Source organism: Treponema sp. UBA6852 (genome assembly GCA_002449305.1).
Classification (GTDB): Bacteria; Spirochaetota; Spirochaetia; order Treponematales; family Treponemataceae; genus Treponema_D.
The window spans coordinates 58,008-143,971 of the sequence record DKDI01000045.1 but is presented as its reverse complement, the minus strand read 5'-3'; the positions used below and the strand labels follow the sequence as shown (position 1 = coordinate 143,971).

Here is an 85,964-nt window from a genome sequence, read left to right as displayed (position 1 = left end):
GTTTGAATGCAATCCGGGTTGTAAACGAAGTAAACTAAAAAAGAAAATCTTTTTCGAGGTGAGATTATATGAAAAAACTTCTTTCAACACTTTTGGCTTTGCTTTTTGCTGCCGGAATTTTCGCCCAGAATCAGAGCATTGTCTATTTTACGCGCGACGTTTCTTCCGCGGGGCTTATGAAGGTTTACCGCGCGCTGAACCAGAAAATCGAGGGGAACGTGGGAATCAAGGTGAGCTTTGGCGGACCTGACGAGAAAGTTCTGCAGCCTGAGCTTTTGCGCGACCTTGTTAGGACGACCGGCGGCACTATGTTTGACGGAAACGGCTTGTCGGGAAACAGGCGCACTTCGGAGATGAATCTTTCGTATGCGAGGCGGCACGGATTTACGGAAATCGGAAAATGCGTTATGGTGAGCGACAGCGACTATATCAACCTGCCTTTGAAAGGCGGAAATCTTCTAAAATACGCGCGCACTGGAAAAGAATTCGCAGGCTTTGACACGCTGATTTCGGTTTTCCGCGTTAGGCTTCACATGCTTCCGGCTTTTGACGGAAACATCAAGAACATTTCGCTCTGCCTTGCAAACCGCAGCGGAAAATGCATTATCCATTCAGGCGGCACTGACGAAAATCACTACCACAGCACACCGGCGGACGTTCTTGAAAAAAGCTTTGCCGACGCCGCAAAAGCCGCTCTTGACTACAAGAAAAACTGGGCGTTCATCAACGTTCTTGACGACATCGAGCCGAATGACAATTGCCGCGGCGCAAAAAATCTAGGAAAAATCGGAATCATCGCTTCGAACGACATTGTGGCTCTTGAGCAGTGCACTTTGGACTTTGTGATTGAAAAAGCCGATGTTGACAGCGCCACAAAAGCCGAATGGAAAGCCGCCCATCGCGTTGGAATGGTCGAGCAGCTTGAAAAACTCGGAGGCGGCACAAGAAACTACCGGCTTGTGGAATTGAAGTAGGGAAGTGGTGGAGCTTGCAATGAAGAAAATTCTTTTTACGCTGGCTGGAGTTTGCCTTTTGTGCGGCTCGGTTTTTTCGGAATCTAAAATGATTTTAATCAAAGGCGGAACTTTTCTGATGGGAAGCCCTGCTTCGGAGCGGATGCGCGGCGAGGACGAGACTCAGCATTCTGTTACGGTGGACGATTTTTATTGCGACGCGTTCGAAGTCCGTCAGTCGGATTACGAAAAACTGATGGGAAAAAATCCTAGCTATAACAAGGACGCGAATCTTCCTGTTGAGAACGTCTCGTTTTACGACGCGCTTGAATACTGCAACAGAAAATCTTTGGCGGAAGGGCTGGCTGCGGTTTACAAGATTGGCGGAAAAAACGAGAAATCTTCGATTTCATTTCCCGATGTTGGTGTTGACTTGGCTGCGGACGGCTACCGGCTTTTGACCGAGGCGGAATGGGAATACGCCTGCCGTGCTGGAACTACAACGATTTTCAGCACAGGAAACTGGAACAATCCGAAAGACGCGAACTACGAGGGAAGCTATCCTTATTTAATAGAAGAAAATTATGTTCGGCGCACAAATCCGAATGTTCAGCCGGGCTTGAACCGCGGAAAAACAGTCGCGGTGGACTCTCTCTCGCCGAATGCGTTCGGGCTTTACAATATGCACGGAAATGTGGGCGAGTGGGTTTTTGATTATTACGGCGAGTATGGCGATTCTGTTTCTGCTTCGGGCGTTGCTGGACGTTCTGGCGGAAAGTCTGTCTTGAATCCGCTTGGCTCTGCAGCTGGCGTTTACCGTGTGAACCGTGGCGGCGGATTCAACGATTTTGGAAAGCACTTGCGGAGCGCGTACCGTTCTGCTTCAAATCCGCTCACAAAAGACAGAAATCTTGGATTCAGAATCGCGCGGAACGTCGGAAAACGGAACGGCGTTTTTGAGACAAAATACGATGAAAAAGTCGCTTCAATATCAATTCCGAAAAATCCTCGTGTGCTGGTTGCGTATTTTTCTTATTCGGGGAACACCGAAAGCGCGGCTGAATATATTTCAAAAAGCCTGAAATCAAAATTCGGCGAGGAAAAAGTTGACCTTGTGGAGATTGAAATGCAGAATCCGTACCGAGGCGGAATCTATGATGTGAGCCAGCGCGACTTGATGAACGGAACCCGTCCTCCGCTAAGGACAAAAATCCCTGCTGCAAAAATGGCGGAATACAACGTTGTGTTGCTCGGCTACCCGACCTGGTGGGCGACTCTTCCAATGCCAGTTTATACTTTCCTTGAAAGCTACGATTTTTCGGGCAAAACTGTTGTTTCATTTTCAAGCCACGGCGGAACAATGTACGGCGACAGCGTGAGCGACCTTTCAAAGCATTTGCCAAAAAGCTACGTGGGGCTTCCGTTTGAGTTCTTCTATTCCGGCGGACGCGACCTGAACGCAAGAATCGACGGATGGCTAAAATCAAGCGGACTGTGATTTGTTCCGAATTAAAAAATAAAGTAACTATGTTGAGCGAATAAAGTAACTATATTTTCAAATATAGTTACTTTATTTTAAAATATAGTAACTATATTTGCCCAACAAAGTGGGTATATTTTGCAATATAATCTGAATATGAAAATGCCGTTTATTTCCCGCTTGCTTTGGAAAATGTAAAGCCAATCAACCTGATAGAATCTTTGCTGCGAGCGGAATTGACACCTTTGTAGATTGCTTACATCAATTGCTTACATCAATTGGAAAAGTTGTTCTTTTAAACGAGCGTTTTTTGGGACAACTTCTGTTGTATTTTCTTTGTTTATATTTTTTTCAATGGACATTTTTGTTCCTATAAAATCTGATACATAAAAATGTAGTCAGCGTCATATTTTGGTTTTATGTGGAAATAAATTATTTTTCCGTCTTTGCTTTTCGTTCATATGCACGCTTCTTTTCGTAAGCAGCAACATCTTTGTTTAACTGCGTAAAGTCTGGACGAGGTGTTGATAAGATTTCTTCAAGAATGCGTTTCCCGGGAGTATTGGGAAAATTGCGCCATGAAACAGGTTTTCCGTATGTCATTTTACTGCTTTATCCACATTTTCAGTATAGCATAAATTTCATATTCCGTCAAAAACGGCATTTCAACGCAATTTCTATATTTATTTCTGGACTCACTAGGCGGATATTGGGCAAAATCAAGCCTCAAACTCCGTTAAATCGACAGGTTCGGAAACTTTTCCATTTTGCACATTCTTAATTGCAGCATCTATCATATTTAGAACCGGCTGTGAGATTTCAAAAGAAACAGCCAATTCGCGAGACTCAAGTTCAATCTGACCTTCTGCAAATTTTTGAACGTGATAATATTCATGCTTTGAATTTCTAAAAACAGCTCTTTTTTTCATATCCATCTTTGCGATAGACAGTTCCGTTGTCTATAGAATACGTCATTTCATTGAAAAAATTAAGCATTTTCTGTCCCAAAAAACGCTCGTTTAAATGGGCAGAAAGAATCGAAATTCCTTGGGAACCTTAATCAAAATAACTTAAAAAATACTTATAAAATTTGCAGTTTATTTTCAGGTTGCGGTGGAATGGATTTAGGCGCGATTGGTGGATTTTCTTTTCAAGGAAAAGAGTTTGTTCGTCTTGCAACTGATATTGTTTTTTCAAATGACATCGATTCTGATGCGGCTGATGCTTATAATGCAAATTTAAAACTGTTTCATCATGATGATAAATGTCGGTTGGGGGATATTCGAGAGATAGAAACATCAGAAATTCCTGATTTTGATATTCTTCTTGCTGGCTTTCCATGTCAACCTTTTTCTAATGCTGGAAATAGAAAAGGTGTAAATGATGATAATGGAAGAGGAACGCTCTTTGAAGTTTGTGAACGCGTTTTAAAAGACAAGATAAATTCAGGGCATAAACCAAGAGCATTTGTATTTGAAAATGTCCGTGGAATACTTTCTTCAAAAATGCCTGATGGTACGACTGTTCCTGATGAAATTAAAAAGAGAATGGAGTCTTTGAATTATATCGTTTCTCATCAATTGGTTTGTTCTAGCAATTATGGTGTGCCACAAAAACGTTATCGAGTTCTTATAGTTGGTATTGATAAATCAATTCAAGAAAAGCCATTTGATTTTTTGAAAGCTGATGAAATTGTGAAGAGTGAAAATCTACCTTCTGAAAAAAATCAAACTGCGGAAAAACTGGTTCTTGGCTCAATTTTGAAAGATATAGAAGAATCTGGAGAGTATTGGGAATATTCAAAAACAACTCAGGATATGATAGAAAAAATCGGTCCATGTGAACATGGTAAAAGTGCAATCCAATTTTTTAAGGATAATATGCCTCTTAAAGAAATGCCTAAAAATATTTTTGAAGGTCGTTCTTGGAAAAATGTTCCGCCAGAGCAGCTAACACCTCGTTTTTTGAAAATTTATAACGAACCCAAAAAATATCATGCTCCAAAATTTTTTAGACGTTTTGCTTATGGTGAAATAAACGGAACAATAACAGCTTCGGCTCAACCAGAAAATTGCGGAATTACCCATCCTGTTGAAAACAGAAGATTCTCTGTTAAAGAAATAAAAAGAATTCAATCATTTCCTGATAATTTTTGTTTGGATTCGATTCCATTGCAATCTCGTTACAAAGTAATTGGAAATGCAGTTCCGCCTGTTATGGCATGGGTGTTTGTAAAAGCTCTTGTTGAAACTTTGGAGGGATAAATATGTATTTTGAAAAAACGTTTTTATTGAATTTATATAAAATGTTGGCTTCACTTTATTCTGGGGGTGATATAGAAGCGCAAGGTGGTACTCAGTTTGTAAGTGAATTAAAATATTTTTTTGCAGCGGATGAATTTAAAAAGAAAATGAGTCGGGCTTGCGATACACAAATAAAATCTGATAAAGATTTGTTTATAAAATGTGTAGGCAGTATGGTTTATCTCTCAACAGAAAATTCTGAACAGTTATTTTTCACAAAAAACTTTGCAAACTCTTTTGGAGAATCAAAAGACTATAATGTTGGAAGTAATTTTTTCAGTGTGAATGTTGTAAAAACTTCGATGCATTCAAGTTCGTCTCTGAGATTTCCAGAACGACATGCAGAATTGTTGTCTGTTGCAAAAGGAAAAATTGATGTATCGCCTGTCGGTTACGAAAATATTACTGCTGATAAAAACTATCTTGGAAGTTCAATAAAAAAATTTGCTATTCTTTTTTTGTGGCTAAATAGATATACAGATTTTGTTTCAAAAGATTCCATTTATTCAGATTGTTTTAAAAATTTAAAAGACAAATATTCAGATACATTGGTTGACAAGTTAAAATGGAAAGATAATTCTGTAAAGACTGAAATCAAGAATTTGATTGCCGATATAAAATTATCTGATGAACAAGAATTTTTAAAAAGGAAAGATTTTCAACTTATAGAAAATTTAAGAAATTCGAAACTGGAAACTTCTGAAAATAAGAATTTTGCAAAAAATCATTCTCAGTTAATTTATTACGGAGTTCCCGGTTGCGGAAAAAGTCATAAAGTTGACAAAATAATAAATGCGGCTATACCTAATGAAAATGACAGGGAACATCAGGTTATCCGAGTTGTTTTTCATCCGGATTATACAAATTCAGATTTTGTCGGGCAGATTATGCCTCTTGTTGATGATGGCATAGAGTACCGGTTTAAGGCTGGTCCTTTTACAAGAATCTTAAAACACGCATACAAAGAACATTCTAAAAAATTCTTTCTTGTAATTGAAGAATTGAATCGTGGGAATGCCGCTTCAATTTTTGGAGATTTATTTCAGCTGCTTGACAGGGAAAAAGACGGATTCAGCACTTATTCTATAAATAATCCAGATATAAGTTCTTTTATAATGAGCGAAGATGATTATCATAATGATAAAATTGTGCCTGAGTCTAAACTAGTTGGCGGAGACAAATGGACTTTGGATACTCCAATCCGTCTTCCGCCGAATCTTTCAATTCTTGCCACTATGAACACTAGCGACCAGAATGTTTTTACGCTAGACAATGCTTTTCAGCGCAGATGGAAAATGGAATATATTCCGAACAATATCAAATATGAAGATATGAAAGATGATGCGCAAAAAAATCAGTATGACTTGAAAATAGGGGAAACAAACATAAAATGGGGAGCTTTCCGCGACAAGATAAATGAAAAGATTTCTGATTCTAAATTTTCGTTTTCCAACGCGGAAGACAAGCAGCTCGGGCTTTTTTTTATAAAGGCTGAATCTGAAACTGACACAGCTGAAGAAATTCATGAAGCAGATAAACCCGAAAAAATTCCTGAATCGGATTTTGCCAACAAAGTGCTTAAATATCTTTGGAACGATATTTTTAAGCGTAATCATGAAGAGATTTTTCTATCTAATATAAGAACTTTTGGCGATTTGCTTTCAAACTTCAAAGGCCCAGCCGCCTTTAAAAACTGTTTTGACTCAAATTTTGCCGCAGAGCTTGAAAAGAATAACAGTCCGTTGACTGAATCTCCAGACCAACCTGCGCAGCCTGAGTAGCTTCTAAGGCCTAAAATCCTTATGCCAGAAAAGTCATTATCTAAAGAAAATCAAATTTCTCTAAAAATTGCGCAGAGCGGAAGCGACTTTGTGGGAATAAAAATCACGCAGTCGGAACGGTCTGTAGCTTTTCCTATGGGGTACGCTCTAAAAGTGTCGGCTTTGGATTCCTCAAAAATCAAAAAGGAAGAGCGGAACGAAATTCTGAATCTTATAAAGTCAATCGCTCTTTGCACTTTAAACAAAAAAGGCGAGAGGGTCTCTGCTCTGAACGGCGAGATAAAAAACGATTTTCCGGTAAAGTCCATGCTCTTTATAATAGAAGATTTTTTGGACAGGGGAATTTATTATACTGAAAAGGAAACTTTGCACACAAAATCCACCGGCGGAAAAATTAACTGGAGCCGTACAATAAAAAGTGTGAAGCCTGCAGTTTCGGAAAGCGGAATCACGTTTTTGGATTTTATAGTCCGCAAGAACCGCATTCAGGAAAATCAGCTTATAACCGAGATTCACAAATACTGCGTTCACAAGTGCTTTGAGATTTTCGGCTTTTTGTACACTTCATCATTTCCTGAAAAAGGCCTGCTTGATGAAGATGACATTTCAAAAAACAGAAAATATTATGCCCAGGTTTTGCAGGAAAAAATCGGCTCGACTTATCTTGAATCTAACATTGAGCTTTTTGAAAATCTGCTGAATTTTATAAATAGTTTTGATTCTGAAAACGAGACAAAAGAAGCTGCCTATGGAACAAATTGCTTTCAGGTTGTCTGGGAAAGCCTTGTCGATTCAGTTTTTGGAAATGTTCAGAATAAAGAAAAAGAGGAATACTTTTATCCCGCGTCAAGATGGAATTTCCCGGACGAAAAACCAAAGAAGAACGCTCCTTTGCGGCCTGACACAATTATGATTGTAGAAAATCCTCTGGCGAAAAACAGGCGAAAATGCTTTATCATAGACTCAAAATATTACAGCTACACAATGCTTCGCAAGCTGGATTTTGAAGAAGACGAGAGCGGGCAGGAAAGCGTTTTAGTGCACGGCTCAATTCCCGGAACTGACTCAATCCAAAAACAGATTACTTACGCGCAGTACATAGATGCCAGCATGAAAAGTTTTGACTCAGAAAAGCGCGAAAAATACCGGTTCAATCCCGGCGATATTTTCAATGTGTTCATTTTGCCGGAAGATAATAATATAGAAGAAAAACTAAAATACATCGGAAACGCGGCAAGCGACTGGCACGACGGCAGCAAAAACTACCACACAGTTCACGCGGTAACATTGGACACAAAGTTTCTGCTGGAAAACGGAAACAAGAAATGCCTTGAATTACAGAAAGAACTTGCTGAATTGATTGAAAGGAATATATAGGTCGAATGTCGGGTTTTAATAAAAACAGCTACTAAACAGTTATTCCTATGCTAACAAGGCTGTCATTGCCGTGCTTGACACGGCAATCTTGCTAAAAAAAGAGCAAGAGATTATCGGGTCAAGCCTGATAATGACACTAAAATTTAAAACTCGAAATTGAGCCATATAGACTGCGTTTCTTGCATAACATGATATTCCTATAAAATATTTTTACTTTTCCAATTTTTCTGTTATCCTTTTTGAAAACGGCAGGCTAAAAGGAATTCAAAATGCACGTGAAAAAAACTCTTAAAATCATAACCGACATTCTAATGTTCGCGGACTTTATTTTTCTGATGAGCCACGAGGTTGTGCGGAACCTTTCATCTCACGGAATTTTCGGGGCTGCGCTTTTTGCGCTTTTTATTTTGCACCACATTTTGAACGGCGGCTTTTACCGTTCTGCGCTGTGCGGAAAATACAATTCCGTGCGGATTTTATTCAGCGCGACAGCGTGGCTTTTGTTTGCCCTGATGATTTTGATGGCGTTCAGTTCGGTTATGACGAGCGGAGCGGTTTTTGCGTTTTCTTCTATTAACATGACTTCCTGGAGCCGGCCGCTGCACACTTTTTCATGCTCCTGGGGATTTTTAGTGATGGGCTTTCACCTGGGGCTTCATCTTCATTCAAAGCTGAAAAAACTTGAAGCGGCGGCAAATGGTAAAAAATCTGGCGACGGAAAATTAACTGTCATTGACGGGCTTGACCCGTCAATCGCTTCAGTCCAAAAAAGAAAAATCTCTGCAAAGTTTATCATTCTTCAGATTCTGTGGATTCTGATTTTCGCGCTCGGGATTTTCTGCATTGTCCACAGCCAGCTTTACGTCTATCTTTTCTGGCAGAACGCATGGAAACTTTCCGCGCCGAATATTTTTGTCTGCGTGGCGGAATATTTGGGGATGACCGCCGGAATGATTGCGCTTTCGCATTTTGCTGTGAACTTTTTGAAATAAAAAAATGAAACGTTTTTCTGCTTGGTGGTCTGAATGTGAATTATGAAAAAAACTGATTCATATTTTCATTGAATTAAAGTATGCTTAAATATATGAAAGCTGTAAATATTTTATCAATTTCGAAATTTGTGCTGGCTTCTTCCATTGTGGTGGCTCTTTGGGGATGCAATAAAAATTCTGCTGTTTCTGATGCCGGTCTGAATGAAAGCCGTCCGGTTGTAATTGGAATGCCGAATCCAATCAAAGAGTCAACTGCGGAAGAAATTTTGAATAAAATTGGCGTTGCTTTTGCTGTTCCAGATGTAGCGGAAAAGGTTCATTATTCAGTGATTAGTGATTCGCTTGCCCAGATGGATTTTGTTTGGAACAATGCTGAATGTACTGCTCGTGCTGAACCAAGCGGCGAAACTTCTTTAAAAGATATTTCAGGTTTTTACTACAACTGGAAAAATTCTTTAGAAGTGAAAGTTGGCTACAATAACGCAAAGGCAAACTGGACAAAAGATGAGAACGGAAATTCTGTTGGAATCTGCATCTGGTGGGATGCCGCTCCAGGAATTATGTACAGCGTAAGCATGAAAAACAATGCCGACGCTGAAAACTTGAAAAAACTTGCGAATGCGGTTTATGTTCAGCAGCAAGGAAATCAATAAAAATTATATTGATTTTACATTCCGCCCAAAACGCCCATAATAATTCCGCCGATTATAAGCGAGCCAATCTGCCCTGAAACGTTTGCGCTCACTGCGTGCATGAGGATGAAGTTCTGATTGTCTTCCTCAAGGGCGATTTTCTGGACAACGCGGCTTGCCATTGGGAACGCGGAAATTCCGCACGCGCCAATCATCGGGTTCAGCTTGTCGCCTTTTTTGCGGAACAGGTTCAGGAATTTTGCGAACAGGATTCCGCAAACCGTGTCGCCGATAAACGCAATCAGTCCCAAAAGCATAATCAGAAGCGTCTGCACGGTAAGAAAATTCTGCGCCGTCATGCTGGCTCCCACGCTGATTCCCAAAAGCAAAGTCACAATGTTTGAAAGCTCGTTCTGCGCCGCATCCGAAAGTTTTTCAAGAACACCGCACTCGCGGATTAGATTTCCGAACATCAGGAATCCGATTAAAGCCGCCGCATCCGGAATCAGAATGCTCACCGCAACAGTAACTGCAACTGGAAAAACGACCATTACCCAGTGCGGAATGTTCTTGTTTTTCGCCTGGATTCTAGTTGTGCGCTCTTTTTTTGTCGTAAGAAGCTTGATTACAGGCGGCATTATAATCGGAACAAGGCTCATGTACGAGTAGGCCACGACCGTAATCTGCCCCAAAAGATTTTTTGCGAATCGGCTTGCAACCACAATCGCAGTAGGACCGTCCGCAGCCCCGATAACACCGATGCTTAAAGCCTCGTTTACGCTGAAGTTGAATCCAAAGTACGCGACCGCCGCAGCAATAAAAATTCCAAAATGCGCCACAATTCCAAAGACCAAAAGCCACGGACGCTCAAGAAGCGGGCGGAAGTCAATCATCGCGCCGACGCCGACAAAAATCAGAAGCGGAAAAAGCTCCGTCATGATTCCGCAGTCAAAAAGAATTTTAAGCGCGCCCGGATGCTCAGCAGTTCCAAGCACAACCGCCAGCGGAAGATTTACCAGAATCGCGCCAAATCCAATAGGTAGAAGCAGCATAGGCTCGTACTTTTTGTATACCGCAAGAAAAATCAGCAGCGCGCCAACCGCAATCATCGCAAAATTCTGCCAGGTCATCGCCCCGATTCCGCTCGAAAAATAATCCAAAATCAGTTCCATTTTAAAACCTCCATTTTGACTGATTGTCATTATCCTGTTTGACTTCCACTGTCATCTTCGGGCTTGACCCGAAGATCTAATTAGCCTGAATGTCGAGTTTTGATAAGAACAGTAATTTAAGTGTCATTGCCGTGCTTGACACGGCAATCTTGCAAAAAAAGTGCAATAGATTATCGGGTCAAGCCCGATAATGACATTAAATCATAAAACTCGAAGTTTGGGCTAATTATCAGTTTCCTAACCGATTTTGCTATGCAAACATCGCAGTATCAAGCAAGGGAATGACATTTTTGGTAAAATACGCCGCAGCAAAAAAAAAGACCCTTTGCCCGGTCACCCTGAAACTAACAGGATAATCAGGCAAAAGGTCTTGTTTCTTCAGTTTGCACCGAAGCCTAAGAACCAGACTCAAAGAGCCGGCTGTTGATTCTTAAGGAAGTAACTACTCCCCCTTTGCTTGCAGTAATATTGCAGTAAAAGGGGAGCAGTGTCAAGAGCAAAAACTAAAACTTAAAGTCAGACATTTTTTCGCTTAATGACTTGACGTTCGCTGAATTTTCTAGAACGTGTTCTTTTGAGTCAGCCAAAGTTTCTGTAACTTTTTGAACAGATTCATTAATGGAATTTACTTTGACATTTGTTTCTGAAGTTACTTTGTTCAAATTCTTCATTTCTACAGAAATCTGCTCGCCGCCCTTAAGCATTTCCGCAGCTCCGTCCTTTACGGTTGCTGTTGATTCTGTTAAGCGGCTGATTCCTTCAAGAATCTGCTTGTTGCCTTCAGTCTGTTCAGTCATTGCATTTGAAATTATAAGCTCTTCGTTCTGAACTTTCTTTATGAGAGAATAAATGTTGTTGAACTGAACAGAAACTTCGCTTGCATTTGTGGCAACAGAATTAATTGATTCAGAAAGGCTTCTAAGGTTGTTTTCAATTGACTTTGCGCGCTCATTGCTCTGCTCGGCAAGTTTTCTGATTTCGTCAGCAACAACAGAAAATCCTTTTCCAAATTCACCGGCATGGGCAGCTTCAATCGCGGCGTTCATTGAAAGAAGGTTTGTCTGGCTTGCGATGTCCTGAATAACTTTGCTTGCGTCCATAAGCAATGAAGATTTTTCAAGGACTTCTTCGGAAAGCTCGCTTGCAATGTGGACTTTTTTCATTCCGGCTTCGGATGCGCTTTCAAGTTCCTGGACAGTTCCGTTGTTCTTTTTAAGGCTTGAAGTTACACCGTTTACGTTTGCAACCATCTGCTCGATTGCGGCGGACGACTGGTCAATTGCCGATGTCTGCTTTTCAATTTCGTCGTTCAGGTGGCGGATGTGCTTGATGATTTCTTCAACAGTTGCGCTTGTCTCTTCAACAGAAGCAACTTGATTTATCATCTCGTCCTTTACGGAATCTGAAATGCTCTTTACATTTGCAATTTCTGAAATCGACTGGTCAACGTGCTCCGAAACTTCAGACGAAACAGCCAGCGTGGAATTTACATCCTTGCTGATTTCCTGAAAAATCGTTCTTATGATTTTGTATGCGTTGTTCAAGTCGTTTATGATGATTCCGAAGTCGTTTCTTGTAACAACCTGCGCCCTCTTTATCGCGTAGTTCTTTTCGGCAAGCGCTCCCAAAATTGCTTTTTCTTGCTGAAGATTGTTCTTTATGTCGTAAGCGGTAACAGAAGTTGTAAGTCCGACTGAAATAAAGCCGAATACTGCCGCAGGGAAAATCACTTTTAGAACGCCCGAAACCGAAGAGTCAGAAGCAACGCTGGGAACTAAAAAGGATGCCGTGATAATAAGAAAGCAGCCCAAAAGGTTTACAAGTGTCATCAGTATGATTCGTTCACGGTTTGATGAAGTAACAACTGTTTTGTCGAACGGAAGCCAGTGCAAAAAGTGCTCGAAGCGGCTGTTGAAAATTGTGTAAAAGCTGATTCCGTAAAGCAGCATAAAGCCCGTGCAGATAAGAATGATTGAAAGGTACGGAGAGCTTCCTTCAAATGCGGCGAACTGCGTGTCTTTTAAGTGAATCACAAAGCAGGCGAGAAAAGGTATTGCAATTCCCAAAACTAAATTTATTGCAAAAAGCATCTTGCCTGAATATTTCAGCAAAAGATTTATTTTTCTAATAACTTCATCTGTTCCGTCATAAGTTTCTATTTTTTTGCGAAGAAATCTGTAAAAAACAAACGGACACAATGCCGCTACCACATAGGCAAGAATGGTGTAAGGCGAAAACAAAATAGTTGTAAGCTCTTCTGTTGTAACAATTCCTGAAACACACAAGTAGACAGGAGCCAGCAAGAATGGTGAAAACGAAGATAAAAGCAGCAGCAAAGGAAGCTTTACATAAAATAATTTTCTGTCAGTTTCTGAAAGTTTTTGTTCCATAAAAAATATTCCTCACAAACAGTATATTTTTATAACAAATCTGTATCAAGTAAAATTTAAATTTTTTACAGAAAATAAATATCAAATTAACAATGCGTGATTTTAATGCGTAATGTGCGGTTTTTGCTTGTTCGTGAAATTTTTGCACTGTCTGGCAAAACGTATTTTCTTGTTATGAAATTATTTCATTCGCTTGCCAACGCATTTTTTTATCTTGCAGAAAATTTTACGAGCTTCCCAACGCATTTTTTGCTCGTGCGAAATTTTTTACGGTCTGCCCAACGCATTTTTTGCTTGTTCGAAAAGTTTCACGCTTTGCCTAGCACATTTTCTGCTCATGCGAAAAATTTCATAAGCCGAAGTGGCGTGTTTTCTTCAAACGGAATAGTTCCGTTCATCGTCCGCAGGTAATTTTTTGCAACGGAATGATTCCGCAGTATGCCAGCACGTACTTTCAATAAACGGAATAATTTTTTCAGCATAGAATCACCTTGACAGCCGATATTTAGTTTATTATATTCTTTGTTAGTTACATTATGTAACTAAACTAATTGCAACGAGGCGATTCATGAAAAAACTGGTTTCTTTTTTATTTGCATTGTTTGCCGCAACCGGCATTTTTGCGCAGTCTAAAAACACACAAAAAATGAGCGTTGTATTCGGCGGAAAATCCTACGAGCTTAATCTTTCACAAAACAAGACTGCCGAAGTTTTTGCAGAAAAAGTAAACGGAAAAAGCCTTTCGATGACAAAATACGGCGGGTTCGAGTTCTACAGCTACACCGCGCTTGACTACGGCAAAAGCGACTCTTCAACTTCCGCTTACAAGGCAGGGCACGTCTATTACAACTTGAATTTTCAGGCGATTTCCGTTGCCTACGCTGACCACAGCATAGGCTCTGCAAAGGCGGTTGAAATCGGCGAATTTGCGGACAAAAGCGTTTGCGGCGCGCTGAAAAATCTTTCAAGCGGAAGCGTTTTTGCTTTCAGTCTGGCTGAATCCGTTGCGTCTGCTTCTGAAAAATCTTCTTCCGTTTCTTCAGGCTCAAAAAAGCTCGTCGTTTACTACAGCCTTACAGAGACAACCGCGAAACTTGCAAAGCGCATTGCAGACGAGGCAGGCGCGGACTTGTTCCGGCTTGACTGCAAAGTTCCGTACTCAAAAAATATGAACGAGTGCGGCCGCGAGTCAAAGGCGGACATAAAAAACGGAGTTCACCGCGAGCTTGCTTCTGTTCCGAATCTTTCTGGCTACGATGTGGTTTTTGTGGGAACTCCTGTCTGGTCGGACGACATGGCAAATCCTGTCGAGACTTTTCTTTTGCAGGCGGACTTGCGCGGAAAAACCGTTGTTCCGTTCTGCACTTACTGGTCTAGCGGACGCGATTCAACCTTGAGACGCATTTGTGATTTGGGCAAAGGCGCAAAAACTCTTGACGGAATCGGTCAGGCGCACTCGCAGACAGCGGACGTTTCTTCTTGGCTTAAGAAAATCGGTCTGAAATAAGCGAGGAAAGTTGTCATTGTCCGGCTCGACAGGATAATCTCCTGTAGTGAATACGTCTGGTCAATGTTCGTATAAACCTAAAATAAAGATTGCCTTGTCACGCAAGGCAATGGCAAAAAGATGGAAAAACTTATGAAAAAATCACTTTTGTTTTTTGGAACTTTTTTAGCGATGACCGCAGCACTTGCGGCGGAATCTGGCAAACCGGCTGGACAAGCTGAAAAAACTGTAAGACTGAACAGCGGCTACGAAATGCCTGTTGCAGGGCTTGGAACCTGGACTTTGACAGGCGAAACCTGCGAGAATGCCGTTTATTCCGCGCTCAAAACCGGCGTGCGTCTGATTGACACCGCAAAATATTACGGAAACGAGGCGGAAGTTGGAAATGCGATTCAGCGTGCGATTGCGGAAAAGCTCTGCACGAGGGAAGAGATTTTTTTGACGACAAAAATTGTTCCGTGGTCGTCTGACCCAGCGGCGGACATAGAGGATTCGCTTGAAAAACTAAAAGTTGACTACATAGACTTGTGCCTGCTCCACCAGCACGGAAGCGGCGACGACAAAGTTTACCGGGCTATGGAAAAGGCGTGCAAGGAAGGAAAAATCCGTTCAATCGGAATCTCAAACTTTTACACGCCGCGCGAGGTAGAGCATTTTGTCCGCGACTTTGAAATCAGGCCTGCGGTAATCCAGAACGAGAACCACATTTTTTATCAGGGAACAGCGTTGCGTGACTGGTGCGAAAAATATGGAATCCGCATGGAAAGCTACTATCCGTTCGGCGGCCGCGGCCACACAAAGCAGAGCCTTGAAAATCCAGTGATTTTGAAAATCGCCGCCGCCCACAAAAAAACTGCCGCCCAGGTGATTGTCCGTTGGCATATTCAAAGCGCCTTCACAGCGATTCCCGGCAGCTCAAACCCAAAGCACATCGCTGAAAACTACGACATTTGGGATTTTTCTCTGACTGACGACGAAATGGCGCAGATTTCAAAACTGAACACCGGAAAAAGATATGAAAACTGGTAGAAAGTGACGCTGATTTTTTAAGTTGGCGGAATTTTATCTTCTATGCTGCCGGAAACTCTAATCTTTTTTCCGAGTAAACTATCTTAAATTCTCAATCGCTTTTTCAAGCAGGCGGATTGTCTCGGTGTTGTCGGCACGGAATTTCTCGTCGCGGCCTGTAACAAGGAATTCAACGGTTGTTCCGAGCGCGCGCGAAATTCTTACTGCCTGAACTGCATTCGGAAGCCGGTCGCGGTTAATCCAGGACTGGAGCGTGTTGTAGCTTTCGCTGATTTCTGCGGCAAGCTCTTTCTGTGAGATTCCCCTGTATTCAAGTTCGCTTTTTACATTGCTCCAAAAGTCTAACATCACCTTAAAATTAGCACAAATGTACAGATTATAGATTGATTTAAATACGAATGTCATTTATTCTGTTTTCTGATAGTACAAACGTACTAATAAAGGGTGGTAAAAATGACAAACGGAAGTACTTTTTCAGTAGCGAATAAGGATATTTCGGAAAGCAAAACTGCTCGGTTTATCGATGTGGAAACTTCTCGCAGAATCACTTCGCTTCGGTACATCTTGAGCGTGCTGGTGGTCTTTATCCACAACAATTTTACTGCGGAAAAACTTGCCGAATCTTTGGCGGAAGGAAACAGAATTCCCATTTTTGCACAAAGCGTGGCAGGGGAATGGATTCAGTTCGTGATTTCTTCCGCTCTTGGAAGCTGCGCCGTTCCGCTTTTTTTCATGTTCAGCGCGTACTTGTTTTTCAAAAAAGACACTCCTTATAAAGTCATGCTGAAGAAAAAGACAAGGGGATTGCTGATTCCATATTTTGTGTGGATTGCCCTGAACATTGCACTTGTAACGCTCGGAAAACTTTTTGCCGCAAAATTGAATCCTTCGCTCCTTGCAAACCCGGAGAAAATTCCTGTTCTGACCTGGAGCGTTCTGGATTGGCTCAGGGCTTTCTCGGGATTCGGATTCGACAAATTCAATCATCCTTATGTCGGCCAGTTCTGGTTCGTGCGCGACCTTTTGATTCTGTTTCTGATTTCGCCGGTTCTTCGCAGTATATATAGAAGATTTCCTAAGACCTCGCTGATTTTCTGCGTGTTCATCTATATTTCGGATGTTCTGCCGCAAGGCTTTGACTCGGACAGGGCTGCGCTTCTTTTCTTTACGCTTGGATATTTCTGGGCGGAGCGGAATTTTTCGCCGTTCGCATTTGCCGACTCTTTCCGTTGGACGGAACTCTTTACGATGTTCGCATTCTCTGCTCTTGGCTGCAACCTGATTTTCAAGGGAAATTCCGTTTGTTCTGCGCTGATGGTTCTTTTTTCCGCCCTGATTTTCCTGAAACTTTCCGGCTCGATTTCTAAAAACCAAAAAACTTTTAGCTTTGCAGAAAAACTTTCTCCGTTCTCGTTCTTTCTGTTCGCGGTTCACATGCCGTTTCTTCTTGCCTGCGTCCAAAATCTGTGGCTTCGCTTTTTGCCGATGAAAAATCCCGCATTCTGCCTGCTTGAATATTTCGGGGCGAACATTGCAATTGTCGCGCTTGGAACTTTCGCCGGCATTATATTGCGGAAAGTCTGTGTGCCGTTGTTCAGCATTTTAAACGGCGGAAGAAAATAAAGAGTGAAGGGAAATTTCTAGAGTTTTATAACAGAAAGCCCGGGGATTTGTTCAAAATGCTTATCCTGTGTAATTACTGATATATTGTTGGCTATGGCAGTTGAGGCAATCCACATATCATTTTCAGGGAGAATTTTTCCTTTTCCTTGCAATGAAGCTTTTATTTTTCCATATTCAAATGCGACATCTTTTGTTATATCAAGAATGGGATAAGAAAGACAGAAGCTCATGTATTTTTCTCGATTAGTTGATTTGAGCTGAGATTTTTCTGCTCCGAACATTAACTCACCTAGCACAACAGAAGATGTATGAACGTCTGAATATTTTCTTGCTTCAGTTGCCACTGCAATATCGCCTTTTATTATGCGAATAATCACATTAGTATCAAAAATATTACCATTCATTTGGTTCTATTCTCCTGCAGTCCTGAACAGCTTGGAGCATTTTTTTACTGTCTTCTTCGCTGATTGTTTCAAAGAATTTGTCTATGGGAGAAGTTTTTGCTGCCACAGTTTCCTGTTTTTTTGTTTTAAAAATTTGGGAGAGTTTTGAAAGTAAAGCCACGCACTGTTCATAAGAAAATGAATCCATTTCTGTTAACATTGTATTGAATACAGCATCGCTCATTTTAGACCTCCTATAAAAAGTCAAGATTAAAATTCAGTTTTAGGATTGACTTTTTAAGTTGTTTCGCAACGAAGGGAGAAACAACAGTTGATAAGAAAGTTTGCAACGCAAACTTTTAAGGATAAAAACAGATGCCATTTTCAGCTGTTTTTATCTTACCTCCTTTCAGACATATAATAGTATAACATAAAAATAAAGCTTTCTCTATGATTTTATCCTTATTGACGGAATCTTTGCATTGTCTTGACAGTTGAAATAAGGTTTATTATATTCTTTATTAGTTACAAAGTGTAACTAATTTTTTTGTGGAGTGGGATGGAGAATCTATGACAAAAGAAGAATTTTCTAAAATCGACAAATTTGGAGTCGGAGAATCGAACGAGGCTTTTGCTAAGTATTTTATCGGTCAGTCGTTCTTAAAGTCGCTTACGGATGCGAAAAAGGGCGAGATTCCGATTTTCAACGTTACGTTTGAGCCGGGCTGCCGAAACAACTGGCACGTTCACCACGTGGCAAAGGGCGGCGGTCAGGTTCTAATCTGCACGGCTGGAAGCGGCTGGTATCAGGAATGGGGAAAAGAGGCGGTTTCAATGGAAGAAGGAAGCGTCATCGTGATTCCTGCGAACGTGAAGCACTGGCACGGCGCAAAAAAAGACAGCTGGTTCAGCCACATAACGTTTGAGCCGGCAGGCGAGGAAACATCCAACGCATGGCTGGAGCCTGTAAGCGACGAAGAATATAATAAACTTGGGGGGGGATAATTCCTGTTGACAATCTGCGCTTTGTAAGTCATAAATTAACAAATTCTATTTTTACGGAGCAGAAAATGCAGATTGTTGAATACGACCCAAAATATAAAAGCGATTTTGTGCGGCTGAACACGGAATGGCTTGAAAAACTTTATTACATTGAATCCTACGACCAGTATGCGATGGATCATGTTGAGGAGCTTATCGAAAAAGGCTCGATGGTCTATTTTGCTGTTGAGGACGGAAAAGTTCTTGCGACGTGCATGATTGAGCCGCTCGGAGACGACGTCTGGGAAGTCTGCAAGCTGGCGGCGGCCGGTCAATACACAGGAACTGGAGCCGGCTCTGCTGTTTTAAAAGCCTGCATGGATTATGCACTTTCTCACGGCGCGAAAAAACTTTGCCTGATTACGATTTCCGGCTTGAAGCCTGCAATTCATCTTTACAAAAAGTTCGGATTCGTTGAAATTCCGTACAGAAAAGATGTCTGGCATTCTGAAAAAGCGGACGTTGAGATGGAATACATTGTGAAATAAGGAAAACTGAAAAATCAGAGCGGCTTCATTCGTTTGCCTTGCAGTGCAAGTCATGGCGGAGAAAAGATTGTTCTGTTCCTCTGTTATTCCCGTACTTGATGTGGGAATCTTTTTTTTGCTGAGTGTAGATGATTTTCGCCTGCGTTAAAATAACGTTCCTTGAACTGGCGTGATTTCTTCAAACGGAATAATTTTGCGAGCCGAAACCAATCTTTTTTTTATGAACGGAATCTATGACAAAAGAGGACAGAAGCCGTCCGGTAATTTTTATTCAATTTCAGCGGAAAAATTATCTAGTGTGCTTTCCGTCCATTTTCGACTTAGTTCTGGATATGTTTCTTCAAGTGAAAGAAAATATGTGAGCGCGGCCGGAAAATTTCCAGTGTAATAATAAGATTCGCCAAGATAAAAATTTGCTCTGTCTGTAACTTGCTTGTTTCTATTTTGCGCAAGGAATTTTTTCAGAGCGTCAATTGAATCTGAATATTTTTTCTTTATAAATGAAGTGCGAAGAATTTCAAACAAAAGATATTCATCTCCACCGGCTGGACTTATCAAGTCTTCATCAAAAATATAAACCTGCAAAACTTTTGTCTGTTCTTTTTTTGATTTTAAAAGCGGCTGAATTTTTTTGCGTGAACTTTCGCTGATTTTAGTTTCCTCAGGCTTTGAAGTTTCCCCAAGGACGTCTACAAGCGGCAAAGGAAGTTCGCGCATTTTGTCTTCGTATTCTTTTTTTGCCTGTGGAGTTTTTTTGATTGAAGGCTGGCCAAGATAAATTGCGGCGGAAGCTTTGATTCCTTCAGTTGTTGCATTTACTCCAGGAAGCACAAGCCGGACTGGAGTTTCAGTTTTAAGTGATTTTTTTCCGTCTAGCTGCTCATCATAATAGATTTCGCTATTGCCTTGTTTTTTTTCGTTTTCTGAAATCATTGTGATTACGGCGTAAAAATATTCACTTGTATCTCTTGGCGAGTCCGTGTAGGAATCTGTAATTTTTTCTACAGTTGCCAAAGGCTGGCTGAATTCAATTTGATCGTAACTTGTAAAAGGCTTTTTGTTTCTGTAGATTATAAAAGAAGAAATTGAGTCTGTGTCATTTTTTGGCAGAATCCAGCTTATTGAAATTTTTCCGTTTTCAGCCTGAATTGCGTTGATTCCTGTAACAACTGGGCGTTTGTTTTGCGCAAATAAAATTGAGAATGAAAAAACTAAAAGTGCCGATGAAAAAAATTTTCTAAATGAATTTGAAATTTCCATATTTTGTATTTTGGACTAAATTCCGCTGATTTTCAAGTGTATCTTGCATTTGACGCGGTTTGACAATGTCTGGCGTTTGATTTATTCTATTATATATATGTTTATTTCTGTAATTATAGAGCCAGGCGGACTTGATAGCGGCAAGATGATGGTGGATATTCTTTCCAGATATGGATTTCAGAAAATTCAGCGTTCTTGCTGGGAAAGTTTAAAACTGAATGAAACTGAGCTTTCCGCCTTGAAAAAAGATTTGGACAGAGTTACTGATTACTATGATAAAATCAGAATTTATCAGTTTCCTTTGAACGGACTTTTTGTTATTACAGAAATGAAACAGAAAAAATGGCGCAAATGCTGCTTTAACGGAACTGCGCGGCCTAAAAATTAAAAAAATTGAGGATAATTATGATTGAGGATTTTCAGGAGCCTATTGCACAGCTGAAGGCAGATGTTTCAGCTGTTTGGGGGCGTCTTTGACGTTGATGACATCAATAAAAAAATAGCTGAAAAAGAGGCTCTTACAACTACCCCCGGATTTTGGGACGACAATGCCAAGGCTACAAAAATAATGAATGACATAAAGCTTTTAAAAGGAAGAATTGAGCCGTGGCAAGATTTGGTTCAGCGGGTTGACGACCTTGAAGCTTTGTATGAACTTGGGCTTGAAGAAAATGACAAGAGCATTGAGGCAGAATTAAAAGAGCAGTACGAAAAAGCAAAAGCTGATTATGAGCATCAGAGCATTTTAAATCTTCTTAGCGATGAAGTTGACAAGAACGACTGCTTTCTTTCTGTTCATGCTGGTGCTGGCGGAACTGAAGCTTGCGACTGGACATTTATGCTTAGCCGTATGTACCAAAGATGGGCGGAACGTCATGGATATAAAGTTGAAGTTCTTTCTCAGGAAGAAGCGGAAGGCGGACTTAAGTCAATCAACATGAAAATTTCAGGACCTTATGTTTATGGATATACAAAGGGCGAAGCTGGAGTTCACCGATTGGTTCGCATAAGTCCGTTTGATGCAAATGCAAGGCGGCACACTTCGTTTGCTTCTGTTTATGTTTTTCCAGTTCTTGATGACAGCATAGAAGTTAATATTGATCCGAAAGACTTGCGCGTGGACACTTATCGTTCTGGCGGAAAAGGCGGTCAGCACGTAAACAAAACTGAATCCGCAGTCCGCTTTACTCATATCCCAACCGGAATCGTTGTTGCTTGCGACAGTGAACGCAGCCAGCTTATGAACCGCGCATCTGCAATGAGCATTTTAAAGTCAAGGCTTTACGAATATTATAAGGAAGAACGCGAAAAGGAAAATTCGAAATTCGCGGGTGAAAAAAAAGACATTTCTTTTGGAAGCCAAATTCGCTCTTATGTTTTTCAGCCTTACACAATGGTAAAAGATCATCGCACAAAATATTCAGTGGGAAATATTCAGGGTGTAATGGATGGCGACATCGACGGATTCTTGGATGAATTCCTTTCAGCAAAATGGAAAGATCTTCCTTCTTCATCAGATGACGATGGAGATGATTTGTAGAGATGAATTTTCTCTTTCGGAAATATAAAAGATTTTTTTTTATTTTTTCTCTTTTGTTATTTTTGACAGAGAATATTTTTTGTGAGTCTTGGATTCTTGCTGCACAAAAATTTGATTTTGTCAGCGGGAAATCTTTGAATTCCGCAGAGCAAGATTTGTCTTCTATAATTCCGCAGCTTATAATGGAAAAAATTTCTGAAGGGCTTTCGCGCAATACAACGCCGCAGGAAATGCTGGACAGGTCCTTGAATAATTTGCTTGTTGAACGCCAGTCGTTGTTTCTTCAGCTTTCAAAGGAAATAAAAACGCGAGATGCAATTTTTCTTTCGTCTGAAAGCAAGAGAAGAATTCAAAAAAAAATTTTAGTCCAAGAAGAAAAAATTGATGAAATAAAAAATCAAATTGACGAGAACTTGGAAAAAACTCATCAGCTTTATGATGAATTTAAAAATACAAATTCTTCTCAAGAAGAAAAAATAGAATCCAGTTTTAGTCCGCTTCCGTTTAATCCGTTAAAAAATCTTTTTGTGAAAAAAAAATCTCCGCTTCTTCCGGAGACACAAAATGAAAATGTTTCTTTTTATAAAGAAAACGCTTATGAACTTTTTTCTCCTTCAAAGGAAGCTCTTGATTCCGGAATTGAAAGCCGTAAGTTTGAAAATGAAGTCGTAGCTGCAAAAATAAACGGACTTATAAGCGGAAGTATTATTGTTTATGGCGAATACTTTTCAATTTCATGTGCGCTTTATAATTTTCCAGGAAAAAAAATTCTTGGGCAGGTTACAGAAATTGGTTCGTTAAAGAACTATATTTCCGTTGCAGAAAATGCGGCGAATTATTTTGTTCCAATTATTGTAAACAGTTTCCCTGTTGAAATTCGTTTTGAAATTCAGCCGCCTGAAGCTTTTAAAGATGCAATTGTTTCTGTTGATGGAAATGTTTACAAAAATGCGCCAGAAAAAATTTTTGTTCCATCTGGAAATCATTCTATAACAATTGAGGCATCTGGATACATTCCACGTTCTATAAATTATAATTTTGAAGGCTCTAAAATTTTTAAACTTCAGGGAAATATGAAACTTAAGTCAGAAGTTTCTAGCTCAATTGAATTGAAAAAAAATTTGGAAAAAGGATTTTTATATTCTGGAAGCGATTTGCTTTCTGAAATTTCAGATGAGAATTCTTTTGCGAAAATTTCTTTTGATGGAACTCCTGTCATTGGACAATTTAAATCTACGCAAGATGAAAATGCTTTGTTCTTTTTTTATGTGCCGGAAATTTTGCAAAAAAATCAAGCTCGTCTTTCTGTAAAAGGAAAAGCTGTAAATCATTCAGAGTATATTGACAAGCGGAGAATTGCAGCCTACAGAGCTTATACGGCTTTGGTTCTTTCTGTTCCGTTCACTTTGTATTCAGTTGGAAAAAATAATTCAGTTACAAATGCTTACAATCAAGGTTCTTTAAAAGATTATGACGAAGTTTTAAAATGGAGACGCTACGGAACTATTTCCAGCGGAATAACTTTTGCGTGTCTTGGATTTTTTGGTTTTGAACTTGCACGTTATCTTATCGCTGCAAATTCTTTACTTCCTTCAAATGCAAAAGAAATTCCTTCATCTGAAATTTCGGATTCGGCTTGGACTGAAATTCAAGAAGAGTAAAATTTTTAGGAGTTAAAAATATGGCGAAGATTTCATTTTCAGAAAAATTAAAAAATCTTTTTGGCGGAAAGAAAAATTTTTCCGAAGACTTTTTTGAGGATTTGACTGACGCTTTGATTGAAGGTGATTTGGGTGCAAAAAATGCAGTTGAAATTGTTGACAGCCTTGCGTCCTTTTGTAAGAAAGAAAAGAAATTTTCTCCTGAAGAAATTACTGCCGAACTAAAAAATATTCTGATTAAATTTTTAAATCCAGTTTCAATTGAACCTTCAAATGAAAAAGTAAATATTTTTATGGTTCTTGGCGTGAATGGTGTTGGAAAAACTACAACCGTTGCAAAAATGACAAAAATGTATTCTGAAAAAAACGTCAATGTAATTATGGCTGCGGCTGACACTTTTCGCGCAGCGGCAGTTGATCAGCTTTCTATGCATGGTGAAAAACTTAAAATTCGTGTTGTAAAGCATCAAATGGGAAGTGATCCAAGCGCAGTTGTTTTTGATGCGGCGGATGCTTGCAAGGCGAACAATGGCGGACTTGTAATTGCCGATACTGCTGGGCGTCTTCATAATAAAGAAAATCTTGTGAATGAACTGAAAAAAATTGACAGGATTTGCGCCTCTAAAGCTGATGAAGGATGCTACAAAAAAATTCTTGTAATTGATGCGACAACAGGACAAAACGCTGTAAGGCAGGCGGAAGTTTTTAATGATGCAGTTGGAATTGATGCTGTTGTTCTTACAAAATATGATTCGACTGCAAAAGGCGGCGCGCTTGTTTCAATTGGAAAAGATTTAAATATTCCGGTGCTGTTTGTTTGCACTGGAGAAAAATATGAAAATATAGAATCTTTTGATCCTAAAAAATATGTGGATGAATTTGTTGGAACAGAGTGATGTCTTTTTTTGAAGCTTTGTTTTTTTTATATCTTTTGTTTCCTGTTATAAATGAAAATCAGTTTTTGATTTCTTATGCAATGAAGGGAAATATTTCTCTTGAAAAAACAGAAGAATTACAAACTGAGCTAGGGAAATTTTTAAATTCAGACGAAATCGATTTTGGATTTTATGAGAAGTCAAAAAAAAATCATTCTGAATTTTACATAAGAAATTCTCTTGGAAGACTTGTGTTTTTTAAATTTGACAATGAACTTTTAAGTGTTTCAAAGGAACTTGAAAATTTTTCCTGCACGTCTGCAAACGAAGATCAGTTTTCTCGGGTAAAATATAATTCGGATTATAAGCCTGTTGAAAAAATTGTCTGGGAAAATAAAAACACTGTTGCAGATTCAAAAATTGTTTCAAAGGAAAACTGGGAATATTCAGGTGAATATATTTTTTCAAATAAAGAAGATTTTAAAAATAAAAAAAACTATGAGATTCAATACAACAAAGATTTTCTTCCGATTTATGTTGTGGAATATTGTTATATTCAAAATTCAGAGTCAACAGAAGAAATGCCTTTGCCAGAAATAAAAACTTTAATGAAAAAAAATTTCTTTTCTTATGACAACCAGAATCGACTTTTATTTGATGAAGAAATTTTCTATGATGAAAAAAAAGAAGGCAAGGAAATTTACAGAAAAAAAAATGTTTATAATTATACAGGCAAAAGTGAAAATGCGGATTTTGAATTTTATGAAAATGGAAATTTAAGATTTTCTATAAAATATTCAAATGATGATGATTTTGTTGAGACTGTATATTTTCCGGACGGAAAATTTATGGAAACAAAATTTGTGAATGGTGAAAAAATAAATTGAAAAAAATTTAATGAGGATTAAATTGAAATCAGATTTTAAGTGGGTATGCTTTGTTGCCCGTCGCATAAGCAGAATAAATAGAAAAGGTCGCACTGCGGCTGCTTCGTATTTGGCGGCACTGGGAATTGCGCTTGGTGTAATGGCATTAATTGTTATAATGAGTGTTATGAATGGTTTCCAAATGGGATTTATAGACTCCATAATGGAAATTTCGTCATACCATGTTCAGGTATCTAAAGTTCAGGGCGATTTGTTTGAAAATTGGTGCAGTGAAAATAAAAAAGTTGTTTGTGCAATTCCTTTTTATGAAGCGCAAGGACTTATGGTTGGAAATTCAGAAAAGCAATGTGCTTCAATTGTCCGGGCAGTTCCAGAAAATATTATGGAATCTGATTTTGGATTTAAAGACAAACTGAAAATTGTTGCAGGAAAATTTAATTTGTCTAGTGCAGATTCAATTGTTGTGGGCAGCACTTTGGCGTACAACTTGAATCTTAGAATTGGGAGCAGAGTAAATATTGCGGCGCTTAGTGGATCAAGTGATACAAGCTTGCTTTCTACAAACCGGCAATTTGTTGTAAAAGGAATTTTTCATTGCGGCTATGCGGAAATAAATTCCTCGTTTTCATTTATAAATTTTGATTCTGGAAAAAAGATTCTCGGGAATTCCGCAGAAGAAAAATATGGAATAAAATTAACTTCGGCTTCAAAAGATTCTTCGTTTATAAAAGAATTCAAAAATTCTTTTCCGCAGTCCAAAGCAGTGGGGTGGCGCGAATACAACCGAAGCTACTTTGGCGTTCTTCGCATGGAAAAAAATACGCTGTTTGTTATTGTGCTTTTGATTTTTGTTGTTGCTGCGATAAATATTTTTAATTCAATGAAGAAACTTGTTTTGGAGCGAAAAAATGAAATTGCAGTTCTTTCTGCGCTTGGGGCTTCTGAAAAAAATGTACAGAGTATTTTTGTTGTTCAAGGAATATTCACAGGAACTTTGGGAGCTGTAACAGGGCTTTTTCTTGGTGTTTTTATTTCGCTGAATATGAAGACAGTTTTTAATTTGCTTGCTAAGATTCAGTTTGGAATCGAATATTTTTTTACAATGATTTTTAATTCTGGAGCTGAAAACTTTGTGTCAGAAAATCCAATGTTTGCAATTTATGCAAGAATTCCTACAAGAATTTTTTTGCATGAAGTTATTTTTATTTTTCTGTTTGGAATTTTTTCAGCGGTTGCGGCAACTTGGCTTGCTAGCCGGAATGTTTTGCGAATGACTGTAACGGAGGTTTTGCGCGATGAGTAATCAGAATATTATTTTATCAATAAAAGATTTGGAAAAAACTTATAAGACTTCAAGCGAGGAACTTGCAATTTTGAAAAAACTGAACATGGAATTAAAGCAAGGCCAAACTTGTGTGATTGTCGGAAAAAGCGGAAGCGGAAAGTCGACTTTGCTGAATATAATTGGCGGCTTGGACAAAGCTACTGGAGGAACTGTTTGTGTTGGCGGAATGATTGTAAACTCAATGTCAGAAAAGCAGCTCGTAAAATTCAGACGTGAATTTCTTGGAATGATATTTCAGTTTCATTATCTTTTAAAAGATTTTACTGCATTGGAAAATGTTTTTCTTCCGGCATTTATGGCTGGCGTTTCTAAAAAAGATGCGATGGAAAAAGCCGAAGAACTTTTGTGTGCCGTTGGTTTAAAAGAAAGAATGTCGCATTTGCCTTCTGAACTTTCTGGTGGAGAACGGCAAAGAGTTTCTGTTGCAAGAAGTCTTGTGAATAATCCCGAACTGATTTTGGCTGATGAGCCTACAGGAAATCTTGATCCTGCAAATGCCGAGGCTGTTGGAAATATTCTTTTTTCACTTTCAGAAAAATATGGAAAAACATTGATTCTTGTTACACATGATATGAATCTTGCTTCAAAAGGTCAGAGAAAATTTTCCATAGAAAACGGACAACTTCAGGAGCTTGAAATATGACTTTTAGTTCATGCTTGATGTATGCAAAAAAAATATTTTTTTCAAAGTCTCAAGGTTCTGATTCGGGAATTGGAAAACGCAGTCTTACTGGTGCCATTGCTTGCATTGGAATAAGCTTGGTTCCGATGGTTGTTCTTCTTGTTGTTACAAACGGAATGGTTCAGGGAATGACAAGCCGGATGATAAAACTTTTTTCACGTGATATTTCAGTTTCAGTTTATAAAAATTCTATGTATTTGAATTCCTGCAAAGATTTTACTTTGGCGGCTGAAAAGTTTACAGACATAAAAGGCGTAGAAAAAGTTTTTCCGGAAGTTAGAGGAATGGCTCTTGCTGCTGGAAAAAGTTATAGATCTGGTGCATTTGTAAGAGGAGTCTTGCAAGATACCTTTTTGACTGATAAAAGTTTTTCTTCGCTTTTTAAAGTTGTTGAAGGAAGCACTGATTTGCCTGATTTTAGAACTGCTGTTATCGGGGAAAAAATTTCAGAGCAGCTTGGGGTTCATGTTGGAGATAATATAAAAATCATAAGCATGAATACAGCTGGAAAAAGATTTGTTCCAAAAGTTGCGCAGTTTAAAGTCGGCGGAATTATTTCAAGCGGCTATCAGGAACTTGATGCGCTATGGGTTTTTATTCCAATTGAAGCGGCTTTTAATTCTCTTGCAAAATCATCTTGCGAATTTGTTGTAGGAATCGAAACTGAAAATTCTTTTTCCGATGAACTTTCTTCCATTGCAGAAAAAATCCAAACTTTTACATTTAAGGATGAAGGTTTTTCTGATTCCAGAGTCGAAACATGGAAAGAAGTCAATGCAACTGAACTTGAAAACTTTGCCTCAACAAAAGCCTTGCTTGTTGTAATTATGGTTATGATTGTGATTGTCGCAAGCATAAGTGTAAGTTCTTCTGTTTTGATAATTGTAATGGAACGCAAAAAAGAAATTGCGCTTCTAAAATGCGTTGGCGCGTCTCCAAACGGAATTGCTCTTTCGTTTGTTTTAACTGGAGCTTCAATTGGTCTTGTAGGAATTTTGATTGGTGTTCCTGTTGGACTTTTAATTTCCGTGAATATAAACGAAATAATCGGCGCAATTGAATCCTGTGTGAATTTTTTTGAAAAACTTTCGCTTGCATTTTCTTTTGGTGATTCCCATGAAATTGCAAAGTTTCATTTGCTTGACCCGGCGTATTATCTTCAGAATATTCCGATAGAAATTCCTGTAAAAGAAATTGTTGCGGTTGTTTTATGCACGCTTTTTCTTTCCGCTTTAGTTTCCTTGATTCCTTCGGTTAAAGCCGGAAAAGAGAAACCTATTGATACTTTGCGTAAAATGTAATTTATGGTACACTCACTATTTGAAAAATGAGGAAAGGTATGATTTGTGATTTTTGCCATGAACGTGAAGCTGTAATTTTTATGGAACAAACCTCAACTGACGGTTCACGTCGAAAAATAAATATATGCCTCGAATGTGCAATGGAGCGTGGAATTTCTACAGATCCAAAAAGCATAGAATCTTCAATCGGAAATCTTTTCAGAGAACTTGCCAACGTTTCAAAAAAAATTTCAGAGCATGAAAATAAACTTTGTCCTGTCTGCGGAACTTCATTAAAAGAAATAACTAGGAATGGAAAAACTGGCTGTCCGGAATGCTATGCGATTTTTAAAAATGATGTAAGGCATTTTCTTGAAACTAACGGAGTAAAAGAAATATTTAAAGGTTCAATGCCAGCTCGTCTTTCTTCTGTTCGTTCTGTTTTAAATGACAGAGTTATTCTTCAGAACAAACTGAATATTGCAATTCAAAAAGAAGATTATGAAAAAGCTGCGATGTACAGAGATTATTTAAAGGCTCTTGAAAAGAATGCAGTTTCAGGCTCGGCGGAAAATTCTAGTGGAGAAATCGGCTGATGATGAAAAAAGCAAAAGAAGATGTTTCTGGAGCATGGTATGCCTGCGCAGGACCTGAGCAAGATATTGTTGTTGCAACCAGAGCGACTCTTTCAAGAAATCTTGCAAATTTTCCTTTTCCAGATAAATTGAATGATTCTGAAAGCGAGCGCATTCAGTCTATTGTTTTTGATGCGTTTAATTTTTTGAAGAATGCGAAAGATTTTCAGGCGGTTTCTGTTTGCAAGCTTGATGGCATTGGAAACAAGATAATGCATGAGCGTGGAATTCTTTTTGATTCAAAAGGAAAAAAAACTGGACTTGTTCTTCGCAATGATGGAAAAATTTCTTGCACTGTAAACACTGATGATCATTTGAAAATTTCTTCATTTGTTCCAGGACTTGGAATTGAAGTTGCATCGAATTCAGTTTATGAAATTGACAATGAACTTCAAAAAAGAATTCAGTTTGCCGCAAGCTACGAGTTTGGATATTTGACTTATTCAGTTTTAAATTCAGGAAGCGGACTTTCTGTTGTTGTAAAACTTTATTTGCCTGCTTGCTCATTGCTTGGCTCAATAAATTCAATTGTAAAAAATATTTCAGCTGATGGATTTAATTTGCTTGCTTGCTATGGTTCTGGCGGTGGAAATGCCTTGAGCGGTTTTGGAACAAAAGGAACTTCTTTGGGCAGCTATTACATTGTTGTTCCCAAAAGTTCGGCGGGCGGAAGTGAGCTCGATCAGATTGCTTCGGTTCAATGCGCTGTTCAAAATATTTTAAAGGAAGAAAGAGCGGCACGGAAAATTTGCAAGGCTCAGCACATAACGGAAATTTCAAACTATGCGCTCCGATCGCTGGCTTTGGCAAAGAGCAGTTTTTTTGTTTCACTTAGAGAAGCTATCGACATTGTAAGCGGAGTAAAGTTCGGTAAAGACATGGAAGTTTTTTCTGGAATTGAAGAGTCGGAATTACATGCTTTGCTTTACAGAGTTCAGGAAGGACATCTTGAATATGTTCTTGACAATGGAAAATTTAAATTTGAAAAAGATATTCAGGACAACCGTCCGCGTAAAATTGAACGGCTTAGAGCTTTGATTTTACAGGAAGCTTTTGAAAATATTGAAAAGTGAGGTTCCTATATGTACGAAAATTTTTCTCCTAGAGCACAGCGCATTTTGGTCGCACTTGCTCAAGATGAAGCTTATTTTTTAGGAAGTCGGCAGATTGAGCCGGAGCATATTATACTTGCGCTTTTAAAATCTGCGGAAGGTCTTGGATATGTTGTGCTTCAGCAGCTTAGAATAAATGTTCTTACTCTTCAACTTGCGATTGAACAAAGTTTGCCTTCTCGTTTTCCAGATACGGAACTAAAGACAATTCCAAATTCTGATCGTACAGAAAGGTTTTTGAATCAGGCTGCATTCGATGCAAAGACAATGCAGTGCAACTATGTTGGAACAGAACATCTTTTGTTTGCCGCAGCTACAGAGGAACGTTCCCTTTTGTGGGCATATTTAAAGCGCGCAGGAATTTCCATTGATCAGGTCAAAAAAGCGATTGCCGATATTCAGCGTAAAATACCTTCTTCTGCTGTAAAAGATTCAAAAGATTTTTCAGGCGGAAATTTTTCACAAGAAACACCTGTTCCTTTTATGGCGGATGGAAGCGCGCAAAGAAAACAAAAACTGTCAGGAATTCTTGCGCAGTTTTCAAGGGACTTAACCCAAGATGCAAAGGACGGAAATTTAGATCCTGTTGTTGGACGTGAAAAAGAAGTTTTACGCACAATTCAGATTTTAAGTCGTCGCACAAAAAATAATCCTGTCCTTGTTGGAGAACCGGGCGTTGGAAAAACTGCAATTGCAGAATCCCTTGCGCAGCGCATTGCGAACGGTAAAGTTCCTGCTGACCTTCTTGGAAAAAGGCTTCTTCAGCTTGACTTGGCTGCAATGATTGCCGGCACAAAGTATCGCGGCGAATTTGAAGAGCGGCTCAAACGTGTAATGAAAGAAATCAAGGAATCAAAAAATATTATTCTTTTTGTTGACGAGCTTCATACTATAATTGGTGCTGGCGGACCGGAAGGCTCAATGGATGCAAGCAACATGATAAAGCCTGCTCTAAGCCGCGGTGAGCTTCAGATGATTGGAGCGACTACGACAAAGGAATATCGAAAATATTTTGAAAAAGATTCTGCGCTTGTAAGAAGATTTCAGACTGTAAAAGTTGAAGAGCCTTCTGAAGATGAAACTCAAAAAATTCTTTTTGGACTAAAAAAATATTATGAAGAATTTCACCATGTTGTTTATGAAGATGATGTGATTCCACTTATTGTAAAATACAGCAAACGATATATTTCTGAACGTTTCTTGCCGGACAAAGCAATTGATATTCTTGACGAAGCTGGAGCAGCAAAAAAATTGCAGGAGGATGTCCGCCCTGAAGAATTGGATAAGCTTGAATCAGAATACGCAAGATATAATGAGCAGAAGAGAGAGCTTGTTGCTTCGCAGGAATATGAAAAAGCCGCATATATCAGGGATCACATAAATTTACTGCGTTCAAGAATAGATGATTTAAACCGCAAATGGAAATCTTCTGACGCTGCAAAAAAACGCCGTGTTTGTGCGGATGATGTCTGCAAGATTATAAGTGAAATTTCTGGAATTGATGTTTCAAAGTTGGATGAAGGAAAGTCCGGACGTCTTTTAAATATGGAAAAAATTTTGCATGAAGAAGTTATAGGTCAGGATGAGGCTGTTGCTTCAATTTGTAGCGCAGTCCGAAGAAGCAAAGCCGGTATTTCTTCACATAAACGTCCTGTAGGTTCTTTTATTTTTCTTGGTCCTACTGGCGTTGGAAAAACTCAGTTTGCAAAGTCGCTTGCGAAATTTCTTTTTGGAACGGAAGAAGCCTTGATTCGTGTAGATATGAGCGACTACATGGAAAAACAAAATGCATCTCGTCTTGTTGGTGCGCCTCCTGGATACATTGGCTATGAAGAAGGAGGTCTGCTTACGGAACAAGTTCGCCAGCGTCCATATTCAGTTGTGCTCCTTGATGAAATTGAAAAGGCTCACCACGACATTTATAATCTTTTACTTCAGCTTCTTGAAGAGGGTGAATTAAAGGATAACCTTGGTCATACCGTAAGCTTCAAAAATACAGTTATCATTATGACCAGCAATGCGGGCGCAAGAGAAATTACTGCGGAAAGCAAAATGGGGTTTTCTGCTGCAAAAGAAGGAATTGTTCCGTACAGCGAAATAAAATCCAGCGCAATGGAAGAACTCAAAAAAATAATGTCGCCTGAACTTCTTAACCGAATTGACGATGTGATAGTTTTCGATGCGCTTTCAAAAAAACAAATTGCGTCCATACTCGAAATTCAAATTAAAGAACTTGAAGACCGTCTTGCTGAAAAATTAATTTCACTTACGCTTAAGCCAAAAGCTAGGGAATATCTTGTTGAGCACGGATATGAACCTTCAATGGGAGCACGCCCTATGCGCCGTTTGCTTCAAAAAGAAATTGAAGATCCTCTTGCAAATCTTCTTTTGCAAAATGAAAATGCGGAAGGCGAAACAGTTTCCGTGGATTGCGTTGACGGAACTATTTCATTAAAACTCAGCAAGAAAAAAAAGAGAGCAGCAGCTGCAAAGAAAATGCAAGAACTTTCGGCGCAGGAAGCAAATCAACTTTCATAAAAAAAACGAGGATAAAAAATGTTTTCAGATTTTGGAAAAAAACTTACAGGAGAGTCTGGAATTTTACAATTGATGGAAGACTTGGGTGCGCCTCTTCCTGAAGGAAAAAAACTTTGTGCGCTTGGAGGAGGAAATCCTGCGCAGATTCCAGAACTTGAAAAAATGTACCGCGCCGAAATGGAACGCATAATGAAAGATGGCCGTGCGTTTGAAGATTTGATTGGAAAATACGATGGACCGCAGGGAAAAAATACATTTATAAATTCTGTCGCAACTTTTTTTTCAAAAAATTTCGGATGGAATGTAAAGCCAGAAAATATTGCTGTGTGCAACGGAAGCCAAAGCGCGTGCTTTTATCTTTTTAATCTTCTTTCTGGAACATTCACTTCGTCAGATGGAAAAAAAACTAAAAAGAAAATTTTATTTCCACTTGTGCCTGAATATGTAGGTTATGCGGATCAGGGAATTGAAAGCGAAACTTTTGAAAGTATTCCTTCACGCTTTGAAGAATACAGTGACAACACTTTTAAATATTTTGTTGACTTTGAAAAACTTGAGGAGCGTCTTAACAAGGACAATAGCATTGCAGCCCTTTGCGTAAGCCGTCCCACAAATCCTACAGGCAATGTTCTTACCGATGAGGAAGTTATGCGGATGTCTGCGCTTGCAAAGGATCATTCTATTCCACTGATTATTGACAACGCTTATGGTCTTCCGTGGCCGCATATAATTTTCAATGATGCAAAACCTTTCTGGAATGAAAATGTAATTCTTAGCATGAGCCTTTCCAAAATAGGTCTTCCAAGTTTACGCACTGGAATTATAATTGCCAGAAAAGAAATTGTTACTGCTCTTTCAAATTTGAATTCGATAATTGCGCTTGCTTCAGGAAGTCTTGGCCAGGCGATTGCTTCTAATCTTATTGAAAGCGGAAAACTGATTGAAGCCGCTTCAAATTTTGTGCGTCCGTATTACGAAAAGAAAAATAAATTTGCCCAAAGCCTTGTGCATAAATATTTTGCAGGAACTGATTATGCAGTGCATAAAGGTGAAGGTTCGATTTTCTTGTGGATTTTAATGCGAAAACTAAAAATCACAACAAAGGAACTTTACAAAAAACTTAAGGAGCAGGGCGTTGTAGTTGTTCCTGGCGAATATTTTTTCTTCGGAAATGTAGGCGCATTTAAAGACCATCCGCATTATTCAAAGTGCATAAGAATAAATTATGCACGCCCCGATGATGAGCTTGAAGACGGAATCAGAATTATTGCAGAAACCTACAAAGCAAATTCATAAAGGCAGGCAAATGAAAAAATTAATACTCCGCCTTTCAGTGTATTTTGCCGGACTTTTTGTTATGACAATCGGTATCGCTCTTTCTGTAAAATCAAATCTTGGAGTTTCTCCTGTCAGCTCGATTCCGTATACAATGACGCGCGTTTTTGGAATTGAAATGGGAAACGCAACGATAATTTTTCATTGTGCCTTGGTTCTTATTCAACTTTTGATTTTGCGGAAAAACTTTTCTCTTCTCGTCCTTCTGCAAATTCCTGTTGGCATTGTTTTCGGAAAATTTACAACGCTTTGCAATTTTCTTGCTGATTTTTTTCCAACTCCAGAATTTTTTATTTTGCGCCTTGCATTGTCTTTGCTAAGTTGTGTTTTTGTTGCAATTGGAATTTTCTTTTATGTTCCGGCGAATATTGTTCCGCTAGCAGGAGAGGGCTGCATGGGCGTAATTTCAAGAGTCACAAAAATTGAATTTGCAAAAGTGAAAATTGCATTCGACTGCCTGATGGTGCTTGTTTCTGTGGCAACTTGTCTTTTTGCTTTGCACAACTTTGGCAGTGTTGGCATTGGAACTGTGATTGCGGCGATTCTAGTCGGCTTTATTCTTGGATTTATCACAAAAAAGTTTTCAAAAGTCAAAGAAAGAGTTTTTGGCTTTTAAAATTTAAGAGGGAAAATTTTCCAAGTCAACCTGCAACTTCTCTTATTCATTCTCTGTATAACTTTGTGCAAAGTCGATTACACATTCATCTCTTCTATTTTCTTTGCATTCAGCATATCCTACGCCGGCTAAATTGTACTTTCTGTTCATAATATTTTTTCTGTGTCCGCGTGAATCTACTCCGTCGTCAATTAAAAATTTTACAACTGTATTTCTTGCGGTGTCTACGCAATAAAATATGTTCTCAGCTGTCGCCATGAATATGCCATATTTTCCTATTCTTTCAAATGGCGTCGAGCCGTCAACTCCTTTGTGTCCAAGCTGGTCAGTTACTACTTGGGTTTCCGCATGGTCTCTTGCAGCGCACGTGAGTGCTTTAGATGGAAGAAGCGGAGCGCGTGGACTTTGATTGTACATATAGTTTATGCATTCTTTTACAGCCGCAGGACCTTCTGTTGTGCGGGTTGTTCTGTTGTATGGACCTGCCGCCGACATTTTTTTTTCAACATAGTTATATCCATCGAAATTCTCTAGCCTTGGAACAATATATAAATCAGCGTATTGCTTTGGATTTGTTCTTGCCTTGTTCATTTCCAGAATTACGTTTTTTTCAAAATCGTCCAAGTAATCAACGTTTCTTGCAGTGTCAAGCGATTTAATGTTCCATAAAGAATTTTTGCTTTTTGATTTGGAGTTTGCAGTTTTGCTAGAATTTTGCTTGTTCTTGGCATTGGTTTGTGCTTTTTGCTGATTTCTTTTTTTGCCCGAAGCGTTGCTGTTTTTTCTGCTGGTGGAAACAGAATTCGCTGGCTTTGTTTTTTTGGGAGCAGAAGACTGGCAAAATAAAAATGCGGAAATAAAAATTGTAAATAAAACAAAAAGAAATTGTTTCTTCATAACTAGCCTCAATTGTGATTTTTAATCAGCTTTTATGTTGCAATGCCGTTGGTTTTACTCTTACGCTGAATGCCGGCACTTCTTTTGTTTCAAAAGTTTTTGGGTATCTTGCAAGTTCCGCTCGGAGTTTTGTTCCAAACGGAAGCTTTGTGCCCATTTTGTATTCAATTGATTTTCCAAGCTGAGCAACAAGTACCCATCCGTCATCGTCTTTTCGGCAGTTGGAAATTCCATCTATAATAAGTTTTTCAGGCAAGACAAAAGGTTGTGTTGCCATTTCAAATGTGCTCCTAACTCCAGGCTTGTAGTGAACTTGAAATCCTTGTTCTGGCGCATCTATTTTTGTAAAGATTGATTTTATCTGCTGGGAAACACGTTCATCAAGAAGACTTGAAATGCTGATTGCTTTGTCTGCGGTTTCAAGCAAATTCTGCGAAGCTCTTGTAATTGAAATTGGCGTTTTAAAATCGTAATAGATAACGAAAACTCGCACGCCTTCCGCTTTCAGGCCTGAAACAAGAACTGAAAGATCTCCGTCTCCTGCATAAAGAACAAGCGTGTCAAACCGTTCATCGCGGCTTTTTGTGTAGAATTCTTTTGCTGTGTTGAATACAATTGTTGTGTCTACAGCATCTTCTTTTAATGTGGGAAGCCTTCCGTTTGAGTTTTCCTGCGAGCGTAAGTTGAATGTGTTGCGCTGAAATCCAGCTTCGTCCAATGCCCTGTAGAATTTCTGGTTTTCACGGTCAAATTCCGCATTCGTTCCCATGAACACTTTTTTGTCCGAGAAAACGCATCTTTTTCCAGTTTCCGCTTCAATAAGTGAAGAAGTGTATTCTGTGAGAGCTGCAAAATTTATTGAGTAGTAATTTCCGTCAATTCCATCTTGCGCCAAGTGTGAAAAGCCTTTTCTTGTATAATTTCCGTCTATAACGAAACAGGCTCTTGCGATGTCTTCCATGATATATCCTCCGTATATTTTTATTCCGTGTATATTGCTTAGACTAGCTTTCAAAAGTTAGATAAGTTTTGAAAGCTAGCACCTTATACATTATACACTTAATATTTTCCTTCCCTGATTTGTATATTTTGCATGCAATGTTTATATAAAAAATATAAAAAAGTTCCGCGGACTTTGCAAGCGTTTCAAAAAAATAATCAGCTGAAAACATCTTCGGGCATTACCCCGAAGATGTTTATGACAGGCTATTTTGTTTTTATAAATCCTGTGATTGCAATAATCCAGCCGGCAATTATCATGTAAAATCCAAATGCTGCGTGCTTTAGAAATTCTTTTCCAACAAGACGTGCAAGCGCGCTGTTGTTCATCTGCACTACAAGAATTATTCCTCCCAGAATGCTTGCTGCGAGTGCAATCAGCTTAAAGAACTTTGCATTTTTTACTTTGACAAAATAAAGAACTGCACCTGCCACAGCACCGATAAAAATCAAAAGAATTCCCGTGCTTATTATAGAAGAATCTTTTGAAATAAGACTGAATCCGTTTGCTGTCTGTCCAAGAGCTTTGAACTGCGGACACAAAAATCCAATGGCACAAATTAACATTCCTACCAAATAAAGATGCTGGATAATTCCAACGTTCTTCTTTCCCATAATTTTCCTCGCTTTAGTTTGTGTGTTGTATGTGATTTTAAAAATGCGCTGCTTTGATTTTGTAAGAACTAAAAATTCTCCTTATCTGATTTTAAAGAATATTCCGAGCATTGCGACAGTGATTAAAAGCTGAATTATCATAAACTTGACAAGCACTTGCGTTGGAGACCAGCCTTTGTTTTTTCTCATGTGGTCGTGCAAAGGAAATCTTACTGTTTCAAAAATTGAAATATGGAAGAATCTTTTAAGCGCGACTTTTAAAAGTCCCACGCCGCCGTTTACAAAAATAATTGAAGAAGTTGCAAGGAATAAGAATGGGTTTCCGCTTACCATTACGCAAACGCCAATAAAAAATCCCAGCGCGCGTGAGCCTGCGTCTCCCATAAGGACTGAACTTGGAAACGCATTGTGCCACAAGTAGCCCATAAGAACTCCGGCAAGACAGAATGTTATTATTGCCCAGGAAGCTCCGTCTTTTAAATGCGGAACAAGAAGATATGTTGAAATATCAACGTGTCCAAGCACAATATAAAAAAGCGCGCCCATAGTCAAAAGAGCAATCAGAACTAAAGTTGAACTTAATCCGTCTACTCCGTCTGTGCAGTTTGTTGTGTTTACAGACATCCAAAGCATTATTACGGTTATGGCAACATAAAGCCAGCACGGAATGTGAATCGTAGTTGAAAAGAATGGAAACCAGAATCTAAGCCTTCCGTCTGGAGAAGTCTGAGAAAGGTAATGCATTAAAAGAAATGCCGCTGCAACCGCAATCACAAAATCCAAAAGAGCCTTTCTGTATTCTCCCCAGCCTTTTAAGCTTCTGTCGTCCAAAAATCCTGTAAGCATCATAAGCCAAGTAAGCGCAAGAATTCCAGATTGAAGATAATCTAGCGGAACAATTATAAAGCAAAGTATTACAAAGATTGTTATGAAAACGGCTCCGGAACCTGTAGGCTTTCCTTTTGCGGCTTCTTTTGTCAGTGTGAATTCTCTTCCTCTGTCGCTTGGAAGATACTTGTAGAATTTTGGAATTAATACTTTGGAAAGAAAAAATCCTGTGTAAAGCGCAAGCGCAATAAGAACTGTATATGACTGAAAAAGCCTAGCCGGTCCCCAAAAGTTTTTTAGCAAGCCGCCAAGATAGTAAATCAAAGTAAGACCCCTTTTATTGTAATTTTATAATAATATCATAAAAGCAATCAGCGTTCAATGTGTATTCTTTTGTTTTGTCTGAGCCGTGCCGATTTGATATGTTGATTTTTGCTAGGAATATTTTTATAATTTACAAAGTATTTTTAATAAGTCGGATTTTTTTCTTGCTGGGAGAGTGAAGGGAGTTTTCTGTGCCGGTTGAAGATGAAGAGTTTTTTGCTGAAAATATTGAAAATGTCAACAGGCTTACAACCGGCATTTTGCTGCTTGGAAATATTCTTGCGCCGCTTTTTATTGTTATCAGCAAGATTGGCATTTTTGAAATTCCCTATTCATATTCAGTTACACTTGGAATCGTCATAGCTTTATTTTCTATTATTCAGAGCATTTTTGTCTATGTTTTCCGCTGGCACAGAATTCCCATGGTTTTCGGGCTTTGCGTTATGGCGGCGATTCTGGTATACATGGGAACAAACGGACATATCGGAATAAATATTTCTTATGCGCTTGTAGTTTTTCTTAGCTGTCTTTATTACAATGCCGTGCTTACAAGATGCATTGCGCTTGTCTGCTATGTTTTTATGATTGTTTCAATTTATTTCCGCGCAAAAATTATGTGTGTCAGCTTTAACACAACTGAAAGCTTTTACTTTTTTTCGCAGAGCGCAGGTTTTACAATTGAATTTGTTTTTTCCTACATTATAGCGGTTGCTCTTTCTAAAAGAAGCCATTCCACTCTTAGCCGCGCGCTTACAAAGGCTTTTCAGCTGAAAGATACTCAAATGAAGATTATGGAATTTATTCCAAGAATGCTTGAAAGCCACGAGCTTTTTACAGGCCACCACGTTCGCCATACTGTTAAATACGTCGAGCTTATTTCAAGGGAACTTGTAAAGGAAGGACATTACAAGGAAATTCTTACGGAGCAGGCAATTTCCGTTTATTCCGCTGCGGCAAACTTGCACGACATTGGCAAAGTTCATATTCCGGACAGCATTCTTAACAAGCCTGGAAAATACACTTATGAAGAATTTCAAATGATGAAAGCTCATCCTGCTGAAGGAAAGAGACTTGTGCAGCTTTTGCCTATGATAAACAGAGGCTGGTTCAATATGATTGCGGAACAGATGGCTTACTGCCACCATGAAAAATACGACGGAAGCGGTTATCCGAACGGACTTTCAGGAAATGAAATTCCACTTTGCGCTCGCATAATGGCTGCCGCTGATGTTCTTGACGCTCTTTTAAGCTGGAGACCTTATAAACAGCCGTTTTCTATTGAGCGCACAATTGAAATTTTTAAGGAATCAAGCGGAAGCCATTTTGAGCCTTGCATTGTGGATGCCGTTATAAATATTGCTTCGGTTATTGAAGAAGTGTCAAAGTCATTTCGCAAGCAAGAAATTGAAGACGAGCAGAAAGAGTACGACTGGAGGCTTCAGCTTGTTGAAGGTCGTGAAAAGAACAAGTAAAACAGTTTCAAAGCAGTTTTGTTTTTACTGTCATTATTGTGCAGTAACCCGATAATCTATTTTTGCATTTTAATATCAGATTTGTATCTGCGATATTTCTAAAATTCTCGGCGAGAATTTATTAAAAACACGCCGTACTTTTTAAATTTTACGCCGAGAATTTTTAAAAACTCGGCGTGTTTTTTTAGGCTTTTGTGAATCCGGCTCCTATTTTGTTCATGGCTTCAAAGAATTCAGGAAAGCTTACAGAACAGCATTCCGAGTCTTTTACTTTTACTTCTTGGCCTTCTTTTAATCCAAGCCCTAGACAGGCAAGGCTCATTGCAACTCTGTGGTCAAGGTAGCTTTCAACTTCTGCGCCGTGCAAGATAAAGGCAGGGTTTGCTTTGCCGTCAGCAAGAACTGGCGAATGTCCGTGGATAACCAAAAAGTCTTCGCCTTCTTCTACTTGCGCACCGAGTTTTTCAAGTTCGCTTTTTAAAACTTTTATGCGGTCTGTTTCCTTTCTGCGGCAAACTCCAATGTCTTCAATAAATACAGTTCCTTCCACAAAGCACGAAACTGCGGCAAGAGCGCAAACTGCATCAGGAAATCCAGAAAGATTTACGTGAAGCTCTTTGTCTTTTAAAAGTTCCGTGGAAAGTCTTCCAATTCCGTTTGTGGCTTTTTTTCCGCCGCGCACTTTGAGTGAGCAGTTTTCCTTGTCAAGCACAATGTCTGCTCCGAGGGATTTTAGAACTTCGACTATTGCTTCATCTCCTTGAGTTCCGCTTAAGTCTACGTTGTCAATTACAAGCTCGCTGTCTGTAATCAAGGTTGCAATCAGCGGAAATGCCACAGCTTCCCAGTCGCTTGGAATTACTTTGTCGAATGCCTTTATTTTTACAGGACCGTCAACTTCTATATGCTTAAAGTCCTCTGACATTCTGACTTTTACTCCGCAGCTTTCAAGCCACTTTTGGGTCATGTAAAGATAAGGAGTTTCTTTTGGATTTGAAAGTTCGATTTTAAGAGTTCCGTTCAGCCTGCAAGCTGCCATCATCATTCCGGAAACATACTGGCTAAGCTCGCCTCCTGTTTTTACTGTGTTGTTTGCATTTATAGGGCCTTTTATGAGCATTGGACAGGTTCCGCTTTTTTCTTCCGCAGTGAATGCCTGAGCTCCAAGTTGTCTTAATGCGTCTACAACGTGGCTTACGGGACGTTTTCTTATGCTTTCGTCTCCAGTGAATACGCTCCAGCCTTCAAATGTAGCTGCAATTGGCGACATAAAGTAAAGCAACGAGCCGGAATTTCCTACGTCAACGATGTTGCTTGGCAAATGAATTTCGCTTCCTGCTCCTTGGACTGTCCAAGTCTGTCCGATTTTTATCGACCCTTCTTCCAGTTTGATTTTTGCGCCCATAAGAGGAACTGCACGGCTTGCGCTAAGACAGTCTGCGCTTGGAAGTGGATTGCGTATATATGAAGTTCCTTCTGCAAGGGATGCAAGCAAAAGCGCTCTGATTGTATGTGACTTAGAGCCTGGAACTTGAATATGTCCGTTGAGGTTTGTTTTTTTTGCAATGATTTTCATAGATGCTGATTATAGCAAAAAAAGAATCTGTACGCAATTTGCTTTATTTGCGCAATGGAACGAAAGTTTGTCTTGTTTGCATAAAAAAAAGGCACTGCACGAATTTGCGCAGCACCATAAATACTTTATGAACTTGCTATTCAGAAAATCTTATTTCCTGCCAAAGCTCATTGTATTTGTCCAAGTCTTCTCCAAGATCTTCTTTTAGAACACAGTTTGACATTTGGTCTGCCTCGTACATTGCTTTTGTTGTCATGTACTGGGCAGCGTTTTTGTTCACAAAGCAAGGGAAGTGGAATGCGTCAAGGAATTTAGCGTAGACTTCCGGGCGATGAATATAGTTTACAAATTCATTGGCTAGGTCGTAGTGAGGAGCATCTTTTAGAATGCACATGCTGTCAAGGTAAGAAGGTCCGCCTTCAGCTGGAATAAAGAAATCGATTGTTTCTTCCCATTTATCTTCTGGAACTTCGCCGAAAACAACTTCTGCATATCCTTGGCAAAGCCAGAAGTCGCCGGAAGCAAATGACTTTCCGAATCCTTCAGCGTCGAACTTTACGAGGTTTGGCTTCCAGTTTTTTATTATGTAGTCCGAAGCTTCTTTCAGCTCGTTTTTGTCAACTGTGTTTATGCTGTAGCCAAGTGTTGTAAGAGCGTCTCCGATAACTTCGCGCATATCGTCCATCATTGTGGCGTGTCCTGCAAACTGCTTGTCTGAAAAAATATTCCAGGTTCTTTCATATTCCGCGGAAACTTTTGTCTTGTTCACGGCGATTCCAGCGGCTCCAAGATAATATGGAACGCAATATTTCATCTGAGGATCGTAATCTGCCTTTTCAAACACAAGCGGATTTATGTGGCTTTTGTTTGTCATCTTGCTCTGGTCAAGCTCACGGAACATTCCCTGCTTAATCATGATTGAACAGTAGTCCTGTGACGGAACAACTATGTCGTATCCTTTTGCTCCTGCTCTTAGCTTTGCGTACATTTCTTCATTTGAAGCGTAGCTGTCTACTTTTACTGTGCAGTTGAACTCTTTTTCAAAGTCGCGCAAAACTTCATCCGGCGTGTAGTAAGTCCAGTTGTAAAGGTAGACTTCATTTTCTTTCTTGCATGAAAAAAATGAAACAGAAGCGCAGGCGATAAAAGCTGAAATAATTGAGCAAACTCTTTTTTTCATAAAAACTCCTTTGCAAGACCGGTATTAAGCCAGTTTTGCTTTTTTGTAGAATGAATTATCTTGATGCCGCAAATGTTTTAAGTCGGCTTCTAAGCAGGATTGCAATTGCGCAGATTATCAAAATCAGCACAAAAGAAAGCGAATTGATTACAGGACTTACGCCGAATCTTATAAGCGAATAAACGTAAAGTGGAAGTGTTGTGCTTCCTGGTCCTGAAACAAGAGCCGTTATAACGTAATCTTCAAACGACATTGTTATGCTCATCATAAAGCCGGAAATAATTCCAGGCATGATTGCAGGAACAATTACTTTTGTAAGCGTCTGAAATTCGTTTGCGCCCAGGTCGTGGCTTGCTTCTATAATTGAATAGTCAAATTCGTCAATTCTTGCGCTTACCATAAGATAAACAAATGGAAGGCAGAATGTTGTATGCGCAATAAAAATTGTAAAAAGACCGAGAGAAAGTTTTATTCCGCTGAAAAAAATCAAAAGCGAAATTCCCATGATTACTTCCGGCAGAACCATCGGCAAAAAGCTGATTGACTGAATGTAGGATTTTCCGAAGAATTTGTACCAGCTGATTCCAATTGCTGCCAAAGTTCCAAGAACAGTTGCTGTAATTGCAGATGTTATGGCTACAATAAAACTGTTTAAAAGCGCGTGCCACAAAGGTTTTGAGCTGAATATGAGTTTCTGGTACCAAATGAACGAAAAATTTGTAAATGTTGTGTCTTTTGATTCGTTGAATGAAAAAAACACAATTACAAACAGCGGCAAAAACAAAAATAAAATTGAAAGGCACAATATCGTGTTCGACAAGCTGAATTTTGGATTGCGCTTTTTCCACTGGCGTTTTGCGTGCCTGTTTGACTCGCTTTTGGGAATCGACTTGTATTTTTTGTTTAACAATAAAATCGGATTTTTCATTTGCTTCCTTCAAGGCTGGCTTTGGAAATGCTTTCGGCAATGCTTGATGTTGTGTCTTCTTTGTTCAATTTTTTGTTCAAGTCTGCTTCTTTTTTTCCTGTTGAAAGCATTAGCAGAACTCCCGCCATGCTTATAACTGTAATTACAAGGCTGAATGCTGAAGCTAGCGGCCAGTTGCGCACTTTCTGAACTTGGTCAACAATTATGTTTCCAAGCATATAGCTGTCTTTTCCGCCTACAAGCTGCGGAACTGTGTATGTTCCAAAAATTGGAATAAATGTAAAAATTACCGCGCTCAAGATTCCGCTTTTAATTCCCGGAATTAAAACTTTAAACATTGACTGCATTTTTGTCGCGCCAAGATCCCGGGCAGCTTCAAGCAGTGTAAAATCAAATCTGTCCACCGCTGTAAAAACTGGAAGAATCGCGTAAGGCAAATACATATAAATGCTTACAAGAATAACTGCTTCGCGTGTAAACATAAATTTATGCGGAACAAATTCTTTTGTAGAACCCGTTATCTTGCAAAGAATCAAATGCAAATTTGAAAGCAACTGGTTAAAAAGCCCGTTGTCTCCAAGAATTGTAATCCAGGCAAAAATTCTTATAAGGCTGTTTGTTAAAAACGGAACAATAACAAGAATCAAAAGAAGTGTTTGGTGCTTGCTTCTTGCCATTGCATATCCGCACGGAAGTGAAATGATAATTGTAACTGCTGTGGCGATTATTGTAATCCAAAGTGTGCGCAAAAATATAAGACCGTAAGCCGGGCTTAGCATCTGCTCGTAGGCTTTAAGCGAAAATTCCCTTGTAACTCCGCCGTAAACATCGCGCTTTAAAAATGAGTAGCATATAATTATAACTAGCGGCACAATAAAGAAAAGTGAAAACCAAGCTCCCATTGGCCAAGCGTATGCAGGACCGGGATTCGCCTTTTTATATTTTGCACCGTAAGCCTTTGAAGCTAGCCTGAGCTGAAAGCTTTTGTGTTCTTTCTTTTCTTGCTTGCTTTTCATGTGTTTATGTCCTCAACAATGTAGCCGTCATCTGCTGACCATGAAACAAAAACTTCATCTTTCCATGCGATTTCCGGACCGTCATCAAGATAGTTTGTGTGCTGCTTGAATACTTTTATGATTGCTCCGTTTTCAAGGCGCACGTAGAATTTAGACTGAAATCCTGTGTAAACCGGTTCTTCTACAATTCCTTTGAAAACATTGATGTCTTTTCTTCCGCCTACATTCGGCTCTTCAAGAGTTATGCGGATTTTTTCCGGACGAATTGTAAAGCAGACTTTCTGACCTGGATCTGTGTGATCGTAATCTGTAACAAGAATATTTTTGTCTTCTTCGCGCATCGCCTGAGTTTCGCCCTTGAGCTTTGCCTGAAGTCCAAGAACTGGAGTATTCAGAGTTACATTGAATTCATCTTCTCCCTTGGAATTCTTGTGAGGCTCACAGGAAACAACTGTGCTTTCAAAAAGGTTTGTTTCTCCTATGAACTGCGCTACAAATTGTGTCGCAGGGCTTTCGTAAATTTCAAATGGAGTTCCGACCTGAAGAACTTTTCCTTGATTCATTACAGCGATTCTGTCGCTTACGGCAAGTGCTTCGCTTTGGTCGTGAGTAACGTAAATGAACGTGATTCCGATTTTGTCGTGCAATGCGTCAAGGTCAACCAAAAGATTTGCGCGCAGCTTTGCATCAAGTGCTGAAAGAGGCTCGTCAAGAAGCAAAACTTTCGGTTCGTTTATGAGCGCTCTTGCAATTGCCACACGCTGTCTTTGTCCGCCTGAAAGCTGGTTTGGTTTTTTATACATGTGCTGGTCAAGCTGAACAAGATGCAGGTATTCCTTTACTTTTTCATCGATTGTTTTTTTGTCAGTCTTTTTTAAGCGAAGCGGAAACGCAACATTTTCATAAACTGAAAGATGCGGAAAAAGCGCGTAGCTTTGGAAAACTGTATTGCTTTGGCGTTTGTTAGGCGGAAGAGGCACAACATTCTTGTCATCAAAAAGAACTGCGCCTTCATCAGGAAATTCAAATCCTGCGATAATGCGGAGAAGTGTTGTCTTTCCACAGCCGGACGGTCCAAGCAGAGAAAAAAACTCCCCCTGCTTAATTGTAATGCTGATGTCATCAAGCGCATGGAACGAGCCAAAATGCTTGGACACGCTATTAATAGAAACTGTACTTCCGTTCACTAGGGTACAACTCCTTCCTGAGTGATAAAAAGGCCTTTGCCTGGCAAAACAAGGCTCTTATAGACTTTAAAGTCTAAGGCTTAATTTGTATTTAATACGTAAAAAAGTCAATAATTTTTGAAAAAATAAGTGGAAATTTATAAAAAAACTTTTTGCGCATTTTTGCGGAATTTATTGTAGAAAGTTGAAATTTTATGCTGTTGAACCTATTTATCTTTATTGCTATTATACTTGCTCATTATGAACCGCTATGTTTTTGCCCAGGCACTTAAAATAACTGCGCCTGTGTTTTTTGGATATATCGCGATTGGAATTGGATTTGGAATGCTGCTTGCGAATGCGGGCTATCCTTGGTGGCTTGCCGTTCTTTCGGGGCTTATTATGTATACTGGTTCCGGGCAATATTTTATAGTCGGTCAGCTTGCTTCGGGAGCTTCTTTTGCTGAAATAATTCTTGTTCAGTTTTTGCTTAGCATCCGGCATATTTTCTATGGACTTTCTCTTATTTCAAAATACAAAAATGCCGGCGGAAAAAAGCCGTATCTTGTTTTTGCGATTACAGACGAAACTTTTGCGCTTGTCCAGGGAATTGAAGTTCCGCCTCGAGTAAATAAAATTTCATTTTATGCGATTGTTTCCGCGCTGGATCAAAGCTACTGGTGCTTGGGAAGTCTTATTGGCGCTGTGGCTTATACTGTTATGGACCGCTACGGGCTTGGAAAATTTTTAACTGGAGTTGATTTTGCTCTGACTTCGCTTTTTATAGTTCTCTTGATTGAGCAGCTTAAATCTTCAAAGGATTGTGTGCCAGTCTTGTTTGGCGGAATTGCCGCTGTAATTTCCGTTGTGCTTTATAAAACTGGCGTTTTTGGCTCGTCAAATATAATATGGGTTTCAATTTGCGTGGCTCTTGGAGCGATGCTTTTGGTAAGAGGTCCGTCATTTTTTGCAAAAGAAAAAATTCTTTCAAATTCTAAATCGGAGGAATTGGCATGAAAGAATCTTATAGCCTTCTTATGGCTTTGGCAGCTATTTTTGTTTCTGGGGCAGTTATTTATGGAACTCGCTTGCTTCCGTTTATTGCCTTCAGCAGAAAAAATCCGCCTGCGATAATCCGTTTTATTGAAAAATATACGCCGTCTTTAATCATGGCGGTTTTGGTCGTTTATTGCTTTAAGGACACAAGCTTTTTGAGTTCTCCTTTTGGAATTCCGCATTTAGTCGCTTCCGTGGCAACAGTTGTCATTCATCTTGCATTTAAAAATTCCATGGTGAGCATTTTTTCAAGCACTGTGATTTTTATGGTTTTGTCCAGAATTATGTGAAAATCCTGAAAATTTTCTGTTTTAATGGTAATTATTAAAAGAATTGATTATACTTTGTGTAAATAGGAAATTTTTATTTTTGTGGCTGTGTTTGTAATGGAGGCAAATCATGGAATTAAAAGGTTCAAAAACTGAAGAAAATCTTAAGACGGCTTTTGCAGGTGAATCTCAGGCCCGCAACAAGTATACATTTTTTGCAAGCAAGGCCCGCAAAGACGGATTTGTACAGATTGCAAAAATTTTCGAGGAAACTGCTGAAAATGAAAAGGAGCATGCCAAGCTTTGGTACAAGTATCTTAACGGCGGAATAAAAAGCACTGCAGAAAATTTAAAGGATGCTGCGGAAGGTGAAAATTACGAGTGGACAGATATGTATTCTTCTTTTGCCAAGACAGCGCGTGAAGAAGGATTTATTGATATTGCCCAGAAATTTGAAGGTGTCGCCGCAGTAGAAAAAACACATGAAGAGCGTTACCGCAAGCTTTTGGATAACGTTACAAATGAGTGTGTTTTCAGCAAGGACGGAGACGTTATTTGGCAATGCTCAAACTGCGGACATATCTGCGTAGGAAAAAAAGCGCCTGACATTTGCCCAGTTTGCGCTCATCCGCAAAGTTATTTTGAAGTAAAAGCTGAAAACTACTAGATTAGTATTTTTGTATAAATGCCGTTTTTGTTTTTGCAAGAGCGGCTTAAATAATTATGGAGTATTTTATGGTTTCATTGTTGATTGGAATTGTTTTGATTGGATTTTGCGTGTTTTCTTGTCTTGGCTTGAACTGGACTTCTGACATTGTTTCATTCCTGAAAGGATTTGCTCCGTGTTTTGCGGCTTTCTGCGGACTCATTTCTGTTTTTATAGGTTTTGCTGATATAAAGGACAAAAAAGAAGCAAAAAAAGAAGAAAATGCCGCTAAATCAATAGAAAAGAAATAAATTTCTTGTTCAGCGCAAATATTTTCAGTTGAATTTCTTGAATTTAATTGACTAAAAACCTGAAAACATGGTATCTTTTTTTACCCCGTATATATTGTTGGCAACTGCTCATTGCCTACAAACGTTTGAAGCTAGATGCAAAGTGGAAAACGTAATGTTTTATTTAGAAAGGTATATACATGAAAACTTATTTTGCTAAAAATGAAGATGTAAAAAATGACTGGTATGTCATCGATGCATCTGGAAAAACTTTGGGACGTGTAGCTGCAAAAGCTGCTTCTGTTCTTCGTGGAAAGCACAAAGCTTCTTATACACCGAACTCTATGTGTGGTGATTTTGTTGTAATTGTTAATGCTGAAAAAATTCAGGTTACAGGCAAAAAAGCTGACAATATGCTTTATCGCCATTATACAGGTTATGTACGTGGTTTGCGCTCTTATTCATTCAACACTCTTATTGAAAAACATCCTACAGAGCCTTTGAAGAGAACAATTTGGGGAATGCTTCCTCATAATCGCCTTGGACGCAAAATTATCGGAAACCTCAAGATTTACGAAGGTCCAGAGCATCCTCATGCAGCTCAGAATCCAAAACCTCTTGAAGTTTAAAATAGGAGCATATCGTGATTAAGAATTTAGCTATCGGTACAGGAAGAAGAAAAACTGCAACTGCTCGTGTTTTTATGCGCGAAGGTTCAGGAAAAATTGTTGTTAACGGAAAAGATATAAAAGACTATTTTGCAACAGAATCACAGGCTCGTCTTGTAATTCAGCCGCTTTTGGTTACATCAAATGTAAACAAGTATGATATTCTTATCAATGTTTGCGGAGGCGGTCTTAATGGTCAGGCAGCGGCTTGCTTGCATGGAGTTTCTCGTGCTTTGACTCAGGTAGATCCAGATGCACGTCCTTCTCTTAAGGCAAACGGCTATCTTACACGCGATTCTCGTATGGTTGAGCGTAAGAAATACGGTCAGCGTGGTGCTCGCCGCAGATTCCAGTTCAGCAAACGCTAAAATTGGTTATTCGCCAAATACAGCAGACTTTTACAGGAGTGTACGAAATTACACCTTCTGTTGGGTCTGCATTTTTTTTGCGTTCATGTTACCTTTCTCTTTTATCCGAAGAAAATCTTTTTGCTGGAGCGGAATTTTCTGATGAAGAAGCTTCGGATTTGCTGAATGCGGCGGTTGTTTATGGCGCAGAATTTGCTGCAATGACATATCTTGCGCGCGCTGAGCATTGCCGTGCTGGACTTGAACGCAAGCTTTTAAAAAAGGGAATTGAAAAAACGGCTGTAGAAAAAGCTTTGGATTATCTTGAGCAGTGCGGAAATTTAAGCGATGAGCGTTTTGCCGGTGCTTGGCTAAGAAGCCGTTCAATTGATCATGCTGAAGGAAGAATCCGGCTTGTGGCTGAACTTGCTTCCAGAGGTGTTGACCGGTCATCTTCAAAAAAAGCCCTTGATGAATTTTTTTCAGAAAAAGATGAGCTTGAAATTTGTCGCCGTGCCTACAAAAAATGCCGGCTGTTTAAAAAAGATCTGGATAAAATAAAAGCCTCTCTTATTCAGAAAGGCTTTACGTTAAAGCAAATCGGGATTGTTATTTCAGAAGATTCCTATTTGTAGTAATATGCTGGAAATTCAATTTGCGGTTCTAAAACTTCCATTACAGCGTCAGGAATTCCCAATGAGGCTTTTTTGAATTCTTTTGCGCTTCCCATAATAAGATTGTAAATGCTGTCTTCTTTTTTGTACGAAAAATCTGCAGTTTCATATTCTGCAAAGTCGAATTCCTTTCGCTGCATAGTTTCAATAAGCTCGTCCAAAGTTCCTATTGAATTTATGAGGGACGCTTCTTTTGCCTGCGCTGCTGTGTAGATTCTTCCGTCGGCAAGTTTATAAACTTCTTCTTTTGAAAGTCCGCGGCTTTCTGCGACAATATCCGTGAACTGCTCGTAACATTCATCAGCGATTGACTGCATTATTTCCTGCTGCTCCTGCGTCATTGGCTCGTTGAAATTTCCCATGAGCTTGTTGCGACCTGCGTGGATTGTTGTGGACTTGATTCCCCATTTTTCCATTAGTCCGGTTAAGTCCGTGAACTGGCCTGCAATAACGCCGATACTTCCTGTGAGAGAATTTCTGTTTGCCATTATGTAGTCAGCGGCACACCCAACGTAATATCCGCCGCTTGCTGCAAGAGAAGTGAAGTACGCATAGACTGGACGTTCTGTTTCTTTTTTGTATTTTTCCAGCGCAAGGAAAACTTCGTCTGCCTGATAGACTCCGCCGCCCGGAGAATTTATTATAAGAACAATTCCGCGGTTATTCATGTCTTCCTGCAAATCTTTTATTGTGGATAAAATCCATTCCTGATTATACGAATCGTTTGCTTCGGAAATTACGCCTTTTATAAAAAGTTTTGCAATGTATTCGTTCTTCGGAAATTTGTTTTCTTTTTTTCCGAGCAGCTTGTCTTTTATTTTTGCTTCTGAATTTGAAACTGCGGAAATTGTACTTTTTGTATTATTCAAAGCAGAGTTTGCCGTGGTAAATATAGAAATTGCAATTGCAAGAATAATTGTGCAGGCAAAAACCGCAAGTCCTTTTTTTGAATAATTTTTTGCCGAAAATTTTATTTTCATTATTTCCCCCTTTTTTGTTTTTACGCTTCAAAGTCCGCCGGTGTAAGCGAGCCTGTTCTGAATGCTTCTTCTTTCAGCGCATAATATGCGTTTGTAAATGACATTACTTCATAAGGCTTGACCCAAATTTGAAGAATGAAAATTGTAAGCAATGAAAGAAATTCCCAGCCCAAAAAACTTAGCGACATAAGAAACAAATCGCCTTTGTGGTTTCTGGTAAGAACCTTGCTTATGTTCATGGCTTTTGAAACTGAAATTTTTGGATTTTCCGCCAGAACAAAAAACATCTGCGAGTATGAAAATGCTTTTACAATTCCCGGAATTAAGAAAAGCAGGCTCCAAAGTCCGACCCATAAATAAAACCAAAGGAATCCAAGAAACGCTTTTACGAAATGTGAAAAACTGTTTACAAAATCTGAAAATTCAGCTTTTGCTTTTGTATTGTAAATCTGAATGAAAATTCTTAAAAATGCAAAAAAGAAAACGCTGTTTATAAAACTGATTAGCAAAAATAAAATAAGCCCGGTTGTTCCATCTAGGTTTTCCTGCGGAATTCCTGCCGCTATTGCTGTAATTGCCGCTGTTATCGCAAACGCAATTATTGGAGTTTTCATTTTTCCTTTCAGTTGCTCGCATGCCTGTTTTTTGTAAGAAATACGCTCAAACATAAATTCCCTCTATTATCAATATTTTATTTGTTCTTTATAATTTAATCGTTTTTTTTAATTTGCAAAAGAAGTTCTGAATAATATTTTTCTTCTATGCAGGATTTTTCGATTCCGCATTTTTCAAGAAGTTCAAATAAAATTTGCTGAACTTTTTTTACATCTTCATCTTTTTTTGATGGTGAAAGAATTTCAATTTCAAGAAAGTAGCCGAGCGGCGGAACATTGCAAAGTTCAAGAGTCGCCTTAAGATTTGTATTTTCAATTGAAACAGGAAGTTCCAGTTCCCAGTCCATGACTTCCTTGTGTTTTTTTAGTGCGGCTTTTAATCCTGCGTCGCAGAAAAATTGCTCCAGCGGTTCGGAAGATAAAATTTCAGTTTCAAGTTCTTCATTTAATTCTGTGCTGGAATTCTCGGATGCGCTCTTTATTTCTTTCCGCTTGTAAGTGAGGATGCTTCGAATTTTTTTTCCGCGTTTTTCTTTTCTGATTCTAATTTTGACTTTTGGATTCAGCGGACTTTCATAGTAAGTGTCGTCGCGAAAAACTTCCTGCTTGAATTCAGCGAAAGAATTTAATTTTTTTATAAGCTCATCTTTTTTGTAAACGTGCGCTTTGATTTCAATTTCATTCATCGGATTATTTTATCATATTTATCTTCAAATGAAAAATAATATATTTGAGAAGTTTTTGTAGAATGCGTTTTTGTTTATTGACAATGTTGTTTTAAAATGATACTATCCTTGTACATTTTGATTATCCTTGAAAAATTGAGCCACAAAAAAGGCTCTTTTTTTTTAGTCTGAAATGCTTTTTATTAAGCGTGTTTTTTTAGAGGTTTGACTTGGAGTATAGTTCTTTCGAGAATATTCCGTATTTTAATGAATGTTCCGCTGTGATGTCTGCGGAAGGTTTTAAGCTCGTGGAGCTTCATGTTGTTCCGCAGAATGGCAAGGTTAATATTTCTGCTGTAATATCTTCGGCGGATTCCCAAAAAGACATTGGTGTTTCAGATTGCGCAAAAGCGCACCGCGCATTGTTTTCAGAAATGGTTAAAATCCTTGGGAAAAATGAAGACGATATTTCTATGGAAATGTGTTCGCCGGGAATTGAACGCACTTTAAGAAATGCGGCTGAGTTTGAAATTTTTACAGGAAGAGAAGTCCGCGTCTGGGATAAAAATATAAATGACTGGGTTTGCGGAAAAATAAAATCTTCAGATAAAAATCAAGTTACATTGGAAATAGAAGGCGGCGGCGAAAAGTCTGTTGCCTATGCTGATATTGCTAAAGCAAAATTTTTACATTTATAAGGGGGCTTTGTTATGTCAGAAATGGCAGATGCAATCCGTGCACTTTCTGCAGAAAAAGGAATTGATGAATCTTCAATCAGGCAGACTATAGAGAGAATGATTCTTGCGGCGTATCAAAAATCATTTGGAAAAGGCTATGACAACTGCATTGTAAAATTTGCAGATGATATGTCGGATGTGAATGTCTATGCGCGCAAAACTGTTGTTGACGGCGTTTATGATCCTGTTATTGAAATTGAACTTGAAGAAGCGCAGAAACTTGCTCCAGAAGCTGTGATTCATGATACTCTTGATATTCCGCTTGATCCAAAACGCGATTTTGAGCGCGGCGCAGTTTCCGTTGGAAAACAGGAAGCTCACAAGGATTTGAATGAAAATTCTAGTAAAAAGCTTCTTGATGAATACAAGGAAAAAATCGGACAGATTATAATTGGATATTACCAGCGCGAGCATAAAGGAAATATTTATGTTGAGCTTGGAAAAGTTGAAGGCGTGCTTCCTGTAAAATATCAGAGTCCTCGTGAAGTTTATGAAAAGAACGACAGAATCAGGGCTTTGGTAAAGGATGTAAAAAAAGTTCCTTCTGGAATTCAGGTTGTGCTTAGCCGTACAGATGAAAATTTTGTAAAAAGCATTCTTGAACTTGAAGTTCCTGAAATTCAGGATAATACGATTGCTGTAAAAAGCATTTCGCGCGAGCCTGGCTACAGAACAAAAATTGCTGTGGCTTCAAACAAAATCGATGTGGATCCTGTTGGCGCTTGCGTTGGCTTGAAAGGTGTTCGTATTCAGAATGTAATCCGTGAACTTGAAGGCGAAAAAATCGATGTTTTGCGCTATGATGAAGATCCTCATGTGTTTATAAAAAATGCGCTTTCGCCTGCCGAAGTAAAGCATGTTGTAATTAAAGATGCTGAAAAAAGAGAGGCGCTTGCTGTTGTTTCTGACGAGAACTTTTCTATTGCGATTGGAAAACAAGGTTTGAACGTTCGCCTCGCAAACCGTCTTTGCAACTGGTCAATCGATGTAAAAACCGAAGCTATGGTTACAGATGAAGATCTTGTTGAAAATGACACAAGAAGAGCGGCGGAAGAACTCTTTGGCGGTTCAGAAAACGAATCGTATGAGGAAATTCTTACAGTTGCGCAGCTTCCTGGTGTTGACCAGCGTGTTGCTGAAATTCTTAAGGAAGCCGGATATGATGATATAGAAGTTTTCGTTTCGTCTTATGAAAGCGGAGCGTTGAATGGACTTGACGGTGTAACAAAAGAACAGCTAGATGAAGTCTATTCAATTATAAATGAAAACGTTGAATTTGAAGATGAGGAAGAGCCGCAGCAGACAGCAGATTCGGCAGAGGAAACTTCAGAAGAAGAATATTTCTGTCCTGAATGCGGTGAAAAAATTACACCGGATATGACAAGATGTCCGAAATGCGGTGTTGAATTCTCATTTGAAGAAGAGTAAGAGGTAATAGGATACAGTATGGCAGATGAATCAGAGAAAAAGACAGGCGTAGTTTTAAATAAGCATGTACAGGACTCTCATCCTGCAGGGGAAGCCAGTCCAAAGCGGAAGATTGTTATAAAAAGAAAAGCTCCTTCTGCAGAGGCGGCAAAACAAGAACAGAAAAAAAGAATTCACGTAGTGTCTAAAAAGACTCCTGATTCATCTGTTAAATCTGAGGATGCAAAAACTGAAGTTCCTGTTTCCCAGGAAAAGGCTATTTCAGCGGAAGATAAGAAGCCAGTTGCTCCTGTTGCCCAAACTGCAAAGCCTCAGGTTCAGACTTTGGAATTTCCTAATGTTCGCCCTAATGTTAAGGCAGGAAATTTGAGCGGCGGAAGAAGCCGTTATTCAAATAATGGAAGCGGCCGCAGAGATGGCGGATTCACTGGAAGTCAAGCTAGAGAAAGCTACCAAAACCGCGAAAGACAAAATAATTTTAACCGTAGCAATCCGCAGGGATCAAATTTTGGAAACCGCAACGGTTCTTTCCGCGGAAATCCAAATGGCGGATTCAACAGAAACAACGGGCAACCTGGCGGATTTAACCGTGGTCCAGGCGGTTTCAATAGAAATGGAACTGGCGGAGGCTTCAATCGCGGGCCAGGCGGATTCAACAGAAACAACGGACAGCCTGGTGGATTTAACCGTGGTCCAGGTGGCTTTAATCGCGGGCCAGGCGGGTTTGCTGGTGGAGCAGGGCGCCCAGGATTTGGCGGACCTCGTCCAGGCGGATTTGCAGATCCTTCAGCTATTGCAGGAAACAAAGCTCCGGCTAAAAAACAGTTCAAGGGTAAAAAACAAGTTTATAATAGAAAAGATAAAGAAGATTTCTTTGACGAGGAAGAACTTTATCAGAACAAAAAACATGATTCAACTCCGGCAAGTGTTGTTCCAGAGAAAATTGAAATCATGGAGACAATTTCTGTTTCAGATCTTGCCCGCAAAATGAATCTTAAGGCAAGCGAAATTATCGGCAAACTTATGTCAATGGGAATGATGGTTACAATCAATCAGTCCATTGATTCTGACACGGCGACAATTCTTGCTTCTGAATACAATTGTCAGGTTCATCTTGTAAGTCTTTACGATGAAACTGTTATTGAAAGCGACAAGGGAAGCTCTGAAGGTGAGCGTACTCGTCCTCCGATTGTTACTGTCATGGGACACGTTGACCACGGAAAAACGAAAACTCTTGATGCAATCCGCAATGCTGATGTTGCCGCTGGAGAAGCAGGTGGAATTACGCAGAAAATCGGTGCCTATCAGGTTTCAACTCCGAAGGGCGTAATTACTTTCCTTGATACACCGGGACACGAAGCGTTTACAATGATGCGCGCGCGCGGTGCACAGATTACAGATATTGTTGTTCTTGTTGTTGCGGCGGACGATGGCGTTATGCCTCAGACAATGGAAGCTATAAACCATGCAAAGGATGCAAAAGTTCCAATTATTGTTGCGGTCAACAAAATTGATAAGCCGGATGCAAATCCTGAAAAAGTTATGACACAGCTTTCTGAGCTTGGACTTACTCCGGAAGCTTGGGGCGGCGACACTCAGTATGTAAATATTTCAGCATTGAAGCATCAGGGAATTGATGATTTGCTGGATGCAATTCTTATTCAGGCTGAAGTTCTTGAACTTAAGGCACAGTATGATTGTCGCGCTGAAGGAAAAGTTATTGAAAGCCGTACTGACCAAGGACGCGGTGTTGTTGCATCTGTTGTTGTTCAGCGCGGAACTTTGCACATCGGTGATCCTTTGGTTGCAGGAATTTATTCAGGACGTGTTCGTGCTATTTTCAATGACCGCGGACAAAAAATTCAAGAAGCGACTCCTTCAATGCCAGTGGAAGTTCTTGGACTTGAAGCTATGCCGAATGCCGGAGATCCTATTCAGGTTACAGAAACTGAAAAAGATGCGCGCGCATTTGCCGCAAAACGTCAGGAACTTAAACGCTTTGAAGATGCAAAGGCTGTCAAAAAAGTTACGCTCGACAATTTGTATTCAACAATTGAAGCAAGCGAAGTCAAAGAGTTCAAGGTTATCATCAAGGCTGATTTGCAAGGTTCTGCGGAAGCCCTTAAAACTTCTCTTGAAAAACTCAGCACAAAGGAACTTAGGCTTGTTGTTATCCATTCAAGCGCAGGCGCAATCAATGAAAGCGATGTTACTTTGGCCGCCGCTGATGAAAATGCAATTATTATCGGATTCAATGTCCGCCCGACTCCAAAGGCAAAAGTTTTGGCTGAACAGGAAAAAGTTGAAATTCGCAAGTACAACATTATCTACAAGTGTGTTGAAGAAATTCAGCAGGCTATGGAAGGAATGCTTCAGCCTGACACAAAAGACGAAACAACAGGAACTGCGGAAGTTCGCAACACTTTCAAAGTTCCAAAGATTGGCGTTATTGCCGGATGCTACGTTACAGATGGTGTCATCAAAAAGACTTGCAGCGTAAATGTTATCCGCGACGGCGTTGTTATTTACACTGGAAAAATTGCTTCTCTTAAAAGATTCAAGGACGATGCAAAGGAAGTCAAAGATGGATTTGAATGCGGTATCGGAATTGAAAACTGGCAGGATCTTCAGATTGGAGACCAGCTTGAAGCTTTTGAGACAATCGAAGTTAAACGCAAGCTCGGAAAAACTTTGGCAGATGAACAAGCAGAAGCAGAAAAGAAAAATGCCGCTAGTGAGGATTCTGCTGAATAAAAGGATTTGTAATGGGACAGTATAGAATGAACAGGCTGGGAAACCAGCTTAGGGAAGAAATTGCCAATCTTATAATGCGCCACGAAGTAAAAGATCCGCGTGTGAATGAATTTCTTACAATTAACCGCGTGGAAGTTGTAAAAGATTTGTCATGTGCGAAAGTCTATGTTTCGTCTTTTTTGGATGATGCTTCTGTTGAGCGCGGAGTAAAAGGCTTGCAGAGCGCGGCTGGATTTATCCAGTCTACAATTGCAAAAAAAGTTTCAATCTATAGATTTCCAAAACTTACTTTTGTAGCAGATTTCAGCATGAAAGAAGGCTATAAAATGGTTCAAAAACTTAACGCGCTGGAAAATGAATCTAGGCAAATTGAAATCAGCCAGAATGAGCAAGATGCCAGAGAAGACCAAGAATAAAGTTTCCGGGGTTATGCTCTATGCAAAGACTCCGGGAATTACAAGTTTTTCTTCTCTTTGGAGCATAAAGCATGCCTTGAAAACTGAAAAAGTCGGGCATACGGGAACTTTGGATTCTTTTGCTGAAGGCTTGCTCGTTGTTTTGTCTGGAAATCTTACGCATCTTGTTCCTCATATAACTTCATTTACAAAAACTTATCAGGCTGTTGTCTGCTTCGGAAAAGAAACTGACACTCTTGATCCGACTGGCGATGTTATAAAAACTGGCGCGGCTGCTTCTAAAGAACAAATTGAATCTGCGCTGAAAAAATTTACTGGAGCAGTTCTTCAAGTGCCGCCTGTTTATTCTGCGCTTCATGTTGACGGAAAACGCGCAAGTGATCTTGTTCGCGGCGGAAACGAAATTCATCTTGAAAGCAGGCAAGTTTTTGTTTACAAAAATGAACTTCTTGATTTTAAAGAGCCTTCAGAAAATGACTCTTGTTCTTATGCGCTGCTTGAAATTGTCTGCTCAAAAGGAACTTACATCCGCGCGCTTGCAAGAGACATTGCCTCTAGTCTTGGAACTTGTGCCCATTTATGCGCTTTGAGGCGGACTAAAGTCGGACCGTTTGAATTAAAAGATGCGGCTTGCTTTGGAGAGCTAAAAGAGTTTTCAATAGAAAACGGAATTCAAAACGCTTTTTATTTTCAAAGGGAAAAAGAAAAAATTCATCTTCCGTTTGAACAAAAAATAAAAAAACGCCGTGAAGATTCAGTTGAAAAAATTCAGGACATTAGAAATCACTTTTTGCTTTTTTCTCAGAAACTGGCGTCTCTTTGCGGTTTCAGTTGCGATATTTTAAAGCCTGAATTTGAAAAGTCATATTTAAATGGACGTCCGCTTTCACAAAAAATGTTTGACATTGTAAACTGTGGAAATGTTGAAAATGAAATTGCTGTTTTTTATTCGTCTGGGGCTTTTGCCGGAATAATCTGCAAGAACAAAGACGCAAAACTTTCTTACGGTTTTGTTGTTCCGCCAGAAAAAAAAGAATTCAAAGTTTTTTCTTGGAATGAATTTTGCAGTTTGAATTTTCCAATTGAATGGAAATCAAAAGGCTGCGCTCTTACAATTGGAAGTTTTGAAGCTATTCATGCAGGTCATGTTGCGCTTATAAAAACTGCCGTTGCTCAAAAGAATTTTGTTTCAGGAATTATAACTTTTTCTTCGCAGATAAAAAATGACGGAACTGGTTCGATTTTTACTCTTGAGCAGCGTCTGGAATTTTTCAAGGAACTTGGACTTGACTTTGCGGTTGTGATTGATTTTACGCAGGATTTTTCAAAAATTGAAGGTGCTGATTTTATCGAAACTTTGATTTCAGTTTGCGGAATGAAATTTCTTGTTGAAGGAAGCGATTTTAAATGCGGTTACAAAGGCTTGCTTGATATGGAAGAACTTGAAAAAATTTCACAAGAAAAAAACTTCGAGCTTTGCAGACAAGATTATGTTTTTTTTGAAGATGAAAAAATCAGTTCAAGCCGCATAAAAAAAGAAATTCTTGCAGGAAATTTTATATGCGCGCAGAAAATGCTTTTGCGCCCGTTTGCTTTGGATGTCCGCGGAATTTCATTGAAAGAAAAATCAGCTGGAAATGAAAATTCAATTTTTGAATTCCGCAATGAAAAAAATCAGGTTTTGCCAAAGAATGGAATTTACAAAGTTGCAGCACTTGATTCTGACGGAAATATTTTTCACACAACTCTTGAAATTGAAAACGAAAATATTAAAATTGCGCTTGCGACATCTGGAATTGCAGAAAAAACAGTCGAAATAAAATTTTGCTGATTATCAGAAAAGTTTTCCGCTCGGCTTAACATTGACTTTTCTTTCTATATCAGTAAAATGTAAACAGTTCATTCCGTTGTGATTTTGCTTGGAATACAAAGCGCCACTTTTATTCCCTGTAAAAATCGAAGGACTGAAAATAATAAAATTTTTATTAGGAGTAAGAAATGGCACTTACAAAAGAAACAACAGCTTCAATCGTTTCAAAATTTGGAGCAAACGCAAGCGATACTGGAAATTCAAATGTTCAGATTGCTTTGATGACAGAGCGCATTAAAGAGCTTACAGCACACTGCAAAACTTTCCCAAAAGACACTTGCGCACAGCGTGGTCTTTTAAAAGTTGTTGGTGCTCGCCGCAAGCTTTTGAAATATCTTAAGCGCACAAATCTTGAAGGCTACCGCTCTCTTATAAAAGAGCTTGGAATCCGCAAGTAATTTGGCAAAAAAAAATGGATGATGACGGCAGCTGAATTCAAAAGTGAATTTACTGCCGTTGTTTTTTTAAGGTGGATTCGAACGAATTTCCCTTTGAATATTCTGATAAGAGTCAGTCCACCGATTATATGGATTTCTATGAAATGGGAATCGATGTAATCTGTGGATAATCAGAAGTTCATAAAAAGCTACATTTAGGAAACTTTTATGATACAAAGAGTAACCAGAAAAATTGGTGATCAGGAACTTATTCTTGAAACAGGGAAAATTGGAAAGCAGGCGAATGGCTGTGTTTATGCGCAGATTGGTGGAACTGCTGTGATTGCAACTGTCTGCGCTTCAAGTGAAGCAAAAGAAGGACTGGATTTTGTTCCTGTTACAGTTGAGTACAATGAAAAATTTTATGCTGCTGGAAAAATTCCTGGCGGATTTGTAAAGCGTGAAGGCCGTCCAAAGGACAAGGAAATTCTTGTAAGCCGTCTTATTGACCGTCCTATGCGTCCTCTTTTTGAAACATCTTTTGGCCGTGAAATTCAGATTGTTCCGACTTGCGTTTCTATTGACGGCGTAAATCCTCCTGACATTCTTGCAGTTCTTGCTTCGAGCGCGGCAGTTTCTATTTCTGACATTCCTTTCCATGGACCTGTTGCAGGCGTTCGCGTTGGATATTTGAATGGCGAGTACATTTTGAATCCGACCTATGAGCAGATGGAAAAAATTCAGCTTGAAATTGTTGTTGCCGGAACTAAAGACGGTTTTACAATGGTTGAAGGCGGCGCAAACGAAGTTTCAGAGGAGGTTATGCTTGGAGCTTTGGAAAAGGCGCAGGGATTTATTACCGATATGTGCTTGCTTCAGGAGGAACTTGTAAAACTTGCCGGAAAAGAAAAACTTCCGCTTTCACCGCTTGATGTTAAACTTGAAAACGCAGATGCAATCAAAGCCGAAGCTATTCCTCTTATGCAGGAAGCTTGTTTCCAGAAAGGAAAAATGGCGCGCGGAAATGCTGTAAAGGCTGTAAAAGCTAAGATTGCTGAAAAATATTCAGAGCAGCTTGAAGATGAAATTCAGGCGAAACTTTTTAATACTTTGTTTGATGACATTCAGTATGATTTGCTTCGCTCAAGCATTCTTGAAAAAGGACTTCGCATTGACGGACGCGGCACAGAAGATATTCGTCCTATCACTTGTGAAGTAAATGTTCTTCCTCGTCCTCACGGTTCTGCTTTGTTTACTCGTGGCGAAACTCAGTCTTTGGCTGTAACAACTTTGGGCACTGCAATGGACGAGCAGGTTTACGATGACATTGAAGGCGACAGAAGTGAAAACTTTATTCTTCATTATAATTTCCCTCCGTATTCAGTTGGTGAAGTTGGAAAGCTTACAACTGGCCGCCGCGAAATTGGACATGGAAATCTTGCGCGTCGTTCTTTAGCTCCAATGATTCCTTCAAGAAGTGAATTTCCTTATACAATCCGCGTTGTTTCTGAAATCATGGAATCTAACGGTTCTTCTTCTCAGGCTTCAACTTGCGGCGGATGTTTGTCTTTGCTTGCTGCTGGTGTTCCTATGAAGAAAATGGTTGCCGGAATTGCGATGGGACTTATCACAGACGGACCTCAGTACAAGAAATATGCAATTCTCTCTGATATTTTGGGAGAAGAAGACCATCTTGGCGACATGGACTTTAAAGTTGCAGGAACCCGTGATGGAATTACAGGATTCCAGATGGATATAAAAATTGCCGGTGTTTCAATGGATATTATGAGACGCGCTCTTGAGCAGGCAAAACGCGGACGCAATCACATTCTTGATATAATGGAAAAATGCATCAGCAAGCCTCAGCCAATCAGCCCTTACGCTCCAAAAATTGAAACAATGAAAATCGCTGTTGATAAAATCGGAGCTTTGATTGGACCAGGCGGAAAAAATGTAAAAGCACTTTGCCAACAGTATAATGTTACAATCAATACTGAAGATGATGGAACTGTTACAATTTACGGAAAGTCTGGCGTTTCTACTGATGCTGCAAAAGCCGCTATAAAGGGAATCTGTGAAGATCCAGAGCCAGGCACAATTTATCAGGGAACTGTAAAGCGCATTATGGATTTTGGCGCATTTATAGAAATTCTTCCGGGAAAAGAAGGCCTTTGCCATATTTCAAAACTTTCAAGAAATCGTGTTGAAAAAGTAAGCGATGTTCTCAAGGAAGGACAGGTTATTCCTGTAAAATTGCTTGAAGTTGACAAAATGGGTCGCTTGAATTTAAGCTACATTGATGCAATTGAAAACAAATAAGTTTATTTAAGTTTGATTGAATCCGTCTGTAAATTTGCAGGCGGATTTTTTTTGTCTTTGAAAAATTTCAATCTGATGCAAAACTTTTTGAAATTTGCTAAAATCATTTCATGCTCGCAAAAAAACAAAATCTTTTAAATAGCATAACGCTTATTACTCAGCCAGTTGCAAATTCAAAAGTTACAACGTTTGGCTTTTACTTTTCAGTTGGAAGCCGTTTTGAAAATGAAGGTGAGCATGGAATCAGCCATTTTACCGAGCACATGATTTTTAAAGGAACAAAAACAAAATCAAACCGGGACATATCTCTTATCTTTGACAGAATGGGCGGAATTTTCAATGCTTTTACCGAGCGCGAAAATGTAGGCGTTTACTGCACTGTTCCTTCTGAAAATTTTGAAAACTATAAAACTGCTTTGGAAACTCTTTGCGATTTGAGCTCAAATTGTACTTTTCCGCCTGAAGAAATGGAAAAAGAGCGCGGCGTTGTCCAAAGTGAAATTCTTGCTGTCTTGGATGATCCTGATGATTCTGCAATGGATGAAGTTGCCTCTTGTGTCTGGCCGAACCAAAAACTTAGCCTTGCAATAACAGGAACTTCTGATGACGTTGACTCGATTACGCGGGAGCAGATGGTTGACTGGTATAAAAAATATTTTACAGAGGGCGAGCTTGTTGTGATTGTTTGCGGAAAAATTTTTGAAGACATTCTTGTTGAAACTTTGCAGAAACTTCCACAGCACAAACCTTCTCAGGAATTTTTTAAGCATCTTCATTTTTCAGAGAAAGTTGTTTGGAATACAGAGAATCGGATTCTAAAAGCTAAATTTAATCAGACGCAAATTTTTTCTTTGTATCCGCTTTCCTCAAATCTTTCTTTTAAAGATTACATTTCACTTTTGATTTTTAATTCCGCCGCCGGAGAAACTATGAGCAGCCGCCTTTTTTCTTCGCTTCGTGAAAAATCCGGACTTTGCTATTCAGTTGGAAGTTTTTATACAACTTATGAAAATGCGGGACTTTGGTGTGCTTATGCTGTTTGTGAAAAAACAAAAGCAACGGAAGTCTACAAAAAACTTTCAGAAGAAATTTCAGGCTTTGTTGAAAATCAGATTTCGGATGAAGAAATTGAAATTTCAAAAGAGCGTTTGTGCGGTTCTGAAATTCTTGGGGAAACTAGAACTGCGTTTTTAATGCAACGGCTTTGGAATTTTTATTCAATGGGATTTCCGCTTTACGAAACTGAAGAAATTTTGAATAGTATACGTTCGGCTGAAAAAAATGATATAATCAATTTCATAAAAAATCTTTTAAATGAAGAAAAAAAATCTTCGCTTGTTTATGGACCTGCGCTTTCTTCAAAACACAAAAAGGAAATATTATGTTGGAAAAAATAGATTTGAAAATTGTTGCACAAAAAAATGCTGTTATGCCAGCTTATAAAACAGAAGGTTCCGCTGGTGCTGATGTTTGCGCTTTGCTGGATGGTCCGATTGTTCTAAAAAAAGGCGAGCGTGCTTTGATTCCTACTGGATTGAGTTTTGAAATTCCATCTGGCTATGAAATTCAGGTTCGTCCAAGAAGCGGACTTGCTTTAAAAAATGGCGTTACTGTTTTAAATTCTCCTGGAACTATTGACAGCGATTATCGCGGCGAGCTTAAAATTATTCTTGCTAATTTTGGTCAAGATGATTTTACAGTGAACAGCGGAGATAGAATTGCCCAGATTGTAATTTCTCCAGTTACAACAGCGAATTTTATTCCAGTGGATTTCATTTCTGAAACTTTGCGTGGAGCTGGAGGCTTCGGAAGCACTGGTGTCTAATATTGATGTTGGCAAAAAAAGTTTTTGAATTTGTTTACAATGAAATAGACTCAGCGATTGTTTTTGCTAGAAAACAGATTGCTTTTTGTTTTCTTTTTTTTAAACGAAAATTTAAAAAACTAAAGCGATTTGAATTGCAAAGAAAAATTTACACAGTTGGATTTTCGATTGGAAGAAAAACTAATTGTGTAAGAATGCAAGTTTTTTTCGCAAAGAAAATTTTCAAACTGAATTTTGTAAAGTCAAATATTTTAGTCCGTTACATTGCAAAGGAACTTTTGCTTTACTTTTTAATTTGCTTTGTTTTTTTCTTTGTCGTGTTTTTTGTAAATCAAATTCTTTTGCTTGCTGAAACTATTTTAAAAAAACGAGTTCCTGTAAATTCTGTTTTAAAACTGATTTTGTATTGCTTGCCAAATGTGATTTCACAGTCTGCGCCATTTGCGACTCTTGTTGGATTTTTAATGTGCCTTGGCAGACTTGTTACCGACAATGAAATTTTAATTTTTCGGGCAAGCGGCCAGCGTTACAGTTTGATTTTAAAATCTGTTTTGGCAATGGGACTTTTGATTTCAGTTTTTAGTTTTATTATGAATGACTATTTTCTTCCGATTGGAACTTTAAAATACAACCGGCTTTTCAAGCAGATTATTGTCTCAAATCCTGCGATCGAGCTTGAATCGAAATCTATAAAAAGAATGAATGATTCAACTTTGGTGATTGGAAATGTAAATAAAAATAATGTTTCTGATATTGTTTTGTTTGACTCAGAAAAAAACGGTGTTCAACGGATTATAATGGCTGAAAATTCCGACGTGAAAAAATCTTCAGCCCCGGGCGTAATTATGCAGCTTGATATGAACAGTCCTGTTGTCTTAAGTCTTGACAAATCAGAAGTGAAAAACTATGAGTCGATTTCAGCTGAAAAACTGAGACTGAATATTTTTGAAGATTCTATTATTTCTTCTAGCAATGGAACTTCGCCACGTGAAATGACATCATGGGATTTGATAAAAAGAATAAAAAAAATGAAGCAGGAAAATTCTTCAACAAAAAAAAGATTAAACACTTTTATACTTGAATGTAATAAAAAATTTTCTGTTCCTTTTGGATCATTTTTTTTCGCATTGCTTGCTTTTCCTCTTGCATTAATCTTCGGAAAAAAAGACGGGCAAACGCTTGGACTTATATTCGGAATAATACTTTCAGTTCTTTACTGGTCAGCAACAATAATCGGACAGATGTTTGGAATTCGCGGAGGATACAACGGATTTTGGATGATGTGGACTCCTAATTTTGTAATAGGAATTTTAGGAATCATTCTTTATATAAGGCTCAAGAAAAAATGAAACTTGTTTTTTACATGCTCAAACGTTTCTTTCCAGTTTTTATTGGCGCAGTTATGTTTTTTGTTCTTGTTCTTTGCCTAACAGATTTGTTTATGAATCTGTGGAATTATATTTCAAAAAATGTTTCCACGCACGATGTTGCTTTGATTCTTATTTATTATATTCCAAAAGCAGTCTGGTATGCTGTTCCGATTGCAATGCTTTTTGCGACCGCCTATATGCTTAGTGATTTTTATGCTCGGAATGAATTGCTTGCGGTTTTTGCATCTGGAATTTCACTTTTTAAATTTTCACTTCCATTGCTTGCTGTTGCTGTTGCAATGAGTTTTGCGCTTTTTGTTTTTGAGGATAATATTGTTGTTCCGACATTTTTCAAAAAAACGCAGCTGCAGGAATCGGTTTTGTCAAAGGAAAAATCTTTAAACAACAGCAAAATTGTAATTATGGCGGAAGGCGGAGATATAATCTACAAGGCGGATTTTTTCAATAATAAAGCGGAATCTCTTTCAAAACTTTATATTTTGTTTAGAACTGAAACCAAGAAGCCTGATGCAGTTATCTATGCTCAAAAAGCTTTTTGGAAAAATAATTCTTGGAAACTTGAAAATGCAGTGGAATATAAATTTCAAGATGGAAATTTTTTAGCTTGCGATTTGGAAAAAAGATTAGAGGAACGTCTTTTGGAACCGCCAGAAACTTTTAGAAATAATACAATTTCTGTTGAGCAGGTGAACACGAAAGAAGCAAGAGAATACATAGAGCATCTTGAGAAAGCAGGACTTCCGAGTGCAGAGGAAAAATCTGTTTATTACAAAAAATATTCGTTTCCTTTTGTTGTTTTTATTGTTGTTTTTTTAGCGATTGGACTTAGCGGAAAAACTCGTAAAAATGTTTTGCTTGTTAGCCTTGCAATGAGCATAACGGCGGTTGTTCTGTTTTATGTTCTTCAGATGATTACAATGCTTATGGCAAAGTTTCAAGCTATTCCGCCTTTGTTTGGAGCATGGAGTCCAGTTGTGCTTTTTATAATTATAAGCTGTGTTTTATTGAAATATGCTAAAACTTAAAAATTGAAAAATGAGGCAAAACATTATGATAAAAAATTTTTTTGAAATTCACCATGAAGATAAAAATTCTTGCGCTAGAACTGGAGTTGTTCACTTGGCGCACGGAGATGTTCAGACTCCGGTTTTTATGCCGGTTGGAACAAAGGGAACTGTAAAGGCTTTGACCAAAGATGATTTAGAAGAAATCGGCTTTGAAATTATTCTTGCGAACACATATCATCTTTATCTTCGTCCCGGTGCTGACATTGTTTCTGAAGCCGGCGGACTTCACGGATTTACAAAATGGAACAGAAATTTTCTTACAGATTCTGGTGGCTTTCAAGTGTGGTCTCTTTCAAATCTTAGGAAAATTGAAAATGAAGGAGTTGCCTTTAGAAGCACAATTGATGGAAGCAAGCATTTTTTTACTCCAGAAAATGTTGTTCAGACCCAAGTAAAGCTTAACAGCGATATTCAAATGCAGCTTGATGTTTGCTCTGGATATGGTGTTGAACGTCGCGAGGCTGAACGTGCCTTCCGCTTGTCTTCTGATTGGGCTATGCGTGCGATAAAAGAATGGAAAATTCATTCTGAAAATGGCTACAAAGGAATTTTATTTCCGATTGTCCAGGGAAATTTTTTTGATGACCTTAGAAAAGAAAGTGCGGAATTTGTGGATTCACTTGGAACTCCAGGTCTTGCGATTGGCGGATTAAGTGTTGGAGAGCCTGCTGGTGTTTTTGTTGAAAAATTAAAATACACAGTTCAGTTTCTTTCAAAAAGCAAGCCTAAGTATGTTATGGGAATTGGAACTCCTGAATATATTCTTGATGCGGTTTCAAATGGAATTGATATGTTTGACTGTGTTCAGCCTACGCGAATTGCCCGGCATGGACTTTATTTTCATCACAAAGGAATGCTTTCAATTAAGCAAAAAAGATTTGAACGTGATTTTTCCGCGCTTGATTCTGAATGCAATTGCAAAGTATGCAAAACTTATTCGCGTGCGTATTTGCGGCATATTTTCCGCGAACAGGAAATTCTTTCTTCTATGTTGGCAAGTTATCATAATCTTTATTTTTTGCACAATATGATTTTAGAAATTCGCTCTGCAATAGAAAATGATAAATTTGAAGAATACAAAAAAAAATTCTTGGATAATTTTCATTCAAATGAACTTTGATGCCGATAATTAAAACGACTTGTCCGGAGAAAAAATGAAGAGAAAATTTTTAATTGCTGCTGTTTCATTGATTTTTGCTTTTGCTTGGTCACAAGAATCTTCTGCGCCAGAAGTTATTGAAAATGTTTTGTCTGAATCTGAAAATTCTCAAACTCAAAGTTCTGCGCTAGATGAAACTGTTTCAGAAGAAACTTTGCAAAATTCAGCTCCAGAAATTCCGGATGCTTCTCTGCCTGAAAATGCAGCTTCAAAAATTCCAGATGAGAGAGAAACTGAAAATTACGATGCAATTTCTGGGAGTCAGCCTTCAGAAAGTATAAAATTCAAATATACAAGAGAAAAAATTCACCCGGCAGATGCCCGCCCGAAAAAGCATGACACTTCAAAAAATTATATTGACCGTTCCAAAAATTATGAAAAAAACTGCAATGACATTTTAAAATACGGACTTGAAGGTCAGATTACAGAGTTGATTGATGAACTTACAAAAAATCAAGACAATCGTTTTGTTGATGGAATTTATGATTTATTTCAAGAAACAAAAAGCGTTGCTGTAAAAGAAAAAATTCTTGAGTATTTCACAAAGTTAAAAGATCCATGTCTTGCTTCTTATGCGGTCGAAATCATAAACGATCCTTACGATGAAAAAAATTCAATTGTTGAAAAATGCTTTAAATATATTTCTGAAGCTGATATAAAAGATGCCAATCCAGGCCTTGTTGATTTGGTTGACAAAGAAGAGGACGCGTATTTTACTGGAGCACTTTCTGCGTTAGGTGAGACTGGCGGAAGAGAAGAGGCGCTTTTTCTTGCTGATTATCTTGACCGCGATGATTTGAATGTTTCTCAGCGACAAGCCCTGATGCGTGTTCTTGGAAGAATTAAGGCTGTTGAAACTTGGCAGAAAATTTCAGAAATTGCAAAAGACGAAAACGAAAATACTTTTGTTAGAATGTACGCTGCAGAAGCGATTGGCGCAATGGAAAAGCCTGAGTCGGAAGATATTCTTGTGGAGCTATTTGAATCGAATGACCCGAATCTTCGAACTTATGTTATAAAAGGAATTTCATATTTCAATGATAAAAAATCTTCAGATTTAATTACGCAGGCGTTGCGTGATTCTCAGTATAAAGTTAGGCTCGAAGCAGTTTCCGCAGTCGGAAAAAATAGAATTAACAATGCTGTTCCTTTTTTGATTTTTAGATGCAAAGATAAAGATGAGCAGAAGCAAGTAAAGGAAAAGTGCTATTCTGTGATTGCAGATTTAAATACTTCTGAGGGAAATGATTATTTAATAAGTGTTTTAAAAGACAAGAAAATTGGTGATGCTGCAAAAGCAAAAGTTTCTGCGGCATTGCTGGAGTATAATCATGCGGGAACAAAAGAAGTTATAGAGCTTGCCCGTTCAGCACTGAAAAGCGATATTCAGAAAAATTTGCGTTATGCATTGGGAAAAGAATTTGCAAAATATGATCGTTCTGAATTCGCCGATATTTGCGCGGAATATATTGCAAGCGATGATGTTGCAACTCAAGGCACTGGTCTTGATATTTGGGCAAAAGGAAGATACTCAAGTGTAAAAGCCGCCGTTGAAGAAATTGCAAAAGACGCAGAAGAGGAAGTTTTGCCAGAAGAAAAAGAAAAACCTAAAGGCTATCAGTTTGGCGCAAAAAAGAAAAATGCAAATGCAAAAAAAGCAAAACGAATTTTAGAGCAATCTTAAAAATTATTGAGTATTTTCTTTTATTATTTTTAAGATGAAGTATCCAAATTTTTCAGCTTTTATTTCTCCTATTCCGTAGCAGTTTGTAAGTTCTTTTATATTTGAAGGTTTCTTTTGTGCAATGTCAAAAAGTGTTTTATCTCCAAAAATAACATAAGGCGGAACATTTAATTCTTCCGCTGCCTTTTTTCTCCACACACGAAGTTTTTCTGGTAAAATTTTTTCATTGTTTTCTAAAGTGTCAGAAACAAAAAGTTCACCCATAGGTTTTTTTGAAGGCTTTGGAAAACTTTGAATTTTTTTATGTAGAATTGCACGAGGTCGATTATAATTTATTTTTTTTGATGCGCATATATCACAGCAATTTTCTAAAGAAACACAGTCTTGTCTTGAATCGGAATAGCTTTCCCCAAAGTAAGATAAAAGAGCTTGCCGTCTGCAAACAGAATTTTCGCAGTAGTTTATCATTCCTTGCAAAAGATTTTCTGATTTAGCAGAATCAAAGTTATCCTTGAAAAAATATCTGATTTTGTGAATATCTCCTGCGCTGTATAAAAGCAAAGCTTCGGATTTTAATCCATCTCGTCCAGCCCGTCCGATTTCCTGATAATATTGCTCTACTGATTTTGGCATATCAAAGTGAATTACAAAACGAACGTCAGGTTTATTAATTCCCATTCCAAAAGCAACCGTGGCAACCATAATGTCGGCTTTGTCTGAAATAAAAGCCTGCTGATTTTTTGCTCTTTGCGCATCGTCAAGCCCTGCATGATAGCTCAATGCTTTTATTCCATTTATATGCAATTCTTGTGCAACTAAATCAACTTGTTTTCTTGAAAAGCAATAAATTATTCCGCTTTGATTTGGATGATTTTCTATGAAATTTAAAACTTGTTCTATTGGCTTGTCTTTTTTTATTACTTGAAGAAAAAGATTTGGTCTGTTGAAACTTGCCATAAATATTTCAGGATTTTCCATCCGAAGATTTTTTATAATGTCAACTTGAACTTGTTTTGTTGCAGTCGCTGTGAGCGCAAGAAAAACTGATTTTGGAAACTGATTTCTTATATGAGTTATTTCCATGTAGTCCGGACGGAAATCGTGTCCCCATTCGCTTATGCAGTGAGCCTCGTCAATTGCAATGCAGTCAACAGAACTTTTTGATTCTTGAAGCAGTCTTATCATTCTGCCTGAATTCAATCCTTCCGGCGAAACATAAAGAAGCTTGATTTTTCCTGACAAAATTTTTTCGCAGCATTTTTGGTAATAGTTTCTTTCAAGAGACGAATTTAAACAGACAGCAGAAATTCCATAGGATTCAAGTTGCGCTACTTGATCTTGCATTAAAGCAATTAATGGCGAAACAACGACTGTGATTCCTGGAAGAATTAGGGCTGGAATTTCATAGCATAAAGATTTTCCGCCTCCAGTTGGCATGATTGCAAGTGTGTCGCGTCCGTCCAAAACATTTTGAATTATTTTTCTTTGCATCGGTCTAAATGATTCATAGCCAAAAACTGATTTTAAAATATCTTCTGGTGTTCTGTCGAATAATGTGTAATTCATAGATGGTTCCTGAAAAAATAATGAGTTTTGCAATGCGAATTGAAATGAAATGTTTTTTATAGATTCATACAAATGATTATACAAGAATGATTCCAAAAATAAAACCTCCATTTTTTTTCTGCCTGAGAGAGTTGCAAAACCTAGATTAGTTTTAAAACTTCCTCTTGATTTTATTTTTATTTTTTGATATATTAACTATTACTTGCCGGCTTGGTGGAATGGTAGACACGAAAGACTCAAAATCTTTTGCGCGCGAGCGTGTCAGAGTTCAAGTCTCTGAGCCGGTATTTTTAGGCCGAATTCTTTTCGGTCTTTTTTTTTATGTCAAAAGATTCATTGCACCTGCTGGCTTTTTAAATTTTACAGCTTCTTCCATTGAATTTTTCCCGATTATATTTTCTTCTTTCATATCTGAAATTGTCCTTGCAATTTTTATGCAGCTCGAAACAGATCTTGGTGAAAACTCATGAGCTTCAGTTGCTTCATCTAAAATTTTTTTTGCATCTGAATCCATTTGGCAAAACTCTTTTATTTCCGATGGAGAAAGCCTTGAATTTCTTTTTCCACGTTTGCGCTGAGTTTTTATTGCAGAAGCGATTTCTTTGCGTAGTTCTGATGTTGAAATGCCTTGTGCTGAATTTGAGCTTTCTATTGAAACTTTTTCAACTTGAATGCTTAAGTCGATTCTGTCTAAAAGCGGCGCTGAAATTTTTTTCCAGTATTGCTCAACTGATCTGGCAGAGCATAGGCAAAGTTTTTCTTTTGAACCGTAATTTCCGCATGGGCACGGATTCATTGACATTAAAAGTTGAAAATTTGATGGGAAAATTGTGGAGCGTCCGGCTCTGCTTAAAGTTATGCTTCCTGTTTCAAGAGGGACTCTTAAAATCTGAAGGACTGATGTTCTAAATTCCGCGGCTTCGTCTAAAAAAAGAGTTCCATTATGCGCAAGTGAAATTTCGCCTGGGCTGCAATGAATTCCTCCTCCGCACATTCCTTCTATTGTAGATGTCTGGTGAGGTTGCCTGAACGGAGCTTTTTTTATTATTCTTGTTCCGGCTTGAAGAATTCCTGCAATCGAATAAATCCGAGTTACACTTTGACTTTCTTCTTTTGTAAGCAACGGAACTAGCGCAGGAAATCTTTGCAATGAAAGTGTTTTGCCACAGCCCGGAGGTCCGAACGCAAGCAGATTGTGTTTTCCAGCCGCTGCAATTTGCAAGCCTCTTACAAGTTCGTGTTGTCCACAAATTTCTTTAAACTCAAATTCTTCTGGCGGAAAAAGAATTCCATTTATTTCAACAGCGTCTTTTATTGTGCTTCCATTTTTCTCTTCAATATGCGAACTTTTGTAATCAGAAAATGATTCAGGATTTTTTAAGGCGTTAAAAGCTTCTGTTAAATTTTCTGCGCCAAAAATTTTCATTGTGCGGATTTCTTTTGCTTCTTCTGCATTTGCAGCAGGAACAATGCAGTATCTTATTCCGCTTGCATAAGCTGTTGCCGCCGCCGCATGGATTGCTTTCACTGGCCGTATGTTTCCATTTAATTCAAGTTCGCCAATCACAAGAATTGGTTCTGTTTGAAATGCTGAGTTTTCATTTTCAGATTCTTCTTTTGCTGACAAAACTGCAAGAGCAATTGCAAGGTCAAAACCGGCTCCCTCTTTTTTCAAGTCAGCAGGAGAAAGGCTTATAAGAACTCGTTCAGGCGGAAATAAAAGTCCGGAATTTATAATTGCACTTTTCATTCTTTCCCGCGATTCTTTTACTGCATTGTCTGCAAGTCCGACTATATCAACAGCAGGAATTCCGCGGCGTAAATCAACTTCAACTGTAACAAGATTTCCTTCGTATCCAAAAGGTGAAAAACAAAAAATTCTCATATTTACTCCAAATAAAAAATTTAAGAATTAAAAACTTTATTATGGAAAAAATAAAAAAAATGCCGCAAAGTAAAAAAATTTGATAGAATATTTTTCTATGGAAATTACAGTTTTGTGCAGAGTCGTTGATAATTTTGGCGACATCGGAGTTGTTTTTCGTTTGTGCCGCGCTCTTTCTGAGTTGAAAAAAAATCTTGAAATTCGCCTTGTTGTAAGTAACCTTGATTCCTTTGCAAAAATTTCAAATGGCATAGATTCGGCAAAGTCGTTCCAGGAATTCTGCGGATGGAAAATTTTTGACTGGAACGACAATGAACTTTGCAAAAAAGAATTTTCAAGAAATCCGCCGGAATTTATTTTGGAATGTTTTCAGTGCGGACGCCCGGAATGGCTTGAAGAAATTTTATTTTTTCCGCAGTTTAATTTGAATGTTCAGATTGTGAACATTGAATATTTGACAGCTGAATCTTGGGCTGATGATTTTCATCTATTAAAAAGCGGCACGCGTTCTGCAAAAATTAAAAAAATAAATTTCATGCCTGGCTTTACAAAAAAAACTGGCGGCTTGATTCTGGATAAAAATTTTATGTGCTGTCTTTCTGAAAAAAAATATGCCTTGAATCTTGCAAAACAAAATCTTGATAAAAAAATTCTTTCAGAAGATTTTTCTGCTTCATTTAAAATTTTTGTTTTTTCCTATCCAAAGAATTTTGATTTTTTGGCTTCTGCGATAAAAGAATTTTCTCTTTTAAAAAAAGTTCTTGTTTTTATTGCGCCTGGAGCTGGATCTGATTCGGCAAAAAATTCCTTTGAAAAATTTAGCGTTGATTTTATTTTGCTTCCGTTTATGCAACAGGAAGTTTGGGATGCTTTTTTGTCGCTTATGGATTTTTCCTTTGTGCGCGGAGAGGATTCGTTTAGCCGTTGCTGTCTTTTGGGAAATCCGTTTGTATGGAATATTTATCCGCAGGAAGATGAATTTCACATTGTAAAGTTGAATGCGTTTTTGAAAAGAATAAAAATTCCGCAGATTGAAAAATTTTCTTTTTTGTACAATCGAAATTTTAAAGCCAGTTGCTGTCCGGAAGCTTTGGAAATTCTTGAAGAAAAAAAACTTCCGTCTGAAATTGAAGAAATAAATTTGGAAATGAAAAATGAAATTCTTTCTTTGTTGAAAAATTCAGAAAAATTGAAACTGGAATTTAAAAAGTTTTCCAATGAAATTTTAAAGAACGGAAATCTTGCGGAAAATCTTTTGAGCTTTCTTGAAGCAAAAATTCCGCGCTGAAGTAAATTTATTTTGCCTGCATTTTGAAATGTTGCAATTTTATTTCAGTTCATATATAATCGAGTAGCAAGTTTATAATCAAGGAAGTTTATTATGTTATCAACAAACGAAATTAAAGTTGGAACAGCTTTTATGTTTGAAGGCTCTCCTTTTATTGTTCAGAAAATGCTTGGCCAGAAAGCTGGACGCCAGGGAATTACAGTAAAGCTTCGTGTAAAAAATATTGTTACAGGCGGAACTCAGGATTTGGGTCTTGACGCTGGTGAAAAATTTGACGATGTTGACCTTGTAGAAAAAAATGTAAAGCTTTCTTATATCGACGGTGATGATTTTCACTTTATGGATCAGGAAACTTACGAAGATGTTATGCTTTCAAAGGAAGACCTTGGAGACAACGCTGGATACATTTCTCCGGATGATGACTACGATGTTACAATCACATATTATGAAGGAAAACCAGTTGGCGTAAAACTTCCTATCAATGTTGTCCGTGTAATCACATATTGCGAGCCAGGAATTAAGGGAGATACTTCTGGAAAATCTTTGAAGCCTGCAACTCTTGATACAGGAATGGAAGTAAGAGTTCCTTTGTTCTGCAACACGGATGATAAAATTGTAATCGACACAAGAGACGGTTCATTTGTAGAAAGAGCAAAAGACAAATAAAATTTATGTTTCCAAAGGATTGTTTTTCTTTCCTTTGGAATACCATGACCCCCTAGCTCACTATGGATAGAGCGACAGCCTCCTAAGCTGTAGGTAGCGAGTTCGAACCCCGCGAGGGTCAAAGTTGTTTTTTTTTAGATTCAAGGCAGTTTTACGCTGCCTTTTTTATTTTTAAATATTGCTTTTGCCTAAATTTAATTGATAAGAAAAAATTATAGATTTTGCAAGATTGATATGAACTTCTTTTTACATCGTCTATTGAAAATCATCAGAAAAAAAAGTATATTTATTCTATATGGAATCAGAAGGCTTCAAGCTATTTCAATTCTGACTCTAAGCATAGGAGTAATCGAATGACAGTTAATGACATCAAGCATGCCAAAATCAAGGCATGGATTGAAGAATGTGTTAAGATGTGTGAGCCGGACAATGTTGTTGTTTGCGATGGTTCTACAGCCGAATATGACCGCCTTATGAAAAAATGCGTTGATGCAGGCCTTGCAACTCCGCTTACAAAAAAGCCAAACAGCTTCCTTTTCCGTTCGCTTCCTAGTGATGTCGCACGTGTTGAGTCACGCACATTCATTTCTTCTGTAAAGGAAGAGGATGCAGGTCCTACAAACCACTGGATTGATCCTAAAGAGCTCAAGGCTACAATGAAAGGTCTTTACACAGGATGTATGCACGGAAGAACAATGTATGTTATTCCGTTCTGCATGGGACCTCTTGGCTCACCGATTGCAAAATACGGAATCGAACTTACGGATTCTGAATACGTTGTTCTTAATATGGACATCATGACACGCGCCGGCGAGAAAGTTTGGGAATACTTCGGCACAGACGGAGACTTTGTTCCATGTCTTCACTCAGTCGGAAAACCGCTCAACAACGGCGAAAAAGACAACGGTGTTTGGCCTTGCGCAGATGTTGAACACAAATACATCAGCCAGTTCCCAGAAGAACGCCTTATCTGGTCTTACGGTTCTGGATACGGTGGAAACGCTCTTCTTGGAAAGAAATGTTTCGCACTCCGTATTGCAACTGTAATCGCACGCGAAGAAGGCTGGCTTGCTGAACACATGCTTATCCTAAAACTTACAAACCCACAGGGCGAAGTTAAATACGTTACTGGCGCATTCCCATCTGCTTGTGGAAAAACAAACCTCGCAATGCTTATTCCTACAATCCCTGGCTGGAAAGTTGAAACAGTCGGCGATGATATTGCCTGGATGAAATTCGGAAAAGACGGTCGTCTTTACGCTATCAACCCAGAAGCAGGATTCTTCGGTGTTGCTCCAGGAACATCTGCTGAATCTAACAAGAACGCTCTTGAAGCTGCCTCAAAGAACACAATCTTCACAAACTGCGCTCTTACAGAAGACGGAGATGTTTGGTGGGAAGGAATCGGTTATCCTGCAAAGGGCAAACTTGTTGACTGGAAAGGCAACACACGCGATGCTCTTCCAAAAGACAAGTCTCCTAAGGGCGAAGAATTCGCTCATCCAAACGCACGCTTTACAGCACCTGCAAAACAGTGTCCTTGTATCGCTTCTGACTGGGAATCTCCAGAAGGTGTACCAATCAGCGCAATCTTGTTCGGTGGACGCCGTCCTTCAACAGTTCCGCTTGTACATCAGAGCCGCAACTGGAACCACGGTGTATTCCTTGGATCTATCGTAGGTTCAGAAATTACTGCCGCTTCTACAATCGACGCCAGCCAGGTTGGAAAAATCCGCCGCGACCCATTCGCAATTCTTCCATTCTGCGGATACAACATGGGCGACTACTTCCAGCACTGGATCGACGTTGGAAACGCTGCTGCTGACAAAGACAAGCTTCCTAAGATTTTCTACGTTAACTGGTTCCGCAAGGACGAAGACAACAAGGATCTTCCAGGTGGATTCATGTGGCCAGGATACGGCGACAACAGCCGCGTTCTTGCATGGATTTTTGACCGCTGCGACGGAAAAGACAACTACGTTGACACACCAATCGGATTTATGCCAAAAGAAGGTGCTCTCAACCTTGACGGTCTTGCTGACGTTTACAAAGCACAGATTCCTGCAATCACAGCAGTTGACAAGGAAGGCTGGCTCAAGGAATGCAAAGACATCCGCGAAAACCACTATCCAAAGTTCGGCAAACATCTTCCAAAAGAATTGTCTGCTTGCTTGGATGATTTGGAAAGCCGCTTGAATAAAGCTTAGATTTGTCGAGCTAGTTTGCTGAAAAGCAAACTAGGCAAATCTGTCCCACCGGGATTTCTTCCGGTGGGATTTTTTTATTATTACATTGCAAACTCTGCGTTTCGTGGTATAATGCGCTTATTAAAATCTTAATTTTATCAATCTCGCAAATGTTATGGACGGGGGGGGTAAAAATGAAAGGCAAATTTTTATTTGCACTTTTTTGTTTTTCCATTCTGTTTTATTCCTGCAATTTTAGCAATGATTCCGATGACAGCACTGTGATTGATTGTCCTGCGGAAATTGCCTCTCGTGCTTTCCGTTTTGCCGAGTTGTACAAAGATTCTGATGCGGTTTACGAGCTAGGCGGCCAGCCTCCAGTCCGTTCTGCGATTGCCATAGACTGCTCTGGGCTTGTCGTGATGTGCTACAAATATGCAATGGTTGATACAAAATATTCTCTGCTTGTTTCGGACATGACGGCATCTTATATGTACGAAAACGCTTCGTCCCATGTTGCGCTGGAGGAAATGCGGCAGGGCGACTTGATTTTTATGGGCGAGGCGGATTCTTCTAATGTGTCGCATATCGCGCTTTTTGATCGCATGGAAAACGACAATGTCTATTTTATCGACAGCACAAAAAAAGACGACATCAATGGTGTTACAAGCCGTTGTTATGCTGTCAGTGATTCGCGCTTTAAGTCGTTCGGCGTGATGAAAATCCAGTACTAAAGGGAAAAGAAATCCATGCAAAAATTTTTATTTGCATTGTCTGTTTTTTGATTCTGTTTTCATGTGCAAAGTTAAATATTTTTTCGGTTCGTAATCATCAAATCTGCCTCAACTTTTTGCTTTAAATTCGTGGTATTTTTCTGTATAATCGGCTTATGAGCATTTCGAGTATATTGTCTATATTCCTTCAGTTTTTTGGCAGTCTTTGTTTTCTTCTTTTTGGAATGAAAATGATGAGCGATGGAATCCAGAAGTCTGCGGGAGACAAACTTCAGGCTGCTCTTCATCTTATGACGGGAAACCGTTTTACCGGATTTTTTACAGGCTGTTTTTTGACTATGATAATTCAGTCTTCCGGGGCTACAACTGTCATGGTTGTTTCTTTTGTAAACGCCGGACTTATTGAGCTAAGCAAATCGATTGCCGTGATTTTGGGCGCGAATGTCGGAACAACGATAACGGCTTGGATTGTCGCGATATTCGGCTTTAACTTTGAAATTTCAGCATTTGCGATTCCGCTTTTTGGCATTGGCTATCTTTTTACAGTCATAAAGAAAATTAAAAATCCGGGGCTGGGTCAGGCCATTATGGGATTTGGAATTCTTTTTATTGCGTTGCAGTGGCTTTCTAGCACGATTTCGCTTAATTCAGGCGCAATGAATTTTCTTCCAGCCTTGCAGGACAAAGGAACTTTTAGCTATCTTATTGCTTTTGTAATCGGAATTGTTGTTACTGCGATGATTCATTCTTCTTCCGCTATGACGGCGATTGTAATTACGATGGCTTACAACCAGATTCTTACTTGGGAATTTTCTGCGGCAATTATAATTGGAAGCAACGTTGGCTCGACTATAGATTCTATCATGGCTTCGTTCGGAGCAAATGCAAATGCAAAGCGCACAATGCTTGTCCATGTTCTGTTCAATTCTGTAACCGCAATTGTCGCCTTGATTTTTATAAAGCCTTTTACGCAGCTTGTAGATTTAATAGTTCCTGGAGTTGTTACAGAAAATATTACAATGCACATAGCAATGCTTCATTCAATGTTCAATATAATCGGCGCAGTTTTCTTTATGCCGTTTATAAATCCGCTTTGCAAGCTTACACATCTTATCATAAAAGACGACAAGGCTTCGCTTCCTTCTATATATAAGTTTGAATTTCCTGAACGTGCCGCGCATGAGTCTCCTACAATTCCTGTTGTTTCAGCGCAAATGGAAGTAAGGCGTATGGCTGATATTTCTGTGCAGATGTTTGACAGGCTTCAGTACGGACTTACTGATTTGTCTGGGCGTTTTGTTGTGGACCATTATGACAATCTTGTGCGTGAAGAAGATTACCTTGACCAAATGCAGGAACAGCTTACAAAGTATCTTTTAAAATGCGCCCAGCTTGATATTGATGATAAACTCCGTGAAAATATCAATGTGATGATTTCAATTACGGGCGAGCTTGAGTCTATGTCTGATGACTGCCTAAGCATTGGCGTTTATTTAAAGCGCATAACAGAAAAACATTACGTATTTAAAAAAGAAGATTTTGACCGCCTGATTCCTTATCTTGAACTTGCCCGCCAGTTGCTTCAGTTTATCTATAAAAATATCAACAAAGCGCTTTCAAAGGAGCAGCTTGATTTTGCGAATGAACTTGAATCTCAGATTGACGCAGAACGTAAAGCCTTGAAAAAAATAGCGCGCAAACGACTTGAAGACGGTGCGGATGTAAAGGCCGAGCTTTTGTACATGGATTTAGTGCGCCAAATAGAAAAAATAGGAGACCGCTGCTTTAACATTGCCGAACAGCTTGCTCTTACAAAATAAAAAAAGGCTGCCTAAAGAACATTATGAAGTTTTTTTCATTATGCGCTTTTTGGGGCAGCCAGTTTACTATAAATAATTTTTAGATTTATTTATAGCTGATAGCAATTCCGCTCATGTCGTAAGTGTTGAATGTAAAAATAAGGAACACTGTTTTCTTTGCGTCAACTTTTACATTTACAACATCATCGCATTCAGGATACTTTTTCTTTGCCTCTGCATAAAGCTTGCTGTAACCAGAATTTGTAGCTGAAGATTTTACTTCTACGCGTCCAAGAACTTCATAGCTTTGCGCATCACCTGGAAAAGCCCCTGCATCACTAAGTGGTGTCATAGAAATGCAGCCTGTTAGTGTTGCCGCCAAAATCAGCATAGACAACAATAAACCTACTCCTTTTTTCATATTTACCTCCAGAAAAAATAGGATATTGTATTGTACCCCCCCCCGGGATTCTGTCAAGCGTTTTTTATAAAAAAACTTTTCTTTGCTTTTTGGAATATTTCGTAGTATAATATTAGTGTAATCTTAAAAAGATTGCGGCGGCAGTTTGCTGCGGAATTTAAATATATTTATTAGGAGAAAAACTATGACAAAATCAATATCTGCACAGGGCTTTACTTTGGATTCAGACCAGACAGCTCTTATCAACAAAAAACTGGAACGTATAAGCTATGCTGAAAATCTTATCGTTGACTTGATTATGCACGTAAAGGAAGACAAGAAATTTTACTTTGATACAACTGTTAACTTTAGGTGGGGCGGAAATGCTCATGTTACAAGTGATGATTTTGACTTTGCAGCTGCGCTTAACAAAATGATGGATGTTCTTGATACAAAAATCAAGAAAGAAAAAGATAAGGTCCAGGAGAAAAAGTAGTTTCTATATCTGAACTTTAAAAAATCAGGCTGTCTAAAAAGGGCAGCCTTTTTTATTGCCTGTTATACGAAGAATCTATGCTAAGCTTGTTTCTGTATTTTGCAACTGTTCTGCGCGCAATTTTTATTCCAAGTTTTTCTAGTTCCTCTGAAAGTTTTTGGTCGCTCATTTTTTTTCCGGCGGAAGAGTTCAGGATTTTTTTTAATTCAGACATTGCTTTGTCTTGGCTTATACTTTTGTTTTTTTTGCTTGCGGCGTTTGTGAAAAAATATTTTATGTCAAAAAGTCCCCATTCACATTGAAGAAATTTGCTGTTTGCCATTCGTGAAATTGTTGTTTCGTGGACTTTAAGTTTGTCTGCAATATCTTGCTGTCTTAAGGGAACTAAATTGCCTTGTCCGCGCAGAAAAAAATCGGTTTGAATCCGCACAATTTCGATGCAAGCTTTTAAAAGTGTGTTTTGTCTGAATTCCAAAGTGTCTAAAAAATCTTTTGCTTTTTTAATTTCAGTTTTTATTGATAAAGAATTTTTTGCATTGCTTTTTGCAAGTTTTAAAAATTCCGGGTTTATGGAAATTTGCGGAAAGTTGTCCTTTGCAAGCCGCACATTCCAGGAGTTTTTTCCGCTTGTAACAATATTGTCTTCAATTTGATTTTTTTGAAAGTCTTCCTGAATTTTTTCTACGTAAACATCTGGAGAAATAAAATGAATTTCTTTTGTGCTGAAATTCCGCGCAGGAAAAGGATCAAGCGTCCGTATAAAATCAATTGCTTTTTCTACATCTTGAATTGTAGGATTTAAATTTTTATATTTTTCATTTTGTGAATTTGCAAAAAGCTTTTTTTGTTCTAAAAGATATTCTTGAATTTTTTGCAGAACTTTTTCAGGACGCGGCGGATCAAGGAATTTTAATTTTCCGTCTAAAATAAAAATTGCAAGAAGCGGCGCGTTTTCTTTTTGTTTTGCCTGTACGAATAGACTTTCTTCTGTATTTGTAACGCATATGCCGCAAGGTTCCAGCTGCCTTACAATTTCGATGCATTTTTCCAAAAGCCCTGGCGTTTGCAGTTTGTCTTTTTTATCAAGAAGCGAAATTGGAGCAAGAATATAAAATCCTTTTGCATCAAGATTGTAAATAAGTTTTTCGCATAATTTTTTTTCAGTTGCACCAAGACGCATTGCGTTCAGCTGCGACAAAAGATGTTCCTGCAAAGATTCCCGCTCATCTGCTTTTGCTTCAAGTGCCGCCTGAAAATTTTCACTTGCTTCTTCTCCGCTTGCAGTTGCTGATGATATTTTTGTTCCGTCCCAATTTGCTTTGTCTTTTGTTATGACCAGTGCAGGATTTTCTTCCGCAGCTTTATAAATTTCTTCACTCAAATCTTTTGAGTTCATGGCTAAAAGTTTTAAAGCCTGAATTTGCTTTTGGCTCATTATTTGAATTTGAGACTGAATCTGTCTTTGCTGAAATTCTAATCTGGTCATTGCTTAATTATAATTGCAATTTTTATAAAATTCAATTTTGGTTTTAAAAGCATTTAGAGTTTTGTTTTTCTCTTATGGCTAAAAATAAAAAATATCTATATAATTTTTTTATGGAAAATTTTGAACACTTTGGAATAAGAATTCCAGAAATTCTTTTGCCCAGAAAAAAAGATTTAAAGACTTGGTGCGTTGTGGCGTGCGATCAGTATACGCAGGATTTTGATTATTGGAAAAAAGCAGAAGAAATTGTTGGTAATTCTCCTTCTACTTTGAATTTAATTTTGCCGGAAATTTTTCTTTCTTCTTCAGATAAAAAAGAACGCATAGAAAAAATCCGCCAGACAATGAAAAAATATCTTGATGAAAATATTTTTGACTCGCCTGAAAAAGAATTTATTTATGTTGAGCGAAAGACTTGCTACGGAAGAGTCCGCCGTGGTCTTGTTGTTGCGATTGATTTGGAAACTTATGAATGGAAGCCGTTTTCAAAAAACTTGATTCGTGCCACTGAAGCTACTATTCCCGAAAGAATTCCTGTGCGAAAGGAAATTAGAAAAAATGCGCCCCTTGAGCTTCCTCACATTATGCTTTTGGTAAACGATCCGGAGCATTGTCTTATAGAAGAAGTTGGAATTGAAGCTAAAAAAAATCCTCCGGTTTATGATGGAGACTTGATGATGAATGCCGGTCATATTTCAGGCTGGGCTATAAAATCTGCGGAAGCTTTTGAAAAAATTTCTTCTGCTCTTGAAAAATTAAAAAAGCAAAATTCTGACAGTGACGGAAATTCTTTTTTGTTTGCTGTTGGAGACGGAAACCATTCTTTGGCAACTGCAAAAGCTGTTTGGGACGAATGTAAAAATTCTGATTCGCCAAATTTTAATGCGCGCTATGCTCTTGTAGAAATTGTTAATATTTATGATTCTGGTTTGACTTTTGAGCCGATTCATCGTGTTCTTTTTTATAGCAATGCTTCTAAGTTGATTTCTTTTTTAAATGAAAAACTTAACGGTGTGCTTGTAGAAGAAGTAAGCGAAAATTCTTTGGGACAAAATATAAAAAAATCCAAGGCGGATTTTGGATTTATTTTTAAAGAAAATGAAATACAAAAATATTTTAGAATAAAAACAAGGATTCAGGAACTTGCAGTAAGCCGTCTTCAACCGTTACTTGATGAATTTATTTCCTGTAACAAAGAAATTGAAATTGACTACATTCACGGCAATGAAGAAGTTTTCAGACTTGGCGCGCAAAAAAATGCAGTTTCAATTCTTCTTCCTCCAATCGCAAAAGATTCATTCTTTGAAACAATTTCTAGCCGCGGACCTTTGCCTCGAAAAAGTTTCAGCATGGGAGAAGCCAGCGAAAAAAGATTCTATCTTGAATGCCGAAAACTTTTTTTAAGCCGATAGACTTTCAGTTAATCCTTAAGTATAATCGTTGCTATGATCGTAATGAAATTTGGCGGAAGCTCAGTTGCAAATGCTGACCGCATTAAACATGTAGCCGAAATAATTCAGGCATATAAAGACGAACGTCCTGTTGTTGTTTTAAGCGCAATGGGAGACACAACAGATCATCTTCTTGAAGCTGCTGACATGGCAGTTAAGGGAACTGTTGACATTGAAAAAATTGAAAGGCTTCATATTGAAACAGAAAAACAACTTGGCGTTTCTGTTCCAGAAATAAAAGAATTGCTTGGCGAATTAAAAACGCTTCTTACAGGAATAAGTATGCTGCATGAACTTACAAAGCGCACCAGAGATTACCTTGTGTCTTTTGGCGAGCGCATGTCAGTGCGCATGATGTCAGCTTATCTTTGTTCTCTTGGAACTGAAGCAAAGGCGTTTGATTCCTGGGACATTGGATTTGTGAGCGACTCGAATTATATGGCGGCTGAGCTTTTGGATGAAGTATGGGAAAATATTCCTAAACATCTTGATGGATATAAAAATGGAACATCGAAAGAAATTCCTATAGTAACTGGTTTCATTGCTAAAGATAAAAATGGAATCATAACAACTTTAGGGCGTGGCGGAAGCGACTTGAGCGCAACGATGATTGGCGCGGCAATGAGGGCAAAAGAAATTCAGACTTGGAAAGATGTTGACGGAATTATGACTACAGATCCTCGCATTGTAAAAGAGGCTCGCCCTGTTGATGAAGTAACTTACGAGGAAGCTCAGGAACTTGCTATGTTTGGAAGTCAGGTTCTTCATCCGCGCAGTATGATTCCTTGCAGAAAAACAGGAACTCCTGTTCGTGTAAAAAACAGTTACAATATAAAAAGCCGCGGCACTCTTATTGTAGAAGAGCATACAGGAACTCGTCCTCTTGTTACTGCGATTACAAAAGTAAAAAATGTAACGCTCATAGATATTCAGTCTAGCCGCATGCTTGGCGCGGCCGGATTTCTTGCGCATATTTTCAATCAGTTTTTAAAGTGGAATATAAGCATTGACGTGATTGCGACTTCCGAAGTTTCTGTTAGTTTGACTGTTGATGGAAAAGCGGATTTGACAGGACTTATTGAAGATTTAAAACGTGTTGCTGATGTCAATGTAAAAACTGGCAAGGCGATTGTTACAATAATTTGCGATGCTTCAAGATCCAGTGTGATTATTGCAAAGGCATTCGATGGACTTTCAAAAGAAGGAATAAATGTTCAGATGATAAGCCAAGGCGCAAGTAAGGTTAACATAAGCATGCTCGTAGATACTAATCAGGCGGACAAAACTGTAGAAGCAATTCATTCAGTTCTTTTTGCTTAATTTTTGGGAGGATTAATAATGAAAATTGCATTGGTTGGATATGGAAAAATGGGACACATGCTTGAACAGTCCGCATTGTCGTTTGGACATTCTGTTGTGTCTACAATTGATGTTTTTGCGCCAGATGCCAAAGTGAAAATTTCCGCAGGAGATGGCAATGCTCTTGCAGAGGCAGTTGTTTCTAGCGGCGCGGATGGAATAATTGAATTTACGCATCCGTCTTCTGTTCTTGAAAATATAAAAGCTCTTCTTCCTTTGAAAATTCCTATGGTAGTTGGAACTACAGGCTGGAATGACAAAAAAGATGAGATTGCTTCTCTTGCTGCAAAGTGCGGTGGAACAATTATGACAAGCGCAAATTTTTCCATTGGTGTAAATATCCTTTATAAAATTGTAGAAGATGCCGCTCGTCTTGCGAATAAATTTTCTGAATATGATGCTGCAATTTGGGAAATGCACCATAATCAAAAAGCTGATAGTCCTTCTGGAACTGCGCTTGAAATTGCAAATCATCTGCTTTTTGAATTCAAAAGAAAAAATTCAATTGTAACAAATGAATTCAAGGAAAAGCCTTTGCCGAATCAACTTCACGTTTCTTCTACGAGATGCGGTTCAGTTCCGGGAACACACAAAGTTTTCTTTGACTGCGAGGCTGATACAATTGAAATTACACATACAGCAAGAAGCCGCAAGGGATTTGCAAACGGAGCAGTTCATGCTTTGGAAAATCTTTTTTCTATGCTGAAAGAAGGCAATCTAAAGCCCGGGGCATTGTACGGCATGAACGATGTTTTTCCTGAATTGTTTTAAAATTTTAAGGTAAATTTTTTTCATAAATTAGCCGATAAACTAACGGTATGATTATGACTAAAAAATTTGCATATAGAAAAAATATTTTGTTTCTTTTAATTCTTTTTTTGACTGCCTGTTTTTCTTTTGCAGAAACTCATACAGTTGAAAAAGGAGAAACTTATTATTCAATCAGTCGCAAATATGGAATTTCTGTAGACCAGCTTTGCGCTATGAACAATCTTACTGTAAATGATGTTTTAAAAGTTGGACAAAAACTTTCAATTCCGGAAAAGAATGTAGAAAAAAGTTCTTTGCCTTCAGTTTCAACTTCAAAAAGTCTATCCAACGCAGAAAGAAAATTTGACACTTATACAGTTCAAAAAGGCGATACTTTCTATAGAATTGCAAAAGTGAATGGAATTTCTGTCGAAGAACTTAAGGCGTTGAACAATTTTGATTCTGATACAGTTTTAAAGGCTGGTCAGCGTCTGAAAATTCCTGTTACGATTGTTGATACTTCAGCCTCTCTTCCTAGCTTGCCTTCAAGTGATCCGCGCAAATATTCAGAAAAAAAAGGCGACTCAAGTTTAACTTGGCCTGTAAAGAATCCGACTGTAACTTACATGAAAGGAAAAGTCAGCGGCGTTCAGCTTAGCGCGCAGAAAAATGAAAGCGTAACGGCAATCCGTGCTGGAACTGTTATGTATGTTGGAAATTATAGAGGATACGGACAGGTTGTTT

Annotated in this window: 80 protein-coding genes and 2 tRNA genes (1 of these 82 only partly in view); 58 read left to right on the top strand and 24 right to left on the bottom strand. The window is 38.6% G+C overall.

Going from position 1 to position 85,964, the window contains the following annotated elements; all coding sequences use genetic code 11:
* Positions 1-68: 68 nt before the first annotated feature.
* Both B3209_RS10670 and B3209_RS10665 read left to right on the top strand, forming a co-directional pair.
* A complete protein-coding gene (locus B3209_RS10670; protein ID WP_296690585.1) occupies positions 69-974 on the top strand; it encodes a DUF362 domain-containing protein in 906 nt (301 codons plus the stop codon).
* 19 nt (positions 975-993) lie between these two features.
* Positions 994-2,451, top strand: coding sequence for a flavodoxin (locus B3209_RS10665; protein ID WP_296690584.1), 1,458 nt, complete (start codon positions 994-996; stop codon positions 2,449-2,451).
* Between the two features lie 414 nt (positions 2,452-2,865).
* On the opposite strand, the gene B3209_RS10660 is transcribed toward B3209_RS10665, so the two are convergent.
* A complete protein-coding gene (locus tag B3209_RS10660) occupies positions 2,866-3,036 on the bottom strand; it encodes a hypothetical protein (protein WP_296690583.1) in 171 nt (56 codons plus the stop codon).
* Between the two features lie 116 nt (positions 3,037-3,152).
* Entirely contained in the window at positions 3,153-3,362 is a 210-nt protein-coding gene (locus B3209_RS10655) for a hypothetical protein (protein WP_296690582.1), read from the bottom strand.
* A gap of 159 nt (positions 3,363-3,521) precedes the next feature.
* Between B3209_RS10655 and B3209_RS10650 the strand changes: the two genes are divergently transcribed.
* The 5 genes from B3209_RS10650 (at position 3,522) to B3209_RS10630 (ending at position 9,539) form a co-directional block, all read left to right on the top strand.
* Entirely contained in the window at positions 3,522-4,697 is a 1,176-nt protein-coding gene (locus B3209_RS10650) for a DNA cytosine methyltransferase (protein WP_296690587.1), read from the top strand.
* Positions 4,698-4,699: 2 nt separating this feature from the next.
* Positions 4,700-6,517, top strand: coding sequence for an AAA family ATPase (locus tag B3209_RS10645; protein WP_296690581.1), 1,818 nt, complete (start codon positions 4,700-4,702; stop codon positions 6,515-6,517).
* Positions 6,518-6,538: 21 nt separating this feature from the next.
* Positions 6,539-7,894 carry an LlaJI family restriction endonuclease gene (locus B3209_RS10640; protein ID WP_296690580.1) on the top strand — a complete coding sequence of 452 codons (1,356 nt, stop codon included), beginning with the start codon at positions 6,539-6,541 and terminating at the stop codon, positions 7,892-7,894.
* 269 nt (positions 7,895-8,163) lie between these two features.
* On the top strand, positions 8,164-8,886 hold the full coding sequence (locus B3209_RS10635; protein ID WP_296690579.1) for a DUF4405 domain-containing protein: 723 nt from the start codon (positions 8,164-8,166) through the stop codon (positions 8,884-8,886).
* An 80-nt stretch (positions 8,887-8,966) separates the two neighbouring features.
* On the top strand, positions 8,967-9,539 hold the full coding sequence (locus B3209_RS10630) for a hypothetical protein (RefSeq protein WP_296690578.1): 573 nt from the start codon (positions 8,967-8,969) through the stop codon (positions 9,537-9,539).
* A 14-nt stretch (positions 9,540-9,553) separates the two neighbouring features.
* Here B3209_RS10630 and B3209_RS10625 read toward each other — a convergent pair whose 3' ends face one another.
* Both B3209_RS10625 and B3209_RS10620 read right to left on the bottom strand, forming a co-directional pair.
* Complete coding sequence (locus B3209_RS10625; RefSeq protein WP_296690577.1) at positions 9,554-10,690, bottom strand: sodium ion-translocating decarboxylase subunit beta; 1,137 nt, start codon at positions 10,688-10,690, stop codon at positions 9,554-9,556.
* Positions 10,691-11,193: 503 nt separating this feature from the next.
* Positions 11,194-13,080, bottom strand: coding sequence for a methyl-accepting chemotaxis protein (locus B3209_RS10620; protein ID WP_296663904.1), 1,887 nt, complete (start codon positions 13,078-13,080; stop codon positions 11,194-11,196).
* Positions 13,081-13,648: 568 nt separating this feature from the next.
* Here B3209_RS10620 and B3209_RS10615 point away from each other — a divergent pair.
* Entirely contained in the window at positions 13,649-14,587 is a 939-nt protein-coding gene (locus B3209_RS10615) for a flavodoxin (RefSeq protein ID WP_296663903.1), read from the top strand.
* Between the two features lie 132 nt (positions 14,588-14,719).
* The gene (locus B3209_RS10610) at positions 14,720-15,616 is read left to right on the top strand and encodes an aldo/keto reductase (protein WP_296663900.1); all 897 of its coding nucleotides are present in this window, start codon (positions 14,720-14,722) and stop codon (positions 15,614-15,616) included.
* A gap of 78 nt (positions 15,617-15,694) precedes the next feature.
* Here the strand turns inward: B3209_RS10610 and B3209_RS10605 are convergent, their stop codons facing one another.
* The gene (locus B3209_RS10605; protein WP_294013916.1) at positions 15,695-15,964 is read right to left on the bottom strand and encodes a helix-turn-helix transcriptional regulator; all 270 of its coding nucleotides are present in this window, start codon (positions 15,962-15,964) and stop codon (positions 15,695-15,697) included.
* A gap of 105 nt (positions 15,965-16,069) precedes the next feature.
* Between B3209_RS10605 and B3209_RS10600 the strand changes: the two genes are divergently transcribed.
* Entirely contained in the window at positions 16,070-17,239 is a 1,170-nt protein-coding gene (locus B3209_RS10600; RefSeq protein WP_296663897.1) for an acyltransferase family protein, read from the top strand.
* A gap of 17 nt (positions 17,240-17,256) precedes the next feature.
* On the opposite strand, the gene B3209_RS10595 is transcribed toward B3209_RS10600, so the two are convergent.
* Both B3209_RS10595 and B3209_RS10590 read right to left on the bottom strand, forming a co-directional pair.
* On the bottom strand, positions 17,257-17,643 hold the full coding sequence (locus B3209_RS10595) for a PIN domain-containing protein (RefSeq protein WP_296663895.1): 387 nt from the start codon (positions 17,641-17,643) through the stop codon (positions 17,257-17,259).
* The gene (locus B3209_RS10590) at positions 17,633-17,866 is read right to left on the bottom strand and encodes a hypothetical protein (RefSeq protein WP_296663893.1); all 234 of its coding nucleotides are present in this window, start codon (positions 17,864-17,866) and stop codon (positions 17,633-17,635) included. The genes B3209_RS10595 and B3209_RS10590 overlap by 11 nt, the downstream gene beginning before the upstream one ends.
* Positions 17,867-18,192: 326 nt before the next feature.
* Here B3209_RS10590 and B3209_RS10585 point away from each other — a divergent pair, with 326 nt between their 5' ends.
* Together B3209_RS10585 and B3209_RS10580 are read left to right on the top strand one after the other, a co-directional pair.
* Positions 18,193-18,627 carry a cupin domain-containing protein gene (locus B3209_RS10585; protein WP_296663891.1) on the top strand — a complete coding sequence of 145 codons (435 nt, stop codon included), beginning with the start codon at positions 18,193-18,195 and terminating at the stop codon, positions 18,625-18,627.
* Between the two features lie 65 nt (positions 18,628-18,692).
* On the top strand, positions 18,693-19,151 hold the full coding sequence (locus B3209_RS10580) for a GNAT family N-acetyltransferase (RefSeq protein ID WP_296663889.1): 459 nt from the start codon (positions 18,693-18,695) through the stop codon (positions 19,149-19,151).
* A gap of 267 nt (positions 19,152-19,418) precedes the next feature.
* Here the strand turns inward: B3209_RS10580 and B3209_RS10575 are convergent, their stop codons facing one another.
* The gene (locus B3209_RS10575; RefSeq protein ID WP_296663888.1) at positions 19,419-20,411 is read right to left on the bottom strand and encodes a hypothetical protein; all 993 of its coding nucleotides are present in this window, start codon (positions 20,409-20,411) and stop codon (positions 19,419-19,421) included.
* A gap of 97 nt (positions 20,412-20,508) precedes the next feature.
* Here B3209_RS10575 and cas2 point away from each other — a divergent pair, with 97 nt between their 5' ends.
* The 13 genes from cas2 (at position 20,509) to B3209_RS10510 (ending at position 34,917) form a co-directional block, all read left to right on the top strand.
* A complete protein-coding gene (gene cas2 / locus B3209_RS10570; RefSeq protein ID WP_295797163.1) occupies positions 20,509-20,799 on the top strand; it encodes a CRISPR-associated endonuclease Cas2 in 291 nt (96 codons plus the stop codon).
* Between the two features lie 17 nt (positions 20,800-20,816).
* A protein-coding gene (gene prfB / locus B3209_RS10565; protein WP_296663885.1) for a peptide chain release factor 2 occupies positions 20,817-21,951 on the top strand; the annotation gives its coding sequence in 2 pieces (ribosomal slippage) (positions 20,817-20,885 and positions 20,887-21,951; 1,134 coding nt in all).
* Between the two features lie 62 nt (positions 21,952-22,013).
* Entirely contained in the window at positions 22,014-23,612 is a 1,599-nt protein-coding gene (locus B3209_RS10560; protein WP_296663884.1) for a PEGA domain-containing protein, read from the top strand.
* A gap of 20 nt (positions 23,613-23,632) precedes the next feature.
* On the top strand, positions 23,633-24,508 hold the full coding sequence (gene ftsY / locus B3209_RS10555; protein ID WP_296663882.1) for a signal recognition particle-docking protein FtsY: 876 nt from the start codon (positions 23,633-23,635) through the stop codon (positions 24,506-24,508).
* On the top strand, positions 24,508-25,374 hold the full coding sequence (locus tag B3209_RS10550; RefSeq protein WP_296663880.1) for a hypothetical protein: 867 nt from the start codon (positions 24,508-24,510) through the stop codon (positions 25,372-25,374). Before ftsY ends, B3209_RS10550 begins: the two co-directional genes overlap by 1 nt.
* 22 nt (positions 25,375-25,396) lie before the next feature.
* Positions 25,397-26,677 carry an ABC transporter permease gene (locus B3209_RS10545; RefSeq protein ID WP_296663878.1) on the top strand — a complete coding sequence of 427 codons (1,281 nt, stop codon included), beginning with the start codon at positions 25,397-25,399 and terminating at the stop codon, positions 26,675-26,677.
* A complete protein-coding gene (locus tag B3209_RS10540; protein ID WP_296663876.1) occupies positions 26,670-27,362 on the top strand; it encodes an ABC transporter ATP-binding protein in 693 nt (230 codons plus the stop codon). Before B3209_RS10545 ends, B3209_RS10540 begins: the two co-directional genes overlap by 8 nt.
* Entirely contained in the window at positions 27,359-28,702 is a 1,344-nt protein-coding gene (locus B3209_RS10535) for an ABC transporter permease (protein WP_296663875.1), read from the top strand. Before B3209_RS10540 ends, B3209_RS10535 begins: the two co-directional genes overlap by 4 nt.
* A gap of 38 nt (positions 28,703-28,740) precedes the next feature.
* A complete protein-coding gene (locus tag B3209_RS10530) occupies positions 28,741-29,277 on the top strand; it encodes a UvrB/UvrC motif-containing protein (protein ID WP_296663874.1) in 537 nt (178 codons plus the stop codon).
* Complete coding sequence (locus B3209_RS10525; protein ID WP_296690576.1) at positions 29,277-30,389, top strand: hypothetical protein; 1,113 nt, start codon at positions 29,277-29,279, stop codon at positions 30,387-30,389. The genes B3209_RS10530 and B3209_RS10525 overlap by 1 nt, the downstream gene beginning before the upstream one ends.
* A 9-nt stretch (positions 30,390-30,398) precedes the next feature.
* Complete coding sequence (locus B3209_RS10520) at positions 30,399-32,966, top strand: ATP-dependent Clp protease ATP-binding subunit (RefSeq protein ID WP_296663870.1); 2,568 nt, start codon at positions 30,399-30,401, stop codon at positions 32,964-32,966.
* An 18-nt stretch (positions 32,967-32,984) separates the two neighbouring features.
* A complete protein-coding gene (locus B3209_RS10515; RefSeq protein ID WP_296663869.1) occupies positions 32,985-34,262 on the top strand; it encodes a valine--pyruvate transaminase in 1,278 nt (425 codons plus the stop codon).
* A 10-nt stretch (positions 34,263-34,272) separates the two neighbouring features.
* Positions 34,273-34,917, top strand: coding sequence for a YczE/YyaS/YitT family protein (locus B3209_RS10510; protein ID WP_296663867.1), 645 nt, complete (start codon positions 34,273-34,275; stop codon positions 34,915-34,917).
* A 42-nt stretch (positions 34,918-34,959) separates the two neighbouring features.
* Here the strand turns inward: B3209_RS10510 and B3209_RS10505 are convergent, their stop codons facing one another.
* From B3209_RS10505 to B3209_RS10490, 4 genes are all read right to left on the bottom strand, one after another.
* Positions 34,960-35,814 (bottom strand): CAP domain-containing protein, encoded by an 855-nt coding sequence (locus B3209_RS10505; RefSeq protein ID WP_296663865.1) that lies wholly within the window; start codon positions 35,812-35,814, stop codon positions 34,960-34,962.
* 25 nt (positions 35,815-35,839) lie between these two features.
* Positions 35,840-36,775 carry an NYN domain-containing protein gene (locus B3209_RS10500; RefSeq protein WP_296663864.1) on the bottom strand — a complete coding sequence of 312 codons (936 nt, stop codon included), beginning with the start codon at positions 36,773-36,775 and terminating at the stop codon, positions 35,840-35,842.
* Between the two features lie 245 nt (positions 36,776-37,020).
* Positions 37,021-37,428: a hypothetical protein gene (locus B3209_RS10495; protein ID WP_296663862.1), complete on the bottom strand. Its 408-nt coding sequence runs from the start codon at positions 37,426-37,428 to the stop codon at positions 37,021-37,023.
* An 81-nt stretch (positions 37,429-37,509) separates the two neighbouring features.
* Positions 37,510-38,580 (bottom strand): phospho-N-acetylmuramoyl-pentapeptide-transferase, encoded by a 1,071-nt coding sequence (locus tag B3209_RS10490; RefSeq protein ID WP_295795636.1) that lies wholly within the window; start codon positions 38,578-38,580, stop codon positions 37,510-37,512.
* A 191-nt stretch (positions 38,581-38,771) separates the two neighbouring features.
* Between B3209_RS10490 and B3209_RS10485 the strand changes: the two genes are divergently transcribed.
* Positions 38,772-40,052, top strand: coding sequence for an HD-GYP domain-containing protein (locus B3209_RS10485; RefSeq protein ID WP_296663860.1), 1,281 nt, complete (start codon positions 38,772-38,774; stop codon positions 40,050-40,052).
* A 184-nt stretch (positions 40,053-40,236) separates the two neighbouring features.
* Here the strand turns inward: B3209_RS10485 and aroA are convergent, their stop codons facing one another.
* The 5 genes from aroA to B3209_RS10460 all read right to left on the bottom strand — a co-directional run bounded on the left by aroA (position 40,237) and on the right by B3209_RS10460 (position 45,939).
* Positions 40,237-41,628, bottom strand: a complete 1,392-nt coding sequence (gene aroA, locus B3209_RS10480; RefSeq protein WP_296663859.1) for a 3-phosphoshikimate 1-carboxyvinyltransferase — start codon at positions 41,626-41,628, stop codon at positions 40,237-40,239.
* A 136-nt stretch (positions 41,629-41,764) separates the two neighbouring features.
* On the bottom strand, positions 41,765-42,808 hold the full coding sequence (locus tag B3209_RS10475; RefSeq protein WP_296663857.1) for an extracellular solute-binding protein: 1,044 nt from the start codon (positions 42,806-42,808) through the stop codon (positions 41,765-41,767).
* 55 nt (positions 42,809-42,863) lie between these two features.
* Positions 42,864-43,736, bottom strand: coding sequence for an ABC transporter permease (locus tag B3209_RS10470; RefSeq protein WP_296014510.1), 873 nt, complete (start codon positions 43,734-43,736; stop codon positions 42,864-42,866).
* Positions 43,733-44,752 (bottom strand): ABC transporter permease, encoded by a 1,020-nt coding sequence (locus B3209_RS10465; RefSeq protein ID WP_296663855.1) that lies wholly within the window; start codon positions 44,750-44,752, stop codon positions 43,733-43,735. Before B3209_RS10465 ends, B3209_RS10470 begins: the two co-directional genes overlap by 4 nt.
* Complete coding sequence (locus B3209_RS10460) at positions 44,749-45,939, bottom strand: ABC transporter ATP-binding protein (protein WP_013702228.1); 1,191 nt, start codon at positions 45,937-45,939, stop codon at positions 44,749-44,751. Before B3209_RS10460 ends, B3209_RS10465 begins: the two co-directional genes overlap by 4 nt.
* Positions 45,940-46,179: 240 nt before the next feature.
* On the opposite strand from B3209_RS10460, the gene B3209_RS10455 reads away from it, so the two are divergent.
* The 7 genes from B3209_RS10455 to B3209_RS10425 all read left to right on the top strand — a co-directional run bounded on the left by B3209_RS10455 (position 46,180) and on the right by B3209_RS10425 (position 49,829).
* Positions 46,180-46,935 (top strand): AzlC family ABC transporter permease, encoded by a 756-nt coding sequence (locus B3209_RS10455; protein ID WP_296663854.1) that lies wholly within the window; start codon positions 46,180-46,182, stop codon positions 46,933-46,935.
* Positions 46,932-47,264, top strand: coding sequence for a branched-chain amino acid transporter permease (locus B3209_RS10450; protein WP_296663852.1), 333 nt, complete (start codon positions 46,932-46,934; stop codon positions 47,262-47,264). The genes B3209_RS10455 and B3209_RS10450 overlap by 4 nt, the downstream gene beginning before the upstream one ends.
* Positions 47,265-47,373: 109 nt before the next feature.
* Complete coding sequence (rbr, locus tag B3209_RS10445; protein ID WP_296663850.1) at positions 47,374-47,910, top strand: rubrerythrin; 537 nt, start codon at positions 47,374-47,376, stop codon at positions 47,908-47,910.
* 68 nt (positions 47,911-47,978) lie between these two features.
* Positions 47,979-48,200 (top strand): hypothetical protein, encoded by a 222-nt coding sequence (locus B3209_RS10440; protein ID WP_294013488.1) that lies wholly within the window; start codon positions 47,979-47,981, stop codon positions 48,198-48,200.
* Positions 48,201-48,379: 179 nt separating this feature from the next.
* Entirely contained in the window at positions 48,380-48,808 is a 429-nt protein-coding gene (rplM, locus tag B3209_RS10435) for a 50S ribosomal protein L13 (RefSeq protein ID WP_013702223.1), read from the top strand.
* 14 nt (positions 48,809-48,822) lie between these two features.
* Positions 48,823-49,215 (top strand): 30S ribosomal protein S9, encoded by a 393-nt coding sequence (rpsI, locus tag B3209_RS10430; RefSeq protein WP_295795612.1) that lies wholly within the window; start codon positions 48,823-48,825, stop codon positions 49,213-49,215.
* Positions 49,216-49,253: 38 nt separating this feature from the next.
* Complete coding sequence (locus B3209_RS10425; protein WP_296663848.1) at positions 49,254-49,829, top strand: regulatory protein RecX; 576 nt, start codon at positions 49,254-49,256, stop codon at positions 49,827-49,829.
* Here the strand turns inward: B3209_RS10425 and sppA are convergent.
* The 3 genes from sppA to cyaB are packed head-to-tail and all read right to left on the bottom strand — an operon-like array spanning position 49,820 to position 52,148.
* Positions 49,820-50,848 (bottom strand): signal peptide peptidase SppA, encoded by a 1,029-nt coding sequence (gene sppA, locus B3209_RS10420; protein ID WP_296663846.1) that lies wholly within the window; start codon positions 50,846-50,848, stop codon positions 49,820-49,822. The genes B3209_RS10425 and sppA overlap by 10 nt on opposite strands.
* Before the next feature lie 20 nt (positions 50,849-50,868).
* Positions 50,869-51,516: a DUF975 family protein gene (locus B3209_RS10415; protein ID WP_296663843.1), complete on the bottom strand. Its 648-nt coding sequence runs from the start codon at positions 51,514-51,516 to the stop codon at positions 50,869-50,871.
* 41 nt (positions 51,517-51,557) lie between these two features.
* Entirely contained in the window at positions 51,558-52,148 is a 591-nt protein-coding gene (gene cyaB / locus B3209_RS10410) for a class IV adenylate cyclase (RefSeq protein ID WP_296663840.1), read from the bottom strand.
* A gap of 209 nt (positions 52,149-52,357) precedes the next feature.
* Here cyaB and B3209_RS10405 point away from each other — a divergent pair, with 209 nt between their 5' ends.
* The 13 genes from B3209_RS10405 to B3209_RS10345 all read left to right on the top strand — a co-directional run bounded on the left by B3209_RS10405 (position 52,358) and on the right by B3209_RS10345 (position 69,154).
* A complete protein-coding gene (locus B3209_RS10405; protein WP_296663838.1) occupies positions 52,358-52,825 on the top strand; it encodes a ribosome maturation factor in 468 nt (155 codons plus the stop codon).
* Positions 52,826-52,837: 12 nt separating this feature from the next.
* Complete coding sequence (gene nusA, locus B3209_RS10400) at positions 52,838-54,292, top strand: transcription termination factor NusA (RefSeq protein ID WP_295795599.1); 1,455 nt, start codon at positions 52,838-52,840, stop codon at positions 54,290-54,292.
* Between the two features lie 18 nt (positions 54,293-54,310).
* On the top strand, positions 54,311-57,046 hold the full coding sequence (gene infB / locus B3209_RS10395; RefSeq protein WP_296663837.1) for a translation initiation factor IF-2: 2,736 nt from the start codon (positions 54,311-54,313) through the stop codon (positions 57,044-57,046).
* A gap of 11 nt (positions 57,047-57,057) precedes the next feature.
* A complete protein-coding gene (gene rbfA / locus B3209_RS10390) occupies positions 57,058-57,462 on the top strand; it encodes a 30S ribosome-binding factor RbfA (RefSeq protein ID WP_296663836.1) in 405 nt (134 codons plus the stop codon).
* A complete protein-coding gene (gene truB / locus B3209_RS10385) occupies positions 57,431-59,293 on the top strand; it encodes a tRNA pseudouridine(55) synthase TruB (RefSeq protein WP_296690575.1) in 1,863 nt (620 codons plus the stop codon). Before rbfA ends, truB begins: the two co-directional genes overlap by 32 nt.
* 167 nt (positions 59,294-59,460) lie before the next feature.
* Positions 59,461-59,730: a 30S ribosomal protein S15 gene (gene rpsO / locus B3209_RS10380; RefSeq protein ID WP_013702212.1), complete on the top strand. Its 270-nt coding sequence runs from the start codon at positions 59,461-59,463 to the stop codon at positions 59,728-59,730.
* 207 nt (positions 59,731-59,937) lie between these two features.
* Positions 59,938-62,028: a polyribonucleotide nucleotidyltransferase gene (gene pnp / locus B3209_RS10375; protein ID WP_295795592.1), complete on the top strand. Its 2,091-nt coding sequence runs from the start codon at positions 59,938-59,940 to the stop codon at positions 62,026-62,028.
* Positions 62,029-62,138: 110 nt separating this feature from the next.
* Positions 62,139-63,425, top strand: coding sequence for a M16 family metallopeptidase (locus tag B3209_RS10370; protein ID WP_296690574.1), 1,287 nt, complete (start codon positions 62,139-62,141; stop codon positions 63,423-63,425).
* Complete coding sequence (dut, locus tag B3209_RS10365) at positions 63,410-63,853, top strand: dUTP diphosphatase (RefSeq protein ID WP_296690573.1); 444 nt, start codon at positions 63,410-63,412, stop codon at positions 63,851-63,853. Before B3209_RS10370 ends, dut begins: the two co-directional genes overlap by 16 nt.
* Before the next feature lie 5 nt (positions 63,854-63,858).
* Entirely contained in the window at positions 63,859-65,202 is a 1,344-nt protein-coding gene (locus B3209_RS10360; protein ID WP_296690572.1) for an LptF/LptG family permease, read from the top strand.
* Entirely contained in the window at positions 65,199-66,269 is a 1,071-nt protein-coding gene (locus B3209_RS10355) for an LptF/LptG family permease (RefSeq protein WP_296663826.1), read from the top strand. The genes B3209_RS10360 and B3209_RS10355 overlap by 4 nt, the downstream gene beginning before the upstream one ends.
* A gap of 25 nt (positions 66,270-66,294) precedes the next feature.
* Complete coding sequence (gene tgt / locus B3209_RS10350; protein ID WP_296663825.1) at positions 66,295-67,431, top strand: tRNA guanosine(34) transglycosylase Tgt; 1,137 nt, start codon at positions 66,295-66,297, stop codon at positions 67,429-67,431.
* A 34-nt stretch (positions 67,432-67,465) separates the two neighbouring features.
* Complete coding sequence (locus B3209_RS10345; RefSeq protein ID WP_296663823.1) at positions 67,466-69,154, top strand: HEAT repeat domain-containing protein; 1,689 nt, start codon at positions 67,466-67,468, stop codon at positions 69,152-69,154.
* A 3-nt stretch (positions 69,155-69,157) separates the two neighbouring features.
* On the opposite strand, the gene B3209_RS10340 is transcribed toward B3209_RS10345, so the two are convergent.
* The gene (locus B3209_RS10340; RefSeq protein ID WP_296663821.1) at positions 69,158-70,720 is read right to left on the bottom strand and encodes a RecQ family ATP-dependent DNA helicase; all 1,563 of its coding nucleotides are present in this window, start codon (positions 70,718-70,720) and stop codon (positions 69,158-69,160) included.
* Positions 70,721-70,924: 204 nt separating this feature from the next.
* Here B3209_RS10340 and B3209_RS10335 point away from each other — a divergent pair.
* Positions 70,925-71,007, top strand: a tRNA-Leu gene (locus B3209_RS10335).
* Positions 71,008-71,039: 32 nt separating this feature from the next.
* On the opposite strand, the gene B3209_RS10330 is transcribed toward B3209_RS10335, so the two are convergent.
* Positions 71,040-72,605 (bottom strand): YifB family Mg chelatase-like AAA ATPase, encoded by a 1,566-nt coding sequence (locus B3209_RS10330; RefSeq protein ID WP_296663820.1) that lies wholly within the window; start codon positions 72,603-72,605, stop codon positions 71,040-71,042.
* A gap of 97 nt (positions 72,606-72,702) precedes the next feature.
* Between B3209_RS10330 and earP the strand changes: the two genes are divergently transcribed.
* The 6 genes from earP to B3209_RS10300 all read left to right on the top strand — a co-directional run bounded on the left by earP (position 72,703) and on the right by B3209_RS10300 (position 79,299).
* Positions 72,703-73,893, top strand: a complete 1,191-nt coding sequence (gene earP / locus B3209_RS10325) for an elongation factor P maturation arginine rhamnosyltransferase EarP (RefSeq protein ID WP_296663818.1) — start codon at positions 72,703-72,705, stop codon at positions 73,891-73,893.
* Between the two features lie 93 nt (positions 73,894-73,986).
* Positions 73,987-74,559 carry an elongation factor P gene (gene efp, locus B3209_RS10320; RefSeq protein ID WP_273465922.1) on the top strand — a complete coding sequence of 191 codons (573 nt, stop codon included), beginning with the start codon at positions 73,987-73,989 and terminating at the stop codon, positions 74,557-74,559.
* Positions 74,560-74,605: 46 nt separating this feature from the next.
* Positions 74,606-74,680, top strand: a tRNA-Arg gene (locus B3209_RS10315).
* 172 nt (positions 74,681-74,852) lie between these two features.
* Positions 74,853-76,766, top strand: coding sequence for a phosphoenolpyruvate carboxykinase (GTP) (locus B3209_RS10310; RefSeq protein ID WP_296690586.1), 1,914 nt, complete (start codon positions 74,853-74,855; stop codon positions 76,764-76,766).
* A gap of 173 nt (positions 76,767-76,939) precedes the next feature.
* Entirely contained in the window at positions 76,940-77,479 is a 540-nt protein-coding gene (locus tag B3209_RS10305; protein ID WP_296664696.1) for an NlpC/P60 family protein, read from the top strand.
* Between the two features lie 155 nt (positions 77,480-77,634).
* Entirely contained in the window at positions 77,635-79,299 is a 1,665-nt protein-coding gene (locus B3209_RS10300) for a Na/Pi cotransporter family protein (protein WP_296664698.1), read from the top strand.
* Positions 79,300-79,384: 85 nt separating this feature from the next.
* Here the strand turns inward: B3209_RS10300 and B3209_RS10295 are convergent, their stop codons facing one another.
* Entirely contained in the window at positions 79,385-79,699 is a 315-nt protein-coding gene (locus B3209_RS10295) for a hypothetical protein (protein ID WP_296664700.1), read from the bottom strand.
* Between the two features lie 184 nt (positions 79,700-79,883).
* Between B3209_RS10295 and B3209_RS10290 the strand changes: the two genes are divergently transcribed.
* Entirely contained in the window at positions 79,884-80,174 is a 291-nt protein-coding gene (locus tag B3209_RS10290; protein WP_296664702.1) for an HPF/RaiA family ribosome-associated protein, read from the top strand.
* A 52-nt stretch (positions 80,175-80,226) separates the two neighbouring features.
* Here B3209_RS10290 and B3209_RS10285 read toward each other — a convergent pair whose 3' ends face one another.
* A complete protein-coding gene (locus B3209_RS10285; protein ID WP_296664705.1) occupies positions 80,227-81,660 on the bottom strand; it encodes an RNA polymerase factor sigma-54 in 1,434 nt (477 codons plus the stop codon).
* A 110-nt stretch (positions 81,661-81,770) separates the two neighbouring features.
* On the opposite strand from B3209_RS10285, the gene B3209_RS10280 reads away from it, so the two are divergent.
* The 4 genes in view from B3209_RS10280 to B3209_RS10265 are tightly spaced (at most 47 nt apart) and all read left to right on the top strand, a layout consistent with a single transcriptional unit that may run on beyond the window.
* On the top strand, positions 81,771-83,072 hold the full coding sequence (locus B3209_RS10280; protein ID WP_296664707.1) for a DUF1015 domain-containing protein: 1,302 nt from the start codon (positions 81,771-81,773) through the stop codon (positions 83,070-83,072).
* A gap of 33 nt (positions 83,073-83,105) precedes the next feature.
* On the top strand, positions 83,106-84,431 hold the full coding sequence (locus tag B3209_RS10275) for an aspartate kinase (RefSeq protein WP_295795908.1): 1,326 nt from the start codon (positions 83,106-83,108) through the stop codon (positions 84,429-84,431).
* An 18-nt stretch (positions 84,432-84,449) separates the two neighbouring features.
* On the top strand, positions 84,450-85,241 hold the full coding sequence (gene dapB, locus B3209_RS10270) for a 4-hydroxy-tetrahydrodipicolinate reductase (protein ID WP_296664710.1): 792 nt from the start codon (positions 84,450-84,452) through the stop codon (positions 85,239-85,241).
* A gap of 47 nt (positions 85,242-85,288) precedes the next feature.
* On the top strand, positions 85,289-85,964 hold the 5' portion of the coding sequence (locus B3209_RS10265; RefSeq protein WP_296664712.1) for a M23 family metallopeptidase. 197 nt of this gene lie beyond the right edge of the window; 676 of the gene's 873 nt are visible here — the first part of the coding sequence; the start codon lies at positions 85,289-85,291; its stop codon lies beyond the right edge, outside the window.

Bases quoted from the DNA above. Each gene is read 5' to 3' on its own strand.
- B3209_RS10670 (WP_296690585.1), top strand. From the start codon at position 69: ATGAAAAAACTTCTTTCAACACTTTTGGCTTTGCTTTTTGCTGCCGGA.
- B3209_RS10665 (WP_296690584.1), top strand. From the start codon at position 994: ATGAAGAAAATTCTTTTTACGCTGGCTGGAGTTTGCCTTTTGTGCGGC.
- B3209_RS10660 (WP_296690583.1), bottom strand. From the start codon at position 3,036: ATGACATACGGAAAACCTGTTTCATGGCGCAATTTTCCCAATACTCCC.
- B3209_RS10655 (WP_296690582.1), bottom strand. From the start codon at position 3,362: ATGAAAAAAAGAGCTGTTTTTAGAAATTCAAAGCATGAATATTATCAC.
- B3209_RS10645 (WP_296690581.1), top strand. From the start codon at position 4,700: ATGTATTTTGAAAAAACGTTTTTATTGAATTTATATAAAATGTTGGCT.
- B3209_RS10640 (WP_296690580.1), top strand. From the start codon at position 6,539: ATGCCAGAAAAGTCATTATCTAAAGAAAATCAAATTTCTCTAAAAATT.
- B3209_RS10635 (WP_296690579.1), top strand. From the start codon at position 8,164: ATGCACGTGAAAAAAACTCTTAAAATCATAACCGACATTCTAATGTTC.
- B3209_RS10630 (WP_296690578.1), top strand. From the start codon at position 8,967: ATGCTTAAATATATGAAAGCTGTAAATATTTTATCAATTTCGAAATTT.
- B3209_RS10625 (WP_296690577.1), bottom strand. From the start codon at position 10,690: ATGGAACTGATTTTGGATTATTTTTCGAGCGGAATCGGGGCGATGACC.
- B3209_RS10620 (WP_296663904.1), bottom strand. From the start codon at position 13,080: ATGGAACAAAAACTTTCAGAAACTGACAGAAAATTATTTTATGTAAAG.
- B3209_RS10615 (WP_296663903.1), top strand. From the start codon at position 13,649: ATGAAAAAACTGGTTTCTTTTTTATTTGCATTGTTTGCCGCAACCGGC.
- B3209_RS10610 (WP_296663900.1), top strand. From the start codon at position 14,720: ATGAAAAAATCACTTTTGTTTTTTGGAACTTTTTTAGCGATGACCGCA.
- B3209_RS10605 (WP_294013916.1), bottom strand. From the start codon at position 15,964: ATGTTAGACTTTTGGAGCAATGTAAAAAGCGAACTTGAATACAGGGGA.
- B3209_RS10600 (WP_296663897.1), top strand. From the start codon at position 16,070: ATGACAAACGGAAGTACTTTTTCAGTAGCGAATAAGGATATTTCGGAA.
- B3209_RS10595 (WP_296663895.1), bottom strand. From the start codon at position 17,643: ATGAATGGTAATATTTTTGATACTAATGTGATTATTCGCATAATAAAA.
- B3209_RS10590 (WP_296663893.1), bottom strand. From the start codon at position 17,866: ATGAGCGATGCTGTATTCAATACAATGTTAACAGAAATGGATTCATTT.
- B3209_RS10585 (WP_296663891.1), top strand. From the start codon at position 18,193: ATGACAAAAGAAGAATTTTCTAAAATCGACAAATTTGGAGTCGGAGAA.
- B3209_RS10580 (WP_296663889.1), top strand. From the start codon at position 18,693: ATGCAGATTGTTGAATACGACCCAAAATATAAAAGCGATTTTGTGCGG.
- B3209_RS10575 (WP_296663888.1), bottom strand. From the start codon at position 20,411: ATGGAAATTTCAAATTCATTTAGAAAATTTTTTTCATCGGCACTTTTA.
- cas2 (WP_295797163.1), top strand. From the start codon at position 20,509: ATGTTTATTTCTGTAATTATAGAGCCAGGCGGACTTGATAGCGGCAAG.
- ftsY (WP_296663882.1), top strand. From the start codon at position 23,633: ATGGCGAAGATTTCATTTTCAGAAAAATTAAAAAATCTTTTTGGCGGA.
- B3209_RS10550 (WP_296663880.1), top strand. From the start codon at position 24,508: ATGTCTTTTTTTGAAGCTTTGTTTTTTTTATATCTTTTGTTTCCTGTT.
- B3209_RS10540 (WP_296663876.1), top strand. From the start codon at position 26,670: ATGAGTAATCAGAATATTATTTTATCAATAAAAGATTTGGAAAAAACT.
- B3209_RS10535 (WP_296663875.1), top strand. From the start codon at position 27,359: ATGACTTTTAGTTCATGCTTGATGTATGCAAAAAAAATATTTTTTTCA.
- B3209_RS10530 (WP_296663874.1), top strand. From the start codon at position 28,741: ATGATTTGTGATTTTTGCCATGAACGTGAAGCTGTAATTTTTATGGAA.
- B3209_RS10525 (WP_296690576.1), top strand. From the start codon at position 29,277: ATGATGAAAAAAGCAAAAGAAGATGTTTCTGGAGCATGGTATGCCTGC.
- B3209_RS10520 (WP_296663870.1), top strand. From the start codon at position 30,399: ATGTACGAAAATTTTTCTCCTAGAGCACAGCGCATTTTGGTCGCACTT.
- B3209_RS10515 (WP_296663869.1), top strand. From the start codon at position 32,985: ATGTTTTCAGATTTTGGAAAAAAACTTACAGGAGAGTCTGGAATTTTA.
- B3209_RS10510 (WP_296663867.1), top strand. From the start codon at position 34,273: ATGAAAAAATTAATACTCCGCCTTTCAGTGTATTTTGCCGGACTTTTT.
- B3209_RS10505 (WP_296663865.1), bottom strand. From the start codon at position 35,814: ATGAAGAAACAATTTCTTTTTGTTTTATTTACAATTTTTATTTCCGCA.
- B3209_RS10500 (WP_296663864.1), bottom strand. From the start codon at position 36,775: ATGGAAGACATCGCAAGAGCCTGTTTCGTTATAGACGGAAATTATACA.
- B3209_RS10495 (WP_296663862.1), bottom strand. From the start codon at position 37,428: ATGGGAAAGAAGAACGTTGGAATTATCCAGCATCTTTATTTGGTAGGA.
- aroA (WP_296663859.1), bottom strand. From the start codon at position 41,628: ATGAAAATCATTGCAAAAAAAACAAACCTCAACGGACATATTCAAGTT.
- B3209_RS10475 (WP_296663857.1), bottom strand. From the start codon at position 42,808: ATGAAAAAAAGAGTTTGCTCAATTATTTCAGCTTTTATCGCCTGCGCT.
- B3209_RS10470 (WP_296014510.1), bottom strand. From the start codon at position 43,736: ATGAAAAATCCGATTTTATTGTTAAACAAAAAATACAAGTCGATTCCC.
- B3209_RS10465 (WP_296663855.1), bottom strand. From the start codon at position 44,752: ATGAAAAGCAAGCAAGAAAAGAAAGAACACAAAAGCTTTCAGCTCAGG.
- B3209_RS10455 (WP_296663854.1), top strand. From the start codon at position 46,180: ATGAACCGCTATGTTTTTGCCCAGGCACTTAAAATAACTGCGCCTGTG.
- B3209_RS10450 (WP_296663852.1), top strand. From the start codon at position 46,932: ATGAAAGAATCTTATAGCCTTCTTATGGCTTTGGCAGCTATTTTTGTT.
- rbr (WP_296663850.1), top strand. From the start codon at position 47,374: ATGGAATTAAAAGGTTCAAAAACTGAAGAAAATCTTAAGACGGCTTTT.
- B3209_RS10440 (WP_294013488.1), top strand. From the start codon at position 47,979: ATGGTTTCATTGTTGATTGGAATTGTTTTGATTGGATTTTGCGTGTTT.
- rplM (WP_013702223.1), top strand. From the start codon at position 48,380: ATGAAAACTTATTTTGCTAAAAATGAAGATGTAAAAAATGACTGGTAT.
- sppA (WP_296663846.1), bottom strand. From the start codon at position 50,848: ATGAAAATAAAATTTTCGGCAAAAAATTATTCAAAAAAAGGACTTGCG.
- B3209_RS10415 (WP_296663843.1), bottom strand. From the start codon at position 51,516: ATGTTTGAGCGTATTTCTTACAAAAAACAGGCATGCGAGCAACTGAAA.
- cyaB (WP_296663840.1), bottom strand. From the start codon at position 52,148: ATGAATGAAATTGAAATCAAAGCGCACGTTTACAAAAAAGATGAGCTT.
- nusA (WP_295795599.1), top strand. From the start codon at position 52,838: ATGTCAGAAATGGCAGATGCAATCCGTGCACTTTCTGCAGAAAAAGGA.
- infB (WP_296663837.1), top strand. From the start codon at position 54,311: ATGGCAGATGAATCAGAGAAAAAGACAGGCGTAGTTTTAAATAAGCAT.
- rbfA (WP_296663836.1), top strand. From the start codon at position 57,058: ATGGGACAGTATAGAATGAACAGGCTGGGAAACCAGCTTAGGGAAGAA.
- truB (WP_296690575.1), top strand. From the start codon at position 57,431: ATGAGCAAGATGCCAGAGAAGACCAAGAATAAAGTTTCCGGGGTTATG.
- rpsO (WP_013702212.1), top strand. From the start codon at position 59,461: ATGGCACTTACAAAAGAAACAACAGCTTCAATCGTTTCAAAATTTGGA.
- pnp (WP_295795592.1), top strand. From the start codon at position 59,938: ATGATACAAAGAGTAACCAGAAAAATTGGTGATCAGGAACTTATTCTT.
- B3209_RS10370 (WP_296690574.1), top strand. From the start codon at position 62,139: ATGCTCGCAAAAAAACAAAATCTTTTAAATAGCATAACGCTTATTACT.
- dut (WP_296690573.1), top strand. From the start codon at position 63,410: ATGTTGGAAAAAATAGATTTGAAAATTGTTGCACAAAAAAATGCTGTT.
- B3209_RS10360 (WP_296690572.1), top strand. From the start codon at position 63,859: ATGTTGGCAAAAAAAGTTTTTGAATTTGTTTACAATGAAATAGACTCA.
- B3209_RS10355 (WP_296663826.1), top strand. From the start codon at position 65,199: ATGAAACTTGTTTTTTACATGCTCAAACGTTTCTTTCCAGTTTTTATT.
- tgt (WP_296663825.1), top strand. From the start codon at position 66,295: ATGATAAAAAATTTTTTTGAAATTCACCATGAAGATAAAAATTCTTGC.
- B3209_RS10345 (WP_296663823.1), top strand. From the start codon at position 67,466: ATGAAGAGAAAATTTTTAATTGCTGCTGTTTCATTGATTTTTGCTTTT.
- B3209_RS10340 (WP_296663821.1), bottom strand. From the start codon at position 70,720: ATGAATTACACATTATTCGACAGAACACCAGAAGATATTTTAAAATCA.
- B3209_RS10330 (WP_296663820.1), bottom strand. From the start codon at position 72,605: ATGAGAATTTTTTGTTTTTCACCTTTTGGATACGAAGGAAATCTTGTT.
- earP (WP_296663818.1), top strand. From the start codon at position 72,703: ATGGAAATTACAGTTTTGTGCAGAGTCGTTGATAATTTTGGCGACATC.
- efp (WP_273465922.1), top strand. From the start codon at position 73,987: ATGTTATCAACAAACGAAATTAAAGTTGGAACAGCTTTTATGTTTGAA.
- B3209_RS10305 (WP_296664696.1), top strand. From the start codon at position 76,940: ATGAAAGGCAAATTTTTATTTGCACTTTTTTGTTTTTCCATTCTGTTT.
- B3209_RS10300 (WP_296664698.1), top strand. From the start codon at position 77,635: ATGAGCATTTCGAGTATATTGTCTATATTCCTTCAGTTTTTTGGCAGT.
- B3209_RS10295 (WP_296664700.1), bottom strand. From the start codon at position 79,699: ATGAAAAAAGGAGTAGGTTTATTGTTGTCTATGCTGATTTTGGCGGCA.
- B3209_RS10290 (WP_296664702.1), top strand. From the start codon at position 79,884: ATGACAAAATCAATATCTGCACAGGGCTTTACTTTGGATTCAGACCAG.
- B3209_RS10285 (WP_296664705.1), bottom strand. From the start codon at position 81,660: ATGACCAGATTAGAATTTCAGCAAAGACAGATTCAGTCTCAAATTCAA.
- B3209_RS10280 (WP_296664707.1), top strand. From the start codon at position 81,771: ATGGAAAATTTTGAACACTTTGGAATAAGAATTCCAGAAATTCTTTTG.
- B3209_RS10275 (WP_295795908.1), top strand. From the start codon at position 83,106: ATGATCGTAATGAAATTTGGCGGAAGCTCAGTTGCAAATGCTGACCGC.
- dapB (WP_296664710.1), top strand. From the start codon at position 84,450: ATGAAAATTGCATTGGTTGGATATGGAAAAATGGGACACATGCTTGAA.